Annotated in this window: 88 protein-coding genes, 1 tRNA gene and 1 pseudogene (2 of these 90 cut by a window edge); 37 read left to right on the forward strand and 53 right to left on the reverse strand. The window is 61.0% G+C overall.

From position 1 onward, the window contains the following. The 5 genes from gshA to tauD all read left to right on the forward strand — a co-directional run. Positions 1–1,330, forward strand: the 3' portion of a protein-coding gene (gene gshA / locus AB4N48_RS23200) for a glutamate--cysteine ligase (RefSeq protein ID WP_041477477.1). It extends 254 nt beyond the left edge of the window; only the last 1,330 of its 1,584 coding nucleotides appear in the window; its start codon lies off the left edge, out of view; its stop codon occupies positions 1,328–1,330. Positions 1,331–1,659: 329 nt separating this feature from the next. Further along, positions 1,660–2,637 (forward strand): taurine ABC transporter substrate-binding protein, encoded by a 978-nt coding sequence (gene tauA / locus AB4N48_RS23205; protein ID WP_024011179.1) that lies wholly within the window; start codon positions 1,660–1,662, stop codon positions 2,635–2,637. 15 nt (positions 2,638–2,652) lie between these two features. Continuing rightward, entirely contained in the window at positions 2,653–3,447 is a 795-nt protein-coding gene (tauB, locus tag AB4N48_RS23210) for a taurine ABC transporter ATP-binding subunit (RefSeq protein ID WP_041477476.1), read from the forward strand. Further along, a complete protein-coding gene (gene tauC / locus AB4N48_RS23215) occupies positions 3,444–4,277 on the forward strand; it encodes a taurine ABC transporter permease TauC (protein ID WP_252868608.1) in 834 nt (277 codons plus the stop codon). The genes tauB and tauC overlap by 4 nt, the downstream gene beginning before the upstream one ends. 138 nt (positions 4,278–4,415) lie before the next feature. Continuing rightward, entirely contained in the window at positions 4,416–5,258 is an 843-nt protein-coding gene (tauD, locus tag AB4N48_RS23220) for a taurine dioxygenase (RefSeq protein WP_252868607.1), read from the forward strand. A 199-nt stretch (positions 5,259–5,457) separates the two neighbouring features. Here the strand turns inward: tauD and mgrA are convergent, their stop codons facing one another. Continuing rightward, positions 5,458–6,495, reverse strand: coding sequence for an L-glyceraldehyde 3-phosphate reductase (mgrA, locus tag AB4N48_RS23225; RefSeq protein ID WP_460094380.1), 1,038 nt, complete (start codon positions 6,493–6,495; stop codon positions 5,458–5,460). Between the two features lie 537 nt (positions 6,496–7,032). On the opposite strand from mgrA, the pseudogene AB4N48_RS23230 reads away from it, so the two are divergent. After that, positions 7,033–7,292: pseudogene (locus AB4N48_RS23230) on the forward strand (hypothetical protein). Between the two features lie 24 nt (positions 7,293–7,316). Here the strand turns inward: AB4N48_RS23230 and betT are convergent. Both betT and epsC read right to left on the reverse strand, forming a co-directional pair. Then, positions 7,317–9,278 (reverse strand): choline transporter BetT, encoded by a 1,962-nt coding sequence (gene betT / locus AB4N48_RS23235; protein WP_256808615.1) that lies wholly within the window; start codon positions 9,276–9,278, stop codon positions 7,317–7,319. A gap of 473 nt (positions 9,279–9,751) precedes the next feature. Beyond that, a complete protein-coding gene (gene epsC, locus AB4N48_RS23240; protein WP_024011175.1) occupies positions 9,752–10,678 on the reverse strand; it encodes a serine O-acetyltransferase EpsC in 927 nt (308 codons plus the stop codon). A 190-nt stretch (positions 10,679–10,868) separates the two neighbouring features. Between epsC and AB4N48_RS23245 the strand changes: the two genes are divergently transcribed. The 11 genes from AB4N48_RS23245 (at position 10,869) to AB4N48_RS23295 (ending at position 22,329) form a co-directional block, all read left to right on the forward strand. Next, entirely contained in the window at positions 10,869–11,861 is a 993-nt protein-coding gene (locus tag AB4N48_RS23245; protein WP_256808594.1) for a D-cysteine desulfhydrase, read from the forward strand. Between the two features lie 243 nt (positions 11,862–12,104). Then, positions 12,105–12,905: a cystine ABC transporter substrate-binding protein gene (gene tcyJ, locus AB4N48_RS23250; RefSeq protein ID WP_016772199.1), complete on the forward strand. Its 801-nt coding sequence runs from the start codon at positions 12,105–12,107 to the stop codon at positions 12,903–12,905. Continuing rightward, positions 12,905–13,570 (forward strand): cystine ABC transporter permease, encoded by a 666-nt coding sequence (tcyL, locus tag AB4N48_RS23255; RefSeq protein ID WP_016772200.1) that lies wholly within the window; start codon positions 12,905–12,907, stop codon positions 13,568–13,570. The genes tcyJ and tcyL overlap by 1 nt, the downstream gene beginning before the upstream one ends. Before the next feature lie 4 nt (positions 13,571–13,574). Beyond that, positions 13,575–14,324, forward strand: coding sequence for an L-cystine ABC transporter ATP-binding protein TcyN (gene tcyN, locus AB4N48_RS23260; protein WP_076565047.1), 750 nt, complete (start codon positions 13,575–13,577; stop codon positions 14,322–14,324). Between the two features lie 462 nt (positions 14,325–14,786). Then, on the forward strand, positions 14,787–15,551 hold the full coding sequence (locus AB4N48_RS23265; RefSeq protein WP_095181108.1) for a hypothetical protein: 765 nt from the start codon (positions 14,787–14,789) through the stop codon (positions 15,549–15,551). 263 nt (positions 15,552–15,814) lie between these two features. After that, positions 15,815–17,056, forward strand: a complete 1,242-nt coding sequence (locus AB4N48_RS23270) for an SfnB family sulfur acquisition oxidoreductase (RefSeq protein ID WP_150637903.1) — start codon at positions 15,815–15,817, stop codon at positions 17,054–17,056. Between the two features lie 27 nt (positions 17,057–17,083). Next, positions 17,084–18,277, forward strand: a complete 1,194-nt coding sequence (locus AB4N48_RS23275) for an SfnB family sulfur acquisition oxidoreductase (protein ID WP_460094381.1) — start codon at positions 17,084–17,086, stop codon at positions 18,275–18,277. Next, entirely contained in the window at positions 18,277–19,635 is a 1,359-nt protein-coding gene (locus tag AB4N48_RS23280; protein ID WP_236168235.1) for an LLM class flavin-dependent oxidoreductase, read from the forward strand. The genes AB4N48_RS23275 and AB4N48_RS23280 overlap by 1 nt, the downstream gene beginning before the upstream one ends. Before the next feature lie 126 nt (positions 19,636–19,761). Further along, positions 19,762–20,571: a MetQ/NlpA family ABC transporter substrate-binding protein gene (locus AB4N48_RS23285; protein WP_460094382.1), complete on the forward strand. Its 810-nt coding sequence runs from the start codon at positions 19,762–19,764 to the stop codon at positions 20,569–20,571. A 2-nt stretch (positions 20,572–20,573) separates the two neighbouring features. Further along, entirely contained in the window at positions 20,574–21,695 is a 1,122-nt protein-coding gene (locus tag AB4N48_RS23290) for a methionine ABC transporter ATP-binding protein (protein WP_236168237.1), read from the forward strand. After that, positions 21,685–22,329, forward strand: a complete 645-nt coding sequence (locus AB4N48_RS23295; protein WP_039756400.1) for a methionine ABC transporter permease — start codon at positions 21,685–21,687, stop codon at positions 22,327–22,329. Before AB4N48_RS23290 ends, AB4N48_RS23295 begins: the two co-directional genes overlap by 11 nt. 77 nt (positions 22,330–22,406) lie before the next feature. Here AB4N48_RS23295 and AB4N48_RS23300 read toward each other — a convergent pair whose 3' ends face one another. Then, positions 22,407–25,214, reverse strand: coding sequence for an RHS repeat domain-containing protein (locus AB4N48_RS23300; protein ID WP_460094383.1), 2,808 nt, complete (start codon positions 25,212–25,214; stop codon positions 22,407–22,409). 457 nt (positions 25,215–25,671) lie between these two features. On the opposite strand from AB4N48_RS23300, the gene AB4N48_RS23305 reads away from it, so the two are divergent. Further along, a complete protein-coding gene (locus AB4N48_RS23305) occupies positions 25,672–26,028 on the forward strand; it encodes a DUF6124 family protein (RefSeq protein WP_041477463.1) in 357 nt (118 codons plus the stop codon). A gap of 105 nt (positions 26,029–26,133) precedes the next feature. Further along, positions 26,134–26,763 (forward strand): class I SAM-dependent methyltransferase, encoded by a 630-nt coding sequence (locus AB4N48_RS23310; protein WP_056787053.1) that lies wholly within the window; start codon positions 26,134–26,136, stop codon positions 26,761–26,763. A 90-nt stretch (positions 26,764–26,853) separates the two neighbouring features. Here AB4N48_RS23310 and AB4N48_RS23315 read toward each other — a convergent pair whose 3' ends face one another. Genes AB4N48_RS23315 through AB4N48_RS23325 form a run of 3 tightly spaced genes read right to left on the reverse strand, consistent with a single transcriptional unit; the run spans position 26,854 to position 32,068 of the window. Next, on the reverse strand, positions 26,854–29,907 hold the full coding sequence (locus AB4N48_RS23315; protein ID WP_056787048.1) for an efflux RND transporter permease subunit: 3,054 nt from the start codon (positions 29,905–29,907) through the stop codon (positions 26,854–26,856). After that, entirely contained in the window at positions 29,904–30,968 is a 1,065-nt protein-coding gene (locus AB4N48_RS23320; RefSeq protein ID WP_041477460.1) for an efflux RND transporter periplasmic adaptor subunit, read from the reverse strand. Before AB4N48_RS23320 ends, AB4N48_RS23315 begins: the two co-directional genes overlap by 4 nt. After that, positions 30,965–32,068 carry an efflux RND transporter periplasmic adaptor subunit gene (locus tag AB4N48_RS23325; RefSeq protein ID WP_460094384.1) on the reverse strand — a complete coding sequence of 368 codons (1,104 nt, stop codon included), beginning with the start codon at positions 32,066–32,068 and terminating at the stop codon, positions 30,965–30,967. Before AB4N48_RS23325 ends, AB4N48_RS23320 begins: the two co-directional genes overlap by 4 nt. A 146-nt stretch (positions 32,069–32,214) precedes the next feature. Here AB4N48_RS23325 and AB4N48_RS23330 point away from each other — a divergent pair, with 146 nt between their 5' ends. Then, entirely contained in the window at positions 32,215–33,375 is a 1,161-nt protein-coding gene (locus tag AB4N48_RS23330) for an AAA family ATPase (protein WP_460094385.1), read from the forward strand. 830 nt (positions 33,376–34,205) lie between these two features. Here the strand turns inward: AB4N48_RS23330 and AB4N48_RS23335 are convergent. The 7 genes from AB4N48_RS23335 to AB4N48_RS23365 form a co-directional block, all read right to left on the reverse strand. Continuing rightward, a complete protein-coding gene (locus AB4N48_RS23335) occupies positions 34,206–35,003 on the reverse strand; it encodes a MetQ/NlpA family ABC transporter substrate-binding protein (protein WP_041477458.1) in 798 nt (265 codons plus the stop codon). 167 nt (positions 35,004–35,170) lie between these two features. Then, on the reverse strand, positions 35,171–36,103 hold the full coding sequence (locus AB4N48_RS23340; protein WP_423521723.1) for a sigma 54-interacting transcriptional regulator: 933 nt from the start codon (positions 36,101–36,103) through the stop codon (positions 35,171–35,173). Positions 36,104–36,154: 51 nt separating this feature from the next. Continuing rightward, entirely contained in the window at positions 36,155–36,736 is a 582-nt protein-coding gene (locus AB4N48_RS23345) for an alpha/beta hydrolase (protein ID WP_041477456.1), read from the reverse strand. A 362-nt stretch (positions 36,737–37,098) separates the two neighbouring features. Next, positions 37,099–37,500 (reverse strand): ExbD/TolR family protein, encoded by a 402-nt coding sequence (locus AB4N48_RS23350; protein WP_056787038.1) that lies wholly within the window; start codon positions 37,498–37,500, stop codon positions 37,099–37,101. A 1-nt stretch (position 37,501) separates the two neighbouring features. Beyond that, complete coding sequence (locus AB4N48_RS23355) at positions 37,502–38,227, reverse strand: MotA/TolQ/ExbB proton channel family protein (RefSeq protein WP_041477454.1); 726 nt, start codon at positions 38,225–38,227, stop codon at positions 37,502–37,504. Between the two features lie 45 nt (positions 38,228–38,272). Next, on the reverse strand, positions 38,273–39,088 hold the full coding sequence (locus tag AB4N48_RS23360; RefSeq protein WP_460094386.1) for an energy transducer TonB: 816 nt from the start codon (positions 39,086–39,088) through the stop codon (positions 38,273–38,275). A gap of 410 nt (positions 39,089–39,498) precedes the next feature. Beyond that, the gene (locus AB4N48_RS23365; protein WP_460094387.1) at positions 39,499–41,859 is read right to left on the reverse strand and encodes a TonB-dependent receptor; all 2,361 of its coding nucleotides are present in this window, start codon (positions 41,857–41,859) and stop codon (positions 39,499–39,501) included. A gap of 165 nt (positions 41,860–42,024) precedes the next feature. Here AB4N48_RS23365 and AB4N48_RS23370 point away from each other — a divergent pair, with 165 nt between their 5' ends. Together AB4N48_RS23370 and AB4N48_RS23375 are read left to right on the forward strand one after the other, a co-directional pair. Continuing rightward, entirely contained in the window at positions 42,025–42,969 is a 945-nt protein-coding gene (locus AB4N48_RS23370) for a LysR family transcriptional regulator (RefSeq protein WP_460094388.1), read from the forward strand. Positions 42,970–43,147: 178 nt separating this feature from the next. Beyond that, positions 43,148–44,764 carry an alkaline phosphatase family protein gene (locus tag AB4N48_RS23375; RefSeq protein ID WP_150637876.1) on the forward strand — a complete coding sequence of 539 codons (1,617 nt, stop codon included), beginning with the start codon at positions 43,148–43,150 and terminating at the stop codon, positions 44,762–44,764. Positions 44,765–44,962: 198 nt separating this feature from the next. Here the strand turns inward: AB4N48_RS23375 and AB4N48_RS23380 are convergent, their stop codons facing one another. Further along, positions 44,963–45,871 carry a TauD/TfdA dioxygenase family protein gene (locus AB4N48_RS23380; RefSeq protein WP_056787022.1) on the reverse strand — a complete coding sequence of 303 codons (909 nt, stop codon included), beginning with the start codon at positions 45,869–45,871 and terminating at the stop codon, positions 44,963–44,965. Between the two features lie 182 nt (positions 45,872–46,053). Between AB4N48_RS23380 and AB4N48_RS23385 the strand changes: the two genes are divergently transcribed. Beyond that, a complete protein-coding gene (locus tag AB4N48_RS23385; protein ID WP_252879220.1) occupies positions 46,054–46,974 on the forward strand; it encodes a LysR family transcriptional regulator in 921 nt (306 codons plus the stop codon). A 100-nt stretch (positions 46,975–47,074) separates the two neighbouring features. On the opposite strand, the gene AB4N48_RS23390 is transcribed toward AB4N48_RS23385, so the two are convergent. Continuing rightward, positions 47,075–48,088: an ABC transporter substrate-binding protein gene (locus tag AB4N48_RS23390; RefSeq protein WP_056787018.1), complete on the reverse strand. Its 1,014-nt coding sequence runs from the start codon at positions 48,086–48,088 to the stop codon at positions 47,075–47,077. Positions 48,089–48,483: 395 nt separating this feature from the next. Here AB4N48_RS23390 and AB4N48_RS23395 point away from each other — a divergent pair, with 395 nt between their 5' ends. The 3 genes from AB4N48_RS23395 to AB4N48_RS23405 are packed head-to-tail and all read left to right on the forward strand — an operon-like array spanning position 48,484 to position 52,519. Beyond that, a complete protein-coding gene (locus AB4N48_RS23395) occupies positions 48,484–50,082 on the forward strand; it encodes an ABC transporter permease (RefSeq protein ID WP_323620188.1) in 1,599 nt (532 codons plus the stop codon). Further along, positions 50,079–50,894, forward strand: a complete 816-nt coding sequence (locus AB4N48_RS23400) for an ABC transporter ATP-binding protein (protein WP_076564976.1) — start codon at positions 50,079–50,081, stop codon at positions 50,892–50,894. The genes AB4N48_RS23395 and AB4N48_RS23400 overlap by 4 nt, the downstream gene beginning before the upstream one ends. Positions 50,895–50,908: 14 nt before the next feature. Next, positions 50,909–52,519, forward strand: coding sequence for an arylsulfatase (locus AB4N48_RS23405; protein WP_252879216.1), 1,611 nt, complete (start codon positions 50,909–50,911; stop codon positions 52,517–52,519). Positions 52,520–52,697: 178 nt separating this feature from the next. Here AB4N48_RS23405 and AB4N48_RS23410 read toward each other — a convergent pair whose 3' ends face one another. Continuing rightward, entirely contained in the window at positions 52,698–53,768 is a 1,071-nt protein-coding gene (locus tag AB4N48_RS23410; protein ID WP_460094390.1) for a fatty acid desaturase, read from the reverse strand. A 100-nt stretch (positions 53,769–53,868) separates the two neighbouring features. Between AB4N48_RS23410 and AB4N48_RS23415 the strand changes: the two genes are divergently transcribed. Next, the gene (locus AB4N48_RS23415) at positions 53,869–54,873 is read left to right on the forward strand and encodes an AraC family transcriptional regulator (protein WP_252868593.1); all 1,005 of its coding nucleotides are present in this window, start codon (positions 53,869–53,871) and stop codon (positions 54,871–54,873) included. 102 nt (positions 54,874–54,975) lie between these two features. On the opposite strand, the gene AB4N48_RS23420 is transcribed toward AB4N48_RS23415, so the two are convergent. Continuing rightward, a complete protein-coding gene (locus AB4N48_RS23420; RefSeq protein ID WP_460094391.1) occupies positions 54,976–56,361 on the reverse strand; it encodes a heavy metal sensor histidine kinase in 1,386 nt (461 codons plus the stop codon). After that, positions 56,351–57,031, reverse strand: a complete 681-nt coding sequence (locus tag AB4N48_RS23425) for a heavy metal response regulator transcription factor (RefSeq protein WP_041477440.1) — start codon at positions 57,029–57,031, stop codon at positions 56,351–56,353. The genes AB4N48_RS23420 and AB4N48_RS23425 overlap by 11 nt, the downstream gene beginning before the upstream one ends. Before the next feature lie 136 nt (positions 57,032–57,167). On the opposite strand from AB4N48_RS23425, the gene AB4N48_RS23430 reads away from it, so the two are divergent. Together AB4N48_RS23430 and uraH are read left to right on the forward strand one after the other, a co-directional pair. Continuing rightward, a complete protein-coding gene (locus AB4N48_RS23430) occupies positions 57,168–57,653 on the forward strand; it encodes a GlcG/HbpS family heme-binding protein (RefSeq protein WP_041477439.1) in 486 nt (161 codons plus the stop codon). An 11-nt stretch (positions 57,654–57,664) separates the two neighbouring features. Next, on the forward strand, positions 57,665–58,075 hold the full coding sequence (gene uraH, locus AB4N48_RS23435; protein WP_056786996.1) for a hydroxyisourate hydrolase: 411 nt from the start codon (positions 57,665–57,667) through the stop codon (positions 58,073–58,075). A gap of 160 nt (positions 58,076–58,235) precedes the next feature. On the opposite strand, the gene AB4N48_RS23440 is transcribed toward uraH, so the two are convergent. After that, a complete protein-coding gene (locus AB4N48_RS23440; RefSeq protein ID WP_095181131.1) occupies positions 58,236–58,913 on the reverse strand; it encodes a Crp/Fnr family transcriptional regulator in 678 nt (225 codons plus the stop codon). 84 nt (positions 58,914–58,997) lie between these two features. On the opposite strand from AB4N48_RS23440, the gene AB4N48_RS23445 reads away from it, so the two are divergent. Beyond that, positions 58,998–59,522, forward strand: coding sequence for an Mpo1 family 2-hydroxy fatty acid dioxygenase (locus AB4N48_RS23445; RefSeq protein ID WP_252879212.1), 525 nt, complete (start codon positions 58,998–59,000; stop codon positions 59,520–59,522). A gap of 82 nt (positions 59,523–59,604) precedes the next feature. Here AB4N48_RS23445 and AB4N48_RS23450 read toward each other — a convergent pair whose 3' ends face one another. The 6 genes from AB4N48_RS23450 to dibA form a co-directional block, all read right to left on the reverse strand. Further along, positions 59,605–60,594, reverse strand: coding sequence for a sulfate/molybdate ABC transporter ATP-binding protein (locus tag AB4N48_RS23450; protein WP_056786991.1), 990 nt, complete (start codon positions 60,592–60,594; stop codon positions 59,605–59,607). Positions 60,595–60,597: 3 nt separating this feature from the next. Next, positions 60,598–61,470, reverse strand: a complete 873-nt coding sequence (gene cysW / locus AB4N48_RS23455) for a sulfate ABC transporter permease subunit CysW (protein ID WP_041477435.1) — start codon at positions 61,468–61,470, stop codon at positions 60,598–60,600. Between the two features lie 12 nt (positions 61,471–61,482). Beyond that, the gene (gene cysT / locus AB4N48_RS23460) at positions 61,483–62,301 is read right to left on the reverse strand and encodes a sulfate ABC transporter permease subunit CysT (RefSeq protein ID WP_016772245.1); all 819 of its coding nucleotides are present in this window, start codon (positions 62,299–62,301) and stop codon (positions 61,483–61,485) included. 126 nt (positions 62,302–62,427) lie between these two features. Further along, complete coding sequence (locus AB4N48_RS23465) at positions 62,428–63,441, reverse strand: sulfate ABC transporter substrate-binding protein (protein ID WP_460094392.1); 1,014 nt, start codon at positions 63,439–63,441, stop codon at positions 62,428–62,430. A 138-nt stretch (positions 63,442–63,579) separates the two neighbouring features. Next, on the reverse strand, positions 63,580–63,762 hold the full coding sequence (gene oscA / locus AB4N48_RS23470) for a sulfur starvation response protein OscA (protein ID WP_007917682.1): 183 nt from the start codon (positions 63,760–63,762) through the stop codon (positions 63,580–63,582). A gap of 298 nt (positions 63,763–64,060) precedes the next feature. Beyond that, complete coding sequence (dibA, locus tag AB4N48_RS23475; RefSeq protein WP_256811091.1) at positions 64,061–65,980, reverse strand: phosphodiesterase DibA; 1,920 nt, start codon at positions 65,978–65,980, stop codon at positions 64,061–64,063. Positions 65,981–66,127: 147 nt separating this feature from the next. On the opposite strand from dibA, the gene desA reads away from it, so the two are divergent. Both desA and AB4N48_RS23485 read left to right on the forward strand, forming a co-directional pair. Continuing rightward, the gene (gene desA, locus AB4N48_RS23480) at positions 66,128–67,312 is read left to right on the forward strand and encodes a delta-9 fatty acid desaturase DesA (protein ID WP_041477431.1); all 1,185 of its coding nucleotides are present in this window, start codon (positions 66,128–66,130) and stop codon (positions 67,310–67,312) included. Positions 67,313–67,507: 195 nt separating this feature from the next. Next, positions 67,508–68,497 (forward strand): GGDEF domain-containing protein, encoded by a 990-nt coding sequence (locus AB4N48_RS23485; protein ID WP_460095577.1) that lies wholly within the window; start codon positions 67,508–67,510, stop codon positions 68,495–68,497. A gap of 135 nt (positions 68,498–68,632) precedes the next feature. On the opposite strand, the gene AB4N48_RS23490 is transcribed toward AB4N48_RS23485, so the two are convergent. The 3 genes from AB4N48_RS23490 to gabD all read right to left on the reverse strand — a co-directional run bounded on the left by AB4N48_RS23490 (position 68,633) and on the right by gabD (position 72,884). Continuing rightward, a complete protein-coding gene (locus AB4N48_RS23490; protein ID WP_460094393.1) occupies positions 68,633–69,844 on the reverse strand; it encodes an HDOD domain-containing protein in 1,212 nt (403 codons plus the stop codon). 134 nt (positions 69,845–69,978) lie between these two features. Then, positions 69,979–71,256: a 4-aminobutyrate--2-oxoglutarate transaminase gene (gene gabT, locus AB4N48_RS23495; protein WP_460094394.1), complete on the reverse strand. Its 1,278-nt coding sequence runs from the start codon at positions 71,254–71,256 to the stop codon at positions 69,979–69,981. A gap of 185 nt (positions 71,257–71,441) precedes the next feature. Next, positions 71,442–72,884, reverse strand: coding sequence for an NADP-dependent succinate-semialdehyde dehydrogenase (gabD, locus tag AB4N48_RS23500; RefSeq protein ID WP_024011131.1), 1,443 nt, complete (start codon positions 72,882–72,884; stop codon positions 71,442–71,444). 433 nt (positions 72,885–73,317) lie between these two features. Here gabD and AB4N48_RS23505 point away from each other — a divergent pair. After that, positions 73,318–73,394, forward strand: a tRNA-Arg gene (locus AB4N48_RS23505). Positions 73,395–73,471: 77 nt separating this feature from the next. Here AB4N48_RS23505 and AB4N48_RS23510 read toward each other — a convergent pair. Both AB4N48_RS23510 and AB4N48_RS23515 read right to left on the reverse strand, forming a co-directional pair. Continuing rightward, positions 73,472–73,741, reverse strand: a complete 270-nt coding sequence (locus AB4N48_RS23510) for a hypothetical protein (protein WP_071174021.1) — start codon at positions 73,739–73,741, stop codon at positions 73,472–73,474. Positions 73,742–73,787: 46 nt separating this feature from the next. Next, entirely contained in the window at positions 73,788–74,348 is a 561-nt protein-coding gene (locus AB4N48_RS23515; protein ID WP_016772253.1) for a YbhB/YbcL family Raf kinase inhibitor-like protein, read from the reverse strand. A gap of 139 nt (positions 74,349–74,487) precedes the next feature. Here AB4N48_RS23515 and AB4N48_RS23520 point away from each other — a divergent pair, with 139 nt between their 5' ends. Next, positions 74,488–76,011, forward strand: coding sequence for an FAD-dependent oxidoreductase (locus tag AB4N48_RS23520; protein ID WP_460094395.1), 1,524 nt, complete (start codon positions 74,488–74,490; stop codon positions 76,009–76,011). A gap of 110 nt (positions 76,012–76,121) precedes the next feature. On the opposite strand, the gene pgaD is transcribed toward AB4N48_RS23520, so the two are convergent. The 11 genes from pgaD to AB4N48_RS23575 all read right to left on the reverse strand — a co-directional run bounded on the left by pgaD (position 76,122) and on the right by AB4N48_RS23575 (position 90,224). Then, positions 76,122–76,643, reverse strand: coding sequence for a poly-beta-1,6-N-acetyl-D-glucosamine biosynthesis protein PgaD (pgaD, locus tag AB4N48_RS23525; protein ID WP_122611182.1), 522 nt, complete (start codon positions 76,641–76,643; stop codon positions 76,122–76,124). Continuing rightward, complete coding sequence (pgaC, locus tag AB4N48_RS23530; protein ID WP_460094396.1) at positions 76,640–77,995, reverse strand: poly-beta-1,6-N-acetyl-D-glucosamine synthase; 1,356 nt, start codon at positions 77,993–77,995, stop codon at positions 76,640–76,642. Before pgaC ends, pgaD begins: the two co-directional genes overlap by 4 nt. A 1-nt stretch (position 77,996) precedes the next feature. After that, positions 77,997–79,994 (reverse strand): poly-beta-1,6-N-acetyl-D-glucosamine N-deacetylase PgaB, encoded by a 1,998-nt coding sequence (gene pgaB, locus AB4N48_RS23535; RefSeq protein ID WP_460094397.1) that lies wholly within the window; start codon positions 79,992–79,994, stop codon positions 77,997–77,999. A 12-nt stretch (positions 79,995–80,006) separates the two neighbouring features. Then, on the reverse strand, positions 80,007–82,487 hold the full coding sequence (gene pgaA, locus AB4N48_RS23540; RefSeq protein ID WP_305381945.1) for a poly-beta-1,6 N-acetyl-D-glucosamine export porin PgaA: 2,481 nt from the start codon (positions 82,485–82,487) through the stop codon (positions 80,007–80,009). A gap of 235 nt (positions 82,488–82,722) precedes the next feature. After that, positions 82,723–84,228: a YdgA family protein gene (locus AB4N48_RS23545; RefSeq protein ID WP_315434858.1), complete on the reverse strand. Its 1,506-nt coding sequence runs from the start codon at positions 84,226–84,228 to the stop codon at positions 82,723–82,725. Positions 84,229–84,477: 249 nt separating this feature from the next. Continuing rightward, positions 84,478–85,113, reverse strand: coding sequence for an NADH:ubiquinone oxidoreductase subunit N (locus AB4N48_RS23550; RefSeq protein ID WP_150742987.1), 636 nt, complete (start codon positions 85,111–85,113; stop codon positions 84,478–84,480). A 93-nt stretch (positions 85,114–85,206) separates the two neighbouring features. Continuing rightward, a complete protein-coding gene (locus AB4N48_RS23555) occupies positions 85,207–86,649 on the reverse strand; it encodes an efflux transporter outer membrane subunit (RefSeq protein ID WP_305381943.1) in 1,443 nt (480 codons plus the stop codon). Continuing rightward, positions 86,646–87,533 carry an efflux RND transporter periplasmic adaptor subunit gene (locus AB4N48_RS23560; protein WP_056786955.1) on the reverse strand — a complete coding sequence of 296 codons (888 nt, stop codon included), beginning with the start codon at positions 87,531–87,533 and terminating at the stop codon, positions 86,646–86,648. The genes AB4N48_RS23555 and AB4N48_RS23560 overlap by 4 nt, the downstream gene beginning before the upstream one ends. Further along, positions 87,530–87,739 carry a DUF1656 domain-containing protein gene (locus AB4N48_RS23565; RefSeq protein WP_016772264.1) on the reverse strand — a complete coding sequence of 70 codons (210 nt, stop codon included), beginning with the start codon at positions 87,737–87,739 and terminating at the stop codon, positions 87,530–87,532. Before AB4N48_RS23565 ends, AB4N48_RS23560 begins: the two co-directional genes overlap by 4 nt. After that, entirely contained in the window at positions 87,736–89,799 is a 2,064-nt protein-coding gene (locus AB4N48_RS23570) for an FUSC family protein (protein ID WP_460094399.1), read from the reverse strand. Before AB4N48_RS23570 ends, AB4N48_RS23565 begins: the two co-directional genes overlap by 4 nt. After that, positions 89,796–90,224, reverse strand: coding sequence for a MarR family winged helix-turn-helix transcriptional regulator (locus AB4N48_RS23575; protein WP_016772266.1), 429 nt, complete (start codon positions 90,222–90,224; stop codon positions 89,796–89,798). Before AB4N48_RS23575 ends, AB4N48_RS23570 begins: the two co-directional genes overlap by 4 nt. 195 nt (positions 90,225–90,419) lie before the next feature. Between AB4N48_RS23575 and AB4N48_RS23580 the strand changes: the two genes are divergently transcribed. Together AB4N48_RS23580 and AB4N48_RS23585 are read left to right on the forward strand one after the other, a co-directional pair. Further along, positions 90,420–90,698 (forward strand): hypothetical protein, encoded by a 279-nt coding sequence (locus AB4N48_RS23580; protein ID WP_016772267.1) that lies wholly within the window; start codon positions 90,420–90,422, stop codon positions 90,696–90,698. Next, entirely contained in the window at positions 90,695–90,976 is a 282-nt protein-coding gene (locus AB4N48_RS23585) for a type II toxin-antitoxin system RelE/ParE family toxin (protein WP_016772268.1), read from the forward strand. The genes AB4N48_RS23580 and AB4N48_RS23585 overlap by 4 nt, the downstream gene beginning before the upstream one ends. Here the strand turns inward: AB4N48_RS23585 and AB4N48_RS23590 are convergent. From AB4N48_RS23590 to AB4N48_RS23640, 11 genes are all read right to left on the reverse strand, one after another. Next, entirely contained in the window at positions 90,964–91,218 is a 255-nt protein-coding gene (locus tag AB4N48_RS23590; protein WP_130887562.1) for a DUF2789 domain-containing protein, read from the reverse strand. The genes AB4N48_RS23585 and AB4N48_RS23590 overlap by 13 nt on opposite strands. A gap of 78 nt (positions 91,219–91,296) precedes the next feature. Continuing rightward, positions 91,297–92,892, reverse strand: a complete 1,596-nt coding sequence (locus AB4N48_RS23595; RefSeq protein WP_460094401.1) for an efflux transporter outer membrane subunit — start codon at positions 92,890–92,892, stop codon at positions 91,297–91,299. Continuing rightward, positions 92,889–93,956 carry an HlyD family secretion protein gene (locus tag AB4N48_RS23600; protein ID WP_315435990.1) on the reverse strand — a complete coding sequence of 356 codons (1,068 nt, stop codon included), beginning with the start codon at positions 93,954–93,956 and terminating at the stop codon, positions 92,889–92,891. Before AB4N48_RS23600 ends, AB4N48_RS23595 begins: the two co-directional genes overlap by 4 nt. Positions 93,957–93,983: 27 nt before the next feature. Continuing rightward, positions 93,984–95,522, reverse strand: a complete 1,539-nt coding sequence (locus AB4N48_RS23605) for an MFS transporter (protein WP_460094402.1) — start codon at positions 95,520–95,522, stop codon at positions 93,984–93,986. Between the two features lie 224 nt (positions 95,523–95,746). After that, a complete protein-coding gene (locus AB4N48_RS23610; RefSeq protein ID WP_016772273.1) occupies positions 95,747–96,664 on the reverse strand; it encodes a LysR family transcriptional regulator in 918 nt (305 codons plus the stop codon). 174 nt (positions 96,665–96,838) lie between these two features. Then, complete coding sequence (locus tag AB4N48_RS23615) at positions 96,839–97,705, reverse strand: ABC transporter permease (RefSeq protein ID WP_041477414.1); 867 nt, start codon at positions 97,703–97,705, stop codon at positions 96,839–96,841. A gap of 20 nt (positions 97,706–97,725) precedes the next feature. Then, positions 97,726–98,586: an ABC transporter ATP-binding protein gene (locus tag AB4N48_RS23620; RefSeq protein WP_460094403.1), complete on the reverse strand. Its 861-nt coding sequence runs from the start codon at positions 98,584–98,586 to the stop codon at positions 97,726–97,728. A 17-nt stretch (positions 98,587–98,603) separates the two neighbouring features. After that, positions 98,604–99,500: a TauD/TfdA dioxygenase family protein gene (locus AB4N48_RS23625; RefSeq protein WP_150637834.1), complete on the reverse strand. Its 897-nt coding sequence runs from the start codon at positions 99,498–99,500 to the stop codon at positions 98,604–98,606. A gap of 333 nt (positions 99,501–99,833) precedes the next feature. Next, complete coding sequence (locus AB4N48_RS23630) at positions 99,834–101,201, reverse strand: HlyD family type I secretion periplasmic adaptor subunit (protein ID WP_024011116.1); 1,368 nt, start codon at positions 101,199–101,201, stop codon at positions 99,834–99,836. Then, positions 101,191–103,347, reverse strand: coding sequence for a type I secretion system permease/ATPase (locus tag AB4N48_RS23635; RefSeq protein WP_460094404.1), 2,157 nt, complete (start codon positions 103,345–103,347; stop codon positions 101,191–101,193). Before AB4N48_RS23635 ends, AB4N48_RS23630 begins: the two co-directional genes overlap by 11 nt. A 33-nt stretch (positions 103,348–103,380) precedes the next feature. Further along, positions 103,381–104,733 (reverse strand): TolC family outer membrane protein, encoded by a 1,353-nt coding sequence (locus AB4N48_RS23640; protein WP_457264737.1) that lies wholly within the window; start codon positions 104,731–104,733, stop codon positions 103,381–103,383. Between the two features lie 361 nt (positions 104,734–105,094). Here AB4N48_RS23640 and AB4N48_RS23645 point away from each other — a divergent pair, with 361 nt between their 5' ends. After that, positions 105,095–115,343, forward strand: the 5' portion of a protein-coding gene (locus AB4N48_RS23645; RefSeq protein WP_460094405.1) for a LapA family giant adhesin. The gene runs 5,090 nt beyond the window's last position; 10,249 of the gene's 15,339 nt are visible here — the first part of the coding sequence; the start codon lies at positions 105,095–105,097; its stop codon lies off the right edge, out of view.

Below are 115,343 nucleotides of genomic sequence, written 5' to 3' on the forward strand. Positions count from 1 at the left end.
GGACAAGATTCATCGTTTTGCCTACAGCAAACTCGGCAACGAGTACCTGTGGAGTCCATCGATGCCGTGCCCGTTGCCGGCCGAGGAAGATATTCCGATCGCCTATTACGGCACCTCCAACATCGGTCAGCTCAAGTACGTTTATCGCAAGGGCCTGGCCCTGCGCTACGGCAAGACCATGCAATGCATTGCCGGGATTCACTACAACTTTTCCCTGCCGGAACAGCTCTGGCCATTGCTGCGCGAGGCCGAAGGTTTCGTCGGCACCGATCGCGATTTCCAATCGGTTTCCTACATCGCGTTGATTCGCAACTTCCGTCGCTACAGCTGGCTGCTGATGTACCTGTTCGGTGCCTCGCCGGCGCTGGACGCCGGCTTCCTGCGCGGGCGTTCGCATCAGCTCGAGCAGCTCGATCCGGACACGCTGTATCTGCCGTACGCCACCAGCCTGCGCATGAGCGATCTCGGTTATCAGAGCAATGCCCAGGCCGGCCTGACACCGTGCTACAACGACCTGGCGAGCTACACCGACAGCCTGCGCGAAGCCGTGGCCACGCCCTACGCGCCATACGTGGAAGTCGGCACGCACAAGGATGGCGAGTGGGTGCAGCTCAACACCAACATCCTGCAGATCGAAAACGAGTACTACTCCAACATCCGCCCGAAACGCGTGACCTACACCGGCGAGCGGCCGATCCAGGCGCTGATGGCGCGCGGCATCCAGTACGTCGAAGTGCGCTGCCTGGACATCAACCCGTTCCTGCCGATGGGCATCGACCTCACCGAATCGCGCTTCATCGACGCCTTCCTGCTGTACTGCGCGCTGAACGACAGCCCGCTGCTGACCAACACTTCGTGCGGCAACGCCACCTCGAACTTCCTCAGCGTGGTCAAGGAAGGTCGCCGTCCGGGCCTGCAATTGCAGCGTGACGGTCAACCGGTCGAGATGAAGCAATGGGCGGCCGAACTGCTGGAACAGATTGCTCCGCTGGCGGCGATGCTCGACCAGAGCGTCGGCGGCGATGCCCACAGCAAGGCCCTGGATGCGCAACTGGCCAAGGTCAACGACCCGTCCCTGACCCCATCGGCGCAGGTGCTGGCGGCCATGGCCGAGCACAAGGAAAGCTTTGCGCAGTTCTCCCTGCGCCAGAGCCAGACCCACGCCGAGTTCTTCCGCAGCGAGCCGTTGGCGGCTGACGAGCAAGCGAAGTTTGAAGAGCTGGCGCGCGCGTCGCTGGCACAGCAGACCGAGCTTGAGCAGAACGAGGTTGGCGATTTCGATGTGTTTGTCGGCGCGTATCAGGCGAGCATCCTCGCCATCAGCAATTAAAAGCCCCTCACCCTAACCCTCTCCCAAAGGGAGAGGGGACTGACCGCGTTGTTCTTGCGAGCTACACCGACCTGAAATACCGGGCCGAACTCAGGCCTTGAAAAGCATGAAGATCAGCTCCCTTTCCCCCTCGCCCCCTTGGGGGAGAGGGCTGGGGTGAGGGGGCAAAGTTCTGACGTCGAACGAATCATCCGAAATCCCCACACCCTCTCCTATCCTTAGATTTTTCCGCTCATATGCTCATTCGAAAAAGTTATTTATTTATCGATTCTTAGATCATTTAGTCTCCATTCACGCCGACATTCGGTCGCCTGATCTGGAGCTCTCAATTGAAACTGAATTTCCCGCTTCGCCTGCTCGCCGCCGCCTCGCTGGCCGCTGCAAGCTTCCTGGCCCAGGCGGCCGATCTCACCGTCGCCTACCAGACTACCGTCGACCCGGCCAAGGTCGCTCAGGCCGACGGCGCCTACGAGAAAGCCACCAAGGCCGATATCAGTTGGCGCAAATTCGATAACGGTGCCGACATCATTGCCGCCATCGCTTCCGGCGATGTGCAGATCGGCTATCTCGGTTCGAGCCCGTTGACCGCTGCGATCACGCGCAAAGTGCCGGTCGAAACCTTCCTGATTGCCACGCAGATCGGCGCCGCTGAAGCACTGGTCGCGCGCGACGGTTCCGGCATCAAGACTCCGCAGGATCTGATCGGCAAGAAAATCGCCGTGCCGTTTGTGTCCACCGGGCACTACAGCCTGCTCGCCGCGCTGAAGCATTGGAACATCGACCCGTCGAAAGTCACCGTGCTCAACCTCGCGCCGCCAGCCATCATCGCCGCATGGAAACGCGGCGACATCGACGCCACTTACGTGTGGGATCCGGCACTGGGCGTCGCCAAGGAGAACGGCAAAGTGCTGATCACTTCCGGCGAACTGGCCAAGTTCGGCGCGCCGACCTTCGACGCGTGGATCGTGCGCAAAGACTTCGCCGAAAAGCACCCGGAAATCGTCACCGCGTTCGCCAAGGTCACCCTCGACGCCTACGCCGCTTACCGCAAGGATCCGCAGGCCTGGCTGGCCAACCAGAGCAACGTCGACAAACTGGTCAAACTCTCCGGCGCCAAGGCCAGCGACATTCCATTGCTGTTGCAGGGCAACGTCTACCCGCTGGCGGCAGATCAGGTCAGTGACCTCGGCGCGCCGACCACCAAAGCCATCACCGACACCGCCGCGTTCCTCAAGGAGCAAGGCAAGGTCGAAGCCGTGCTGCCGGACTACGCGCCTTACGTCAGCGCCAAATACATCACCAACTGATCGGGAGATACAGCGATGGCCTTGCTACAGCTGGAGCGCATCAGCGCACAGTACCCGGGCAGCCCGGAGCCGGTGCTGGCGGATATTTCTCTGACCCTGGGGCCGCAGCAATTGCTGGTCGCCCTCGGCCCGTCCGGCAGTGGCAAGACTTCGCTGTTGAACCTGATTGCCGGCTTCGTCGAGCCGAGTGCCGGGCGCATCACCCTTGACGGCGTGCCGGTCAAAGGCCCGAGCGCCGAACGTGGCGTGGTGTTTCAGGACGACGCTTTATTGCCTTGGCAGGACGTACTGGCCAACGTCGCCTTCGGCCTCGAACTGGCCGGTGTCGGCAAGGACAAGCGGGAAAAAATCGCCCGTGAAATGCTCGCGCTGGTCGATCTTGCCGGCTTCGAAGACCGGCGCATCTGGCAATTGTCCGGTGGCCAGAAACAACGCGTCGGCCTCGCCCGCGCCCTCGCCGCCGATCCGCGCGTGCTGCTGATGGATGAGCCGTTCGGTGCGCTTGATGCGTTCACTCGCGAGCAGATGCAGGAGCTGTTGCTGCAAGTCTGGCAGCGCACTGCCAAACCGGTTTTCCTGATTACCCACGACATTGAAGAAGCGGTGTTCCTCGCCACGGACCTGATTCTGCTGGCACCGAATCCGGGGCAGATCGTCGAGCGCCTGCAATTGGATTTTGGTCAGCGTTATGCCGCTGGCGAGTCGGCCCGCGCGATCAAGTCCGATCCGCGTTTTATCGAAACCCGCGAGCACGTGCTGAGCAAAGTCTTCTCGCAACGCAGCGCCGTACCCCGGCAGGAGCGCGCATGAGCAGTTACGACGTTTCCGCTGCGGCGGTGAAAACACCTTCGGTGAGCATCCCGGTGCGCCGGTGCCTCAGCACTCGCTGGATCAGCCTGCTGACCCTGTTCGGCCTGCTGGCGATCTGGTGGGCGGTGACCGCGACCGGCCTGATCGAACCGCTGTTCCTGCCGCCACCCTCTGCCGTGCTGCAAAAGGGCTGGTTGCTGGCGACCTCGGGGTACATGGATTCGACGTTATGGCAGCACCTGGGCGCGAGCCTGAGCCGCATCGGCCTTGGTCTGGTTTTTGCCATTCTGACCGCCGTGCCGGTGGGCATTGCCATTGGCGCCAACCGCATCGCTCGCGGTGTGCTCGATCCACTGATCGAGTTCTACCGCCCGATCCCGCCGCTGGCGTATCTGCCGCTGATCGTGATCTGGTGCGGCATTGGCGAGTTGTCGAAAGTGCTGCTGATCTACTTGGCGATTTTTGCGCCGATTGCGATTGCCACCGCGACGGGTGTGCGCACGGTTGATCCAGCAAAACTGCGCGCGGCGCAGTCGTTGGGCGCAACGCGCGTGCAGTTGATTCGCCATGTGATTCTGCCCAGCGCTCTGCCGGACATTCTCACCGGCGTGCGCATTGGCCTGGGGGTTGGCTGGTCGACCCTGGTTGCGGCCGAACTGATTGCTGCCACCAGCGGCTTGGGTTTCATGGTGCAGTCGGCCGCGCAATTCCTGGTCACCGATGTCGTGGTGCTGGGAATTCTGGTCATCGCCCTGATCGCCTTCGCCATGGAAATGGGCCTGCGCGCATTGCAGCGCAGACTGGTGCCATGGCACGGCCAGGCGCACTGAAGCATTTTTGAATCACACCTGTAGGAGCTGCCGAAGGCTGCGATCTTTGACTTTGGTTTTGACCAAAACAAGATCAAAAGATCGCAGCCTTCGGCAGCTCCTACAAAGGGTGGTTTCACCGAATTGAAGAGAAAGACCATGAGCACCCTCAACATCACCCCGTTAAGCTCGGCCCTCGGCGCGCAGATCAGTGGCGTCGACATCAGCCAGCCGCTGAGCCTGGAACACCGCGACGCCATCGAACAGGCGTTGCTCAAATATCAGGTGTTGTTCTTCCGCAACCAGCCGATCGAGCCGGCACAGCAGGCACGCTTCGCGCATTATTTCGGCGACCTGCACATTCACCCGATCTACCCGAACGTGCCGGAACAACCGGAAGTGCTGATCCTCGACACCGCCGTCACCGACGTGCGCGATAACGCGATCTGGCACACCGACGTGACCTTCCTGCCAACGCCCGCGATGGGCGCAGTGCTCAGCGCCAAGTTGCTGCCGGAGTTCGGTGGCGACACGTTGTGGGCCAGCGGAATCGCGGCATATGAAGCGCTGTCGGTGCCGATGAAAACCCTGCTCGAAGGGCTGACAGCGACCCACGATTTCACCCGATCGTTTCCGCTCGAGCGCTACGGCAACACGCCTGAGGCGCTGGCGCAGTGGGAAGAAGCGCGGCGCAAGAATCCGCCGCTGTCGCACCCGGTGATTCGCACCCACCCAGTGAGCGGGCGGCGCTCGCTATTCGTCAATGAAGGATTTACCTCAAAGATCAACGAATTGTCGGAAACCGAGAGCGAGGCGATTCTGAAGTTTCTGTTCGCCCACGCGACACGGCCGGAATTCACCATTCGCTGGCGCTGGCAGAAGGACGACATCGCCTTCTGGGACAACCGCGTGACGCAGCATTACGCGGTGGATGATTACCGCCCGGCGCGGCGGGTGATGCAGCGGGCGACGGTGTTGGGGGATGTGCCGTTTTTTCGCTGAGCCCTTTTAAAGGCAAAAGCCCCTCACCCTAACCCCTCCCGGAGGGGAGAGGGGACTGATTGGGGATGCTGTAGAAGTACGCCGACCTGAACGTACTTTGCTGAATCCATAATCGACTCGGTATTTCAGGTCGATGTAAGACGCAAGACACCTCGGTCGGCTCCCTCTCCCTCTGGGAGAGGGCTGGGGTGAGGGTGGCTCACTCCGCCGTCGAAGGCTTCTCCCAAAGATTGATCCCGCCCTCCTGGGCAAACCGGTCAATCTCCGCCAGCTCTTCAGCACTGAAATGCAGATTCTTCAGCGCCCCGACGTTCTCGATGATCTGCTCCGGCCGGCTCGCGCCGATCAGTGCCGAGGTCACTCGTGGATCACGCAGGGTCCACGCCAGTGCCAGTTGCGCCAGGCTCTGGCCGCGACGCTGGGCGATCTCGTTCAACGCTCGCACGTGAGCGATGTTGGCCTCGGACAAGTGCGAAGCCTGCAGCGAGCCGCCGCCCGGGCGATTGACTCGCGCATCGGCCGGCACGCCGTTGAGGTATTTGTCGGTGAGCAAGCCCTGCGCCAGCGGCGTGAACGCGATGACGCCCGTGCCGAGTTCATCGGTGGTGTCGAGCAGATCCTTTTCCACCCAACGATTGAGCAGGTTGTACGCCGGCTGATGAATCAGCAGCGGCACTTTCCACTCTTTCAGCAGCCCGGCCATCTCGCGGGTTTTCACCCCGGAATAGGACGAGATACCGATGTACAGCGCCTTGCCCTGCTGCACAGCGGTGGCGAGGGCGCTGGCGGTTTCTTCCAGCGGGGTGTCCGGGTCGAAGCGGTGCGAATAGAAGATGTCCACATAGTCCAGACCGAGGCGTTGCAGGCTCTGGTCGAGGCTGGCCAGCACGTATTTGCGCGAACCGCCGCCCTGACCATACGGGCCGGGCCACATGTCCCAACCGGCCTTGCTGGAGATGATCAGCTCGTCGCGATACTGCTTGAAGTCTTCGCGCAGCAGGCGACCGAAATTGATCTCGGCGCTGCCGTATGGCGGGCCGTAGTTGTTGGCCAGATCGAAATGATTGATGCCCAGATCGAACGCGGTGCGCAGCAAGGCACGCTGGGTCTCGATCGGCGTGCTGTCGCCAAAGTTGTGCCACAGGCCCAACGACAAGGCCGGCAGCACCAGACCGCTGCGACCGACGCGGCGGTAAGGAATGGAGTCGTAGCGGTTTTCGGCAGCGGTGTAAGTCATCGAATCCTCTCTTGTCTGTCTTTTAGTCATCAGAAACCGGACACCTTTGTGGCGAGGGGATTTATCCCCGATGGGTGGCGAAGCCGCCCCAAAACCTGAAACCTCGGTGAATCTGGTGTACCGAATGCGCTGGTTTTACGACTGCTTCGCAGCCGAACGGGGATGAATCCCCTCGCCACAAAAGCCCCATCAATCATGCAAAGCGATTTGCAGGTCGAACCAGCCCCAAGTTCTGCCGCAACGTCCGGCCTTCATATCCAGTCCTGAACAACCCGTCCAGCATACGCCCAAGCGGCGCGACGCCGACCTCCGGTTCGACCAATTGCTGAAACGTTTCACATTTTTTCCTGCGCTTCAGCCTCGCTGGATTGGCCATGCTCAAAGTGACACCGAGTTGGCCCCTTCGCGAGCAGGCTCGCTCCCACAGACTTCTCCTGTGAACATGAAATTCATGTCCAGCCGAGATCCATTGTGGGAGCGAGCCTGCTCGCGAAGGCGGCCAATCAGGCAACACCCATTCACCAGGCGAAAACTGCCATGCACATCACCATCATCACTTTCTCCGGCCTGGTCCTGCTCGCACTGATGCTTTACATCGGCGACCCCATTGGCTTCAGCCGCCAGACCATGGCCTACCGCTTCGCAGCGCTATGGCTTGCGATGACCCTGATCAATGGCGCAGTCGGCGTAGTTCATGCGGGCGGCCGCTGGGTACGGAAATAGCGCTTGGCAGCGCGGTATTCGGCGTGCCGGCAGCAGCAATGGTGTTGTTCATGCTGCTGAGCGCCGAGTCCTGAGCAGACCCGGCGCGCAGCCGTCGGTCAACGCACCAGATGCAGGAACTGCATGTGCCGTTCGTACTGGTCGAGGATGTCGTTGATGATCTGCTCTTTGGTGTAGCCGACCAGATCGTAGTCCTGACTGCCCTCGCTCAAGTGCACTTCGGCGCGGTAGTAGCGGCGATTGTTGAGTTGCTTGGAACCCATGCCGCCACGCGCGAACGATGGCGTGAAGTAGCCGCGCATCTGCACCTGATAGATGAACGGATGCTGCTCGCCATGGCCGATTTCCAGGCTGACGTTGTCATGCGCCGGATCCGGCTGGGTAACCACGTGCAGGCCTTTTTCGACGAACACGGCGGTCACTTCTTCGATCGCCGGGCGGACGGTGCTTTCCATGAAGCGGTACACCTCGTCGCGGGACGGGAAGTGCACGGCCTGACTCAGGCGCTGACGCCAGCCACCGGTGCCACGCCGCGAACCGGAGACCGGCGCCAGCGAATGCAACTGCGCGATCTGCTTCTGCGACTCCAGATAGAACGCCTTGTGCAGGCCCCACATCATCAGCAGCAGAATCAACGAGAACGGCAATGAGGTCAGCACCACCGCCGACTTCAACGCGTCGATGCTGCCGGAAAACAGCAGTGCGCTGGTGATCAGCGCGGTCATCGCACCCCAGAAGACCCGCAGCCATTTCGGCCCGTCTTCATCCGGGTTGCCGCCTTTCGCCGACAGGGTGGAGAGCACCACGGTGCCGGAATCCGCAGACGTCACGAAGAACACGAAGCTGATGAACACCGTCACGGCGATGACAGTCTTGCTCCACGGATAGGTTTCCAGCAGCAGATAAATGCTCATCGACGGATTGTCGATGGCCGACATGCCCAGCGCACTCATGCCGTGATTGAGCACTTGATCCAGGGCGCTGTTGCCGAAGATCGACATCCACGCCAAGGTGAAACCGAGCGGAATCAACAGCACGCCGAAGACGAATTCACGGATGGTGCGGCCACGGGAAATCCGCGCGATGAACAGGCCCACGAACGGCGACCATGCGATCCACCAAGCCCAGTAGAACACGGTCCAGCCGCCCAGCCAGTCGCTCGGTTTGTCGTAGGCGTAGAGGTCGAAACTCTTCATCGGCAGCGCGCCGAGGTAATCGCCGACGTTCTGGATCAGGGTGTTGAGCAGGTGCTGAGTCGGCCCGGCAAACAATACGAACAGCAGCAGTCCGCAGGCCAGCAGCATGTTGATGTCCGACATCACCCGTACGCCTTTGTCGACGCCGGAGACGGCCACAATGATCGCCGCACCCATCATCAGTGTGATCAGGCCGACCTGAATCCACTGCGTGTGGGCGATGCCGAACAGGTAGTCCAGCCCGGAGTTCAGATGCAGCACGCCGAAGCCCATGTCGGCACCAAGACCGAACACCGTGGCGATGATGCCGAAGCCGTCCACCGCATAGCCGATCGGGCCGTTGATGCGTTTGCCGATCAGCGGATACAGCGCCGAACGCAGGGCCAGCGGCAGGTTGTGCCGATAGGCGAAATAGGCCAGTGCCATGCCGACGAAGGCAAACACGCCCCAGCCATGAAGGCCCCAATGCAGGAACAGGATCTGCATCGCCTGGCGTGCCGCATCCGCCGTGCCCGCGTCGCCTTGCGGTGGCTGGAGCATGTGGGTCAGCGGTTCGGAGACGCAGAAGAAAAACAGCGTGATGCTGATCCCGGCGGCGAACAGCATGCCGGCCCAGGACAGGTAACTGAATTCGGGTTCGTCGTGGTCGGCACCGAGTTTTATCTTGCCGTAGCCGGATAAGGCGGTGACCACCACGAAGATCAGATACAGGGTCATCGCGAGCATGTAGTACCAGCCGACCGTGTTGGCCGCCCAGTTTTGCGCTTCCAGCAACCAGGCGCCGGCCTGCTCGGGGATGGCGATGACGACAAGACCAAACAGCAGAATGACCGTCGCGGCGAAGTAGAACACCGGCGGATTCATGCGCACCAGACCGCTGGCGGGGGTAGACGATGCACTCATGAAAGGTGCACCTCGAAGGGTTGAAACGTGGCTGAAATGATCGGACTCAGCAAAGGCAAGCCTCCTGTTGTGAGCGGGCAGCGAACCACCGGTTTAACTTGAATGAACGTTCAAGTTAAACATGAATGGGGTGGTAAGGACTAATCGCAGGGCTGGGCGGTAGGTTTCCTACAGCGCCCGAGGAGGTTTATGACGCGGGTTTTGTGAGATTCGTTCACTGCGCCAAGCAAGAATCAAAAGCCCCTCACCCTAACCCTCTCCCAGAGGGAGAGGGGACTGATTGGGGGATGTTCAGAATGTGCGCCAACCTGAGGAAACCGTGCCGAATCCATAATCGACCCGGTATTTAAGGTCGATGTATGACGCAAAACACCTCGGTCGGCCCCCTCTCCCTCCGGGAGAGGGCTGGGGTGAGGGGAAAAGGATTCCACGGCCTACTTCTGCGTCCCGTCATCATGCTGCAGATTTGCCTGCGTCAGATTCGCCCCCGCCGGCACACTGCGCGTCAGCCAGACGTTGCCGCCAATGGTCGAGCCCTTGCCGATGGTGATCCGTCCGAGAATCGTCGCCCCGGCATAAATCACAACGTCATCCTCAACGATCGGGTGGCGCGGGTGGCCCTTCTGCAACTGGCCGTCCTCATCCGCCGGAAAGCGCTTGGCACCCAAAGTCACCGCCTGATAAATGCGCACCCGCTCGCCAATGATCGCGGTTTCGCCAATCACTACGCCTGTGCCGTGATCGATAAAGAAACTGCGGCCGATCTGCGCGCCCGGGTGGATATCGATGCCGGTCGCCGAGTGCGCGATCTCCGCGCTGATCCGCGCCAGCAACGGCAGCCCGGCGCGATACAGATGGTGCGCCAGTCGATGGTGAATCACCGCAAGAATGCCCGGATAGCACAGCAGCACTTCGTCAACGCTGCGTGCCGCCGGGTCGCCGTGATAAGCCGCAAGCACATCGGTGTCGAGCAGCGTGCGCAGGCCCGGCAAGGCCAAGGCGAAATCCTGCACAATCTGAATGGCGCGGGTCTCTACTTCACTGTCGTCCTGCGCACTGTGGCGGGCAACGTAACGCAGCTCCAGTCGTGTCTGCGCCAGCAAAGCATTCAGCGCTACATCAAGTGTGTGGCCGACGTAGAAGTCTTCACTTTCTTCACGCAGATCGACCGGCCCCAGACGCATCGGGAACAGCGCGCCACACAGCGCCTCGAGGATCTCCGCCATCGCCGCACGCGACGGCAACTCGCGCCCACCCTGCTCCCCTGAAGCGCGACCATTCTGTGCGCGCCACTGATCCCGCGCGCTGCGCAGCTGGCTGACGATGGTCTGCAATTGCCAATGGCTGGAACGCTCGCTCACGGTAAAGACTCCTCACGGGCGGCCGGACTGTCTGGCCGCGTCAACGGCGCCTACTTTACGGCATGCCTTTGCCGACGAATTAAGAACCGATAGTGCTGGCCCCAGTCCATTTGGCTATAAGCGATTGGCGGTTGCCCGGGCAAAAACGCGTGCCTATAGTCCTTTCATTCTTCTGCGCCAGTACGGACCCATGATCAAACAACAGCTGCAACGCTTCCCCCGTCTCGAACTGCTGAGCCACCCTACTCCGCTGGAAAAACTCGAACGCCTGTCCACCTGGCTTGGTCGCGAGGTGTACATCAAGCGCGATGACCTGACGCCGCTGGCGATGGGCGGCAACAAGCTGCGCAAACTCGAATACCTGGCCGCCGACGCGCTCGCGCAAGGTGCTGACACGCTGATCACGGCCGGTGCGTTGCAATCGAACCACGTGCGCCAGACCGCCGCGCTGGCCGCGAAACTCGGCCTCGGTTGTGTGGCGCTGCTGGAAAACCCGCTCGGCACTGATGATGGAAATTACACCGGCAACGGCAACCGCTTGCTGCTGGATCTGTTCGACACCAAAGTCGAGCTGGTCGACAACCTCGATAATGCCGACGAACAACTGGCCGCCCTGGCCGTGCGCCTGCGCAGCAACGGCAAGAAGCCGTATCTGGTGCCGATCGGCGGCTCCAACGCCCTTGGTGCTCTGGGTTATGTGCGCGCCGGGCTGGAACTGGCTGAGCAGATCAAGGACAGCGGCCTCGATTTCGCCGCTGTGGTGCTGGCTTCAGGCAGTGCCGGTACTCACAGTGGTCTCGGACTGGCGCTGAGTGAGGTGCTGCCGCAACTGCCGGTGATCGGCGTGACCGTTTCGCGCAGTGAAGAAGATCAGCGCCCGAAGGTTCAGGGTTTGGCCGAATGCACCGCTGAGCTGCTGGGCATCGAGTTGCCGGCCAGTTTCAAGGTCAAGCTGTGGGACGAATATTTCGGCCCGCGTTACGGCGAGCCGAATGCCGGTACTTTGGCGGCGGTGAAACTGTTGGCGGCTCAGGAAGGTCTGTTGCTTGACCCGGTGTACACCGGCAAGGCCATGGCCGGCCTGTTAGACGGGATTGGCCGGCAGCGATTCGATGACGGCCCGATCATCTTCCTGCACACCGGGGGCGCGCCGGCGTTGTTTGCCTACAAGGATTTTCTGTAAGAGCAGATCAAGAGATGGTGATTGTTCCCCACGCAGAGCGTGGGAATGATCTTATGCAGAAAGTGAATATCAAAATTGATATTAAGTATTTTCAAGTCTAACGATCACATCTTATAGTCTCGCCGCAGGCGAATTTCGGGCGAGACGCTTAAGCTGCTTTAAGGCAGGATAGCGCTGTCGTCCAGATCACCAATTTGCCTACATTCCTTAAGCGTCTTCCATAAGAAAACACAGGGGCTTGTCATGAATTTTTCCGCACTACGTCGCACTCTGCTGGTCGGTTCGCTGGGCCTTGCGCTCAGCGCCGGCCTGATCGGTCAGGCAGTGGCCGGTGAGCAGTTGCAACAGATCAAGGACAAGGGCGTTCTGAACGTCGGCCTGGAAGGCACTTACCCCCCGTTCAGCTATGTCGACGAGAACGGCAAGCTGTCGGGTTTTGAAGTGGAGCTGTCCGAAGCGCTGGCGCAAAAGCTCGGCGTCAAGGCCAAGATTCAGCCGACCAAATGGGACGGCATCCTCGCCGCACTGGAATCCAAGCGTCTGGATCTGGTGGTCAACCAAGTGACCATTTCCGACGAGCGCAAGAAGAAGTACGACTTCTCCGAACCGTATACCGTCTCTGGCATTCAGGCCCTCGTGCTGAAAAGCAAAGAGTCGGCGCTGAACATCAAGACTGCCGCTGACCTGTCCGGCAAGAAAGTCGGTGTCGGCCTGGGTACCAACTACGAGCAGTGGGTCCGCGCCAACGTGCCGGGTGCTGACGTGCGCACCTACGATGATGATCCGACCAAATTCGCCGACCTCAACAACGGTCGTACCGATGCCATCCTGATCGACCGTCTGGCTGCCCTCGAATACGCCAAGAAAGCCCCGAAAACCGTAGCTGCCGGTGAGGCCTTCTCGCGTCAGGAATCCGGTATCGCCCTGCGCAAAGGCGAGCCTGAACTGCTGGCTGCGGTGAACAAGGCGCTCGACGAACTGCGTGCTGACGGCACTCTTGAGAAACTGTCGAAGAAATACTTCAACGCAGACGTCACTAAATAATGGAAGAGGCTTTCCAACTCGCGCTGGATTCCGCGCCCTTTCTGTTGAAGGGCGCGTACTACACGGTAGTCCTCAGCCTCGGCGGGATGTTCTTCGGTCTGCTGCTGGGCTTCGGCCTCGCGCTGATGCGCCTGTCGCGCTTCAAATCGGTCAGCTGGCTGGCCCGCATCTACGTGTCGTTCTTTCGCGGCACGCCGTTGCTGGTGCAGCTGTTCGTGATCTATTACGGCTTGCCGCAACTGGGCATGGAGCTTGATCCGCTGCCAGCAGCGCTGATCGGTTTCTCGCTGAACATGGCCGCCTACGCCTGTGAAATCCTTCGTGCCGCGATCGGTTCGATCGAACGCGGTCAGTGGGAGGCTGCTGCGAGTATCGGCATGACCCGCGCGCAGACCCTGCGCCGGGCCATCCTGCCGCAAGCGATGCGCACGGCATTGCCGCCGCTGGGCAACAGCTTCATTTCGCTGGTCAAGGACACGGCGCTGGCCGCGACCATTCAGGTGCCGGAGCTGTTCCGTCAGGCGCAGCTGATTACCGCCCGGACTTTTGAAGTCTTCACCATGTATCTTGCCGCCGCGCTGATCTACTGGATTCTGGCCACGGTGCTTTCGCACTTGCAGAACAAGTTGGAAGAGCGGGTCAATCGGCACGACCAGGAGTCCTGACGCGATGATTGTCGTGGAAAAACTGACCAAGCAATTCAAGGGTCAGGTCGTGCTCAACGGCATCGACCTTGAGGTAAAGGAAGGCGAAGTCGTCGCGATCATCGGCCCCAGTGGTTCGGGGAAAACGACGTTCCTGCGCTGCCTGAATTTCCTCGAAGAGCCCACCAGCGGCCGGATCAAGGTCGGCGATATCGAAATCGATACCAGCCGCCCGCTGAACCAGCAGCAAAGTCTGGTGCGCAACCTGCGCCAGCACGTCGGCTTCGTGTTCCAGAACTTCAACCTGTTCCCCCATCGCACCGCTTTGGAAAACGTCATCGAAGGCCCGATCGTGGTCAAGAAGATGCCGCGCGACCAGGCAGTTGCTCTGGGTAAAAAGCTGCTGACCAAAGTGGGGCTTGCCGGCAAGGAGGACGCGTATCCGCGCCGGCTTTCCGGTGGCCAGCAACAGCGCGTGGCAATTGCCCGGGCGCTGGCGATGGAGCCGGAAGTCATTCTGTTCGACGAACCGACCTCCGCCCTCGACCCGGAACTGGTCGGCGAAGTGCTGGCGACCATTCGCGGTCTTGCCGAAGAAAATCGCACCATGGTGATTGTCACCCATGAAATGGGTTTTGCCCGTGACGTGGCCAATCGCGTGGTGTTTTTCGACAAGGGCGTAATTGTTGAACAAGGTGAAGCCAAGGCACTGTTTGCCAACCCGAAAGAAGAACGCACCAAACAGTTTCTCAGCAAGTTTCTGAATCACGCCTGAGAACTTTCTCTGCCACAGCCCTCAACTTCCACGGACGGAAGTTATCCCTCCCCCGGCATTTCATTCTTCTAAACATTTATTACTTGTGCGCGCAGATAAACATTGCGCAACGATGACGCACATCCTCGATTCGTCATATTTCCACACGTTTGCCGGTGAACGAACCCGCACAAAACGCCGCGAAACCGCTGTTTATCTGTAGCTGATTTCGCGCTTACGCCTAGGCTTATTGCCTCGATGACGTAGGAGCTTTCTGATTAACTTGTAATTTACGCATTAACTAATCCCCTCTATTGACACCCCTCTCCGCAGACTTTTATCTAGTCGGCAACCGGCGCCCCTTAGTTCAAACAACTCGCACTAATACCGAGCAAATACTTGTCGCTTTTATTGCCAGTTGATTCGCGCCTTTTTTGTTTTCCAGAAACGGATTTCGCTGCAAGACTTCAAGGAGAGAAACCGATGACCCGCACTTCGCACACACCCGAACTTGCAGCGCCAACGCTGGCATGCGCACAAAAAACCGGCATTAACCTGGCAACAGCAGCCCACCTGCTCATCGACGTGCCGCCCTACTGCGACATGGACGTTGGCGATCTGATCGAACTGTTCTGGGACAAATGCTATGTCGCGTCAAAAGTCCTCAGCGCGGCCGATGTGGGCGAGTCAGTGAGCCTGCGGGTGCCGGAGAGTTTCATTGCCAATGGCACCGCGCGCATTCACTACCGCGTGATGCAGGTCGGCCAGGGCCCCGCGCTTTCGGCAACGACGCGGATACAGGTCAAACTCGATTGCCCGGGTGGCCAGCCCGCTGCGCACTGCGAAGATGAAAACCAGCAACTGGCACCGGTGATCATCCCCGAAGCGATTCGCCGCCAGGGCGTCAACCCCAGCCAGATCAAACGCGGCGTGCCGCTGACTATCGAGCCTTATCTGAACATGGCCGAAGACGACGCCATCACATTGCGCTGGGGTGATGTGCGCATGGATCTGGCGGCGCTCACTGCGGCCGACGTCGGGCTGCCGATTCAGGTCTGGGTGCCACCGGCGGTCATTGTCGAAGCGGGCGAAGACCTGCGGCTGGACGTGACCTACTGCATCCTCGACCGGGTCGGTAACAACTCGCGCTGGGCACCGCCGCGCACACTGAAAATCGGTTGCGTGAATCCGTACGTGAAAGTCCCGTTGAAGCCCGAATTCAAGGCCGCTGAATCACGTACCAAGTGAGACCTGCTCAAGGTGGGAGGTCAGTTATCTCTCACCTGAACCTCGTTAACCAAGCCGAACATTCACCCTTCTATGCATATTCCTAAAAGTTAGTTCATTTAATTTTTATACACGCTTAGGGTATATGCACCGGACCACCGGACATTCTTTCAATCGTCGCACTCCGCGGCGTTTTTCATGAGATGTGAGGTAGGTATGGTCCGGAACACAATCACCCCAGTGCAGATCGCCAGGGCATTGCGTGCAGCCAGGGAGCGGCACTGATGTCCAGTCTGGCAGATGCGAATCTGCAGTCCGATCTGGACATCGCCCCACTGTTATTGCCCGCGCAAGTACTGCGCAACGACGCTCAAGCCATCAAGGCCGCCCACGAGCTGGCGCAGGCCGCCCGCGTGCAGGCGGCCAAACGCGACCGTCAGCGCAAGCTGCCATGGTCGGAAATTGAACAGTTCACCCGCAGCGGTCTGGGCAGCATTGCCATCCCGCGCGAATACGGTGGCCCGCAGGTTTCCTTCGTCACATTGGCTGAAGTATTCGCGATCATTTCTGCCGCCGACCCGGCGCTCGGACAGATTCCGCAAAACCAGTTCGGCATCATCCATCTGGTGCTCGGCACCGCTACCCAAGCGCAGAAAAAGCAGCTGTTCCAGAGTGTTCTGGAAGGTTGGCGCATCGGCAATGCCGGCCCGGAACGCGGCACGAAAAACACCTTGGAACTGAAGGCGCGAATCAGTGCAGATGGCGACGACTACGTGATCAACGGCCAGAAGTTCTACTCCACCGGCGCCCTGTTCGCCCACTGGGTCGCGGTGAAAGCGCTCAACGATGACGGCAAGCAAGTGCTGGCCTTCGTCCGTCGCGGCACGCCAGGTTTGCGCATCGTCGATGACTGGTCGGGTTTCGGCCAGCGCACCACCGCCAGCGGCACGATCCTGCTGAACAACGTGCGCGTCGAGTCGAGCCTGGTCATCGACAACTGGAAGATCAACGACAAGCCGAACACCCAAGGGGCAGTGTCGCAGCTGATTCAAGCGGCCATCGACGCCGGCATCGCACGCGGTGCTATCGACGACGCCATCGACTTCGTCAAAAGCCGCGCGCGGCCATGGATCGACGCCAAGGTCGAGCGCGCCAGCGATGACCTCTACGTGATCGCCGATATCGGCAAACTGAAAATCGAACTGCACGCCGCCGAAGCGTTGCTGCGCAAGGCCGGACAAGTGCTTGATCAGGTTCACGCGGCGCCACTCACTGCTGAGTCCGCTGCTCGCGCTTCGATCGCCGTGGCTGAAGCAAAAGTACTGACCACCGAGATCTCGCTGCTGGCCAGCGAAAAGCTCTTCGAACTGGCCGGCAGCCGCGCGACCCTCGCCGAATTCAACCTCGACCGCCACTGGCGCAACGCCCGCGTGCACACCCTGCACGACCCGGTGCGCTGGAAATATCACGCAGTCGGCGCCTATCGCCTGAACGGCACTTTGCCGGCTCGCCATTCCTGGATCTGAGACGACCAGTCATCTGGAGAACCACCTATGACGCTTTCCCATCACGTCGCGCTCATCACCAGCGATGAGCAAGCCCTGATCGTCGCCAGCGACCTGGCCGAAGATTTCAAACGCGACAGCGCGATCCGCGACCGCGAACGCCGCCTGCCATTGGCCGAGCTCGAAGTGTTTTCCCGCTCCGGCCTGTGGGGCATCAGCGTGCCAAAAGAATATGGCGGCGCGGGCGTATCCAACGTCACCCAGGCCAAAGTCATCGCCCTGATTGCGCAGGCCGACGGTTCACTCGGGCAAATTCCGCAGAACCATTTCTACGCACTGGAAGTGCTGCGCGTGAATGGCAGCGATGAACAGAAACAACGTCTGTACGCCGAGGTCCTCGCCGGTCAACGCTTCGGCAATGCGCTGGCGGAACTGGGCACCAAAACCGCTCACGACCGTGTCACCCGTCTCAAACGCGACGGCGCTGGTTATCGCATCAACGGTCGCAAGTTCTACTCGACCGGGGCGATTTACGCGCAGCGCATTCCGACGTCGGTGGTCGATGAAAACGGCGTACAGCAACTGGCCTTCGTCCCGCGCGAGAGCAAGGGCCTGACGGTGATCGACGACTGGAGCGGCTTCGGCCAGCGCACCACCGGCAGCGGATCGGTAGTGTTCGAAGATGTCTATATAGCGGCCGAAGACGTGCTGCCGTTTCAGAGCGCTTTCGAGCGCCCGACCACGGTCGGCCCGCTGGCGCAGATTCTCCACGCCGCCATCGACACCGGCATTGCCCGCGCCGCTTTCGAAGATGCCTTGCATTTTGTGCGCAGCAAGACCCGTCCGTGGATCGATTCCGGCAACGACAAGGCCACCGAAGATCCACTCACATTGAAGAGCTTCGGCCACTTGAGCATTCGGTTGCACGCCACCGAAGCCTTGCTCGAACGTGCCGGCGAAATCCTCGATGCCGCGCAAGCCGAAACCAACGCCGAAACCGTCGCCGCCGCATCGATCGCGGTTGCCGAAGCGCGGGCGATCAGCACGGAAATTTCCCTCGCCGCTGGCAGCACCCTGTTCGAACTGGCTGGCAGCCAGGCGACCCTCAGCGAACACGGCCTCGACCGCCACTGGCGCAACGCCCGAGTGCATACCCTGCATGACCCAGTGCGCTGGAAATATCACGCAGTTGGCAATTATTACCTCAACGACGAAAACCCTCCGCTGCGAGGGACGATCTGATGAGCGCTGCGAAAAAGAAAATTCTGCTCAACGCGTTCAACATGAACTGCATCGGCCATATCAATCACGGCCTGTGGACGCATCCGCGCGACACTTCGACCCGCTACAACACGATCGAATACTGGACCGAACTGGCGCAGTTGCTTGAGCGTGGATTGTTCGATGGTTTGTTCATCGCTGACATCGTCGGCGTCTACGACGTCTACCAGAACTCGGTGGACGTCACGCTGAAAGAGTCGATCCAGTTGCCGGTCAACGATCCGCTGCTACTGGTTTCAGCGATGGCAGCCGTCACCAGAAACCTCGGCTTCGGCCTGACCGCCAATCTCACTTACGAGCCGCCATATCTGTTCGCCCGACGCATGTCGACGCTCGATCATTTGAGTCGCGGCCGGGTCGGCTGGAACATCGTCACCGGTTATCTGGACAGCGCCGCCAAAGCCATGGGCCTGCGCGAACAGGTCGAACATGACCGCCGCTACGACCAGGCCGAAGAGTATCTGCAGGTGTTGTACAAGCTCTGGGAAGGCAGTTGGGAGAACGGCGCGGTGCTCAACGACCGCGAGGAGCGTATCTACGCCAATCCGGAAAAAGTGCACAAGGTCGAGCACAAGGGCGAGTTCTATCAGGTCGAGGGTTATCACCTCTGCGAGCCGTCACCGCAGCGCACGCCGGTATTGTTCCAAGCCGGCAGCTCCGATCGCGGCTTGCTCTTCGCCGGGCGTCATGCCGAGTGCGTATTCATCAGCGGCCAGAACAAACCATCGACCAAAGTGCAGGTCGACAAGGTCCGTGCCAGCGCGGTCGAAGCCGGGCGCAATCCTCAAGACATCAAGGTGTTCATGGGCCTCAATGTGATCGTCGGCGCCACCGAAGAAGCGGCGTGGGCCAAGCATGCCGAGTACCTGAGTTACGCCAGTGCCGAGGCCGGCGTGGCGCATTTTTCCGCCTCCACCGGCATCGACTTTGCCCAGTACGAAATCGACGAACCGATCCAGTACGTGAAGAGCAACGCGATTCAGTCGGCGACGAAAAACCTGCAAAACAACGACTGGACCCGGCGCAAATTGCTCGACCAGCACGCCCTCGGTGGTCGTTACATCACCGTGGTCGGCTCGCCCGAGCAAGTGGCGGATGAACTGGAATCGTGGATCGCCGAAACCGGTCTGGACGGCTTCAACCTGACCCGCATCGTCACCCCGGAAAGCTATGTCGATTTCATCGAACTGGTGATTCCCGAGCTGCAGCGGCGCGGCTCGTACAAGACTGCGTATGAGGGCGGGACCTTACGCGAGAAGTTGTTTCACGGTGAGGCGCAGTTGCCTGAGCAACATGCCGGCTCTTCGTACCGACGCTAAAAGCATCGCTGGCAAGCCAGCTCCCACAAGGGTCTGCGGCGCACACAAAACCTGTGGGAGCTGGCTTGCCAGCGATGAGGCCACAACAGGCACCACAAATCTTATGCACTGACTGGAAAACTCATCATGACCAAAAAAACCCTGTCCCACCCAGTCAAAGCACTGGCCCTGGCCTTCGGCCTGTTCAGCTCGGCGGTGTTTGCTGCGGATGCGCCGCTGAAAATCGGCACCACCGCCGCGTTTGCGATTCCGCTGGAAGCCGCCGTCGAGGAAGCCTCCAAACAAGGCCTGAAAGTCGAACTGGTGGAATTCACCGACTGGATCGCGCCCAACGTCAGCCTCGCCGCTGGCGACATCGATGTGAATTACTTCCAGCACATTCCGTTCCTGGAAAACGCCAAAGCCGCGTCCGGTTTCGATCTGGTGCCATTCGCTCCTGGGATCATTAACAACGTCGGTCTGTATTCGAAGCGATACAAAAGCTTCGATGAGCTGCCCGAAGGCGCCAGCGTCGCCATCGCCAACGACCCGATCAACAGCGGACGCGGTTTGCAATTGCTCGCCAAGGCCGGGTTGATCAGCCTGAAACCGGGCGTCGGCTACAAAGCCACCGAAGACGACATCGTCGCCAATCCGAAGAAGATCAGGATTCTTCAGGTCGAAGCCGTGCAACTGGTGCGCGCGTACGACGACGCCGACCTGGTCCAGGGTTATCCAGCCTATATCCGCTTGGCGAAGACCTTCGATGCCGGCTCGGCGCTGCTGTTCGACGGTCTCGATCACAAGGAATACGTGATCCAGTTCGTCATCCAGCCGGAGAGCAAAACCGACCCGCGCCTGATCAAGTTCGTCGACATCTATCAGCATTCGCCGGCCGTTCGCGCGGCACTGGACAAGGCCCACGGCAAGCTCTATCAGGCCGGCTGGGAAAGCTGAACATGACCGCAGCGATCCAACGGCGACTGGAGCTTCCAGAGCCACACAATGCTGAAAAAACCGAGCTGCACCCCGAGTTGAATCGCGCCCACGTACGCTTTATTGGCGTGGGCAAAACCTACGACGGCCGGCAAGGTCCGGTCGCGGCCTTGCAGGGCATCGACCTGGCGATTCAGCGTGGTGAAGTGTTCGGCATCATCGGCCGCAGCGGCGCCGGCAAGTCGTCGCTGATCCGCACGATCAATCGCCTGGAACAGCCAACGTCGGGGCGGGTGCTGATCGATCAGGTCGATATCGGCGAGTTCGATGAAGACCGCCTCGTCGCTCTGCGCCGGCGTATCGGCATGATCTTCCAGCACTTCAATCTGATGTCGGCCAAGACCGTCTGGCAGAACGTCGAGTTGCCACTGAAAGTCGCCGGCGTGCCGAAGGAACAGCGCGACAACAAGGTGCGCGAACTGCTCGAACTGGTCGGCCTGCAAAGCAAGCACAAGGCCTACCCGGCACAACTCTCCGGCGGGCAGAAGCAGCGTGTCGGCATCGCCCGCGCGCTGGTGCATGACCCGGACATTCTGCTCTGCGATGAAGCGACATCGGCACTCGATCCGGAGACCACGCAGTCGATCCTCGGCCTGTTGCGCGAGATCAACAAACGCCTCGGCCTGACCATTGTGCTGATCACTCACGAAATGGCAGTGATCCGCGACATCTGCGATCGCGTCGTCGTGCTTGAGCATGGCCATGCGGTCGAGCAAGGGCCGGTGTGGCAAGTGTTTGGCAATCCGCAACACGAGGTCAGCCAGACCTTGCTCGCGCCGCTGCAACACGCCTTGCCGGAAGAACTGCAAAGCCGATTGCAGGCGCAATCCACGGCTTCTGATGCAGCGGTGGTGTTGCGTTTGCAGTTCACCGGCAGTGCCGCTGATGAGCCGGATCTGGCCGCGTTGTTTGCGGCGTTGGGTGGCCAAGTGAAGCTGCTTCAGGGCGGCGTGGAAAGGATTCAGGGTCATGCGCTGGGGCAGCTTTTACTGGCCGTCAGCGGCTCGGCGTTCAGCGCCGGGCAATTGCGCGAACGCGCCGGGCAATGGGCGCAACGAGTGGAGGTATTGGGCTATGTGGTTTGATCGCTTGCTGCAGGGTTTTATCGACACTTTCCTGATGGTCGGCGTGTCGTCGCTGATCGCGCTGCTGGTGGGGATTCCCATGGCGGTGATTCTGGTCACCAGTGACAAGGGCGGGATCTATGAGGCGCCGCTGTTGAACCGTGCGCTGGGCGCCTTCGTCAATCTGTTCCGCTCGATCCCGTTCCTGATTCTGATGGTTGCGCTGATTCCGTTCACCCGCCTGATCGTCGGCACCACCTATGGCGTGTGGGCCGCTGTGGTACCGCTGACAATCGCCGCAACGCCCTTCTTCGCGCGGATCGCCGAAGTGAGTCTGCGCGAGGTCGATCATGGCCTGATCGAAGCCGCGCAGGCCATGGGTTGCCGGCGCTGGCATATCGTCTGGCATGTGCTGCTGCCCGAGGCGCTGCCGGGGATTGTCGGCGGTTTCACCATCACCCTGGTGACGATGATCAATTCGTCGGCCATGGCTGGGGCAATTGGTGCTGGTGGGCTGGGGGATATAGCTTACCGCTACGGCTATCAGCGCTTCGACAGCCAGATCATGTTGACGGTGATTGTCTTGCTGGTGGCGTTGGTGGCGGTGATTCAGTTGGGTGGGGATCGGTTGGCGCGGGGGTTGAACAAGCGGTGAAGCAGACTCTTTGCTTCCGATGGCTGGGACGCCAGCGCCCACCATCGGATGCGAACTGGTGGCGCTACTGTGAGTGTTCACCCGACATAACCTGGAGTAATCGAATTTTTTTTCAGAAAAGCCCGGGTATTTCCCTGATCAAGCGTGTTTTCCATGTTTTCTCTTGTCTGAAAAATCAGACTCGTCATGTCTTTCCACTTCACGCTGTTATGAGATTGCCACTCCACATACTCATCAGGCGAAGCCAGACCCGTTTCGACACCCGACATAATCCTTGTCAATACTTGCCACGTTTTGGATTGCATTTGGTGAAACACTGGATACAGATTTCCAAATGAAGCCAGATTATTGATTGAAGGCTTCAGATCAAAGCTGTCGACTCCGGTCAACGTCATATATTTACGTGACTCATCCTTCAGATGGAAGGCAGCAGCCCCATAGGCTGAAGCGCCACCCGCGCTGGCCAGACCGGAAGAGAGTTTCAAAGCCCCATAAAAAGGCCTGAAATCCCCATTGAATTTCGGATGATCTAGCGAGCCATACTCTTTTATTATTCTGGAAGGGGAATGAGCATAGTCAAACATGCCCATTTCGAAACCATCCCGGATCTCCGTTGCAAAACCTGGTTTAACCCCTTGATGCCACATATTCATGAGGCCATCACCTTCTAGATCAGGGATGCTTTCCGGATTGATATTGAAAGTCAGTTTCGCCCTGGATATGACATCAACAGCGGCTTCCAGCAATTCATCCGCAGCCACATCGCTCTGGATGCGCGCCAGCTTTTTAATTTTGCCAATGGCAGAACTCTTATCCGTGTCCTTTCTAGCCATGATGCTGGGGAGCAAATGCAATTTGAAATGGGCCCTGCGCGCATGCTCCGCGTCACTTTCGCCGCTCAAAACGCTACTCAAACCTCTGACCGTCCCCTGTTCATCAACGAAAATCAGCGGACTATTTCCTAGCATTGCGTAAAGATTGATTCCATCGATATCTCGGCCAGGATCGGGACTTGTCCAGCGTTGTAACCACGGCGCGTAATAACGATATCCATAATAGTAAAGACCGGTCGCATCCCGCTCTTTGCCTGAGTAGCGAATCGTTTTGTTTTTCACCGCCAATGCATTTTTACCCGCCCAGCACGCCGTGCCACCAAACGGGTAATAGTGCTCCTGAGTCAAAATCCCCGCACCATCATCCAATTCCAGCGCGCTGGAACCAAGATGATCATTGAGGCTGTAACGCAGTTGGTCGCTTTCCACCCCGCTTGGCCAGTGCAGCAGTCGTACCTGATTGCGCCCGGTGTCGACACTGAAGACATGTCGCTCGACACCATCGACTTCGCGATGAATCTCAAGCCCCGGCAGATAACGAACTTCTACCGTCAGCGTCTGACCGGACGCTTGGCTGACAGTCGTTTTACGCAACCGATGCCCCGGCTCGTCGTAGCCATAACATTCGTAGTCATCGCTTTCATTCGGACGTTTCAGCAACACAACCCGGCTCAACTCATTGCGCACGTTCCACGTCATGGCCTGTCCGCGCTGCAGCTCAAGCTGATTACCCGCCGCATCAAATCCCAGCGCTATCTCCGCTTCCCCGGGCAAGGAACCATCGTCGCGCTGCATCAGGCTTCGGTTGTTGCGATGGGAGGTGTACATCGAAAAACCCGGCGCACCGCTGTGGTGGCGAGTGATCAGGTTGCCCGCTGCGTCGTAGTCGAATTTCTGCGTGTAGTTGCGCCGTTGATTGGGATCGAGCGGCGTTGGCAGCAGCTCCGGCAAGGCCGGGCCATGACTGGGCTGGCTGACTTCCCAGCCGCTGGCCTCGACCAGTTGATAAAGGCTGTCGTAGCGATACCGACTGACCGGATCGATGCGCTGATTGTTGAGCCAGGACACGGCTTGGGTTTTATCTTCCAGGCTGATGATGTTGCCCACCGGATCGTAGACGTAATTCAGATCCTGCAATGGAGGGTGCGTGCCGACACTGGCGAGCAGTCTCAGCAACCGACCGTCATCGCGACTGTATTCGGCGCGGGCGATGACGCCATTGCCGGCCGTTTCGCTTTCGATCTGACCCTGCGCGTTGTAGCGAATCGCGCTGACCAGGCACTTCGGCTGCCTGCCCTCGCCGGCCTGCAACAGCCAGGTCGCGCAAGCTTGCCCGGCGATGTTGTAATGCTGGGTCCGAAGGTTGCCTACCGCGTCGGTGTGATGCTGCAACTCGCCGGTTGGAGTGAAAGTCTGCCGGGTGACGTAGGTTGTTTCCTCGAGATAGTCATCCCGCCGGTCGGGTTCGAGCGGCCAGTCAGGCGTCTCGAGCTCGATCAAAAAGCGTCGCGACTCCACCACCACTGCACCGCCGAGGCCGTAGTGATCGAAGTGCCGATTGCCGGCCGGGTCGTCGTGGCGGATCGGTCGACCGCACTGGTTGTGCTGTGCGTGATCATCGGTGGCTTTTGCATAGGTCCAGCGCTCGACCACGCGAGGCTGCCCGTCGTGCGCCTGCTCGGTGAGGGCTAGCGGTCGCTGCAGATCATCGTATTGGCGGTGACTCTTACTGCCCCGCGCATCCCAGCCAGAACACATCGAGCCCGCTTCATTCAACAGCCGCACCTGCCAACCGGCGTCGACGCTGTCTGCGAGTAAGTCTTGACCGCTCAATGCGTAGAGTGTGGCCAGATTCGGCTTGGGCGCAACGCCGTACAAACGCGGATCCCACGACGCTACCTGACGCCCCGCCTCATCAAAGATCTGCCGGGTGATGCGCGATTCGATGTCGGCTTTATCCGGGTGTCGGCAATAGGCAACGCTGCGAACCACCAGTGCGCGCGGGTCAATGACCGACAAGGTCGGAGTGGCGGTGTCATGGCGGGTATTCACGGCTACGCGAGTCCCTGATGTCTATACGCCGAGACTGAACCAGTTTTCTCCATCCCGATACTGTAAGAACTACCAGTAGCATTCAGGTTTGCGCACCCATGCGGTCATTCAGACAGGCTGGCGCGAGGACTGAATAAGCGCTAAGGTCGATGGCGGCAGGTGGCCATCAATCAGGCCCTTGTGATCGCGATATCTTAGGCAACGCCCTTCGCAAAAATCAGATGCTTCCTACACCACTTTTGTCGTTTCGCCAGCCCGAACGACGGGGGTTTGCAGGACGATTCCTAGAATAATTTGCCCGCTTGTACCCGAAATATCCTGTAGCTAATCTCCGGTCGTCACTGTTTTGCGGTGACTGGATTCAGTTGTCCGGCCGGCGACTGATCCGCGTGCAGCCGCCGTCCTGCTCGTTTAGTCGCGAAATGGTTGGCTCCCACTTGAAGTCAGGAGTTTACCCATGGAAAAAAATCTTGCCGATCCGCCACTCAGCCTTACCTCAAGCAAGCGGTTCACCGAGGATTTGCTCAAGGATCGCTCTGCACTGTGCCGCGCCGTCGACTCACATCTGGCCGGCAATCAGGTCACGTTGGCGGGACAGAAACGCGTCTACAGCATCAGCGAAGATGTGACGCTGGAGGACGCCCAACTGTATGTTGCCGATCTACTGCGCTGCGCCTCGGTGACCGTCCATCAATGCGGTGACCAGCTCGGGGGCGCGGATCGGGCCATGGTGTTTTCGGTCTGGCATCTGCTGGAAATGGCCAAGGCGATGATGGACCGCTCGATCGATTGTCTGGGAGCGAAGCAGCACTGAAGCCTGGCACCCATTGCCGCCTGCACTGGCCCCAGCGCAGGCGGCGTTTTTTTGCCGGTGAAAAGGCTTATAGTCCGCCCTCACGCCGCCAATACAGCATCGATCATGAAGCAAACGCCCAGCGACCTCGAACAGATCACCGCCACCACCCTTGGTCACTACAACTCGGTGGCCGAGGATTTCCGTGAAGGCACTCGCGACCACGATGTCAGCCAGAATATCGAGGCCTTGCTGCGCCACATTCACGGTGAAGCACCCTTCACGATTCTCGATTTCGGCTGCGGGCCGGGGCGGGATTTGCAAACCTTCACGCGCATGGGCCACGTCGCGATCGGCCTTGATGGCTCACAGGAATTCGCGCGCATGGCCCGCGAGGACAGCGGTTGCGAAGTCTGGCAGCAGGACTTTCTCAAGCTTGATCTGCCGGCCGAGCGCTTCGACGGCATTTTCGCCAACGCGGTGCTGTTTCATGTGCCGCTGCAGGTGTTGCCGCAAGTGCTACGGCAACTGCACGGCACCTTGAAACCGGGTGGAGTGCTGTTCAGTTCCAATCCGCGTGGCGACAACCAAGAGGGCTGGAACGGGCCGCGCTACGGCTCGTATCACGATCTCGAGGCCTGGCGCGGGTTGCTGACGGCGGCGGGGTTTGTCGAGCTGGAGCATTATTACCGGCCTGCGGGCTTGCCGCGCGAACAGCAGCCGTGGCTGGCGAGCGTGTGGCGTCGAGTTGATTGAAGATCAAAAGATCGCAGCCTTCGGCAGCTCCTACGTTGGAATGCGTTTCCCTGTAGGCGCTGCCGAAGGCTGCGATCTTTTGCTTTTGCTTCAGGAAGATTCTTTTTCAGGTTCGCGAATCTTGTACCAGGCCACATACAGCGCCGGCAGGAACAGCAGCGTCAGCAGCGTCGCCACGACGATGCCGCCAATCATCGCGTAGGCCATCGGCCCCCAGAACACTTCGCGGGCGATCGGGATCATGCCCATGCTCGCTGCCGCTGCGGTGAGCAGGATCGGTCGGCGCCGGTGTTCGGTGGCTTCGACCACCGCGTCCCACGGCGCATAGCCTTTCTGCTCGAACTCATCGATCTGCGTCACCAGAATCACCGAGTTGCGGATGATGATGCCGATCAGCGCGAGAATCCCCAGGATCGCCACGAAGCCCATCGGCGTGCCGGTCGGCACCAGCGCCAGGACCACGCCGATCAACCCCAGCGGCGCCACACTGGCGACCAGGAACATCTTCTGCACGCTGTGCAACTGGATCATCAGGAACGTTGCCATGAGGAACAGCATCAGCGGCAGCACCTTGGCAATCGGCCCCTGGGCCTTGCCGCTTTCCTCGACCGTGCCGCCGGTGGCGACCTTGTAGCCGACCGGCAGTTTCGAGGCAAAAGCATCGATCGACGGCTTGAGCAGTTTCACCAGATCGGTCGGCTGAATCTCGTCGCGCACCGAGGCCTTGATGGTAATGGTCGGCAAGCGGTCGCGACGCCAGACCAGCGGTTGTTCCAGTTCATAGCGCACGGTGGCGAACGCCAGCAGCGGAATCGAGGTGCCGCTCGGCGTGACGATCTGCAGGTTCTGCAGGGTTTCCGGGGTACCGCGCTCGGAATCCACCGCGCGACCGACCACGTTGATCAGGTAGATATCGTCATCGACCTGGGTCAACGGTGAGCCGCTGACAATGCTGTTCATCAGGTTGGCGACGTCTTCGGACGACAGCCCGAGTTGCCGCGCCTTGTCCTGGGCAATATCGATGCGCAGGACTTTGCCGGGCTCGTTCCAGTCGTAAATGATCTCGCCGATGTGCGGGTTCTTGTCCAGTTCGGTGGCCAGATCGATGGCGTGTTTGCGCACCTGATCGACGTCTTTGCCGCTGACTCGATACTGAATCGGACGCCCCACCGGCGGGCCCATTTCCAGAGCCTGCACGTAGCTGCCGATGCCGACGAAGTCTTTGTGCAGGCGCTCACGCAAGCGCTGGCTGAGTGCCTCGCGGGCTTCGAAATCCTTGCTGACGATCACCAGTTGCGCGTAGTACGGGTTCTGCAACTGTTGGTCCAGCGGCAGGTAGAAACGGATCGCCCCCTGACCGATGTAAGTGCTCCAGCGCACGATGTCCGGGTCGCCCTTGAGCGTTGCTTCGAGCTTGTCCACCGCCTTGCGGGTTTCGTCGATCGAGGCGTTTTGCGGCAGGTTCAGGTCGACCAGAATTTCCGGGCGGTCGGAAGCGGGGAAGAACTGGTTCTGCACGAAACGCATGCAGAACACCGCCAGCACGAACAACAGCACGGTGACGCCGATCGCCCACCAGCGATTGCGCATGGCCCACAACAGACCACCGTTGAACGCCCGGCCGACGCGACCCGGCTCGGCATCGTGGGCCTTCACCTTGTCGCTGAGGATGTGCACGCCGATCACTGGTGCGAAGAACACCGCGACCACCCACGAGACGATCATCGCCACGGCAATCACCGCGAACAGCGTGAACGTATATTCACCCGCCGAACTGGCGTTGAGGCCGATGGGCACAAAACCGGCGACGGTCACCAGCGTACCGGTGAGCATCGGGAATGCCGTCGAGGTGTAGGCGAACGTCGCCGCCTGCTCCTTGCTCTCGCCCATTTCCAGGCGCGTAACCATCATTTCCACGGTGATCATCGCGTCGTCCACCAGCAGACCGAGGGCGATGATCAGCGCGCCGAGGGAAATCCGCTGCATGGTGATGCCGCTGTATTCCATGAACACAAACACCATCGCCAGCACCAGCGGAATCGAGCAGGCCACCACCAGACCGGCGCGCACGCCGAGGCTGATGAAGCTCACCACCAGCACGATGATGACCGCTTCGAACAGCGCGCTGGTGAAACCGCCGACGGCCTCTTCCACCACCACCGCCTGATCGGAAACGGTGTGCACGCCGACGCCGACCGGCAAATCTGCGGTGAGCTGGTCGATGCGCTCGTGCAGCGCTTTACCGAACTCCTGAACGTTGCCACCCTTCTGCATGGCAATCGCCAGGCCGATCGCCGGTTTGCCGTCGAAGCGGAATTCCGGTGTCGCCGGGTCGACGTAGCCACGGCTGATCTCGGCGATGTCGGCCAGACGATAGAAGCGATCGTTGAGCTTGAGATTGACCTCGGCCAGATCTTTCTCCGACTCGAACTGGCCCGAGGTGCGCACGGAAATCCGCTCAGGCCCCGCCTCGATCACCCCGGCCGGAGTCACTGCGTTCTGCGATTGCAGGCTCTGCACCACCTGGCGCTGGTCGATACCTAACGCGGCAAGTTTGCGCGTGGAGAAGTTCAGGTAAATCGTTTCGTCCTGCTGGCCGACCATTTCGATCTTGCCCAGCCCCGGCACGTTGCGGATCTCGGCCCGCGCCTGTTCCACGTAATCGCGCAACTGGCGCATGGTCAGGCCGTCGGCGGTGAAGGCGTAGACCGAGCCGTACACGTCACCGAACTCATCGTTGAACCCCGGCCCCTGAATGCCCTGGGGAAACTGGCCGCGAATGTCGTCGATCTTCTTGCGCACCTGGTACCAGATTTGCGGAATGTCCTCAGCGCTGGTGGTGTCGCGCAGGTACACGTACACCGTCGACTCGCCGGGGCGGGTGTAGCTTTTCACGTAATCGAGGGAATCGAGCTCTTCGAGTTTTTTCTCGATGCGGTCGGTGACCTGCTTGAGGGTTTCTTCCTGGGTCGCGCCCGGCCATTTGGTCTGGATCACCATGGTCTTGATGGTGAATGACGGGTCTTCTTCGCGGCCGAGATTGAAGTAGGAGAACACCCCCATCAGCAGCCCGACGAACATCAGGTACCAGACGAATGACTGGTGCTTCAAGGCCCATTCGGAGAGGTTGAAAGAGCCTTTCATTGACTGTCCTCGTCAAGTTTTACCGATTGTCCGGGTTTGAGACTGTTGACGCCGGCGCTGACCACGCGCTCGCCGTTTTGCACGCCACCGGCCAGCACCACGCTGTTGTCGCCACGGCTGACCACGCTGACGTCGCGCGGGTTGACGGTTTTATTCTGCGTGTCGATGACCCAGATCCGGGTTTTACCGTCGGCTTCCTGCAACGCCGTCACCGGCAGTTCGATGCGCGGCTTGATCGCCGAGCTGAGGGTCACGCTGATCGCGGTGCCGAGGCGGAAACCGTCCGGTGTATCCGACAGGGTCAGGCGCGCGCGGCGGGTGCGCGTGGCGCTTTGCGCCTGGGGTTCGATCTCGCGGATGATCGCCGTGGTATTGATGCTCGGGTCGAGCTGCGCGGCCACCGAGAACACCACGTCGCTGGGCAACTGATCGACCAGCGTATCAGGCAGGTCGATCACCGCTTCCTTGATGTCCGGTTGTGCCAGCGTCACCACTTGTTGCCCAGCGGTCACCACTTGCCCGGCTTCGGCGTTCCACGCGGTGACCACGGCTTTGTGATCGGAGCGCAGCTCGGTGTAGCTCAGTTGATCCTTGCTCTGGCTGACCGCCGCGCGGGCCTGATCGAGCGAGGCCTGAGTGGTTTTCAGATCGGTGTTGGCGACGTCCAGTTGCGCCTGCGCACCGACGCCGCGATCGAACAGCGCTTGCTGACGACGTGCATTGGCCTGGGCGTTGATCAGTTGCGCCTGGATTCTCGCCAGATCGCCCTGGGCCGAGCGCAACTGGTTCTGCTGATCGGACGGATCGAGGGTGGCGAGCAAGGTGCCCTTCTGCACCTCGGCGCCGACATCGACGTTGCGACTGGCGATGCGTCCACCGACGCGGAAACCGGTGTTGCTCTCGTAACGCGCCTGAATGCTGCCGGCAAAGCGTCCGAGGCTTTCTTCGTTGAGCGCTTTGACCGTGACCGACAGCACCGGACGTACCGGTTCCGGCGGGGTTTCCTTTTCCGAGCAGGCGCCCAGCAGCAGCGCCATGCACAACAGGCCGAGGCGCTTCATGGCTGCGCTCCCGGTTGCAGATCCTTGTAGGTGTTTTCGGCAATCTCGACTTTCATGCCGGGGTGCAGCAACTGACCGCCGGCGACAATGACTTTCTCGCCGCCCTTGAGACCTTCGCTGATGATCACTTTGCCGGTCAGGTAGCGACCGACCGTGACCGTGTGCAACTGCGCTTCACCCTTGTCATCGACCAGCCATACCGCCGGGTCGCTGACGTTTTTTGTCAGCGCCGACCAGGGCAGTTCCACCGCCGATTTGCCGGTGCCTTTTGCGGTGGCGCTGACCACAGAACCGAGTTGCATGCCCGGCGGCAGCTTGTCGAGGCTGACCTTGACCTGCACGGTGCCCGATTGCGCCGACACCGACGGCGTGATTTCACGCACGGTGCCGGTGGTCTTGATCTCGGGATTGTCGAGCAGGCTGACCACGATCGAGCGATCGGACGGACGCTCGGCCAGCAGCGATTCGTAGACATTGAACACCGCGTCGCGGTCGCCATCGCGGGCGAGGCTGAAAATCGGCGCGGTGGCCTGCACCACCTGGCCGACTTCGGCCTGGCGCTCGGTGATCACCCCGGGTGCATCGGCGATCAGCGCGGTGTAGCCGAGCTGGTCCTTGGCGTTGGCCAGCTGCGCCTGCGCCGCGCTCAATGCGCTCTGGCTGCTGCGCAGCGCGGCTTGTGCCGAATCGTATTCGCTCTGGCTGGTGTAGCCCTTGGGCAGGAGTTTTTGCTGACGCACGAAAGCGGCCGCCGTTTGCTTAACGCGGGCCTGTTCGGCGACGACTTGGGCCTGAGCGGAATCGACGTTGGTCTGCAGATCCTTCGGATCGAGTTTGGCCAGCACCTGTTTGGCCGTGACGCGGTCGCCGACATCGACCATGCGCTGGATGATCTTGCCGCCGACGCGAAATGACAGCTGGGTCTGCACCCGCGCCTGCACATCACCGGTGAGGGTCACCGCTGCGGCGTAGTTGGCCGGTTCGACCTCTTGCACAAAGACCCGTGGCAAGTATTCCTCAGCAGGCTTCTTGTCGCCGCAAGCGGTGAGCAACGCCATGGCGCTCACGGCCATCAGCACTTTCAATCCGGGACCCGCCATGCACACTCCTTGGCCTTAAATGCTGCTGTCGAGACGATACGACTTCAGAGCTTAGAACAGGGTTCCACGGTTGCGGACGCCAACACCAGATTTATCTCATTAAAGGTATGCTCCCCGCGTATCGCAGTGACCCGGAGAAGGATTTCATGCTCAACACCCTGGCCGTGGCCAATTACCGCTCGATCAACAAACTGGTGATTCCGCTCGGGCGCCTGAACCTGATTACCGGGCCAAACGGCAGCGGCAAGTCCAACCTCTACCGCGCCTTGCGCCTGCTGGCGGAAACCGCCCAGGGCGGTGTGATCAATGCACTGGCGCGTGAGGGCGGGCTGGAATCGACGTTCTGGGCCGGGCCGGAAACCATTAGCCGACGCATGCGCAACGGTGAAGTGGCGATCGAGCCGACGGTGCGCCAAGGCGTGAAAAGGTTGCGCTTGGGATTCGCCGGCGAGGACTTCAGTTACGCCATCGGCCTGGGCCTGCCGGAGCCGAGCACTTCATGCTTTTCCCTCGACCCGGAAATCAAGCGTGAGTGCATCTGGGCCGGCCCGGTGTTTCGCCCGGCGAGCCTGCTGGTCGACCGCAACGGCCCGATGATCCGCGCCCGCGAAGGTCGCGCCTGGGATGTGCTGGCGCAACACACACCGAACTTCGATAGCTTGTTCGATCAGGTCGGCAATCTGCGCAGCTCGCCGGAAGTGTTTCAGATGCGCGAATTCATCCGGCGCTGGCGCTTTTATGATCACTTTCGCAGCGATGCCGACGCGCCGGTGCGTCAGCCGCAACTGGGCACGCGCACGCCCGTCCTGCACCACGATGGCCGTGATCTGGCGGCGGCCTTGCAGACAATTATCGAGATTGGCGATCCGCAAGCACTGAGCGCGGCGATCAGCGATGCGTTTCCCGGCGCGCGGCTGAATATCGCACTGTTGGCCGGTGGCCGTTTCGCTATCGAGTTTTATCAGGAAGGCTTGTTGCGACCGCTGTCAGCGGCAGAACTGTCGGACGGCACTTTGCGTTATCTGCTGCTGATCGCCGCCCTGCTGACCCCACGACCGCCATCGCTGATGGTGCTCAACGAACCGGAAACCAGCCTGCACCCGGACCTGCTGCCGGCGCTGGCGCGGCTGATCATTCGCGCTTCGGAGCAGTGTCAGGTGTGGGTGGTGTCACATGCGCGACGATTGATCTCGGCGTTGCAGGAAGACCCGGAATGCAATTGCATCGTGCTGGAGAAGACGCTGGGCCAGACCGGGATTGTCGGGCAGCGGGTGCTGGATGAGCCGGCGTGGCAGTGGCCGGATTGAGGGTGCCAGCGAAAAGCCCCTCACCCTAACCCTCTCCCAGAGGGAGAGGGGACTTCACCGAGTTGTTTGCGAGAGTTACGCCGACCTGAAAGCCTGAAGTCGAACCTGATTTTGAAAAGCCCAGACATCGGCTCCCTCTCCCTTGGGAGAGGGCTGGGGTGAGGGGCGAGCCTCACCGCTGATCCAACGGGCAATCACCCCAACCACTTGCCCCCTTCACCAATCACACTCTCAGGCCGGGTGTCATCACTCAGCTCTTTGCGCACATATTGGGTGACCGAATTTTGCTTAGCCCATCTGGGCTGCCCACATTCATCTCGCTTAAACATTATTCTGCGGGTTTGCCGGGAAGGAATAAGACGGCTATTTTTCCTTGCGCTGTAGGACGGATCTTTTTTTCAGGAAAGACCTCCAAGGACCCACAGCTTTTGGCCAGACTCTCCGGCCCATCCACCACAAGGAAGAACAACATGGACGTAAAAGTGCCGCAGCGGCTGGATCCGCAGGACATTGTGAAATTGCTCAGGGCGTTGCGCCGGGCGTTGAAGACTACAGCGTAAGTCGAAAGCCCCTCACCCCAACCCTCTCCCGAAGGGAGAGGGGGCCGACCGTGGTGTCTTTCGTCGTACATCGACCTGACGAACCGAGTCGATTATGGATTCAGCGACGCACGAACAGGTCGGCGGGCCTCTACAGCATCCCCCAATCGGTCCCCTCTCCCTCTGGGAGAGGGCTAGGGTGAGGGGCTTTTCAAGACACACAAAAACGCCGATGACCATCACTGGCCATCGGCGTTTTCACGTCTGAAGCGGATTCACTCAAGCGTCAGATCAGAACGCCGGCAATACCGCGCCGCTGTACTTCTTCTCGATGAAGGCTTTGACTTCCGGGCTGGTCAGGGCCTTGGCCAGTTTCTGGATCGCGTCACTGTTCTTGTTGTCCTCACGGGCCACCAGGAAGTTCACGTATGGCGAGTCAGCGCCTTCAATCACCAGCGCATCTTTCTGCGGGTTGAGCTTGGCTTCCAGCGCGTAGTTGGTATTGATCATGTCCAGATCAACTTCTTTCAGCACGCGCGGCAGCAGCGCCGATTCCAGTTCCTTGAACTTGAAGTTGTGCGGGTTCTTGGCGATGTCTTTCGGCGTTGCCAGAGCGTTTTTCGGATCTTTCAGTTCGATCAGACCGGCCTTCTGCAGCAGGATCAGCGCACGGCCGCTGTTGCTGCCTTCGTTCGGGATGGCGATGGTCGCGCCATCCGGCAGTTCAGCCAAGGTTTTGTACTTGCTCGAGTAGCCACCGAACGGTTCAACGTGTACGCCCTGCACGGTCACCAGGTACTTGGATTTGTCATCCTTGTATTTGCCCTGGTTGAAGCTGTCCAGATACGGCTTGGTCTGGAAGTAGTTGGCGTCCAGACGCTTCTCGCCAACCTGTACGTTCGGCTGCACGTAGTCGGTGAAGACCTTGATTTCCAGATCGACGCCTTCTTTGGCCAGGGTCGGTTTGATCAGCTCAAGGATTTCAGCGTGGGGCACCGGCGTTGCGGCAACCACCAGTTTCTCGCCGGCGTTGGCGAAAGAAGCCGTCAGCGCAGCCGCCAATGCGGTAAACAACAGAACCTTTTTCATGCAGTGTCCTTATCGAAAATCACGGTCGTCATCGACGACGGCATTTAATACGTGTGCCAGTGAAGTGATATCGCTGGCGTGAGGCGGACAATACCCGGATTTTTTATTCCCGGACAATAACGTTTATTCAGCTTCATATTCCATTTTGTTCATGCTGAAGAAAATGCTTATACCGCCTCGCTCAAGCGAATCAGCCAATCTTTCAAGGCCTTACGCTCTGCACTGCTACCGCCGATGTGGGTCTGCCTCACCAGACGTTCGATCTGAACCTGCGGCGCAGACGCGTCAGGCAGGTTCAGATGTTCCGGCAGGATCTCGTCGCCGGTGCTGACCAGCAGAGCGAAATGAATGACGTTTTCCAGTTCGCGAGTGTTGCCCGGCCAACTGTGTTGTTCGAGCACATGTTGCGCCGCTTCGCTGATCAGCGGTACGGGCAGGTCAAGACGCTGGCTGTAGATGCCAAGGAAATACTCGGCGAGCGAGAGAATGTCGCCAGTCCGCGCGCGCAACGCCGGCAGCTCCAGATGACCCTCGCTGAGATAGTGATAGAGACGCTCGTGGAATTTCCCGGCGTCCACGGCCTGGGCCAGATCGATGCTGGTCGCCGCCACCAGACGCACATCCACGGGGCTCGGCTGATGCGCACCGACGCGGGTGACTTCGTGATTTTCCAGCGCCGCGAGCAGCTTGACCTGAATCGGCAGCGGCAAATCGCCGATCTCATCCAGGTACAAGGTGCCGCCGTTGGCCGAACCGAACCAGCCGGCGCGGCTGCTGGCCGAACCGCTGTAACTGCCGGCGGCGTAGCCGAACAGCTCGGCGTCGGCGTAGGTCGGGCTGATCGCGCCGCAGTTCACCGAAACGAACAGACCGCTGCGGTCACTGGCGCGATGGATATGCCGGGCGAGCAGCTCTTTACCGGTGCCAGTCTCACCGCGAATCAACACTGAAATCGAACGGGGAGCCAACTGCTCCAACTCCTCGCGCAATTGCCGCGAGCGTGGGTCGACGAACACCAGCGCCTTGGCGCGAATGCTCAGGGGGCTCTTTTCCGCATCGGGAAAGGTCAGCAAGGGCTGACCGAAGGTTTCAAAACTCATGGCAGGCTCCCGCCCAAAACCGCCAGCCGACGGGGGCGTTGAAAAATTAGATCAGGCGCGACGGCGGGCGTGGTCTTCCAGGCGGTTTTGCAGGCGATAGAGATAGGCGAAACCCTGCTCCCAACGCTGATGCCCGGACTTGACGTTGATGTGCCCGGCACCGGCAAGAATCCCCGCCTCCGCCCCCCAGTTGCGTGCCAGTTCGAGCGCGCGCGGGGCACTGACGGCGGCGTCGTTGTCGGAGCTGACGACCTGACTGGGAAACGGCAAAAGATCCGTCGGGATCGGCGCGAAATTGCGCAGTGCCGGCGCACAGGCAGGACGCTCGACATCGGCCGGCGCAACCAGCAACGCCCCGCGCACCTGACGCAGGTATTGCAACGGCGCTGTCGCCGCCCAGTGGGCAACGGTGATGCAACCGAGGCTGTGAGCGATGAGAATGACCGGCGTGCTGTCGGCGGCAATCGCTTCGGCCAGCGCGGCGACCCAGTCCTCACGACGCGGCGTCAGCCAATCGGCCTGTTCCACCCGTGCGCTGTTCGGCAGGCTGTTCTGCCAATGGCTTTGCCAATGATCTTCTGGCGATCCTTGCCAGCCCGGCACAATCAGGTAGCGGATTGATTCGTTGCGCATGGGGAAGCTCTCCTGCGTCGTGTCTGTTCCGGGTCGAGTATAGGGAGAGGAGTTATATTCGTTAAGGAATAAGAAGCTATTTATTAATACCTGTATCGAATATGTGATCTGTGTAGGGCATAAGCTTCTTCCCCCTCACCCCAGCCCTCTCCCCCAAGGAGCGAGGGGGAAAGGGAGCTGATCTTCAGGCTCTTCAAATCTTGAGTTCGACTGGATTTCTCATATCGGTGTATAGCCGCCAGACAACCCGGTCAGTCCCCTCTCCCTCCGGGAGAGGGCTAGGGTGAGGGGCTTTTCAAAAACTGAACGCAAAAAAAGGGCCGCACCCTGCCAAGGAGACGGCCCCGGAAAAACGAAATCTGTCACCGCGCAGTAATCACCGACAACTTGGTAATCCCCGCCCGTTCGATCGAAGCCATGGCTCGCGCCACTTCGCCGTAATTCACCCCGTCATCGGCCTGCAATTGCACGCGCACCTCCGGGTCCTTGGCTTTGGCCGACTTGAGGTTGAATTCGAGCAAGTCGGGCTGAATCTCGTCCTTGTTGATAAACAGTTTGCCGACGCCGTCGATGCTCACCACCAGCGGATCCTTCTGCTCGACCGGCGCCACCGCTTCGGTCTTCGGCAGGTTGATCGGGATCGCGTTGGTCAGCAGCGGCGCGGTGACGATAAACACCACCAGCAGCACCAGCATCACGTCTACCAGCGGCGTCACGTTGATTTCACTGAGCACCTCATCCGTGTCTTGCGTGGAGAAGGCCATATCAGGAGGCCTCCTTCACTTTTGCCGCGTTGCCCGACGTTGCCACCTTGTGTGCGGTCGGGTGGATCAGCACGCGGAACGCGCTCTTCTGCGCCAGGCTGTAGAAGTCGTGGGCGAAGTCATCGAGATCCGCGGCGGTCAGTTTCAGCCTTCGCAAAAAATAGTTGTAAACCAGCACCGCCGGCACCGCGACGGCGATGCCCACGCCGGTCGCGACGAGTGCCGCACCGATCGGGCCGGCCACCGTTTCCAGGCTCGCCGAACCGGCGGCGCTGATGCCTTTCAAGGCCTCCATGATTCCCCACACCGTGCCAAACAGACCAATGAACGGCGAGGTGCTGCCGATACTCGCGACAACCGCCAGACCGGTTTCCAGCGAACGCCGTTCGCGGACGATCTGCTGGCGCAAGGCACGCTCGAGGCGATCCTGATGGTTGATCGCCTGGCTCAGATCATTCGCCTGCGGCGCCTCGCCCACCTGGATCGCTGCATAGCCAGCCTGCGCCACTCGCGCTGCGGCGCCGGGCTGGGTTTCGCTCAACTCTGCCGCGGCATCCAGACTCGACGCCGCCCAGAAACGTTTGTGAAAGCGCCGATCCTGCGCTTTCAGACGACCGAACTGCACAGCCTTGAGCAACGCCAGGCCCCAAGTGGCAACGGAAAAAACCACCAGCAGCCAGATCACCGCGCTTTCGATGGATTCCAGTGGAGATGCCAGTAACGTCATGATGTGTTCCCTCGTGTAAACATTTCGCGCGAATTTGGTTTCGGTTTAATGAATCTTGAAATCGATGGGCACGCTGACCCAGCCGTCCTGGGCGACATCACCCTGCTTGGCCGGAACGAAACTCCAGCGCTTTACAGCGTTGAGCGCTGCGTCGTCGAGCTGCTGCCGGCCACTGCTTTTGGCAATCTGGATCTCGCCCGGTTTACCGCTGGCCGACACATGCACCCGTAACAACACCGTGCCTTCCCAACCGCGCCGCTGGGCCAGCGACGGGTATTCCGGCGCCGGATTTTTCAGATACGCAGCGTTGGCTGAAGCCGGGGTAACGGGCGCCGGTGCCGGTGGCGCAGCCGGCGCTGGTGCGGCGACGGGCGCTATCGGTTTCGCTGGCGCTGGCGCTGGCGGCTGCTCTACTGCCTTTGGCGCCGGTTTGGGCGGCGGTTTCACCACCGGTTTGGGTTTGGCGATCGGCTTGGGCGGCGGCGGTTTCACCGCCAACTCGTCCTCCACTGGCGGTGGCGGCTCGACCACGGGCGCCGGTGGTGGCGGCGCAACAACCGGCGGCGCGGGCGGAGCCGGGCGAGAAAACTCGATAGTCATCGGCGGAATTTCCGGCGGTACCACCGGCAGCACCGGCGTCGGTTTCTGGCTGACCCAATAAATCACCGCACCGTGCACAATCAACGCGAGCACACCGAGCAGAAGGGTTTCGCGCCGACTCAAAATGCCCTTGGGCGCACGTTGCAAACGCAACTGTCCCAACGGCATCCGGTGCGGCCGGCCAAGATCGACCAGTTCGCCACCCGGCGTGTGCCGCCACAGCAATTCCCCTGCGCTGGCGGCGGTCTGGACATTGCCCATTGTTCAACTCCCTGCGGTCTCTTTCCGTTCTACGAGCCAAAGCGATCGACCCGCCATTCTTGAAGCCCCCACGGCGTAGTCGATGGGGCAATCATTGGCTGTGGACGCTTATCACCGAAAGCAATCTTTAACGTTATGCATAGGCCTTCAAGGAATATGCAGATCGTCCGTTTTTACCGAAGCCGCGCACTACAAGGGCTGCAGCGATCTGCCATAAACGCCATGCTTTTACCGCATGAAAAGTATTCGGCTACGGCATCCGTTAACGCCTTAAAAGGCTGGTTTTGGTTCGCTGAATGCCGATGTTAGGCGCGATTGCCGCCGTCGCTGTCGATCAGCTGCGTCTGCTTGCCGGCGCCGCTGAGGATTGGTTGAACGGCCATGTCCAGGTCAGCGCCTTGAAAGCTCAATTAAAAGTCGTAGCGACCGGTAACGCCGAGGGTTCGCGGGGTGCCGAGCAGGCCTTCATAGCCGCCGTTGCCGCCGGTCCACAGAGTCGTGTAGTAGGTTTTGTCGAAGGCGTTTTTCAGCCACAGCGAGACATCCCACTGGCCCTGATTGAAATCGCCGCGCAGGCCGGTGGAAAGGTTGACCACCGCGTAACTGGGTATCTGCCCGTAATCGGAATCCTCGACCGTGCCCACCGCTTTGGAGCGAAACGCATAGCTGCCGGTGACGTAGGGTTCGAAGCCGTTATCCAGATTCCATTTGTATTCGCCGTTGGCGTTGCCGATCCATTTCGACGCACCGACCACTTGATGGCCGCTGAGATCGCAGGAGGCCGGCGCACCCGGGGCCTGGCTGACTTCCGGCGGGCATGGCGCATCCTTGTACGAGAGGTAGCTGACGTCGTTATAGGAGCCGTTGAAATTCAGGGTCAGGCCACGCAGCGGCACCAAGGTGCTTTCGAACTCGATGCCGCGCGAGCGCACCGAGCCTGCGTTGGTCAGGTATTGCACGCGGTTGGCGGCGTCGTAGGCGTTGGTCTGGTAAGCGTTGACCTGGGTCCAGAACACGTTGGCGTTGAGTTGCAGGCGGCGATCCCACAGGGTGCTTTTGAAGCCGAGTTCGGCGTTGTTGGCGCGCTCGGTGCCGATCAATAACGAGTCGGCGCCAGCGGTAGGTGCGGAGCCGACCGCAAGGTTGACCCCGCCGGATTTCTCGCCGTGGGACAGCGTGGCGTAACCGAGTATGTCGTCGGTGATGCGATAGCTCAGGTTGAGCAGTCCCGAGGGGCTGGAGCTGTACTGATTCAAGTCTCCGGAATCGTAGACGCCGGCACGGCCGCGACGCGCATTGGCTGCCGCACCCGCCACCGCCACGCCACCGAGCGGCGCGTTGCGGCTGACCGAGGCGTTTTTCTCCTCATAGGTGCCACGCACCCCGGCGGTGAAATCCAGCCGCTCGCTCAGGTGCCAGGTGCCTTGGGCAAACAGGGCGAAACTGTCGGTCTTGATATGGCCGTTGCCGACGCTGCTGACGTTGGCCAGGGCGCCTGCCGGCGTGCCGTTCCAGATATCCGCTTGCGGGCCGTAATAGGCGAAGGATTTGTTGTCCAGGTCCGAGCCGAAATAGTAGGCGCCGACCACATAATCGAAGAACTCGCCCTTGGGCGAGGCCAGGCGAAATTCCTGCGAATACTGTTTGTCTTCCACCGACACGCCGGCGTTGTAACTGGCCGGCACGTTGAGGCCATCGTCGTTGCGCGGGGTGAAATTCCAGAAGCGATACGAACTGACCGAGGTCAGGGTGAAGTCGCTCGGCAACGTCCAATTGGCTTCCACCGACGTGCCGCCCTGATGCACGGTGACGTGCTGGTCATTGTCGAGATTGACCTTGCGGTGCCGGCCGTTGACCAGCGTCGCCCCGGCCGCGCTGGCCCGCGATTCATACAGATTGACGCCGTTGATGGTCCGCCCGGTGTTGTACAACACGCGGGTGCCAGCGCTGGAATCTTCTTCGTTGTAATCGCCGATCCAGCGCAGATTGAAATCTTCATTGGGCTTGAACAACAGCTGCGCGCGGAAGCCCTCGCGGGAGCCACCGTTGAGGTCGTGGCCGTCGTATTCGTTCTTGATATCGCCATCACTGCGCGTGCGATAGGCGGAAAAGCGTCCGGCCAACTGATCGTTGAGCGGCCCGGAAATCGTGCCCTTGGTCTGAAAATAACCATCCTCGCCGACCGAGGTTTCGATGCTGCGTTCAGGCGTGAAGGTTGGCGCGCGGGTGCTGATGTTGATCACTCCGGCGGTGGTGTTCTTGCCAAACAGCGTGCCCTGCGGCCCACGCAGAACTTCGAGCTGCTCGATGTCCATCAGATCGAACACCGCCATCCCCGGACGGCCCAGATAGACGTTGTCGATGTACAGGCCAACGCTGCCTTCCAGGCCATCACTGGCCGGGTTGTTACCGAGGCCACGGATCGACACGCTGGACTGCCGCGCATGCATGTAAGCGACGTTGACGCTGGGCACCAGTTGCTGCAAATCCTGAATCCGGTAAACCCGTTGCGTCTCCAGATTCTGCCCACTGACCACGCTCATTGGCGTCGGCACGTCTTGCGAGCTTTCTTCGCGGCGGCGGGTGGTGACGGTCACCGTTTCCAGCTGTGAACCATTGGCCGCCGCTGTGCCTGCCGGAACCGGCGCCGGTGTTTCGGTTTCTGCGGCATAAGCGTGAGTCCAGCTGGCGCTGCCTGCCAGCAACAGCGCCAAAGGCAGGCGTTTGAGCCGTCGGGGAGATGGGGGTAACGCGAGATTCAACGGACTCATGGCGCGGCTCCTGGTCAAAAAACACACAGACATCTTCAGTGCTGCATATTCTTTTCAGTTATTTATTTATGGATTTACAAATATTTACTGCATAAGAGATTGCCTTTATAAGGAGTCGACCTAATGCATATCCAATGCATTTCCCGGATATTTTTTATGTGAAAAATGCATATCGACTTGCGCCAACTTCGTCACTTCATCGCGCTCGCTGAACAACGCAGCTTCGTCGCTGGCGCGCAGGCGGTGAACCTGTCGCAGTCGGCGTTCAGTCGCAGCATTCAGGCGCTGGAACACAGCGTCGGCTGCCAGTTGGTCGACCGTGGACGCAAGGAATTGCCGCCGACCAAACAGGGCCAGGTCCTGCTCGAACACGCACGGCGACTGGTCAGTGGTGCGCAGCAGATGGCCAACGAGATCAGCCAGTTCAACGGCCTCGAAGCCGGGGAGTTGCGCTTCGGTTGCGGGCCGGCGCCGGCGGCCGGATTGATCCCGCGCGCGATCGGCGCGTTCATCGGTCGCTACCCGAAAGCACGGGTGCAGTTTCAGGTCGATGACTGGCAAAGTCTGAGCAAACGCCTGCTCAGCGAAGAGTTCGAATTCTTCGTCGCCGACACCCGGCAATTCGAGGCGGATCCGGACTACCAGACCCATCGCTTGCGGGCGCGCAAATGGCATTTCTGCTGCCGCGCCGGGCATCCATTGACGGCGTTTGAACGAATCACCGCCGAACAGTTGCTGAGTTATCCACTGGCCGTAAGCATTCGCCCGCCGAACCTGCGCAAGGTCATCGTCGACCTCAGCGGCCGCCCTGATTTCACCCCGAATGTGGAATGCGAAAACGGTTCGACGCTGTTGAGCGTGGTGCTGCGTTCGGAGGCGATCGGAATTGTCGGCGCGTATTCCGATGCGCTGCATCTGGCCAAGGGTGAGCTGGTCTGTTTGAAGATCGAAGGCCTGGCGGATGATCTGGAGGAGCTGTACACCCGCTATGGGATTGTCAGCCGCGCGGGGTATCGGTTGTCGCCACTGGCCGAGGCGATGATCGAACAGATCAAGGCGATTGATGCGGAGGATGAGGAGGTGTGTTCGCTGGAGAATTTCGCGGTCTGAGCTGGCCCCTTCGCGAGCAGGCTCGCTCCCACAGGAATACGCATTTCAAATGTGGGAGCGAGCCTGCTCGCGAAGAGGCTGATGCAATCGCTGCATAAAAACCATTCCCCAAATGCACTTGCCGAACACCCTCACCGACAGCGAAAACCCTCACCTGTCCCACTGACCGGTGAACTCCATGCCCACCCCATCCAACCCCGTGCGCAACGTGCTGTACATCATGTGCGATCAACTGCGCCGCGATTACCTGTCCTGCTACGGACACCCGTATCTGCACACACCGAACATCGATCGCCTCGCTGCCGAAGGCGTTCGTTTCAGCCGTGCCTACACCCAAGGTACGATCTGCGGCCCGTCGCGGATGTCGGCCTACACCGGGCGCTATGTCAGCAGTCATCAAGTGGCCTGGAACTCGGTGCCGTTGCCGCTGGATGAATTGACGATCGGCGATTACCTGCGACCTCACGGCATCCGCACCGCGCTGGTCGGCAAGACCCATGCGACGGCCAATGTCGACGCCTTGCAGCGGCTGGCGATCAACCCGCAAAGCGCGCAAGCCGAGTTGCTCAATGAGGTCGGCTTCGAACCGTACCTGCGCCACGACGGCATCTACCCCGACGATCCGTCATTCGACGACAAGCGCGAATCCGCGCCCTATACCCAATACCTGCGCGCGCAGGGCTTCGATGGCAAGAATCCCTGGCACGACTGGGCGAATGCCGCCGAAGGCGAGAACGGTGAAATCCTCAGCGGCTGGAAAATGCGTCATGCGAATTTGCCAGCACGAATTCCCGAGCAACACTCAGAGACTGTCTACACTACAACTCGGGCCATCGACTTCATCGCTGAGCAAGGCGAGAAATCCTGGTGTTTACACCTCTCGTACATCAAACCACATTGGCCATATATCGTACCGTCGCCATACCACGCCTTGTACAGTACGAAATCGATTCTGCAACCGATCCGCGCGACGCTCTCCGAAGCCAGCAAACACCCCGTATACACTGCCTTTCGCCAACATGAGGAAAGCCGCAACTTCTCCCGCGATTCAGTACGATTGAATGTAATCCCCACCTACATGGGCCTGATCAAGCAAGTGGATGATCAGTTGGGGAGACTGTTCGATTTTCTACAGAGCAACGGGCGCTGGGATGACACGTTGATCGTGTTCACCAGCGATCACGGCGATTTCCTCGGCGATCATTGGCTCGGCGAGAAGGAGTTTTTGCTGGAGCAGGCGGTGGGTGTGCCGTTGATCGTGCGCGATCCTCGGGGGGCGGCGGATGTCACTCGCGGCACTGTCGATGAGCGCTTGGCAGAAACCATCGATGCGCTGCCGACATTTCTTCAAGCACTGGGATTGCCGGCAGCAGAGCATCGGCTTGAAGGGCGTTCATTGATCCCGTTGCTGCACGGGGAAAATCCCGATTGGCGCCGCTATGCAATCAGCGAATACGACTACGCCTTCCAGGCCCCGGCGCGGGAACGTCTCGGCCAGCCGATCGACCGTTGCCGCATGACCATGGTGCGCAGCGAGCGCTGGAAATACCTGGCGTACGACGGGTTTAGACCGCAGCTGTTTGATCTGTTGAATGATCCGCAGGAGCTGAATGATCTGGGTGAGGACCCGGCATACGCGGCGGTGCGCGAGGAGCATGCCGGATATCTGTTTGAGTGGATGAGGGGGTTGAAGCGGCGGACGACGATCAGCCATCCGGAGATCGATTTGCGCGGGCAGCGGTTTCGTTATGGCGAACCGGAAACCGAGAAGGTTGTTCAGATTGGTGTTTGGTAGCGGGAAGAGCCCCTCACCCTAACCCTCTCCCGGAGGGGAGAGGGGACTGAATGGGGGATATTTCAGAGGTGCACCGACCTGATCCAGCTTCACCGAATCCATAATCGATAAGGTCTTTCAGGTCGATGCATAACGCGAGATAACTCGGTCGGCTCCCTCTCCCTCTGGGAGAGGGCTGGGGTGAAGGGCTCTTGATCTTCAATCACGACCTTTGATGGTCTGGCTGCGCTGCCCATTCACCCCCACCGGCACCTCGCCCTTGAGCGTCACCCGGCGCACCACGCGATCCTGGGTGCCGTAATCATCAATCGCGTAATGCTGCGTCGAGCGGTTGTCCCAGATCGCCACATCTCCAGCCTGCCAGCGCCAGCGCACGGTGTTTTCCTGGCGGATCACATGGCTCTGCAGCAAGCCGAACAGGTGCGCCGAATCGGCCTGTGAATAACCTTTGATGCGTTTGACGAAATGCCCCAGCAGCAAGCTCTTCTCGCCGCTGATCGGGTGCACGCGCACCACCGGGTGCTCGGTTTCGTAGACGGTCGAGGTGAAGACTTTGCGATAGCGCTCCAGCTTCTCTGCCGAGACGTCCGGCTTCGCCCCGGCGTAGTCGTACTCGTTGCTGTGCACAGCGGTCAGTTTGTCGGCCAGCTCACGCAGCTCGCTCGGCAAACCGCTGTAAGCGGTCGCGGTGTTGGCCCACAGCGTATCGCCGCCGAATGCCGGCGCAACCACCGAGCGCAGGATCGATGCTTTCGGATAGGCATCAACGAAGGTCACGTCGGTGTGCCAGGAATTGGCGCGCTGGCCCTCGGCGCCGTCCAGCTCCAGAAGGTAGCGAGTGCCTTCACGCACCGGCACGGTCGGGTGCGCCACCGGTTCGCCAAGCAGATGGGCAAAGGCTTCCTGACGCTGATCGTCGAGTTGCGTCTGCTCGCGGAAGAACAGCACTTTGTATTCGACCAAGGCTTGCTGGATGGCTTCGACAGTGGCGGCGTCCAGCTCACCGGACAGGTGAACGCCGCGGATTTCGGCACCGATACGACCGGCCACCGGGTGAATTTCCAGCGCGTGAGAAACGGGTTTTACAGCGAGTGCGGCATTGCTCATGGGAAGACCCTCATCGACGGCTTGCGGTTTTGACGGCAGCGAAACAACGCTCTATCTATATTCCATTTACATCTAATAGATAATCACATGCTTCGTTGACGGAATAAGAGCTTGCATTTAAAACCTCAAGCAACCCTCGTCGCAAATGCCTTCGAGCTATTTTTAGGATGCCGGAAAAGCATATGGATCTTCGCCAGTTGCGCTACTTCATCGCCCTTAACGAACACCGCAGTTTTGTCCGTGCGGCAGACGCCATGGGCATCACTCAACCGGCGTTCAGCCGCAGCATTCAGGGGCTGGAGCAGGAATTCGGTTGCGTGCTGGTCGATCGCGGCAACAAGGATCTGCGCCCTACGCCCGAAGGCCAGGTGGTGCTGCAACACGCCCTGAGCCTGGTGCAGGGCGCAGCTTTGCTCAGCGCCGAAGTGACGCAGATGACCAAGCTCGACGCTGGCGAAGTGCACTTCGGCTGCGGCCCGGCGCCGGCAGTGAAACTGGTGCCGGATGCGGTGGCGCAGTTCATCAATGCGCACCCGAAAGTGCGCACCTGTTTTCAAGTGGATAACTGGGAAAAACTCAGCCGTGCGCTGAGCCGCGAAGAGATCGAATTCTTCATCGCCGACATCCGCCATTTCGAGTCCGACCCGAATTTCCAGACGCAACCGCTGACGCCCAAGCGCGGCGTGTTTTTCTGCCGACCGGGGCATCCGTTGCTGGCCAAGGAAAGCCTGTCGACCAACGACATGTTCGACTACCCGCTGGCCGCCACACTGATCCCGCCGGGCATTCGCAAGCTGCTGGCGAACCTGAGCGGGCGCATCGATTTCTCGCCGACCATCGAGACCGAGCACTTTCCGGCACTGGTCAAAGTGGTGCTGCAATCCAATGCGATAGGTGTCGGTACCGAGGAGGCGTTTGCCGAGGATGTCGCCAAGGGCTCGCTGGTGCTGCTGCACTGGCGCAACCTGCCGCAGAACCTCGAAACGATGAACGCGCGCTGCGGCATCGTCAGCCGCACCGGGTTTCGACTATCACCAGCAGCGAGGGCAATGATCGAGACGTTGATTGCGGTGGATCGGCAGGACGTCAGCGTCGCCGTCTGAAACCCTTTCGCGAGCAGGCTCGCTCCCACACAGGACCTGTGTACACATCCAATGTGGGAGCGAGCCTGCTCGCGAAGAGGGCAGCGAAGACGCTGGAGATCTAAAGCTTGGCGGCTGAGAGTTCAGGCGCCACCCAATCACTGACCTTGAACGGCTTGCGGATCAGCTTCTGCTGCGCCGCCAGGTCGACCTTGTCCTGCAGGCCGCTCAAGAACACCGGATCCAGTGTCGACGGGAAAATCTCACTGAGATTCTGGTCCTTCAGATCCTGAGCCAGAATCACCGGCGGATAACTGGCCAGCCCTGATACCAGCTGCACATAGGCGTCCTTGTTGCTGTCCTGCGTCAGCCACTCGACCGCTTGCTGCTGCGCCTTGAGCAGTTTCGCAATGACCTCAGGATGGGCGTCGACAAACTTGCCATTACCCAGCAGCACCGCCTGCACGCTGCCAGCGCCGCCAAGGTCCTTGGTGTTGAGCGGCAATTCCGCCAGGCCTTTGGCTTGCAAGGCACTCAGCGCGGAGCTGCCCCACGAGGCATCGATCTGCTTGGCCGCGAGTGCCGAAACCGCCGCGTTGAAATCCAGATTGATCACCTTCAGATCCTTCTCGCTCAGGCCCTGACTGGCCAGCGCCGCATCGAACGACAGCTGCGTCGCCGTCCCGCGAAAGATCGCCACGCGTTTGCCCTTGAGATCCTGCAAGGTCTTGATCCCCGAGCCGGGCACCACGCCGAGGTATTGCTTGACCCCACGCGCCGTCGCGCTGAGCAGGCGCGTGTCCAGACCGTTGGACTTGCCGATGATGGCGGCCAGATCACCGAGATAGGCCAGATCGACCTGCCCATTGGCAAACGCCTCATTGATCACCGGCCCGGCGCCCTTGAAGAAACTCCACTGGATCTTGATGCCCTGCTCGGCGAAGGCCTTTTCGAAGATCTGCTGATCGCGCAGCACATCGACGATGCCGCCGCCGCTGTGCTGCGTACCGGCGCTGAGGTCGGGCACGGCGATGCGGATTTCCTTGAGCTCCTCGGCTTGGGCGCCAAGCGCGAGAAAGCCTGCAAGCGCGGGGACGGCAAACAGGCTGAGGATTCGTTTGAAGGGAAGGTTCATGGGTGCGGCTCCTTGATCGCTGAGGAGCCGAAAGTAGGCTGACTGGCTACATTCGCTTAAATACTAAAAATTCACATTTTTATATCTTTATGAGCTAAGCAAGTGGTTGTGCGGCGTGCAGCGCGATATGCATTAACAGCATCGAAAATATTCTTCGAATGCATTGGATGCGCGTAAGCAGGCAAGCCTTAAATGGATTCGCTTATCTCCCGATAGCATCGAACGCAACTTTGTTAGATCAGTTTCATATATGACGAAACCCAGTGTGGGAGCGAGCCTGCTCGCGAATAGGCCATACCAGCCGACATCAGTGCTGCCTGAAACAGCCATTCGCGAGCAGGCTCGCTCCCACATGAAAAGCGGTTCGCCATGCAACCCGACAACGGAGGTCACCCATGGCCCGTCAATCTCTGCTCAGCCTGCCGCTGGCCGCGCCGCCGCTGAAAAGCCGTCGCACCTGGCCGAGCCTGAATCAACGCCTGTTGCCCTGGCTGTTGCCCGTCAGCCTGTTCGTCCTGTGGTGGCTGGCCGCGCGCAATCAGTGGATGAGCGAGCAGATCCTGCCGGCGCCATCGCTGGTGTGGAGCAGCGCTGTGGAACTGGCCCAAGGCGAGTTGTGGAGTCATTTGTGGATCAGCCTGCAACGGTTGTTCTGGGGCTTGTTGGCAGGCGTTTCGACCGGCGCGGTGCTTGGCGCCGCACTGGGCTTCAGTCGACGTCTGGAGCGCCTGGTTTTTCCGACATTCGCTGGATTGGCGCAGGTGCCGACGCTGGCGTGGATTCCGCTGTTCATGGTGTTCTTCGGCATCGGCGAAGTGCTGAAACTGGTGGTGCTGATCAAGGCCATTGTGGTGCCGGTGACCTTGCACACACTGGTTGGCGTGCGCGATGCGCAACCGAAACTGCGCGAAGCCGCCGCCGTGTTGCGCCTGCCGCCGCGTCTGCTGATTCGTCGTCTGGTGCTTCCCGCTGCGCTGCCGGCGTTCATGGCTGGCGTGCGCCTGGCACTCGCCGCCGGCTGGACCTCGTTGCTGGCGGTCGAGCTGCTGGCCTCCAGTGAAGGCATCGGCTATCTGATGGTCTGGGCGCGGCAGCTGTTCATGCTCGACATCGTGTTCGTGTGCATCGTGGTCATCGGTCTGATCGGTGTGGCCATGGATCGCGGCATCGGCCTGCTCGACCGCAGACTGGTGCACTGGCCGCACCCGGCCACCGCGCAAATCACTCGCGGCCCGCGCTATCAGGGCTGGCAACGCCTGCAACCGTGGCTGTTGCCGCTGGGCTTGTTGGCGCTTTGGCAAACGGCCAATGATCAGCAGTGGGTCGACGCGAATATTCTGATCAGCCCTGCGGCTGTGCTGAGCACGACATGGGACGGACTGCTCGACGGCACGCTGGTCAACGGCATGGCGCTGAGCCTGAGCCGCACCCTGGGCGGCTTGCTGATCGGTGGCGGCCTCGGCTTCGCCCTGGGCTTGCTCCTCGGCCTGTCGCGTTTCAGCGAACGCCTGCTCGGCCCGACACTCGCCGCACTGCGGCAGATTGCGATTTTCGCCTGGGTGCCACTGCTCACCGCGTGGTTCGGTCTCGGCGAACTGGCCAAGTGGGTCTTTGTCGCCCTCGCTGCTTTCTTTCCGCTGTTCGTCGCCACCCAGCGCAGCGTCGCCAACCTCTCGCCGCAACTCAACGAAGCCGCGCAAGTGCTGCGCCTGAGCCTCGGCCAGCGCCTGCGTCGACTGGTCCTTCCCGGTGCTGCGCCGGGGATTTTCGCAGGGCTCAGATTGAGCCTGATCTACGCCTGGCTCGGCACCATCGGCGCTGAATATTTCATGCCGTCCAATGGCGGCATCGGCAGCCAGATGATCGGCGCGCAGCAGCTGTTGCGCATGGATCTGATCATGGCCGGCATGCTGCTGGTCGGCCTCACCGGCGCCCTGCTCAACCTGATCGGCCAACGCCTGGAAATTCGCGCGACCCGCTGGAGACACGCATGAACGCACCGATTGTCAGCTTCAACCACGTAGGCAAATCCTTCGCCGTCAACGGTTTCGAACTGGAGGCGATTCGCGAATTCAACCTGGACATTGCCGAGGGCGAATTCGTCGCCATCGTCGGCTCCAGCGGCTGCGGCAAATCCACTTTGCTGCGTTTGCTGGTCGGCCTCGACACCGAGTTTCGCGGGCACATCAGTGTCGATGGCAAGGCCGTCAGCGGCATCGGCGGCGAGCGCGGTATCGTCTTTCAGGAACATCGTCTGTTTCCGTGGCTGACAGTCGCCGACAACATCGGCCTGGGCCTGGTCAATGAACCGCTGAGCGGGGCGCAGAAACAACAACGCATCAAGGATTTCATCGAACTGGTCGGCCTCAGTGATTTCACCCAAGCCTATCCGCATCAACTCTCCGGCGGCATGGCGCAACGCGTGGCGATCGCGCGCGGCCTCGTCGCCAGCCCGCGAATCCTGTTGCTCGACGAACCCTTCGGCGCCCTCGACGCACTGACCCGCCAGCAAATGCAGGACGAACTGCTGGCAATCCGCGAACGAGCAAAGATCACCACGATTCTGGTGACCCACGATGTCGAGGAAGCGATTTTTCTGGCCGATCGCGTGGTGGTGATGGAGCCGCGTCCGGGGCGGATCAAGCAAGTGGTCGACATCGCCCTGCCGCACCCGCGCCAGCGCAGCAGTTACGACTTTCATCAGCTGCGCGAAGAACTGCTGCACGAGCTGACCAGTGATGACCATTACCAACCGAGCGCACCGGTGCAGATCCGCGATCTGCCGCTGACGTTCATTGCCTGCTGAACAGGAGTTTCGCGATGCCGCAACGTCCCAACTTTCTAGTGATTCTGGCCGACGACCTAGGCTTTTCCGACATCGGTGCGTTCGGCGGCGAAATCGCTACGCCGAACCTCGATGCGCTGGCCGAGAACGGCCTGCGCCTGACCGATTTCCACACCGCACCGACCTGCTCGCCGACGCGCTCGATGCTGCTGACCGGCACCGATCACCACATCGCCGGCATCGGCACCATGGCCGAAGCGTTGACCCCGGAACTGATCGGCAAACCTGGCTACGAAGGCTACCTGAATGACCGCGTCGTCGCCCTGCCCGAGCTGCTGCGCGAGGCCGGCTATCAAACCTTGATGAGCGGCAAATGGCACTTGGGTCTGAAGGCTGAACTGGCGCCCCATGCGCGCGGTTTCGAGCGCTCGTTTTCACTGTTGCCGGGCGCTGCCAACCACTATGGTTTCGAGCCGACCTACGATGAGCAAACGCCGGGCCTGCTGAAATCCACCCCGGCGCTGTACATCGAGGACGATCAGTTTGTTGACGAGTTGCCGAAGGATTTCTATTCCTCCGATGCCTTCGGCGACAAGCTGCTGCAGTACCTCAAGGAACGCGATCAGACCCGGCCGTTCTTCGCTTACCTGCCCTTCTCCGCGCCGCACTGGCCGCTGCAGGCACCGGCCGAGATCGTCGAGAAATACCGTGGCCGCTATGACGCCGGCCCACAAGTGCTGCGCCTCGAACGCCTGGAAAAACTCAAGGCACTGGGTCTGATCGAGGCAGACGTCGAACCGCACCCGCTGATTCAGCTCAGCGCGCAGTGGGACGCGATGAGCGATGAGCAAAAGCAGATTTCCGCACGAGCCATGGAGGTCTACGCGGCGATGGTCGAGCGCATGGACTGGAACATCGGCCGGGTCGTCGATTACCTGCGCCAGCAAGGCCAGCTCGACAACACCTTCATCCTGTTCATGTCCGACAACGGTGCCGAAGGCGCGCTGCTGGAAGCGTTCCCCAAATTCGGCCCGGAGCTGATGACCTACCTCAACCAGCATTACGACAACAGCCTCGACAACATCGGCCGGGCCAATTCCTACGTCTGGTACGGGCCGAACTGGGCGCAAGTGGCAACCGCGCCGTCACGCTTGTTCAAGGCTTTCACCACCGAGGGCGGGATCCGCGTGCCGGCGCTGCTGCACTATCCGCAACTGCCGCTCAAAGGGCAGATCAGCCATGGTTTCGGCACGGTGATGGATATCACCCCGACCATTCTCGATCTGGCTGGCGTGCGGCATCCGGGTAAACAGTGGAAAGGCAAAGCGGTGGCGCCACTGCGCGGCAAGTCGTGGCTGGGCTTCCTGTCCGGCGAGACCGCGCAGGTGCATGACGAGCACACCGTGACAGGGTGGGAATTGTTCGGACGCCGGGCGATTCGCCAGGGCTCGTGGAAAGCGGTATGGATCCCCGGGCCGGTCGGGCCAGCGACCTGGCAACTTTATGATCTGGCGAATGATCCAGGGGAGATTCATGATCTGGCGTTGAGTCAGCCGCAGAAACTCACTGACCTGATCGGGCATTGGCAGCGGTATGTAGAAGAGACCGGGGTGATCCTCAGTGCTTCGCCGTTTCAGCCGGATTGAACCAAGATCAAAAGCCCCCCTCACCCCAGCCCTCTCCCTGAGGGAGAGGGGGAAAGGGAGCAGATCTTCATGCTTTTCCAACCTGAGGTCGGCTCGAAATTTCAGGTCGATGTATCCAGCATAAACAGCTGGATCAGTCCCCTCTCCCCTGGGAGAGGGTTAGGGTGAGGGGCATCTGTCAGGCCTCCACCGCCTCCCCGGACACCACTTCCTCATCTCCGCGCACAAACCGGTTCGCCCGGCCAAACGTGCCGAAATCATTGAAGCGCACGCCCATTTCGCGCATCACCTTGTGCGCCACCGGCACGGTCATCTGACGAATGTAAAACGGCTCCTTGACCACGAAATGATGAATCCCGTGACTGCTGCCGAAGTTGAAGCAGAACGCTTGCAACGGCCACAGCCACCACGGGTTCAGCACCTGGCATTGCTGCAGCACGTTGCCCGGTTCGACGTCGCCGTAGTAATGCATGTTCGAGCTGATGAAGTGCAGGCAAAAAGTGCGCAGCACGTTGGGGCCGATGATCACCACGGCGGCGATATCGATCACCTGCATCACCGACAGCGTGGTGGCCGACCATTCGATGGGCGAGCCGAGCAAATGCGCGATGCCATTGGCCGCGTGAAAGCCGAGAAACACGTACCACGCTCCCCAATGCAGCAGCGCCAGCGGTGCGTAGACCTTGAGCACGCGTTTGCCGATGCTCCACTTGTGTGCCCAGGTCTTGGCGCGCAGCAGACGGATGAACGCCGACATGACGTTATCGCCAACCATCAGCAGACGGGCAAAACCCCACGGCTCGCCGTTGGTGATTGCGCGCTCTTCCATGTCGGCTTCAGTGCCGGAAACCTTGTGATGATTGAGGTGCAGATGGCGACGGATCCAGGGATTGATCGTGCTCGGCCGCGCCAGCCAGACCAGGCCCATCATCAGGTTGTGCGGCACGCGCTGCTTGCGAAAGTACATGCTGTGGATCAGGTCGTGTTCCAGTTCATGGGTCAGCGAGGCGAAAAAGGCGTTGAGCAGCAGGCACACCCACCAGGCCATATGGCCAGTGATGTACAGCGCCGCCGAGCCGATCATCCCGGCCAGCGCCAACGCCAGAATCCCCGCACCGAGGGCGTCCTGATGCTGAAGAATCGGGTAGCGCTCACGCAATTGCGCACCCTTGGCCAACACCACTTGGCGAATATGTGCCGAGCGCTGCGCCGCATTCAGTCGTTCAGGGCTTGCAGAAGTACCGTCCATGCTTCCATCCTCGGGTCTAAGATGAATGCATCGTGCCTTGCCGGGGTTCGATCCGCGCTAGCCAAGAACGCCAACCTGTTGACCGGACGCGCCAATCAGCATGAAGGAACCGACCTCCCTCGCCAGCTGGACCCGCGCCTTGCGCAAACAACTCGACGCGCTCGGGCTGGACAGCCTTGCCTTGTGCCAACAGGCCGGGCTCGACCCAACGCTGATGGACGACCCCAATGCGCGCTATCCGCTATCCGGTACCACGCGCCTGTGGGCGCTCGCCGTTGAAGCCAGCGGCGACCCGGCGCTGGGCTTGCGCGTGTCGCGTTTCGTCAGCCCGACCACGTTCCACGCGCTTGGTTATGCACTGGTGGCGAGCGGCAGCTTGCGCGAAGTGTTCGAACGCATCGTGCGTTATCATCCGGTGGTCAGCGATGCGCTGGAGCTGGAGCTGAGCCGTAGCAATGACCGTTATCAATTTCGCCTGAAAATTCCGCCCGGCAACCCGGCGCCGGCCTTCGAAGCCATCGACGCATTTACGGCGATCTACGTGCGCACCTGCCGCAATCGCCTCGGCCGTGACTACGCACCGCTGGCGGTGTACTTGCGCCGCCCCGAACCGAGCGATGCCCAGCAATGGCACAAAGTCTTCCGCGCGCCGGTGTATTTTTCCGCCGCCGAGGACCGCCTGGAATTCGCCCTCAGCGACTTCGACAGCCACCTCGACGACGCCAACCCGGAACTGGCCGAGCACAACGAAGCCGTACTCAAACGCACCCTCGCCCAGCTCAAACCGCTGACCTGGGAGCGCAAGGTGCGCGATGCCATTGAAGAACAACTGCCCGAAGGCGAACCGAGCGCCGAGCGCATCGCCCAGGCCTTGCACCTGAGCCTGCGCAGCCTGCAGCGGCATCTGGCGGATGAGGGCTGTCGCTTCGACACCCTGCTCAACGAAAGCCGCGAAAATCTCGCGCTGCTGCACCTGCGTGACCCGCAGTGTTCCTTGAGTGAAGTCAGCTATCTGCTGGGATTCGCTGACACCAGCAGCTTCAGCCGCGCGTTCAAGCGCTGGACCGGGATGACGCCGGGGCAGTTTCGGGATCAGTTGCGCTGATCCGAAATCACCATTGTGTGATCCAGCGCCTTCGCGAGCAGGCTCGCTCTCACAGTTGGAATGCGTTTCCTTGTGGGAGCGAGCCTGCTCGCGAAGAGGCCGTCAGACCACCACAAACCCCAGCTCAAAAACAGTGCCGTCGGCGTCACTCCTCACCCGCACCTGCCCGCCATGCAACTGCATGATCGACTGCACGATCGCCAAACCCAGACCACCCGAATCTCCCGGTTCCGCACGTGAAGGATCGACGCGGTAGAAACGGTCGAACAGTTTGCCCAGATGCTCAGGCGCGATGACCGGGCCGTGGTTGTGCACTTGCAGCCAGCACATACCCGGTTCATCGCGGCGTTGCAGACTGATCAGGCTGTCGGGGTCGGCGTGGCGTACGGCGTTGGCCAGCAGGTTGCCGAGGGCGCGTTGCAGCAGTTGCTGGTCGGCGAGCAATTCGCCGTGCATGCGGTTTTGCAGTTGGAGGTCGCGGTCATCGGCGAGGGCTTCGAAGTAATCGCAGAGCTCGTCGCCGACGTCGTGCAAGTCCAGTGTGTGCAGATTTAGCGCACGTTCGGCCTGTTCGGCGCGGGCGAGGAACATCAGGTTCTCGGCCATGCGCTTGAGCCGTTCGAACTCTTCCATGTTCGAGGCCAGCACTTCCTGATATTCGGCCGTGCTGCGCGGATGGTTCAGGGCCTGGCCGTTGCTGGCGAGCAAGGTGTGCAGAGGGGTGCGGATTTCGTGCGCGAGGTCGGCGGAGAATTGCGACAGGCGCTGCACGCTGTCGTCCAGCCGCGCCAGCATGGTGTTGAGCGCGTGCACCGGCTCGCGCAGTTCGCTCGGCGTGCCCTCGGTAGGCAGGCGTCGATCGAGGCTGCGCAGATCGATGCTGCGCACCGCTTCACTCAACTGATGCAAGGGCTGCAAGCCACGCCGCAGCAATAACAGGCCCAGAGCAAACGCGAGCACCGCGCCGAGGCCGACGGACAGGTACAGACGCAGGCGATAACTGCCGAGCATCTGCTCACGCTCGCTGAGCACTTTGCCGGCGATCACCGTGAGGGTTTCACCGTTGGGGCCTTGGGCCTGGCCGGACAGCAAGGCCAATTCGGCGCCGTCGCTGGCCTGCCAGGTGAGCACGTCACAGCGCTGCGGCATTTGCTCTCGCGGTAATGCATTGAGCGCGGGCAGTTCACGCTGACGCGGGTTGATCGCGATCACGCTGGAGCCGTCGGCCCGGCGCACCAGCAGCAGACTGTCGAGCTTACCGAGCATGTTCTGATACAACCGTGGCCGCGCCTGCAAGGCGTCGAGGCTGTCGCTGTCGGCGAGCAAGGCACGTACTTGCTCGAGGCGACCGAGCAAGGCCATGTCGTCACGAAAGGCCAATTCCGAGGCCAGCGAGCGGTAGAGGAACACGCCGATTGCGCTCAGCGCCAGCGCGCAGACCATGGCGAAGGCCAGCGCCAATCGCCAGGCAATCGACTTACTCCACATCGTCCGGCGCTTCCAGTTGATAACCGACGCCGCGCACGGTGTGGATAAGTTTCGGCATGTACGGGTCGTCAACCTTGGCGCGCAAACGACGCACGGCGACTTCGACCATGTTGGTGTCGCTGTCGAAATTCAGGTTCCACACCTGCGATGCGATCAGCGTGCGCGAAAGCACTTCGCCCTGGCGGCTGGCGAGCAGCTGCAAGAGGGCGAATTCCTTGTTGGTCAGGGCAATGCGCTGGCCGCCGCGACTGACCCGGCGGCGCAGCACGTCGATTTCCAGGTCGGCGATGCTGTACGACTCGGCTTCCCGCATCGGCCCGCGTCGCAGTAGCGTGCGCACGCGCGCGAGCAACTCGGCGAAGGCGAAGGGTTTGAGCAGGTAATCGTCGGCGCCGAGCTCAAGACCACGCACGCGGTCTTCGATAGCGTCCTTGGCGGTGAGAAACAGCACCGGTGTGGCGCCGCGCTGGCGGATCAGCTGGAGCAATTGCCAGCCGTTGAGGCCAGGCAGCATCACGTCGAGGATGATCAGGTCGTATTCCTGTTGCTCGATAAAATAGCGGCCGTCGAGGCCATTGAGCGCAACATCCACGGCGAAACCCGACTCGCCCAGACCCTTGGCGAGGAAGTTGGCGGTTTTGGCTTCATCTTCTACGACCAGCAAACGCATGGCACACCTCGATTGATCAGGCACACAGGCTAGGCGTGTTCGGCGCCGTTGCCCATTACAAACTTGTAATCCGCCTGACGGGGTTCTGACGAAGTGCGCCGGTTAAGGTGCAGACCTTCCCATTCGGAGCCTGCACATGACCGTCAAATACCTTGTCGCCAGCCTGATCCTCGGCCTCAGCGGCGCTGCAAGTGCCACGCCAGAACTGCCGCGCCACGCCGATCTCGACCTGAAAACCGCACGCTGGCTGGCGGACAAGGCGATGAGCAGTTGCACCGGCACGGTGTCGGTGCTCGACCGTGGCGGTAACTTGCTGGTGACGTTGCGTGGTGACGGCGTCGGGCCGCACAACACCGCCGCCAGCCAACGCAAGGCCTACACCGCGCTGTCGACCAAGACGCCGACGCGGCTGTTCGCCGAGCGCGCCCGCAGCAACCCGGAAACCGCCAACCTCAACACCCTCGATGAATTGCTTTTGCTCGGCGGCGGCATTCCGTTGTTCGCCGGCAGCGAACTGGTCGGCGCCATGGGCGTGGCCGGTTCCGGCGGCGGTGAGCAAGACGAAAACTGCGCCCGCGCCGCCGCCGACAAAGCCGGCCTGACCATCACCCGTTCCCACTAAGGAGATCCACCATGACCACCCTGCGCATGACTCTCGCCGCCCTCGGCCTGAGTGCTGTTTCCAGCCTGACGATGGCCGCCGGCAATCCGCTGAGCGTGCACGTGCTCAACCTGGAAAACGGCCTGCCGTCACCGGGCATCAACGTCACCCTGGAAAAACACGTCGGCGAAAACTGGCAACCACTGGCCCAAGGCACCACCAACGAGCAAGGGCGGATCGCCGAGCTGTTCCCGGCCAAACAGCCATTCGAAGCCGGTGAATACCGCGTGGTGTTCAAGACCGGCGAGTATTACCAGAAGATCAAGCATGAGACGTTCTTCCCGGAAATTCCGGTGATCTTTCAGGTCAAGCAGACCGATCAGCACTACCACATCCCGCTGCTGCTGAGCCCGTACGGTTTCTCGACCTATCGCGGTTCGTAAAATAAACACAGATCCTTTGTTGGAACTGGTTTCTGTGGCGAGGGGATTTATCCCCGTTGGACTGCGCAGCGGTCCCATTTTTCAGGGCCGCTTCGCGCCCCAGCGGGGATAAATCCCCTCGCCACAGGTGCCAGTTCCGACATTGGATCGGTTTCAGTTTTCAGATCGTCGCCAAGGCACGCAATCTCGCCGCATCGAGAATTTCGATTTCGCCGTATGCGAGCCCGATAATCCCCTGCCCCTGCAGATCCTTGAGGATCTGATTGGTGGTCTGCCTCGACAGCGACAGCATCGCCGCCAGCTGCTCCTGCGGCAGTTGCAGCGTCCGGCGTGGTGCGTCGAGTTCGCCGTAGCCTTCGGCAATCATCAGCAGCCGATGGGCGAGACGCGCCGGGGCTGGCAGCAGGCTCAGCTGTTCGAGATTGATGAAGGCCAGGCGCAATTTGTGGCTCATCAGCAGCGCCAGATGCCGCCAATGCTGCGGCCGTTCGTCGAGCAATTTGAGCAACGCCGCTTGCGGAACATTCAGCAAGGTGCACGACCCGACTGCATAGGCATCGTGAGTGCGAGGCTGGCCATCGAACAGGCAGATTTCGCCGAACCAGTGCGGCGCCTCAACCAGACTCAACAACGCCTCCTTGCCTTGCTCGCTCACCGCGCCGATACGCACTGCGCCATCGAGCACCGCGTACAGACCGCACGGCGCATCGCCACGCTGGAACAGCCGTTGCCCCGCCGTCAGCCGCCGCTCCCGAGCCAGCGCCAGCAGGCTATCCTGAAAAGATGCAGGCAAATGACTGAACCACTGGCCGCTGAGCAACCGTGCACGAATTTGCATAACCACTCCTGGAGTGTCGCCTGCCCGACAGAGCGAACGCGGATACCGAGGGATGATGCATTCAACCCCACTGGAGGAACAACAATGAAAAGCCTCGTCGACCACCTCAGTCAATACGCCGCCTACCACCGCGACCCGCGCAACATTGCCAGCCACTTTATCGGCATTCCGCTGATCGTGGTGGCGGTGGCTGTCCTGCTGTCTCGGCCGCAGTGGGAGCTGGGCGAGCTGTGGATATCTCCAGCCGTTGTGGTGGCGCTGGCCTCGGCGTGGTTTTACCTGCGTCTGGAGTTGAAGCTTGGCGTGTTGATGACAGTACTGATGGGGCTGTCGGTGTGGGCCGGGCATGCACTGGCGCAGCAGAGCACCATGGTCTGGCTGAGCAGCGGCCTGGCGATGTTCGTGATCGGCTGGGTGATCCAGTTTGTCGGGCATCACTATGAGGGGCGCAAACCGGCGTTTGTCGATGACATCAGCGGGCTGATTGTCGGGCCGTTGTTCGTTGTGGCTGAGTTGGCGTTTCTGCTGGGGATACGGCAGGAATTGAAACAAGAGATCGAGTTGCGGGCGGGGATGGTGCGGGTCAATCCGAATCGCGCTGCTGTCTAGATCGTATTCGCGAGCAGGCTCGCTCCCACATTTGGAATGAGTTTTCCCTGTGGGAGCGAGCCTGCTCGCGAAGCTTTTGCCTTTAAATATTGGCGACTTTCTGCCAGACCTTCGGCTTGAAGAACAGGGTTTCACCCTTGGCCAACCCGATCAGGCTGTCGTGGTCTTTCACCACTTCCGCTTCGATCAGATCCGTCTGCCCTTCCACCTTCAGCGTCACCCGCGTCGTCGCACCCAATGGGCGGATATCGCGCACTTCAGCGGCATGGTGATCTTCCAGCTCATGCTTGGACAACGACACTTCATGCGGGCGGAACAGCACGTGGTTGTCGTCGCTCAACAGCAAGCGGTTCGAATCGCCGAGGAAGTGATAGACGAAATCGCTGGCCGGGTTTTCGTAGACGTCGCCCGGTGAGCCGATCTGCTCGATCACACCCTTGTTCATCACCACGATGCGGTCGGCGACTTCCATCGCTTCTTCCTGGTCGTGGGTCACGAACACCGAAGTCAGGTTGATGTCTTCGTGCAACCGCGCCAGCCAGCGCCGCAGTTCCTTGCGCACCTTGGCGTCGAGGGCGCCGAACGGTTCGTCGAGCAGCAGCACTTTAGGTTCCACCGCCAGGGCACGGGCCAACGCGATGCGCTGACGCTGGCCACCGGACAACTGCTCCGGGTAGCGATCCGACAACCAGTCCAGTTGCACCATGTTCAGCAGTTCGTGAACCTTGGTGGCGATCTGGCTTTCGCTCGGGCGCTGGTTTTTCGGTTTCATCCGCAGGCCGAACGCGACGTTGTCGAACACTGTCATGTGGCGGAACAAGGCGTAATGCTGGAACACGAAACCGACGTTGCGATCACGCACGTCGTGGCCGGAAACGTCCTCGCCGTGAAAAACGATGTTGCCCTGATCCGGGGTTTCCAGACCGGCAATAATGCGCAGCAAGGTGGTTTTGCCGCAGCCCGACGGACCAAGCAGCGCGACCAGCTCACCGCTGTGGATATCCAGGCTGATGTTGTCCAGCGCCTTGAACGCGTTGAAATTCTTGCTGACGTTACGCACTTCGATCGACATGAGTTATTCCTCCGCGGCGCTGGCGCGCAGGCGGTTGATACGGTTTTCGCTCCACTGCTTGAGCAGCAGGATGAAGAGCGCCAGGATCAGCAACAGGCTCGCCACGGCGAATGCGGCCACGTGGTTGTATTCGTTGTAGAGGATCTCGACGTGCAGCGGCAAGGTGTTGGTCACCCCGCGAATGTGCCCGGAAACCACCGACACCGCACCGAACTCGCCCATGGCCCGCGCGGTACACAGCACCACGCCATAAATCAGGCCCCACTTGATGTTCGGCACGGTGACGTGCCAGAACATCTGCCAGCCATTGGCACCGAGCAGGCGCGCGGCTTCCTCCTCTTGGGTGCCTTGTTCCTGCATCAGCGGAATCAGTTCACGGGCCACGAACGGCACGGTGACGAAAATCGTCGCCAGCACAATGCCCGGCAGGGCGAAGACGATCTGGATGTCGTGATCCTGCAGCCACGGCCCGAACAGGCCCTGCGCACCGAACATCAGCACGTAGACCAGACCGGCGATCACCGGCGACACCGAGAACGGCAGGTCGATCAGCGTCACCAGCATGCTCTTGCCACGAAACGAGTATTTGCTCACGCACCACGCCGCACTGACACCGAACACCAGGTTCAGCGGCACCGAAATCAGCACCGCGAACACGGTGAGTTTCAATGCCGAAAGCGCGTCCGGTTCAAAAATCGCGGTGAAGAACGCGCCGAGACCGTTTTTCAGACCTTGCGATACGACGATGAACAACGGCAGCAGCAGAAACAGGAAAAAGATCAGCCAGCCAAGACCGATCAGGACTCTGCGCGAAGTGGCGCTGCCACGCCGCGCTGCGTTGGCCGAAGAGGCGGCCGCAATGGATGATTGGGACATGTTCGCGCCTCCTTATGGGGTTTCGATGCGTCGCTGCAGCAAGTTGATCAGCAGCAACAGGATGAAGGAAACCACCAGCATCAATACGCCGATGGCGGTAGCGCCGGTGTAATCGTATTGGTCGAGTTTGACCATGATCAGCAGCGGCAGGATCTCGGTTTTCATCGGCATGTTGCCGGCAATGAAAATCACCGAACCGTACTCGCCGACGCCACGCGCGAACGCCAGCGCAAAACCGGTCAGCCAGGCGGGCAGCAGTGCCGGAACCAGAATGTGGCGAAATACCTGCCATGGCTTCGCACCCAGGCACGCCGCCGCTTCTTCGACTTCACGGGGAATATCGGCCAGCACCGGTTGCACCGTGCGCACCACGAACGGCAGCGTGACGAAGGTCAGTGCGAGGGTGATGCCCAGTGGGGTGTAGGCGATTTTGAAACCGAGATCGGCAGCGAACTGCCCGACCAGCCCGGCCGGCGCGTACAGCGCGGTCAGCGCGATACCGGCCACAGCGGTCGGCAGGGCGAACGGCAGATCGATCATCGCATCGATCACCTTGCGCCCGGGGAAGGTGTAGCGCACCAGCACCCAGGCCAGCAACGTGCCGATGATGCCGTTGATGATCGCCGCACACAGCGCGGTACCGAAGCTCAGCTTCAACGCCGCCAGCACCCGCGGTGCGGAGATGATCGTCCAGAACTGATCCCAGGTCAGCTGGGCGGCGTGGACGAACATCGCCGCCAGCGGGATAAGCACAATCAGGCTGAGGTACACCAAGGTGTAACCCAGCGTCAGCCCGAAGCCGGGTATGACGGGGGAGATACGACGCGACATAAAAGTCCCTGGTTGAAAACGCATCAATGTGGGAGTGAGCCCTGTGGTGAGGGGACTTATCCCCTCACCACAAAAGCTCAGTCCCACATGTCATGTGCCCAGACATCAGGCCGGTTGAAGGCGAGATTACTGCGCCTGATAAATCTGGTCGAACACGCCGCCGTCGTTGAAGAATTTCGGCTGCGCGGATTTCCAGCCGCCGAAGTCCTTGTCGATGGTCACCAGTTCCAGGTTCGGGAACTGCTGGGCGTACTTGGCCGCTACGTCCTTGTCACGTGGACGATAGAAGTTTTTCGCGGCGATTTCCTGACCGGCCGGGCTGTACAGATGCTTGAGGTAGGCCTCGGCGATCTGCGCGTTGCCCTTCTTCTCGGCATTCTTGTCGACCACCGCCACGGGCGGTTCGGCGAGGATCGACAGCGACGGCACGACGATGTCGAACTTGTCTGCGCCGCCATCTTCTTTCAGCGCCAGGAACGCTTCGTTTTCCCAGGCCAGCAACACGTCGCCCTGACCGTTATTGACGAAGGTGATGGTCGAACCGCGGGCGCCGGTGTCGAGGATCGGCACGTGCTTGAACAGGGTCTGCACGTATTCCTTGGCCTTGGCTTCGTCACCGCCGTTGGCTTTCAGGCCATAGGCCCACGCGGCGAGGAAGTTCCAGCGCGCACCGCCCGAGGTTTTCGGGTTTGGTGTGATCACCGAGACATCGTTCTTGACCAGATCGCCCCAGTCCTTGATGCCTTTCGGGTTGCCCTTGCGCACCAGGAACACGATGGTCGAGGTGTACGGCGTGCTCGCTTCCGGCAGACGCTTCTGCCAGTCGACGGGCAGGCTCTTGCCGAGCTTGGCGATTTCATCGATGTCACCGGCCAGGGCCAGGGTCACCACGTCAGCACGCAGGCCATCGATCACCGCACGGCCCTGCTTGCCCGAGCCGCCATGAGACTGCTGGATTTTTACAGTGTCGCCGGCATGGTCCTGCTGCCAGAACTTGATGAATTCGGCGTTGTATTCCTGATACAGCTCTCTCGTCGGGTCATACGACACGTTGAGCAGCTCGTAATCCTTGGCAACGGCGGAACCGGCAAACACGGCACTGACCAGCGCGGCCAGAGCGTAACGGCGAATCGACGACATGGTGAAAGCTCCTGGAATTCTTGGTGGTGGCTTTTTCTTATGTATTGCTGGAATCGGATCGCGTTGAAAGATCGCCGCCTTCGCCAGCTCCTGCACGCAGCCCCTGTACGAACTGCCGAAGGCTGCGATCTTTTGATCTCACCCCGGTTGTTTACCGGGTTGCTGCAAACGAAATTTCTCTTTGCGTTCGATCTGTACGACTTGCGCGTTGTGCACAGTGATCTCCACCGCGCCGAACCGCAGATCGCGCAGGGCGCTCTGGATTTCACGCAAGATGGTGCTTTCGTCCTGACCGTCAACGCTGCGAAGGGATGCGCTCATGGTGCTGCTCCTTTGAAGGGGATTTGCCTGGCAGTGGGCGGCACTGCGTTCGGCGTGGGAGCAATATAAGAGAGGCATGGATATTCTTAAAAAGACTATTTAAGAATGTTTATATAACCAGAAATCAATATGAGAGAGGGCAAGGGGTTTGCGCTGATTTGAAATCGTCAAGAGAACTTGTGGCGAGGGGATTTATCCCCGTTGGACTGCGTAGCAGTCCCATTTCTTGGGGCCGCTACGCGACCCATCGGGGATAAATCCCCTCACCACAAGGTCGGTGATAGCCTGATAGGCCTTTTCAGCCAATCAATGGCGTTTTCGCCCAATCAAGCCTATCCGCAGACACCGGCCGCCCAAACCAATACCCCTGCCCCAGATCGCATTCCTGCGCCAACAGAAATGCCGCCTGCTCAACCTGTTCGATCCCTTCGGCATGCACCTGCATGCCCATGCTGCGGGCCAGCGCGATGATCACCCGGACAATCGCCACGTCATCTTCATCCCACGGCAACCCGGCGACGAAGCCCTGATCGATCTTGAGTTTCTGCACCGGCAGGCGCTTGAGCCGCAACAGCGAGGAATAACCCGTGCCGAAATCATCGATGGCCAGACGCACACCCAGCTCGCGCAAGCGATGCATCTGTTCCAGCGCCACTTCAGGGTCATCCATCACCGCGCTTTCGGTAACTTCCAGTTCCAGATACGCCGGATCCAGCCCCGTGTCGTGCAGCACCTGCGCTACCTGCTGGTAAAGCTCACGTCGGGCAAACAGCCGCGAGGAGACATTCACCGCGACGAACGCCAGCACCACACCGCTCTGCTGCCACTGACACATCTGTCGGCAAGCCTGCTGCATCACCCAGGCATCGATCTCGGCGATCAGCCCGGTGCGCTCGGCAATCGGAATGAATTCTGCCGGCGACACCAGACCGCGCTGCGGATGCTGCCAGCGCACCAGTGCTTCGACGCCGACCAGACGGCCGCTTTGCAGGTCATGCACCGGTTGGTAGTAGACACGCAGTTCCTCCTGCTCCAGTGCGCGGCGCAGCTCGAAGGCGATTTCGACCCGTTGCTGGGCATGGGCGGTCAGCTCTTCGGTATACAGCGCGTAGCCATTGCGCCCGCTGCTTTTGGCCTTGAACAGCGCACTGTCGGCGTTGCGTAACAACTGCTCGGCGCTGAGGGCATCGCTGGGAAACAGGCTGATGCCGATGCTCGCGTTGATGAACAATTGATTGCCATCTACCAGCACCGGCTCCTTCAAGGCGTCCAGAGTCCGTTGCGCCAGCGCGGCGGCCTGGGCCGGCTGTGGACAACTTTCCGCGAGCACCGCGAACTCGTCACCGCCGAGCCGCGCCAAGGTAATGCCGTGGCCGAACAGTTCCTGCAAACGCGTCGCCACCGCTTTTAGCAACCGATCGCCGACGTTATGCCCGAGGCTGTCGTTGATCATCTTGAAATGATCCAGATCGAGCATCAGCAGCGCGCAGCCACGCTTGTGCGTCTGCGCGGAAGCCAACGCCTGTTCGGCGCGGTCGCTGAACAGCAGGCGATTGGGCAGATCGGTCAACGGATCGTGATGCGCCAGGTGTTTGAGCTCGGACTCGGAATCCTTGATCGCACTGATGTCGGAGAACACCGCCACGTAATGGCTGAGCCGGCCGGAATCATCGTGAATCACCCGGATGGTTTGCCACTGTGGATAAATCTCGCCAGTCTTGCGCCGGTTCCAGATCTCGCCGCTCCACTCACCTTCAGCCTCGAGGGTAGCGAACATCGCCTGATAGAAGCCCGGCGGATGATGGCCGGACTTGAACAGACTGGGCTGCTGGCCGATGACCTCGTCGCGCCGATAACCGGTGATCTCGATAAAGGCGCGATTGACGTGGACGATCAGGCCCCGGTGGTCGGTAACCAGCACCCCTTCGCGAGTGCAGTCGAACACGGCGGCCGCCTGACGCAGACGCTCACGGTCGGTGTGGCGCTCGCGCAAATGCGCGCCGATGCCGAGAAACCCGCACAGCCGCGCCCGTGCGAGGAAAATCAGCGCGGCGCTGATCGTCGCCAGCAGATAACCGTTGATCAGTTGCCAATGGGTCAGCTCACGGGAGTCATCGAAGAATCTGCTTAATAAATGATCAGAAACTTGCAGCCACAGGGCGGCCAGTACGAGGTAGAGCAGCGCTGCACGCAAGGCATCGCGGTAAGTCGCAGACATTCGGTCGTCCATGTCCCTACAAAAAGGTTGGAATTATAGGTCAAGAAACATTCAGCGACTTCTTATCTGAAAGGGCGACTGGTTTTATCTGTGTGCTTAGTGATAATGCAACGGCTGTTTTTATCTTTATCGAGGGCCCTATAGCCTATGTGGTACGAAGGTTTTCTTGGCTTGTCGGCCTGGTCACTGGTCGCGGTCACCCTGCTGATGACCCATGTGACGATTGTTGCCGTCACGGTCTATCTGCACCGTTACTCGGCCCACCGCTCGCTCGAGCTGAATGCGGGTCTGAAGCACTTTTTCCGTTTCTGGCTGTGGCTGACCACGGCGCAGAACACCCGCGAGTGGACTGCCATCCACCGCAAACACCACGCCAAATGCGAGACCGAGGATGACCCGCACAGCCCGGTCATCAAGGGTCTGTCCACCGTACTGCGCACCGGCGCCGAGCTGTACCGCAGCGAAGCGCAGAACCCGGAAACCCTGCGCATCTACGGCAAGAACTGCCCGGAAGACTGGGTCGAACGCAACGTCTACAGTCGCTATCCGCTGCTTGGCGTGGCGATCATGGGCGTGATCGACCTGCTGCTGTTCGGCACCATCGGTATCACCATCTGGGCCATCCAGATGATGTGGATTCCGGTGTGGGCCGCTGGGGTGATCAACGGTCTGGGCCATGCCGTCGGCTATCGCAATTTCGAATGCCGTGACGCAGCGACCAATCTGGTGCCGTGGGGCATCCTGATCGGCGGCGAAGAGCTGCACAACAACCATCACACCTACCCCAACTCGGCCAAGCTGTCGGTGAAGAAGTGGGAATTCGACCTCGGCTGGGCGTGGATCAAGGTCTTCTGCTTCCTGCGTCTGGCCAAAGTGCAGCGGGTCGCACCGATTGCCCACCGCGTCGAAGGCAAAGGCAGCCTGGACATGGACACCGCCATGGCGATCCTCAACAACCGCTTCCAGATCATGGCCCAGTACCGCAAATTGGTGATCGGCCCGCTGGTCAAGCAAGAGCTGGCCAAGGTCGATCATTCGGTGCGTCACCAGTTCCACCGGGCCAAACGCCTGCTGTCGCGGGAAACCAGCCTGCTGGAAGACCGTCATCACCTGCGCATCCAGACCATGCTCGAACACAGCCATGCGTTGAAAGTGATCTACGAGAAGCGCCTGGCTTTGCAGCAGATCTGGGTCAAGACCAGTTCCAATGGCCACGACATGCTGGCCGCCATCAAGGAATGGATTCACGAGGCCGAGGCCAGTGGCATCCAGTCGTTGCGCGATTTTGCTGATCAGCTGAAAACCTACTCGCTGCGTCCTGCGACTGCCTGACCGGCAACGAGGCTGCGATCTCAAAGATCGCAGCCTCGTTGCGCTCTTCGGTTCCTGCACCTCGCCGCCCGGCGGGACTCGGTAATGGCCGGGAACTTCGCCGAAAATCACCTATCTCAATGACACTTCGCCATCCCGGCGGGCTGTCCTGTGGCCGTTGTCGACATTGCGGCGCGCCCTTTGAGATTTGTGCCGATGGTCAACAACAACCAGAAAGACACAACCTACACCCAATGGCCTGAGGCCGCGCAAACGCTGATGGCGCTGATGCATGCGCAGGGCGAAGTCGCGCGCCTGAGCGAGCGCGAACAATTGATCAGTTCGCTGCTGGTCAGCGTCAACGCCGTGCTCTGGGCTTTCAACTGGGAAACCCGCCAGGTGTTGTACGTCAGTCCGGCCTATGAACGGATCTTCGGCCGTTCCGCCGCGCTTGTGCTGGCTGACTACAACCAGTGGCGTGACAGCATTTACCCCGATGATCTGGAGTACGCCGAACAAAGCCTTGCCGAAGTCCTGCACCGAGGTGCGGTGGAAGATCGCGAGTACCGCATCATTGCCGCCGATGGCCAGGTGCGCTGGCTCAGCGACAAATGTTTTATCAATCGCCAGGACGAGCCTGGACAGCCGGTAATCATCGTCGGCATCGCCGAAGACATCACTGACAAGAAAAACATGGAAACCGAGCTGCAGCGCTTGGCCACCACCGATGTGCTGACGCAAAGCAGCAACCGCCGCCACTTCTTCGAATGTGCCCACCGCGAGTTCGCTGAGGCCCGCCGCCAAGGCACACCGCTGGCCTTCCTGCTGCTGGACATCGACGATTTCAAAGTGATCAACGACAGCTACGGCCACCCCGAGGGCGACAACGTGCTGCAACGGATCGCCGAATGCGGGCGCGGCTCATTGCGCCGTGGCGATCTGTTCGGGCGGATTGGTGGTGAGGAGTTCGCTGCGGTGTTTCCCGGCTGTGCGCCGGAGATGGCGGTGCAAGTGGCGGAGCGCCTGCAGCAGGAGATCCAGCGACTGCGCTTCAACCACGACGGCCAAGCATTCAGCATCACCGTGAGCCAGGGGCTGACCAACCTCACCGACGAAGACAAGAGCCTAGACAGCCTGTTCGCCCGCGCGGATGCCGCGATGTACGAAGCGAAACGGCAGGGCAAGAACCGGATCATTGCGGCCTGACCCGTATTTTGTGGCTGCCGCAATTCCTGTGGGAGCGGGCTTGCCCGCGATGAGGCCTGCACCTTCAACAAAAATGTTGCTTGCGCTGGCGCCTTCGCGAGCAGGCTCGCTCCCACATTGGAATGTAGTGATCTGTCATTTGCGCATCCGCGTCAACTCCGGCAGCCCGATCTTGAGCAACCGCGCCGTCCGGCTCTTCGCCAGTTCCTCAACGCCTTCATGCTCGGTCAGCCGCGCCATTTGCGCTGCCATATGCATCACCAGCGCCTCGCGACTGTAAACGCCACCACCGAGCTGGTAGGCCGAAGCAATCAACTCGCGCAACTCCAGCGGCAGACGCCAGCGGGTGCGCAATGCCGAGCCATAAGAAGCGCCAAACTTCGCCAACGCTTCACCGACCTCCTGCAACTCGTCCAGCTCGCCGCCGGCTTGTTGCCACTCCTGCAAGCAGCGCAGCAGCGCCAGATCGCCGAGCCGATGCAGCATGCCCGCGCAATAGCAGCGCTCCTGATCCAGATCGAGCAGGCGCGCCAGCGTACGGGCGTATTCCGCCGTGTGCAGGGACAGTCCCCAATAGCGCTCGGCGTAATCCGCCAGGCATGGATCGCTGAGCCGCGCGCTGCGTTTGAGCGCCAGCCCGAGAATCAGGTTCATGCTCTGCCCGGTGCCGAGTCGGTGCAGCGCCTGGGCCAGGGTTTGCACCGGCGCGCCGTAGTGTTGCGCGGCACTGTTGGCGGCTGCGATCAGCACGGCGGTAATCTGCGGATCGGTGCGGACCTCTTCCTCCAGCAACTTGAGGTCCAGCCCTTCGGGATTGAGGCTACGCTTGACCGCCACTTGCACGTCGGTCATCAACGGCGCGCCATCGGCCTGCTCGCGACGCCGCTCAAGGAACACCGAGAGCGTCATGCCCGGCGCCAGTGCCGGCACTTCGCAAACCACCGCTTCGCCAGCGTTGAGCAGCAACCCCTGCAAGCGCTCGGTCAGGTCTTCCATATTCAACGGCTTGGTCAGGTACGCCGTCGGCGCCAGCGGAATCGCTTCGCGCACACTGGCGCTGTCGTTGCGGCTGCTCGTCAGAATGAACGGCAGCGGCGGATTGCGTTTGCGCTGCCGGACGCTGCGCAGCACTTGTAATCCATCGATGCCGGGCAGCTCCCAATCGACGATGGCCAAGTCATAGGGCACCTCGCTGAGCAACGACATTGCCTGCTGGCCATCGGCACACAAATCCAGACGCGCATCGCAGCGCACATTGAGTAGCACTTGTTTGAGCAGGTCACGGGACCAGGGATCGGCCTCGGCAATCAACACCCGAGGTACGGCGGGTAAATCAACGGCAGTCATGCGCGCTCTCCTTGCAATGTCTGAACCTTAGCCAATGCTGGCGATTCGATACAGCGCAAACAGGTCCGATGTGTTTCAAGGGACGAAAAAAACCCGCCGAAGCGGGTTTTTGTCGAGCTAGTCACACCAACGGATCAGAGCTCAGAGAAGCACTCTTCGATGATCGCCAGACCTTTGTCCAGTTGCTCGTCTGGCGAAGTCAGCGGAACCAGCACGCGCAGCACGTTACCGTAAGTGCCGCAGGACAGCAGGATCAGGCCCTTGTCACGCGCCTTGGCCACCACAGCGGCCACGGCAGTCGGGTTCGGCTTGTGGCTGTCGCCGTTTTCGAACAGCTCGACCGCGATCATTGCGCCCAGCGCACGCACTTCACCGATCACCGGGTACTTGGCCTGAATCGCCTTCAGGCCAGTGACCAGACGCTCACCGACAGCCTTGCAACGGTCCAGCAGTTGCTCTTCTTCAAACACTTCCATGACGGCCAGTGCAGCGGCGCAAGCGATCGGGCTACCGGCATAGGTGCCGCCCAGGCCGCCCGGCGCAATGGCGTCCATGTACTCGGCCTTGCCGCACACGCCGGCCAGCGGGAAGCCGCCAGCGATGGACTTGGCGAATGTGGTCAGATCGGCGGCAACGCCCATCTGTTCCATAGCGAAGAAGGTGCCGGTACGGCCAGCGCCGGTCTGCACTTCGTCAGCGATCAGCAGGATGCCGTGCTGGTCGCACAAAGCGCGCAGACGCTTCATGAATTCCTTCGGCGCGACGTAGAAACCACCTTCGCCCTGCACTGGCTCGATGATGATTGCAGCGATGTCTTTCGGCTCGGCGTCGTTCTTGAAGATGCGTTCGATCGAAGCGATCGAATCGTCGATGCTCACGCCGTGCAGTTCGTTCGGGTACAGCGCGCGGAAGATGCCGCCTGGCATCAGGCCCATGCCTGCCGAGTACGGCACGACTTTACCGGTCAGGCCCAGGGTCATCATGGTGCGACCGTGGTAAGCGCCGGTGAAAGCGATCACGCCAGCGCGGCCAGTGGCGGCACGGGCGATCTTCACGGCGTTTTCCACCGCTTCGGAACCGGTGGTGACCAGCAGGGTTTTCTTGGCGAAATCACCCGGCACCTTGGCGTTGATTTTTTCGCACAGCTCAACGTACGGCTCGTAGGCCAGTACCTGGAAGCAGGTGTGGGTCAGCTTGTTCATCTGTTCGGTCACGGCGGCGATGATTTTCGGGTGCACGTGGCCGGTGTTCAGTACGGCGATGCCGCCGGCGAAGTCGATGAACTCGCGACCTTCAACGTCGGTCACGGTGGCGTTCTTTGCCGACTCGGCGAAGATCGGGTGAATCTGGCCAACACCACGTGGAACAGCTGCGGTACGACGGGCCATCAGTTCAGCGTTAGTCTTGCTCATTACAGTCCTCATTCGCCGCTCATCGGGCGGCGTGGTTCAAGGATGAAGCGGGAGGAATCGGCGGTGGCAGCATGCGATGATCGACTGCCACGGCGTTCCTGGCCGCAGAGAAATTTCCTGTTTGAAACCACGCAAAGGGACAGCGCTCTCGTGCCCTTTGCGTTTGCAGCGATCTCTTTCCCGGCTTAGATGCCCAGGCAGAGGTATTTGATTTCCAGGTAATCTTCGATGCCGTACTTGGAGCCTTCACGGCCCAGGCCCGAAGCCTTGATGCCGCCAAACGGCGCGACCTCGTTGGAGATCAGCCCGGTGTTGACGCCGACCATGCCGTATTCCAGCGCTTCGGCGACACGGAACACACGGCCCAGGTCACGTGCGTAGAAGTACGAGGCCAGACCGAATTCGGTGTCGTTGGACATGGCGATCACTTCGGCTTCGTCTTTGAAGCGGAACAGCGGCGCCAGCGGACCGAAGGTTTCTTCCTTGGCCACGGCCGCGTTTTTCGGCACGTTGGTGAGGATGGTCGGCTCGAAGAAGTTGCCTTCCATCGCCTTGCCGCCCGCCAATACGGTGGCACCTTTGCTCACGGCGTCAGCGATGTGTTCCTGAACCTTGGCCACGGCTTTTTCGTCGATCAGCGGGCCGGTGGTGGTGCCGTCTTCCAGACCGTTGCCGATCTTCAGTTTGGCCACAGCTACTTTCAGCTTCTCGGCGAACGCATCGTAGACCGCGTCCTGAATGTACAGACGGTTGGCGCAGACGCAGGTCTGGCCATTGTTGCGGTACTTGGAAATGATCGCGCCTTCGACGGCCTTATCCAGATCGGCATCGTCGAACACGATGAACGGCGCGTTGCCGCCCAGTTCCAGCGAGACTTTCTTGATGTCCTTGGCGCATTCGGCCATCAACTGGCGACCGATTTCGGTCGAGCCGGTGAAGGACAGTTTGCGCACGATCGGGTTGCTGGTCAGCTCGCTGCCGATGTCGCCAGCGCTGCCGGAGACCACGCTGAACACGCCCGCAGGAATGCCCGCGCGCTGAGCCAGTTCGGCCAGGGCGAAAGCGGAAAACGGAGTTTGCGAAGCCGGCTTGAGCACCATGGTGCAACCGGCGGCCAGCGCCGGGCCGGCCTTGCGAGTGATCATTGCCGCCGGGAAGTTCCACGGAGTGATCGCAGCGGTAACGCCGATCGGTTGTTTGATCACGATCAGGCGCTTGTCCGGCTGGTGGCCTGGAATCACATCACCGTAGATGCGCTTGGCTTCTTCGGCGAACCACTCGATGAACGATGCGGCGTAAACGATTTCGCCCTTGGCTTCGGCCAGCGGCTTGCCCTGCTCGAGGGTCATCAGGCGCGCGAGGTCGTCCTGGTTCTCGATCATCAGTTCGAACCAGCGACGCAGCTTGCCGGCCCGCTCCTTGGCGGTCAGCGCACGCCATGCCGGCAGCGCTTTGTCAGCAGCTTCAATGGCACGGCGGGTTTCAGCCGCGCCCATCTTCGGCACGGTGCCGAGGATTTCGCCGGTGGCCGGGTTGTTGACCTTGATCGTCTGACCGTTGTCGGCATCGACCCAAGCGCCATCGATGAAGGCTTGCTGGCGGAACAACTGGGTGTCTTTAAGCTGCATGTCGGCTTTCCTTAACAGCACCGCGGCCTGCGCGGAGCAAATTATGATTGTAGAAAGGCGCCTCGCAAGGCTGCCGTCAGGGAAATCAGTGAGCGGATTGTGGCGCATCTGCAGTGCACGACCAAGCGCACCTGCGCTGCAACATCCCGTCAACGAGCGTTTGAAATCTCAAACGGATCGTAGGTTCAAAGGGGGTAAAGGACAATAGGTCGTTCGAAAAAAAGAACAAAAATGCCGCTTTTCAGATCAACGCAACCAAAACCCTTGCCGCAGGAAAAACCTTAGATCAACCCCCGCAAAGCGCCAAGCGAGGGTTTTGCAGGACGTTACCGCTTTAAGGAATGCAGCGATTTCGCGCCGACACGCACACTGACAAAACCCGCCAAACCCGGCATGGACGCCCCGAGCCGACCTAGGTATGATGTCGCCCGCTGCACCAGTAGCTCAGCTGGATAGAGTACTGCCCTCCGAAGGCAGGGGTCGTGGGTTCGAATCCCGCCTGGTGCACCATGAATCAAACGAGAAAGCCCCGGACTGTGATGGTCCGGGGCTTTTTTGTGGGCGATGACAGGATCGCTGGAACGCGGTCACTCCGTCGTCCAGTCAAACTCGTCATATTCATCGTCGTCATCCCCCTCCTCCTCAGCCTCGTCAAATACCTCGTCTTCTTCAACGAGGTCTTCTTCCGGCTGATTCAGCAGAAACTCCTTACGTGTCTCGGTTACTGCACGCCGCATTTGTTCGCCCTTTTCCGGGCAGTTGAGTAGCTGGGCGATGCGGTCGATTTTTGCTGCCACGGTGTCCTCCAGCGCATTGGCAATGGCTTGATAGTGCGCGTTTTCGCGGGGCAATGCCAAATGGCTGGGGAATCAGGGCAGTCAGCCGCCCGTGAGCGGCCGAACCTCAGCGGTGATAACGCCGCACCGCGCTGCTGTTGCGCAGCACATGGCCTTTGATTTTTTCCATCAGCTCGGCGCGGGTCAGGCCGGCAGGCAGGGCGTCCGGGGCGAGGTCGAGGGCGTAGATCTGGATGATGTAGTGGTGCGCGCTGTCGCCCACTGGCGGGCACGGACCCATGTAGTGGGTGTTGCCTTTGCTGTTGGTGCCGCCGACGCCTTCGAGGGCGGATTTGGCACCGACGCCGGCCGCGATCTGGTGGGTGGTGGGTTTGATGCCGTAGTGAATCCAGTGATCGACGCCCAAGCCTTTCTGGCCATCCGGGTCGTGCATGACGATGGCGTAGCTCTGGGTACCGGCCGGGCCGGCGTTCCAGCTCAACGCCGGCGACTGGTTCTTGCCGCCGCAGCCGGGTGCGTCACTTGCCGCTGCCGAGGTGAACAGACGGTTATCCGACACGCCGGGGATGCTCAGGGTGAAGCGCTCCTGGGCCTGTGCCGGGAACTGCACGCAAAGGGTCACGGCGATGGCCGCCAGCCATGGGTTGAGAGAGGTCAATCGGGTCATTCCGGGAGCACCTTGTGCAGTGAGGCCGTCGTCGGCCCGCAAACTATAGCTGTACCGTTCGTGCCTTGGCAGTAGCAAATGGCTGAACCTCGCGCGGCGCCGCCAACTCACAAGAGAAATGCCTGCGAGGAAGCCGAACATGTCCCTGCACCGTGTCGCCCGTTTCGCCGATGTCCCGCAAGACCGTGGCCTGCAAGTCGAAATCGGCGACTGCAAGATCGTCCTGCTGCGTGCCAACGGCGAGTTGCGAGCGTTTCAGGGCCTGTGTCCACATGCCGGCGCACCGTTGGCCGAGGGGGCGTTGTGTCACGGCAGGTTGATCTGCCCTTGGCACAAAGCCGCGTACCGCGCCGAGGACGGTGGCCTGTGCGAGCCGCCATCGCTGGACAGTCTCAAGCGCTATCCGCTGGAGTTGCGCGGCGATGAAGTGTGGGTCGATGACCAGCCGTTGCCCGATCCGCACACCCCGCCCGCTGACGACCCAAGAACGTTCGTGGTGGTCGGCGCCGGGGCGGCGGGTACGGCTTGCGCGGCGGCCCTGCGGGAGAAAGGTTTTGGCGGGCGCATCGTGCTGGTCGATGGCGAACCGGGTGCCGGATACGACCGCACGGTGTTGAGCAAATTTGTCCTCGCCGGAGAAATGTCGCCCAAAGATGTCCCGCCGCTGCGCGATGAGGCGTTCTATCAAGCGCAACGGATTGAACGTGTGCAAGGCGAAGTGACTTCACTCGACGCCCCAGGCAAAACGCTGCATCTGAACAACGGCGGCATCCTGCGCTACGACGCCGCTGTACTCGCCACCGGTGGCGCGCCCAATCCATTGCAGTTGCCTGGTGCCGAGTTGACCAACGTCTTCGTCCTGCGTTCGAAAACTCAGGCTGAACAGATCATCAACGCCGCTCAACCGGGCCAGCGCGCGGTGATCATCGGCGACAGTTTCATTGCCCTCGAATGCGCGTCGGCCCTGCGCGAGTTCGGCCTCGACGTCACCGTGCTGGCACGCCACTCAGTCCCGTTTGCCAAGCAATTCGGCGAGGCCGTGGGCAAGGCGATTCGCGCCCTGCACGAAGAGCACGGGGTGAAGTTCATCAGCGAACACGAGGCCACGCAGATCCTTGGCGAGGACATGGTCGAGGGCGTGCTGCTCGACAACGGTCTGCGCCTGGCGGCGGATCTGGTTCTCGCCGGCGTCGGCGTTCACCCGGCCACTGAGCCTTTCGACTCATTGCCCAGGGAAGAAGACCAATCATTGCGTGTCGACGGCGGCATGCGCGTGAGCGATGGTTTATGGGCGATCGGCGATATCGCCACGTTTCCGCTGAGCGGCCAGCCAACTCGCATCGAGCATTGGCGCCTGGCCCAGCAACACGCGCGCATCGCTGCGGCCAACATGCTGGGTGGCGAGGAGCATTATCTGGATGTGCCGTTTTTCTGGACGTACCACTTCGGCAAGAACTACGACTATCTCGGTCACGCGCAGGAATGGGACGAGGTCGAGTTCAGCGGTGAGCCGGAACAGCCGCCATTCATTGGCCTGTTTGCAAAAGACGGTATCGTCTTTGCGGCGGTGGCCTGCGACAAGCAACGCGCAATGGCGCTGCTGGCCGAGCGAATGAAGCAACCTCTGCGGATCAAAGAGGCCTGGACGCTGATTCAGGCCTGACACCGGTCCTGTAGGAGCTGACGAGTGCAACGAGGCTGCGATCTCTTGATCTTGTTTTTACATAAGCAAAATCAATAGATCGCAGCCTTCGGCAGCTCCTACAGTGGAGGTCACGTCAGGCGGTTTACCGGCTCGCGTTGATCATCGCCATCGGCATGCAGAAAGATCACCCGCTGTTGCCCCAGCGGCGCGGGCAAGGCCTGCTGCTGTAACGGCCAGAAATGCGTTTCCACATGGCTGATGTCGCCGTCCTGATCGTTATGAATGGTCATCACCCCCGGCGTGCGCAGTTTCTGGAAACGCTCATCGCACAGCTTGAAACTCTTGCTCAGACCTTCATCGCCAATCACCGGTGACGGCAAACGGCGCTGGGCGAAGCTGCGGCTTTTGCGTTGCTGGTAACGCGCCCAACCGATCAGGATCACCGCGTTGACCAGCGCCACCCACATGTAAACCTGCAAAGTGCCCAAGGCGTCGAATGCCGAATGATCGATGCGCGGGCCGCCGGTGGTTTCGATCAATGGCCATAACCCGCGTACCAGCAGGAACAGCAGGCCAACCCAGGCGAGGACAGTGAGGATCACGTCGATCACCACCAGAAAGGGCCGTTGGCGAGTGCGGATAATTTTCATTTGATGACTTCCTCCTGGTCGTCGCCCAGCGGTTTGATACCCCGATCAGGACTGACCCAGCGCGCGCGTTTTTTGTGTTGGCTGAACAACACCTTGGGGAAACTGACCAGGGTGGTCAGCAGACTGACGAGCCAGAACACCAACGGATACCAGACCACCCAGAACATGGTCTTGCCCAGACCCGGTTCATAGCGCCGATCGATGATGATGCTGACAGCGAACTGCACCAGGCAGACGAACGCCAGCAACAGACCGGTGAAGGCCGGCGGCATCAGGTGATCGACGGCGATCGCGTCGGGCATGACCATGAACTTGCCCATGCCCCAGAAAATCACCGACAGCAGGAAAGTGAACGCCCAACCGGTGGACAGGCAGTACTCGAACAGCAGCGGCCACAGGTAGCGATGGCGGTACTGCCAGATGCCCCGAATGTTCTTGAACAGCACTTCGGCGCCACCCTGAGCCCAGCGCAGACGCTGCTTCCACAGGCCACCGAGGGTTTCCGGCATGAGGATCCAGCACAGGGCGCGCGGTTCGTAGAAGATGCTCCAGTGATCGAGTTGCAGCTTCCAGCTGATGTCGATGTCTTCGGTGATCATGTCCGGGCTCCAGTAGCCGACCCGGTTCAGCGCAGTACGGCGGAACGCGACGATCACGCCGGAGACGGTAAAGATGCGCCCGAACACCCGTTGCGTGCGTTTGATCAGACCGATGATCGAAGAGAACTCGCCGACCTGCACCCGCCCGATCAAGGTCGAACGCGTGCGGATGCGCGGGTTGCCGGTCACTGCGCCAAGACGTGCGTTATCCAGCATCGGCGCGACCAGGTAAGCCGCAGTGTTTGGGGCCAGCAAGGCGTCGCCGTCGATGCACACCAGATACTCGCTGCGCGCAGCGATCGCGCCCATGCGCAGGGCTACAGCCTTGCCCTGGTTTTCCGCCAGATGCAGAACCCGCAGTCGCGGATCTTCCTTGGCCAGCGCATCAAGCACAGCAGCAGTGTTGTCCTTGGAGCCGTCGTTGATCGCGATGACTTCGATGTTCGGGTAGTGCTGGGCCAGCGCCGCGTGGATGGTATCGGCAGCGTTATCACCTTCGTTGTAGCAAGGAATCAGGATCGAAATCAGCGGTTCGCCTTCCAGCGGCGGCGGCAGCGTGTCGTCCTGCCATGGCCAGTGGCGCTCCCAGTGCAGCCAGAAATACAGGCCGCCGGCGATCCACAACCCGGACATGAACAGTGGGTAGAAGAACACGAACGACATCAGGAACTGGCCGGTCACGAGGAAGATCAGCCCCAGCGGAACGCCAAGGACAATCGCCAGAACAAGCAGGGCTAACAGTCTATCCAGCATGTTATGGATTCCATTTGTTGGAGAGTGCAGGCCTTACGGTTTTCAGGTCTGGCAGGTTGTCGAGGAAGTTGTCCGGGTAGTAACCGAAGCTGGTTGCGCCTTGACGCTTGAGCCGGCCCATCCAGTCCGCCAGATGCACGGCGTCGATATCGGCCTGATCCTTCTGGTTCCAGTCACGCGCCTGCAATTCGAACACGGTGCGGTTGAGCGCGCCGGGACGTTTCTTCACTGTGGCGACCAGTTCTTCCAGCCACGGGCCGGACTCGGCCAGCGTCTGTTTTTCCATCAACGGCATGGCCATTGGCGCCGTCCAGTCGTAGGTGGCGAGGAAGTCATCGAGGTTCTGGGCGAACCACGCTTCGCTCTCTGGATTGAGCATCGGTTCGGCGAAGATGTTGCGTGCCGTCAGCACTTGCGGGCCGCGAATCGCACGGACTTTCGCGGTCAGTTCGTTGGTGAAGTCGATCAGGTAGCGGCTCTTGAAACGCGTCCAGCGTTGCATCGCCGCCGGATCGTCGCGCAGCGCGGCAATCGAACCTGGCAGACCTTGAGCGGCGTAGGCCTTCAGGGCATCCGGGCTGGCGTCCTCGAAATCCGAGAGCACCGCATCGTCGTGGTAGAGAATGCCGTCGACCGAGGTCAGCCGCGCCACGTCTTCATAGATTTCACCGATGATCTTGCGCACTTCCGGATTGAACGGTGACAGGCGTTTGTACTGCTTCGGGTCGACCGAGGTGATGGCGGTTTTCGGGTCCCAGCGGGTTACACGCGGCAGCTTCGAATCCAGTTCGAAACTCAGCACCGGCATCCACGCAAAGACCTTCACGTGGGCACGGGTGCGCAGTTGCCAGGCGACGCGATCGAACAGGTCGGCGCGCATCGGCAAGTGACGGTTGGGGAAGTACAGCGAATGCACCAGACCATCTCCCTTGGGATCGGCGAAGGCTTGCAGAAACACCGTGCTGGCGCCCAGGTCAGCCATGCGCTGCACCAGTTTGCCAAGGTTGATGTCCTGCTGGGCCGGGTCCGGGTCGTAGACGTTGTCGAGGTCGACATGCACCACGCGCATCGGCGCTTCGGCCTGCACCGAGACGATGCTGTTGGCGAAATGCTCGCCATCAGGATCGGAGGCGACCAGAAAGCGCGGCCCGCTCATCAGGTTGTCGAGGGTGTCGAGGCCGTCGTCCAGGGTCAGGGCCATTTCGTAGCCCTCCTCGCCAACCACGGTCAGCGACGTACCGTCGGCGGTGCCGTACGGCCAGACCCAGACGCGTGGTTTGTAACCGGTGGCCTTGCGGATCTTCTCGGAAATGTTTTTCACGTCGGTGCGAATGCGCGCCTGGAAATCGGCTTCGGATTCGTAGCGTTTGGTCACCGGGTCATAACGCCGGGTCGCGGCGGCCGGCTGCAGGTTGCCCTGCGGGTTGCCAAGGATGCCTTTGTGGTTGGCATCGGTGTGAGCGGCGATCTCTACCAACCCGGACCTGGAAATTTCGCGGATCTGCTGCCAGGTCAGGAAGTTCTCACGGTTACGCGGCGTGCCGGCGAAATCCACCGGTTGATTGAGCGGCGTGTCGATCCAGGTGCCGACCGGCGCCAGCAAGGCGTGCCAGTTGTAGGCGCGCAACACTGGCAACACGCGGGTATAGAAGCTGGCGTAACCGTCGTCGAAACTGAGCAACACCGCTCTCGCCGGCAGCTCCGGGCCGCCATTGCGTGCGGCCATGATCTGGTCGACGGTCACTGGTTTGTAGCCGTTCTCGCGCAGCCAGGCGAGCTGCTCGATCATGCGCTCGGTGCGCACCGCCACCACGGCCTGATCAGGATCACGGTCTTCGACATCGTGATAGGCGATGCCAAGCACATGGTTTTTTGGCCACGGTTGTTCACTGGCCGCGACCGGGCGCTCGGAGGGCGGCGCGAAGGCGGGGGCTTGCTGGGCGCAGGCGCTGACCAGCAGCGCTCCCAGCAGAAGGATGAAACGCGAGATAAAAGGCATCTTCAAACTCTTCTAGAAGCGGAAAGTGAGGTCGACAAGCAGACGCAGATCAGTTTCCCGATCACCGTCATAAGGCCGGTTGATCACACTGAACATGCCGCCCACATCGAACACGTCGTTCCAGGCGTACCGTTGGCCGTAACCGAGCAACGCCATGCCGCCGGTGCCGTGGTCGCGCTGACTGTAAGTGCCCGCGCCGGCCTGGAATTGCTGGCTCCAGGAAGTCTCGTAGCGGTGGTAGAGCACGTGGTTGACGTTGACCAGCGGCATCACGCTGAAGTCCGACTTCGGGTTGAAGTAGGGCACGTCGTCGGATTTCGAGTTGTGGCTGGTGCCGACTTCCAGACCAGCGTCGACCTGGATGTTCGGCGCGGTGTAGATACCCTCGCGCCCGGTCACCAAGGCTTCGACGCGGTTGTTGCCATCGCTGAAGTGCGACGGGCTGACCGACACGCGCCACTCGCGACTTTCGTTGGCGCGCCAGCGCAGGAACGCACTGCCGCCATTGGCCTTGATGTCGCTGTTGAGCGCGCGCAGCGGCGTTTCCGCCGAGAGGTATTCGAGGCTGCCGCCGTACTGCCAGTGATCGTTGATGTCGCGGGCTATCGCCAGGCGTGCGCCTTGTTTGTCACCGAAGCCGTAATCGTGATTCGACACCTCGGCTTCGAGGGTCATGTCACGGGTGCGCCGTTCCAGGCCGACACGCTGGAAGCGATGGTGGCCGGTGCCTTCGGCGAAATCACCGGTGGCATAACCGGCCCCGGCGAAGACACGCCAGTCTTCGTTGATCGGCGGACTGTACAGCGTGCTCTGGATACCGAAATCACGGCTGCCGCTGACCGCACCGGCATCGCCGCTGCCGCCACCGTTGGCCTTGCCGCCGTAGGCTTCGACGCGCAGTTCGGCCATGTCATGGACTTCCCGTTCGCGAGCCAGACGCTGCACCTGGCGGTTGTCCGGATAGCGCGCGACCACGTCGTCGACCAGCGCATCGTTCTGCCGCCACTCCTGCAACTCCATCGCGGTGCGCGCCTGAGCGACTTCCAGGCCGGCATCGCGGGGCGCCATGCTCTCGGTTTCCTTGAGCTGGCTTTCCGCGCGGCGCGGCCACTGGCGGGCGAGGTAGAGATCGGCCTGGGCCAGACGCAAGCCAAGGTTGCCCGGCGCCTGATCGACCAGCGTCTGCAAACGCTCTTCGCCGTGCGGAAGATCGGAACCGTAGGTGCCGGCCTGGGCGGCGAGTTGCTGGGCGTCCATCCATTCGTCGTTGGGATTGCCGATGGGCAGACCTTTGAGCTCGACGCGCGGACGCTGGGCTTTCGCTGCGTCTTCGGCGACCTTGCGTGCTTCGTCGGCGCGGTCGCTTTCCAGCAGCGAGTAGTACAGCGCAGTGCTGTCCTCAAGACGATCACCGACATCGGCGTCCGGCGCCGAAAGCACCTGGCGATACAGATCGGTGGCAGTCTCGGGCTCACGCTGATCCAGATAAGACGCTGCCACCCAGCGCAAAGCATAGGTCGGAATCTCCACGCCCTCGGCTTGCAGCTTTTGATATTCGCTGATGACGTCGGCGGTGCGCGCCCGCGCCTTGAGCGCGCCCATGCGGTCGATGCGCCAGCGCGTCACGTCGTCGTGAGCAGTGGCGTCAGGGGTCCAGGTCGCGAGCAATTTGTCGTAATCGGCCAGCGCGCGGTCGGCGATGACGTAGCGTTCCTTTTCGCTGCGGGTGGCCAGTTCGGCGAGGCGCACGCGTTCGGCGGCGAGATCGCCTTCCAGGCGGCGCAAGGTCACCGGATCAATCAGGCCGGGACGTTGACTGGCCAGCCGCAGCGCCGGTTCTGGCAGGCGGGCCTTTTGCAGGGCGACCACGTACTCGCGGGCAACTTCCGGCTTGTTGCCGGCGCGGATGAAGGCCTGATCGTATTCGAAGAGTGCGTCGTACTGTTTGCCGGCGCGACCGAGTGCGTAGCCCAAGGCGAGACGGCGTGACGGATCGTCGGGTTTGGCGGCGACCAGCGCCTGGGCGCGGGTGACGGCCTGATCGGGTTTGCCGGAATCGGCCTGGGTCAGCGCGAGACCCAGTTGCAGGTCGGCGTTGTCCGGCTCCAGCGCCAGCGCCTTGTTGTACACCTGGATGGCCTGATCCCAGCGCTTGAGGTTGCGATAGGCACGCGCAACGGCAGTCAGCGCCTGCACCGGCAGAACGCGGTCACGGCCTTGGGTTTCATAGACCTTGACCACTTCGGCATCGAGCCCGGCCCAACTGGCGATTTGCAGATGATCGCTGACCTGGCCTTCGCTGGCCTGGCCAGGCGGCACCTGACGCAGCACGGTCAACGCAGGCGTGTAATGCCCGGCCCGGGCATCGCGCACCATCTCGTCGTAGGGTGTGTCGGCCAACGCCAGCAGCGGCCAGAGCAACTGGCTGCACAGGGCGAATCGGAACAAAGGGCGTAAACCACGATGTAATACAGGGCCATCAATACGCGGCATTTGTCAGCATCCTTACATGGCCAGCCGGGTCGCAATGCCCTCCTTGCCCATTCGTAACGGTGGCCGACAAAAACAGCCTTCGGCCAAGCTTGGTGAGGCAGTCTGCACGCAAGCGAGAGCGAATTTTCACAACGCAATATTTGTTCAGAATCGGTCCATCTGTACAAAATCCGTACAGCAAAACGCCCGGCGCCTGTTCACACAGGGGCCGGGCGTCTGGGGGGCGCGGTTGGGTTTATTGCTCTTGGGTGACGCCGGCAAACTTGCTCATGAGGAAACCGATGAACTGCTCGACGGTCATCTTCTGGCCGTTGAATTCGACCTGATTGGCCGCGTAATGCAGTTTGGTCACCACGTTGGTGCCGTCGGCGACAGCCAGTTGCGAGCCGACCGCCATGCCGGCGAACATGTCCGCCGCTTCCTTGGACTGATCGACGATGGCTTTGGCGTCAGTCTGGCCATCGAGTTGCGCCTGAACGCTGAGCAGATCGACCAGCATCGGCTTGGATACCTGAATGTTCAGGTCGAGCAGCGCGATCAGTTGCTTGCCGAGTTGATCCGGCGGCAGATCCATCGATTGCGGCTTGGTCAGGTCGATCACCAGATTGGCGCGGCTTTCACCGTTGGCGGTGTTGAACGACAGGTTCTCCAGCGCCAGTTGCGGGCCGGCCGCCAGCAACTTCTGCAGATCGGCTTTGACCTGGGCGTTTTCCGCTTCGGTCAGATTCAGCTCCGGTGCCGGCAAACCCTGCGCGGCGGCCTCGGCGGCAGCTTTTTCGTATGGCTGCAATTTGGTCTGGTAGATCTGCATCAGCGACATGGTCGACGGAATGTCGAGGTTCTTCAGGCTCATGGCCATGGCCGCCGAACCGACTTTCTTGTCGTTGAGCGTCACTTCGCCGATTTTGTAGTCGGCACGCCCCGAGGCGTTGCTGCCGCTTTCTTCGGTGCGGTTCTTCATTTCGAAGTTCTTCACGCCCAGCACCATCGGCTTGGCACCGAAGGTGGTTTTGCTGCCGGTCACTTCCAGGGTGTTTTCCCCGGTGTAGTAGCCGTAGCTGCTCTTGGCGAGGTTGCTGGCCAGGGTCAGACCGTTGAGCTCGACCTGCACCGGCGCCTGGTCTTGCGACACGGTGACCAGTTTCAGGTTGTCCATGTAGCCGTCGGCCTTGACCTTCTGCGCCTGGGCGCTGGCGGCGATGTCCATGCTCAGACCGGAAAACTTCAGGCTCGACTGCTCATCCAGCGCGGTTTCGAACGGCACCAGGTTGAGGGTGCTGGTGGTCGATTCGTCGTAGCCGATGTTGGTCACGCCCTTGAGCGGCGCGGCGCCGTTGGTTGCGGCGAACCATTTTTCCGTGGACGGGCTCTTTTCCAGCTCGTAGTTGCTGGTGGCCATGACCGGCAGCCACTTCAGCGAAACCAGGCGCGAGAACGGCAGCGGGCCGTGTTCGATGTGGTCGACGAACAGCAGCTCGACCGGCGCATCGCCGAACATCTCGCCCTCGCCCTTGAGACGATAGTGCGCGGTGCTGGTGAAGGTGTGGCGCTCCAGCGACACCAGTTCCAGCGACGCAGTGCCGTTGGAGCCGGCCATGGCGGTCTGCAACTCTTTGTTGGCGTTGGTCACGGCGTTGTTCAGTACGCCTTCGATCTTGGTCCCGGTGTACCAGGCCCCGCCTGCGCTGATCGCGCCGATGGCAACAACAATTCCGAGAAGCACGCCTGCTGATTTATTCATGAATGACCTGATCGGTTTCCGTGGCTGTGGATGAAGTCGTCTTCCTTGAACCCGGGATCGGGTCGCGGCTCGACTGTGCGCAATTAAGCGATGGAGATTAGCACCGGGCGCGGGCGACGGCCCAATGTTTAAAGGTTAAAGAGTGTCTATGGACACTTGGGAGAGCAAAAAGATCGCAGCCTTCGGCAGCTCCTACATTTGCAATCCGATTGTCCTGTAGGAGCTGCCGAAGGCTGCGATCTTTTGATTTCAGGAATACTGAACCTCGATTTCATCCAGCTGATGATCAAAGCTCTTCAGCCGCGCGGTCCAGGTATACACCAGCACTTCGAAGTCACGATCGATCACCGCTCCGCCGGTGGTATCCGCCCGCACATCGCAGAAATCCAGCTGATAGCGTTCACGAGCCATGGCCGTGGCGACGTCGGACAGCTCGCGGGCGTTGCTCAGCCAGTGCCAGCCGTCATCGGCGATCTGCTTGTCGAGTTCCAGGCATTGCTTCTTCAGCCCTTCGAGGCTTTTTTCCAGCGGCGTGCCGGTGAGCTCGCCCATGACTTCGGCGAAGGTTCGCCCGGGCTGCCAGTAACTGCCCCAGAAGTAGCGATCAAACACGGTTTCAACCCGGCGCAGGGCGACTTTGGTGTCCCAGATCAGCACCAGCATCTTGCCGCGCTCGAGCTGGCGCTTCTTGACCCGTTGCAGCTGAATCGAGGTCCACGCGACGACGACGATCGCCATCACCGCGATCAACGCAACGGCGCTGTCGAGGAAAACCATTGCCGTGTCGATCTGGTGGGCCAGCATGATCCCGTAGAAATACGTGGCCGAGAGCAGCACCAGTGCGACCAGAGCGCACCAGAAGCCGAGAGCGTAAGGGTTTTTCATTATTGGTTTCCCCTGGGCCAGCACGAGCAATGTGCATTGCAGGAGCGCTTGGCATGGGGCGCCCCTCCAACACTTCAAAGCATAGCAACGGCCTCAGGGTTTGCTGGCGCTCGAGGTGTTCGTTCGTCCGCTTTCCCAGCCACCGCCCAGGGCGAGGAACAAATCGATCTGGCTCATTGCGACCTGGGTGTTGGCGGCGGCCAGTTGCGCGGTGACATCGGTGTAGGTGCGGGTTGCTTGCAGGTCGGCGAGGAACGACTCGCGGCCGGCCTGGAAGAAGCGGTGCGTCTGCTCGGCGGCGAGCTTGGCCGACTGTTCGGCTTCGGCCAGCGCATCGCGGCGTTGCAGCAGCGCGCTGTACTGGGCCAGACCGGTCTGGGTCTCGCGGATGGCGTTGAGCACCACGCCGTCGAAATGCGCTAGCGCGCCTTGAGTGTTGGCCTCGGCTTCACGGATGCGCGCGCGGGCGCCGTTGGTCGGTACTTTCCAGCTCAACGACGGGCCGAAGCCCCAGCGGTTGGTCGACGGGTCGCCGAGGTCATCAATAATGCCGACGGTGCCGATGGTCGCGCCGATGCTGATGTCCGGGTACAGCTCGCCGGTGGCAATGCCGATGCCGGCGGTTGCCGCCGCGAGGCGCCGCTCGGCCTGACGAATATCCGGGCGGCGCTTGAGCAGCGCAGCGCCGTCACCGACCGGCACCAGTTGCGCGATCTTCGGCAACTCGGCGCAACTGGCTGTACCTGCCGGCAACTGCTCGACCGGTTTGGCCAGCAGCATCGACAGACGGAACAGCCCGGCCTGACGCGCCGCTTCATAACGCGGCAAGTCGGCGCGCAAGGATTTGAATTGGGTCTGCGAACGGGTGACCTGGGTCTCGTCACCACGCCCGGCGTCACGCAGACGCTGGATCAGCGTGGTGCTCTGCGATTGCAGATCGAGAGAGTGCTCGGCGATTTCCCGCTCTTCGTTGGCTGCGCAGACCTGGGTGTAAGCACGAACCACGTCCGCCACCAAGGTAATACGCGCAGTGTCGGCTGCGGCCTGAGTAGCATCGGCATTGGCTTTGGCCGCTTCGATACCGCGCTGCAAGGTGCCCCACAGGTCGAACTGATACGAAGCGCTGATGCCGATATCGGCGATGTTGGCCACCGGGACTTTTTCCGGCAGCAGGAACGCCTGACCGGATTCCTGCAGACGTTGGGCACCCATTTTCACCCCGCCGCTCCAGCCGCCAGCGGCCTCGGCTTCATCCACCTGAGCGCGCGCCCGCGACAGGTTCGCCGCCGCTACACGCAAATCGGTGTTGGAAGCCATGGCCTGCTGTACCAGTTGATCGAGGCGCGGGTCTTTATACAGCCGCCACCAGTCCGCCGGCACCGGCGCCGAGACCACCGGTTTGCCGGCGACTGCCAGCTCACCCTGAATATCCTTGCGCTGCACCGCCGCGTCGGCGGGCACCTGATAATCCGGGCCGACCATCTGACAGGCCGAGAGCATCACGCCCATCCCGGCGATCAACCAGGCCCTGCTCATGGCTGCGGCTCCTCATGCTGGTCGTCGATGATCGACACGGTGGCGGTACGCCCGGCAATCATGCGGAAGTCGGCCGGTACATCATCGAATGCGATGCGCACCGGAATCCGCTGCGCCAGGCGCACCCAACTGAACGCCGGGTTGACGTTGGGCAGCAGGTTGCTGCCGCTGGTGCGGTCGCGGTCTTCGATGCCGGCGACGATGCTTTCGACATGCCCGCGCAACCGCGCGCGGTCGCCGATCACGCGAATATCCACCGATTGCCCGACGTGAATGCCGTCGAGTTTGGTTTCTTCAAAATAGCCGTCGATGTGGAATGAATTGCTGTCGACCACCGATAACACCGGGCGCCCGGCGGTGACGAACTCCTGCGGACGCGGCGCGCGGTCGTTGACGTAACCGTCGACCGGGCTGCGGATCACCGAGCGATCGAGGTTGAGCTGTGCACTGTCGACCGCCACCAAGGCTTCGGCCAATGCCGACTGCGCACGGGCGACGCGCGACTGGCTTTCTTCCAGTTGTTCGGCCGGCACCAGGTTACCGAGGCCACGGTTACGCTTGGCTTCACGCTGCGCCTGGGCGAGGGTTTCTTCGCGATCGGCAACGGCGGCCTTGGCCTGGCGCAGAGCCAGTTTGAAGCGATCCTGGTCGATGCTGAACAGCACCTGACCGCGCTTGATCAACTGGTTGTCCTTTACCTCGACCTGCTGGATCAGCCCGGACACGTCCGGAGCGATCTGGATGATGTCGGCACGAATGTGGCCGTCGCGGGTCCACGGCGCGAACATGTAATACATCACCATGCGCCAGACGAGGACAACGGCAAAAGTCACGATCAGCAGGGTCAGAACCACGCGACCGATGGTCAGAAACGGTTTTTTCATGTCATCAGGTATCGACTGAGTGAGTCCACGCCGTACAGCAGCACGGCATAGAGCGCCACGTTGAACAATGCCCGGTGCCAGACCAGACGGTAAAAGTGCAGGCGTTGCAGCACGCCATGCACCAACAAAAACAGCACGTAAGTGATGCCCATCAGCACCAGCAGGGTCGGCAGGAAGATGCCGCTGATATCCAGATCACCGATCATAGGGGCGCTCCATCGGGCAGCGGTTCTTCGGGCTCGGCGCTGGAGACGAACTCGACGCCGGGCAGCAAGGCCAGACGCAGACCGCTCAAGGCGTGCAACAGGTGCAGACGGGTTTCATCGTCACCCTGGCCGTTGAGCGCACGGCGCGTGCGATCGAGGGTCATCAGCAGACCGCTCGGTGCCGGCAGGCGTTCGTCGGCTTTGAGGCAGGCGCGAAAATACTCGCCGACCTCGCCCACCACTTGTCGCAGCAGGGCGTTTGGCGCGCCGGTGACGCGCGGGGTGTAGGCAAGCAGATCGAGCATGTTCAGACCGACACGCACTTCACGCATGGCGATGCCGGTGTCCTGACCGGTCAGGGCCAGACGCGGCAGGTGCTGCATCAGCCGATCGAGCAACTGCACGCCCAACTGCCGATGCTCGGCGAGGCTGGCCGGTTCGGTCATGCTGACGATGTCTTTCCAGCTGAATCGGGTCAGACGCTTGGCCGCCAGTTCGGCACCGAATGGCCGCGCTACCAGCGTCCAGATGAAGGCGAACAACAGCCCCAGCGGTCCAGCCAGATTGGAGTTGGCGAAGGCGAAAAAGTCCGCGTCGTAGGCACCCTGAATACTGATGAACGACGAGGTATTGACCAGCGTCAGCAGCATGCCGAGGTAGAAACGCGGCTGCACGGTCAGCGTACCGATGCAAATGAACGGCACGGCAAACGCCAGCACCAGCATCGGGAAATCGTGCAGGTTGGGTAGAATCAGAAACAGGTAAAGACTGGCGAACAGCACCGACATCCCGGTCCAGAAAAAGAACCGGTAAATCTGCGGCGCCGGGTCGTCCATCGAGGCAAAGAAGCTGCACGCCACCGCCGCCAGAATCACCGCGCTGCCACCGTCCGGCCAGCCGAGCAGGATCCACAGCACCGAAGCAACGATGATCGCCAGAATGGTCGAGGTCACCGAGTAGAGCATCAGCCCGCGATCGATGAACGGCGTCAACCGGCCCAGGCGCCAGTGCCGGTACACCGCGCGCCAGCTGTCCTGGCGCTCGCAAAGAATCGCATCCTGCAGGCTGCGGCAGTCCTGCCACAGATCGATGAATTCACCGAGGCGGTAAATCGCATTGGAGAACAGCAACTGTTTGCGCTCCTCCAGCGCTTCGGCGCTCGGTTGCAACGCGTCGAGTTGATCTCTCAGTGCTTGCCAGCGCTCGAGATTGGCGTCCGCGTGGTCCAGCCATTCCCGGGTCGCGGTCAGCAATGGCTGGAATTTTTCCACCAGTTCCGGGGTGCGGCGTTCGAGGGCGTACAGCGAATCCTCAAGGGCATCGATCACCGGCAACAGATGGATCATGCGCCCGCGCAATTCCTTGGTGTTGCGCACGGTTTGTGGCCGCGCGCCTTCGTGGGGCAACTGGCCGATCATCAACTCGAGGCTGTTGAAATTGGCGACCATGGCCATGCGCAGCGCGGTGACTTCTTCCGGCTGCACATCGCGGCTGAGAAACTTCAGGCTGTAGCTCGTCGCATCGGCGAACCACTTGCTCACGGCATCATTGAACACCGGCGCCAGCCGTCGCGGCCAGAACATCGCACCGACCACCGCAGCGACGGCGATGCCAAGGAAAATCTCTTCGGTACGCGCCTCGGCCACGTCCCACACCGCCAGCGGATTATCCACCACCGGCAGGGCAATCAGCGGCAAGGTGTAACCGGCCAGCATCAGCGCATAACTGTTGGCGGTGCGCAGATGCAGGGACATGAACAGCAGAATGCCGGTCCACAAGGCAATCACCACCACCAGCACGTACGGGCTCTGCACGAACATCGGCACGAACAGCACCGCCGCCGCTGCGCCGAGAAATGTACCGGCCGCGCGGTACAGCGCTTTGGAGCTGGTCGGGCCGAGAAACGGGCTGGAGACGATGTACACCGTGGCCATCGCCCAATACGGACGCGGCATTTGCATGAGCAACGCGATGTACAGCGCAATCATCGACGCTGCAAAGGTACGGACCCCGTAAAACCAGTCACGGGCCGGCGGCATGCCAGTGAAAAAACCGTTCAAGAATTGACCACCACAGGCGAACTCGCCGCCTCAAAAGCCCTGAGTACCCGAAGCGTAGCTTCCAGATCACTGCGCTCGATGCCTTCCAGCACCTCATGACGCAAGCGCACCAGCTCAGCCTCCACCGCCTGCACCAGCTCGCGACCGGTATCGGTCAGGCTCAGGCACTTGGCCCGGCGATCCTGGGCATCTTCGGTGCGACAGACGTAACCGGCGTGGCACAGCTGATCGAGCAAACGCACCAGCGAAGGACTCTCCATCCCCGCAGCCTGGGCGACTTGCACCTGACGCACGCCCTCGCCCAAACGCCCGATCATCAACAAGGGCACGGCGCAGGCTTCGGAAATTCCGTAATTGACCAGCGTGGTCTGGCAGATCTTCCGCCAATGCCGGGCGGCCACCACCATGGCGCTGCTGATGTTCATCTGGAGACTGTCGAGGGAATCGGACACGGGATAATGGACACTGTTAGTTTGCTAACTATCAATATCGCACTGGAGGGGAATTTCAGTCAAGTTTTGAAACAAATCTCTCCGTTAGTCGCCCTATCTGACTCAAAGCTACCTCCTTCGATACTGACAAGGTATATATGTTGTCATCACCAAATTCAGGAGCCCAACATGTCAAAACAAGCCGTTTTCACAATGAAACTGGAGCCGGAACTGCGGGAGGAGTTCATGGCGGAAGCCGAAGCGGCACACCGGCCGGCGTCGCAAATCATGCGAGACATGATGCGTCAGTATGTTCAAACCCAGCGAGAGGCCCGCGAATATGAAGCGTTCCTGCAACGCAAGGTTGAAATCGCTCGGGAATCCGTACGTGCCGGAGACGGATTGAACAACGAAGACGTAGAAGCAGCGTTCGCGGCAAAGCGCAGGCAGGCAGAAGATCACCTATGAAAATCATATGGACGCCAGCCGCCGCACAGGATCGTGCAGACATTTGGGACTACTTGCAGGCCGCCAACCCAAGAGCGGCCATCGAAATGGATCTGCGCTTCAGCGAAGCGGTTCATCGCCTTTCCGACAATCCGTTGATTGGCCGTGCCGGCATCATTGCCGGTACGCGTGAGCTGATTCCGCATCCCAGTTACCGTCTTGTCTATCAAACGGAGAGAGATGCCGTCTGGATCATGGCGCTGGTGCATACGGCACGGACTTGGCCTCAGCCGAAGTAATCAGCCCGCCCCTTGCGCAACATCACATTCAACTGATCCACCACCTCCGCCCAATCCGCATCATCCAGAATCTCCTCGCGCAGAAACTGCGCCTGACTTTCCGTCCAGAAAAACGCGTCAGCCAGATGCAATTCCGGTTTGAGCGGCGAATGGCTGGCGATGAATTTGTCGATGCCGGTCGGATCGTCATCGAGGCCGAGTTGTTTGAACAGGGCCGGTAGGCTGTGCTGCGGATTTTCCATGATGCAACTCCTCTGCAATTCAGGTCCGGCGTTGCGCCGTTTGCTGCAATGGAGTTGATCATAGCTGGCGCTGCGGGTTCAGGGTCTGGCGACGTCAGGTGAGCCTGCGGCCAGTTGCGCTGCCGGATAGACCGACTGCCATCCACCGCCAAGCGCCTTGTACAAACCGACCATCGCCAGTGACACGCCGGTCGAGCTTTCTACCCATTGCTCCTGCGTGGCGAGCAAGGCGCTCTGCACGGTGAGGACGTTGACGAAATCGACCACGCCTTCGACGTATTGCTGTTGCGCGGTGCGCAGGGCGATCTGGTTCTGGCGCACGGCTTCGGCGAGGCTGTCGCGACGGCGCTGGCTGGCGTTGTAGGCGGTCAGTTGATCATCGATTTCATGCCAGGCGCGCAGCACGGTTTGCTGGTAGGCGATGGCCGCTTCCCGCTGTTGGGCTTCACGCAGTTGCAACATACCGCGCAGGCGTCCGCCGTCGAACAACGGCAAGCTGAATTGCGGGCCGATGGCAAAGGCACGCGAGCCCCATGAACCGAAATCGCTCAGCTGCATGGCCTGTGAACCGAGGTTGCCGGACAGGGTGATGCGCGGATAGAAATCGCCCTTGGCCACGCCGATGTTGGCGGTGGCGGCGTGCAGACGCGCTTCGGCCTGGCGGATATCGGGGCGGCGTTCGGCCAATTGCGACGGCAGGCCGATGGCGACCTGCAGTGGTGACTGCGGTACTGCCGCGTCTGTGGATAACGTTTCAGCGAGAGCTTGCGGTGGCTCGCCCATCAAGAGACTGATCGCGTTGATCAGTTGCGCCTGACGCTGCTCGAGCGCCGGCAGCCGTGCCTCGATGGCGGCGACTTGCGCGGCGGCTTCGGCGACGTCCAGGTCGGTCGCCACGCCATCGGCCAGCCGCAGCTGCGAGAGTTTCAGGCTGTGGCGAGCGACGTCGAGGTTCTGCTCGGTGACGGCGCGTGTGTTTTGCACGCCGCGCAGCTGAATGTAGTTTTGCGCAGTGTTGGCGAGCACGGTCAGCAGCACACCGCGACGGTTGTTTTCCGCCACTTCGAGGTTGGCATCTGCGGCTTCGGTTTCACGGCGCACGCGGCCCCAGAAGTCCAGCTCCCATGAGGCCGAGAAACCGGCATCCCACAGGTTGAAAGCCTCGTCGCCGTTATTTCCCGATGGATCGTTCAAGCCTTTGCCACTGTTGCGTTTACGTGCGTAGCTGCCGCTGGCGGTGCTGTTCGGATAACGCTCGGCGGTGATCACCTGGCGCGCGGCGCGGCTTTGTTGCAGGCGGCTGCTGGCCAGTTGCAGGTCGAGGTTGTTGTTCAGCGCGCGCTGGGTGAGTGCGGAAAGTTGCGGGTCGTGGAAGGTTTCCCACCAGCGTTCGTTCAGGGGCTCGCTGACGGCCTGGCTCGGGGCGGACTGCGCTGGTGTGGCCCAGTCGGCAGGTTGGGTGGCTTCGGGTTTCTGGAAGTCCGGGCCGACGGTACAAGCGCTGAGGCTGACTGCAAGCAAGGCACTCAGGGTGAGCTGCTGCCTATGCCCCCATCGCTGGCAAGCCAGCTCCCACAAGGATTGTGCAGGTTGTGCAAAATGGTTCAGCCTGCCAATGACCCCTGTGGGAGCTGGCTTGCCAGCGATGAGGCCAACCGATTCAACACCGATCATCGCTGCGTCACCTCGCGCCCGGACGCCTTCGAGCTGGCGGTATCAATACTCGCCTCGACCGACATCCCCACCCGCAAGCGCTCGGCCAGTGGCTGGCCCGGTTCCAGCATGATCTTCACCGGAATCCGCTGCACCACTTTGGTGAAGTTACCGGTGGCGTTATCCGGTTTCACCGCAGCGAAGGTCACGCCCGTTGCCGGCGCAATGCTCTCGACGCGGCCGGTCAGGGCTTCGCCACCGAGGCTGTCGACCCGCACTTGCACATCCTGACCCGGCTGCACATCGGTCAACTGGGTTTCCTGAAAGTTGGCCACCACATAGGCCTGCTGCAACGGCACCACCGCCAACAGCTTGCTGCCCGGCGTGACGTAGGCGCCCACACGCACCGCACGCTCGCCGATCATGCCGTCCTGCGGCGCAGTAATACGCGTGTAAGAGAGGTTGAAACTGGCAATCTCCAGCGCCGCCTGCGCGTGTTTGAGATTGCCTTCGGCGGCGTTGCGCTCGGCGGTGAGAATCTCGACCTGCTTGCGTTCGGCCGCCAGCTTCGCGGTCGCGGTGTCGAGGCGCGCCGAGGCCTGATCAATGCGCGTGCGCGCCTGCTGCGCGTTCTGCACGGTGCCAGCGCCGACACCGGCGAGATGGTTGTAGCGGTTCAGTTCCTGCTGCGCAAAGGCCATTTGCGCTTTGGCCGAGACCACGGTGGCCTGTGCCTGAGCAATCAGCGAAGCCTGCCGCTCGAGAGTCGCGTTGGCGTTCTGCAACTGCGCTCGCGCGACCAGGGTTTGCGCGTCAGCCGCTTCCGCCGCTGCGCGCAAATCACGGTCATCGATCAGCGCCAACAATTGCCCGGCCTTGACCTGCTGGTTGTCTTCGACCAGCACCTGCTTGATGAACCCGGCCACGCGCGGCACCACCAGCGTGTAGTCGGCGGAGACGAAGGCGTCATTGGTGGTTTGCTCGGTGCGTTGGCCGAACAGCCCGGGCATCGCCAGGTACACCAGCACGCCCACCGCCAGCGCGGCAGCCACGGCCACCGCGAGTTTTTGCTTGGATTGAGTCATAAAAAACCTTCAGTTTCAGTACAGCGATCAGGTCGGCGCGCGCGGCGGATAAATCCGCGTCGGCAGCCAGAAAATCAGCAGGATCAACGCCACGGCGACGCCGGCCATGCACACGTAGAGATCGGCCGAAGTCAGCACCACCGCCTGCTCGTGCACGCGGTGAGCGAGGCCCGAATCGCTGTGATCGGCCAGCGGCGAATTGCCCAGGCTGTCGACCAACATGGTCGAATGGAAATGCAGGCGCGCGGTGGTCAGCGCTTCGATCACGCCGGTGGCGACCACGGCGGCAAGGCCCTTGACGGTGTTGAACCACGCCGACGCGAACGGGCCTTCCATCGGCGTGATACTGCCGGTCGACAACATCAGCAGCGGCAACACCGCCATCGGCTGGCCGAAAATCTGCAGCCATTGCAGGACGTAGAAGTCATCGCGAATCCACGCCGAAGTCAGGTGTGAACCGCCGAGGCAGGACAGCGCGAGCATGCTCAGACCCATGCCGAGCACCCAGCGACAATCGACCCAGCGCAAGTTGCATAGCGCCGCCACCAATGGCAGCGCAATCAGCTGCGGCAGCGCGGCAATGAGCATGATCGGCGCGGTTTGCGCCGGACGATAACCCTGCACCTGGGCCAGATAACTCGACGGAATCAGCACCACCGCCAACAGCACGATCAACACCCCGGCGAGGGTGATCAGGGCGAACAGCAGGTTGCGGATGCCGAGCATCTGCAGCTTGAAAAACGGAATCGGCTGCGACCATTCATTGATCATAAAAGCCACCAGCAGCAGCGAACCGGCACCGAGTAATCCACAGATCAGATTCGACTCGAACCAGTCCAGTCGATTGCCCTGCAACAGACCGATCACCAGCATGCAGATCGCTGGAAAGCCCAGCAGCAGGCCTTTCCAGTTGAACGACTTGAGACGCTCCAAGCGCAGCGGATCCTGGGGCAATCCGTAAGCCACTGCGGCCATGGCGATCAGGCACGGCACGATGATCTGCCAGAAGGTCCATTGCCAGCCGACGTATTCAGTCCACAGACCGGCCAGCGGCGTGCCGAGTCCCGGGCCGAAAGTCGCGGTCAGTGCGTAGCCGGCCAGTCCGTACAGTTTGATGTTCGCCGGGAGAAAGCGCAGCGCGACGGTCATCAGCATCGGCGGCAATGCACCGCCGGCGAGACCTTGGAGGATGCGCATCAGCAGCAGACTTTCGTAGTTCGGGGCGAACGGGCACAGCACGCCGAGCAAGGTAAACAGGCCGATGGCGCAGAGGGTGAAGCGACGCAGCGAGAAAGTCACCGAGCACCAAGGCGCGAAGGCCATGGCCGCGACCGACGTGGCCGTGTAGCTGGCGACCAGCCAGGTGCCTTCGTCGTAGCCAATGTGCAGCGCGCCGCGAATGTCGGCGAGTGCGACTTTGGTGACCATCTCGTTGAGGCCCGAGACCAGCACGGCCAACAGCACGCCGACCAGACCAATGATGATCCGCGCCCCGAACACCGGTGGCGCAGCCGCCGTCGCCGGGCTGGTCGCGGCGAGGGGCGCCGTGACCGTCAGGGATGTCATGAATGAAAAGCTCCGGGGGTGAAATACCGGAGCATTTTAGTGGGGCTTGATGCTGACGAAAATTGACTTATTGGCAGGTTATAAGTGCATCAGACACAACGGTGAATGCCTATGTGGGAGCGAGCCTGCTCGCGAAAGCGGTGGACCAGCCGCCATTGAGGTGACTGACTCGACGCCTTCGCGAGCAGGCTCGCTCCCACAGGGATTCGATGGTGTCTGATGATTTACGGCTGTGCCGCCAGCCACGTTTCATCGCAGCAGGTCTTGAGGGTTTCGCGCAGCCAGCGGTGGGCCGGGTCCTTGTCGAAGCGCGGGTGCCAGGCTTGGGTCAGCATCAGCATTGGCAGCGGAATCGGCAGGTCGAATGAACGCAGTTTCAGGCCCAGCCGCCGCACGCTGAGCAGGGCTTCTTTAGGCACCGGCAGGATCAGGTCGGAGTCCGGCAGGGCAAACATCGCCGCATGGAAACTCGGCGCGATCACCGCCACTCGACGCTCCAGCCCCAACGCATTCAACGCCGTGTCGATCGGGCCGCGAGCGATGCCACGGCGCGACATGCTGATATGGGAAAAACCGGCGTAGCGCTCGGCAGTGATTTCGCCGTCGAGCAAAGGATGGTTCTCCCGCACCAAGCCGACGAAATGCGTGGAGAACAGGTTCTGTACCTTAACCTCCGGCGTGAGCGGTCGGGTGTTGCTGACGCTCAGATCGATGCGCCCTTCGCGCAGCGCTTCATCGTCGCCATCGCCTTCCGGGACGAAGCGCAATTCGCAATGCGGGGCGAGTTGGTCGAGGGTGTCGAACAGCTTGCCGCCGTAAACGCCGACGAAGAAATCATTGGCGCGAATGCTGAAGCGCCGGCGCAAGGTGCCCAGCTCGACGCTGTCGGCGGAGCGGAACAGCAGCGCCGCCTGCTCGACCACGTCGCGCACCTGTTCGCGCAGTTCGAGGGCTTTGGGGGTCGGCACCAGGCCACGCCCGGCGCGCACCAGAATCGGATCGCCGATGGCTTCGCGAATCCGCGTCAGCGTGCGGCTCATGGCCGCCGGGCTGAGGTTCATCCGCCGCGCCGCGCCGACCACACTGCCCTCGTCGAGCAAGGCATCGAGGGCGACCAGAAGGTTCATGTCCGGGAGTTGCATGCTGAGCACTCTTGGCTGATCTGGATTGATCCGGGCGCAATGCTAGCAAACATCCCTAAAGAGTGACGATGCCAGCGCTGGCCTCTTCGCGAGCAGGCTCGCTCCCACCTTGGAATGCGTTCTCATGTGGGAGCGAGCCTGCTCGCGAAGAGGCCGGCCCAGCCAACGAAGATCTCAGCGCTGCATACCCCAGCGCTTGACGGTCACCCGCTCAAGGGTGGCAAACACCAGATTCTCCACCAACAGGCCAATCAGGATCACCACCGCCAACCCGGCAAACACCTTGTCGGTGTACAGCTCATTGCGATTCTGGAAGATGTACCAGCCCAGCCCGCCCTTGCCGCTGGTCGCGCCAAACACCAATTCGGCCGCGATCAACGTACGCCAGGCAAACGCCCAGCCAATCTTCAAACCGGCGAGAATCGACGGCAGTGCCGCCGGGATCAGGATGAACAACACAAGGCGCAAACCCTTGAGGCCATAGTTGCGCCCGGCCATGCGCAGCGTCTCGGACACACCGAGAAATCCGGCATAGGTGTTCAGCGCCAGCGCCCACAACACTGAATGCACCAGCACGAAAATCAGACTGTTCTGCCCCAATCCGAACCAGAGCAGCGCCAGCGGCAGCAGGGCAATCGCCGGCAACGGGTTGAACATCGAAGTCATGGTGCTGAGCAGATCACGTCCCAACTGGGTCGAGACCGCCAATGTCGTCAGGGCGAACGCGAGGACGATGCCGATCAGGTAGCCCTTGATCAGCACCACCAGGGAGATCCACACCTTGGCCAGCAACTCGCCACTGAGCAGCCCGTCGAACAGGGCCTGCGCTGTTTGCAGAAAACTCGGCAGCATCAGGTCATTGTTCTGAATCCGCGCGACCACCTCCCAGATGATCGCCAGCACGATCAGGATCAGGCTTTTGCGCAGCCAGCCCTGTTGCCACAGGCGTGTGCCGAGCGGCAATTCGCGCTCGACCGGCACTGCGGTCAGCGGCTCGAGCACGGTTTCGAATTCTTCACGCACGGATGATGAATGGCTCATCGGGTAGTCCTCCTGGCCGCTCAATAGGCGATGCGAACATCGTTGAAGTCGTGATCACATTCGGTCTCCGGCGCCTGGCCCTCATCGAACAGCAGACGATGAATGCGCCGCGCCGACGCCTGAAACGCCACGCCGCCGAGGCTGTGCAGATCGTATTGATGGCTGTGCACTTCGGCGCGCACCCGGCCCGGATGTGGCGACAACAAGAGGATGCGATTGCCCACCACCAGGGCTTCTTCAATCGAATGGGTGACGAACAACAAGGTGAAGCGCACCTCTTCCCAGAGGAGCAGCAACTCCTCCTGCATCTTGCGGCGGGTCAACGCATCGAGTGCAGCGAAGGGTTCGTCCATCAAAAGAATTTTTGGTTGCATGGCCAACGCCCGGGCGATCGCCACCCGCGCTTTCATGCCGCCGGACAAGGTGTGTGGATAGGCGTCGGCAAACGCCGCCAGGCCGACCTTTTCCAGATAATGCAACGCACGCTCTTCGGCTTCTTTCTTGTTCAAGGTGCGCGAGGCCAGCAGCGGGAACATCACGTTCTGCTTCACGGTTTTCCAAGGCGGCAACTGGTCGAATTCCTGAAACACCACAATGCGGTCCGGCCCCGGCGCATCGACGCGCTGGCCTTGCAGGCGGATCTCGCCTTCGCAGGGCTGGATGAATCCGGCGACCGCTTTGAGCAAGGTCGATTTCCCGCACCCGGACGGGCCGAGCAGGACGAAACGATCAGCCGGGTCGACGGCGAAACTGACTTGATGGGTAGCGCGCACCACGCGCTGCGGCGTGCGGTATTCGAGGCTGACGTGATCGACGGCCAGCAACGCTTCGCTGTGGGCGATCGGGTTGCTGACCGCGCGGCCTGGCAAAGGGGCGTTCATGATCGATCTCCGGCAAATCAGAAAGGCGCATCGCCCTGGATGGTCGTGCGATACAACTTGCGGCGCAGATGCGCAGGGCAGCCGGCGGCGAGGTGGATCAGCGAGCGGTTGTCCCAGAACACCAGATCATGCGGCTCCCATTGATGGCGGTAGATATTTTGCGGCAGCACGCTGTGAGCGAAGAGTTCGCCGAGCAGCTGACGACTTTCGTCTTCCGGCAGACCGACGATGCGCGTGGTGAAGCCTTCGCTGACGAACAAGGCTTTGCGGCCGTTTTCCGGATGGGTGCGCACCACTGGGTGCACCACTTCGGCGACTTGGGCCAGTTGCTCTGGGGTCAGGGTCGGGCGCCAGTTGCCCTCGAATTTTGTCTCGCTGTAGCGCGCCGTGTAGGAATGCGCGGCAAAGCGCCCTTCAACCGCATTGCGCAACGCAGCCGGCAGGTTGTCCCAGGCTTTGTGCATGTCGGCAAACAGCGTGTCGCCGCCCTCGGCGGGCAGCTCTTGGGCGTGCAGCATCGAGCCGAGACTTGGCAGCTCTTTATAGGAGAGATCGGAATGCCAGAACTTGCCGGCGTCACCGAGACCGATGTTCTGGCCGTTCTCGATAATGTTGGAAACGATGAGGATTTCCGGGTGATTGGCCAGCAGGAACTGCTTGAGCACATGGATCTGCAACACGCCGAAGCGACGGCTGAAATCGATTTGCTGTTGCGGGGTGATCTGCTGATCGCGAAAGACCACGACGTGGTGATCCAGGTGCGCGCGGTGAATGCGCGCGAAGTCCTGATCATTGACCGGCCGGCGCAGGTCGAGGCCAACGATCTCGGCGCCGACGGCACCGCTGAAGGGGCGAATTTCGAAGATTTGCGGCGCGGCAGTTGCGGCGCTTTCGGTGGCAGTAGCGGCGGACATCAATCATCTCCCACGCACGGCGCGCTCACGGACGCGCTCGTCGATCAGACACTCACGCTGGATTGCGTGTCGGTTCAGGTCGTGCGGCGCGCCGATTGGTCGGCAGGTACGCAGGTGGGTGACTTTATAGCTATAAGAACTGGAGATTAAATACCGTTATTGAATAACGATATGGCGATTGATGAGGGGGCGGGTGACCATTTGTGTCACTTACCGACGGATATGTAGCGCTTCGGAGGACGCCTTCGCGAGCAGGCTCGCTCCCACAGTTGGAATGCAATCTCCTGTGGGAGCGAGCCTGCTCGCGAATAGGCCGTCACCAGCGCCGAAGATCTAGCGCTCGTGCAACGCCTCAGCCCGCGCCCGAATGATCGGCTTGAGCAAATAGCTCAACACCGACTTCTTGCCAGTGATGATATCCACCGAAGCGACCATCCCGGGAATGATCAGCAAAGGCTTTTCATCCGTGCCCAAGTGGCTGCGCTCGGTACGCACCTTGATCACGTAATAAGTGGTTTTCTTGTCTTCGTCGGTGATGGTATCCGCACCGATCTGCTCCAGCTGTGCCTTCAGGCCGCCGTAAATCGTGTAGTCATAGGCGGTGAATTTGACGATCGCTTCCTGACCCGGATGCAGGAACGCGATGTCCTGCGGGCGGATCTTGGCTTCGACCAGCAGGGTGTCGTCCAGCGGCACGATTTCGACCATGTCGCTGCCCGGCTGGATCACACCGCCGATAGTGTTGACCAGCAACTTGTTGACGATGCCCCGCACGGGTGAGGTAACCAGCGTACGGCTGACGCGGTCTTCCAGCGCCTTGCCGGTGGCCTGGGCCTTGTTCAGATCGGTGCGCGCTTCGTTGAGTTGGGTCAGCGCTTCGCTGCGGAATTTGCCGCGGGTTTCGTCGATCTTGCGCTGCACTTCCTTGATCGCCGATTCGGCGCGCGGAATGGCCAGCGTGGTCGCGTCGAGCTGGCCACGGGTTTCCACTTCGGCACGCTTGAGGCGCAACACTTCCACCGGCGAGACCGCGCCCTGCGCCACCAGCGGCTCGGACATGTTGATTTCCTGACGCTGCAAACCGAGTTGCTGACGGTACTGCGCCTGCTTGGAGCTGAACTCACGCAGCTCTTGCTGACGCTGGATCAACTGCTCCTGCAAGCCGCCGATTTCATCGTGCAACTGCTGACGGCGGCTGATGTACAGCGACTCTTCGCTTTTCGCCTGGCCCGGCACGGCTTTGAGCACGTCCTCGGGGAAATTCAGCGGACGATCATCGACTTCCGCGCTCAGACGCTCGACCCGCAGCAGCATCGACAGGCGATCGGCCTCGGTTTCGCCGACGTTCGAGGCAAAACGTGTGTCGTCGAGACGAATCAGCGGCGCGCCGGCCTCGACGATCTGGCCTTCCTTGACGAACAGCTCGGAGACGATACCGCCCTCCAGGTTCTGGATTTTCTGAATCTTCGACGACGGAATCGCCTTGCCGTCGCCCTTGGTCACCTCGTCGATCACGGCGAAGTTGGCCCAGAGCATGAGGAACACGAAAAAGCCGATGATCGCCCAGATGGTCAGGCGCACGACGCGCGGGGCGTCTTCGATCAGCGCCTTGTTGACCTCCGGCAGCGGCTGACCCTGCAGCGAGGCAGAGCCCTTGAAGTAGCGACGGATCGACTCCTTGACACCGGACTTAAGCAACACTGATCTGCCCCTTCTTCAACGCTTCCATCACGGCGGCTTTCGGGCCGTCGGCGAGAATCTGCCCGCGATCGATCACCAGCAGGCGATCGACCAGCGACAACAGCGATGCCCGGTGCGTGACCAGCACCACGGTCTTGTTTTCAATCACTGCTGCGAGGCGTTGCTTGAGGCGTTCTTCGCCGGTGTTGTCCATCGCACTGGTTGGCTCGTCCATCAGCAAGATCGGTGGATTGAGCAACAGCGCCCGGGCCAGGGCGACGTTCTGCCGTTGGCCGCCGGAGAGGTTCTGCCCGCGCTCGCCGACTTGCAGCTCGTAGCCTTGCGGGTGCAGACGGGCGAATTCGTGGACGCCGGCCAGTTCGGCGGCTTGCAGCACCAGCTCGTCTTCGACGTAACGCGCGCCGGACACCAGGTTGTCACGCAGGGTGCCGGACAGCAGTTGAATGTCCTGCGGTACGTAGCCGATGTTGTAGCGCAGTTCGCTGACGTCGATCTGGCGGATGTCCACGCCATCGACCAGCAAGGCACCGTCGTCCGGTTGGTACAGGCCCACAAGCAGTTTCGCCAGCGAACTCTTGCCCGAACCGCTGCGGCCGATGATGCCGATCTTCTCGCCGGGACGGATGACCAGGTTGATTTTCTTCAGCGCCGGGTTCTGCTGGTCCGGGTAGGTGAAGCTGAGCTGACGGCATTCGATCGCACCCTGCAAAACCTTGCGGCTTAGCGGACGCTCTTCGAAATTGCGCTCCTGCGGCAGCTCCATCATCTGGTCGACCGAAGTCATGGTCACCCGCGCCTGCTGATAGCGCGTGAGCAGACCGGACAGCGACGCCAGCGGGCTCAGCGCACGACCACTGAGCATGTAGCAGGCAATCAGCCCGCCCATGCTCAGGTTGCCGGCGATGATCTGGTAAACGCCGAAGACGATCATGATCACCCCGGCCAGTTGCTGGATCAGCAAGGTGATGTTCATCGCCAGACCGGAGAGCATTTTCACTCGCAGCTCGAGGCGGCTGAGGGTGCCGATGGTCTGCTCCCACTGATACTGGCGCTCGCTTTCGGCGTTGTTGACCTTGACCGCGTCCAGACCGGCGAGGGTTTCGATCAGGCTCGACTGGCGCTCGGCGCCCAGCGCCATGGTCCGTTCCATGGTCGCGATCAACGGCTTCTGCAAGGCGTAGCCGATCAGCAGGGCAATCGGGAAAGCCAGCACCGGAATCCACACCAGATGCCCGCCGAGAATGGCGATGACGATGAAAATCAGGATGGTGAACGGCAGGTCGATCAGGCTGGTCAGGGTCAGCGACGCGAGAAAGTCGCGCAGGCTCTGAAACTCATGGATGTTCTGGGCAAAGCTGCCGACCCGCGCCGGGCGGTATTTCATCGCCATGCCGACAATGCGCTCGAACAGCGTGGCGGAGATGATCAGGTCGGTTTTCTTCCCGGCCAGATCCAGGCACAGGCTGCGCAGGCTCTTGAGGATCAAGTCGAAGATGTAAGCGCCGGTGATGCCCAGCGCCAGCACCCACAGGGTTGCTTCGGCCTGGTTCGGCACTACGCGGTCGTAGACGTTCATCACGAACAGCGGCGCGGCCATGGCGATGATGTTGATCAGAAAACTGGCGGCGATCGCATCGGCGTACAGCCAGCGCGAACGCTTGAGGGTGTCGCGAAACCAGGAGCGTGCACGCGGGATCAGCGTGCCGTGGTTGACGTCGAATTTGTGCTGCGGCTGGGCGAAGAACACTTTGCCGGTGTAATCGTCGCTCAGCAGTTCGCGGCTGACCACAGACTCGCCGCCATCGCTTTCGCTAAGCAGCACTCGTGCTTCATTGTCGCCCTGCCAGCCGAGCAGAACGGCGCTGCGGCCATCCTTGAGCAGCAACAGCGCGGGCATGGCGATCGCCGGAATTTCTTCGAGTTTGCGCTGCAACACCCGCCCCTGCAGCCCGGCGCGAGCCGCTGCGCGCGGCAGCAACTCGACACTCAAACGTTGTTTGGGCAGCGGCAGGCCGGTGGTCAGCATCGCCGCGCTGGCAGGCTTCTGGTGCAGCATGCACAGGGCGAGCAGACCATCCAGCAACGGATCGTCATGCAACGCGCGTGGATCATGGCTGAGTTGAACTCGACTGACTTCTGATTCCACGCTCGACACTCTTTAACAGTTGGAAGGGATAACTCAGTTCATCCCAGGCAGCTGGACCTTGGGCTTCACGTCGTTCTGCACAACGGATGCCAACGGCGCGACCACTCCCTGGCTTTTGAGCAATTGGCCCATGGTCGCCTTGATTCGGTACTGAGTAAATAACTGAATGTTCTTGATTTCCGCCAGACGCCGCGAGGCGGTAAACAGTTCGTTTTCGCTGTCGAGCAAATCCAGCAGGGTGCGTTCGCCGAGGCTGAATTGACGCTGGTAGGCAGTACGCACCGAGGTGCTGCGATCGACGTACTGCTGAGCGATCGGCACTTGGGCGTTGGCATTGTTCAGCGCGTTCCAGGCGAGGCCGAGCTCTTCATTCAACTGACGCAGGGCGTTGTTGCGGATGTCCAGCGCCTGGTTGGCCAGGTACGACTTGGATTCCAGATCGGCCTTGTTGCTGCCGCCGGAATACAGGTTAAAACGCATGCGCAGCATGGCCTGCCATTCGTTGTTGTGGCCGTTCTGACCATCGAGATCGTTGTCGGCGGAGCGGCCCAGTTCGGCGTCGAAACGCGGGTAGAAGGTCGATTTGGCGGTGGCGAACTGCTTCTCGGCAGCGGCGATGTCCGACTCGGCGGAACGCAGGACCGGGCTGTTTTCCAGCATTTGCGCGCGGGCTTCATTGAGGTTGGCCGGCATCATCGCCATGAACGGCGCCGGGCGCTCGAGCTGGTCGGGCATCTGGCCGACGGCGCTGAGGAAGTTGGTTTCCGCGTCGGCGAGGTTGGTCTGTTCGGTGATCAGGTTGTTGCGGGCCTGGGCCATACGCGCTTCGGCCTGATCGAGGTCGGCACCGCTGCCGACGCCGCGCTGGGTGCGCAACTGGATCTGGTCGTAGATGCGCTGGTGGCTCTTGAGGTTCTCCTCGGCCAGACGCACGAATTCGCGACGGGTCAGCACGTCCAGATACACCTGGGCGACGGTCAGTGCAGTACGCTCGGAAGTGCCCAGCAGCGAGTAAGCACGGGAGCTGACGTTGGCTTGTTGACGCGCAACTTCGTTGGACGTCGCGAAACCGTCAAAAACCATTTGCGAGAGACGTAAACTTGACTCGCTGCGGTTCAACGTCTCCCAGTGATTGCTTCCACCGTTCGCTCGCGTGGTCACACTGTCAGTGCCTTCACGGCCATAACCGCCCAGCAGATCGACCTTGGGCAGGTATCCCCCTTTCGCAGCCTTTAACTGATAATCCGCCGCCAATCGACTGTTGACCCCCGCCTGAATCTCCGGATGGACATCCAGCGCCTGTTGCATGGCTTCTGGTAAGGATTGTGCTTGTACAAAAGAGGCGGCGAGAGCGAAGGGAGCGGCAAGGAGCAAAAGCGAACGCATGGTTGGAATTTTCCCGGAACTTCTTGTCTTGAATCACAGCAGAAACGTGGTGCTGCGTCGGATGATGGCAACCCGAAAGACCGTATGTCGGAAAGTTCAAAACAGGAACTGGATGACAGGCTGAAGGACAGGTCGCCGCGGAAATATCAATGTGACATTAGTGGGGCGATTGTTTAGGATGGCTCCCAGAAGGTCAATAGTTTGGCATAAAGTTAATCGCGATAATTTATAGCCAGATTATTGACGGAAATACAGCGTCAATAAGTTATCCATTTATAGAAAGTACGTCCAGACTGAAGTGGCGCCGACGCCCGTCAGGTCCATGGAAGTCAACTGAATGTGACACCCCGGAGAGTCTTCAATGAGCAGTGTTGTTGCCGTCGTCAAAAGCATTGTCGGTCAGGTTTTCGTGGTGTCCCCAGAGGGCGTGCGTCGCGTACTCGTTGAAGGCGATCGCCTGTATGTCGGCGACCAGATCGATACCGGTCTGTCCGGCGCGGTGTCGCTGGAACTGGCCGATGGCCGCATGCTCGATCTGGGCCGTGACACCCAGTGGAGCGCCAGCTCGCCTGACTCCAGCACTGACCTGGCCGAAGCCACGGCGCAGGCTGCGCCTTCTGTAGAAGAACTGCAGCAAGCCATCGCCGCCGGTGTCGACCCGACCACCGCACTCGAGTCCACCGCGGCCGGCCCGACCGCCGCAGGTACCGGTGGTGCTGCCGGCGGCGGTCACAGCTTCGTCATGCTCGACGCCACCGCTGGCCGCGTCGATCCGACCATTGGCTTCCCCACGGCGGGCATCAATTCTGCCGGGCAAGTCGCGCAGGACACCACGGGCGGCCTGACCACCGACACCACCACCAACGCACTGCGTGACTCGACCCTGAGCCTCAGCGCCACGCCGACCATCACCGAAGCCGGCGGCGTGCTGGTGTACACCGCGACCCTGACCCAGGCGCCGCTGACCGACCTGACTATCACCCTGTCCAACGGCGCAGTCATCGTCATTCCCGCCGGTGCCACCACCGGCACCGTCAACGTGCCGCTGGCGCCGAACGACACTGTCTATAACGACCCGACCCAGATCGACGTGACCGTCACTGGCACCAGCGGCGGCAACGGCATCACCGTGACCCCGCCGACTATCCCGGCGACCACGCAAGTCACCGACACCGTCGACACCACTACCGTCACGTTGACGGCTGGTTCGAGCGTGACCGAAGGCGGCCAGATTACCTACACCGCGACGCTGACTAACCCGGCGCAAACTCCGGTCACCGTCACGCTGTCGAATGGCTCGACCATTACCATTGGCGCTGGCCAGACTACGGGCACCGTCAACGTGCCGACCCCAGCCAATGACGTTTACAACAATGGCAGCACCGTTACGACCACGATCACCGGGGCTACCGGCGGCAACTTTGAAAACCTGGTGCCGAACCCGACACCAGCCGTTACCACCATCACAGACTCGGTTGATAACACCGGCCTCACGCTGACCGCGACCAACAACATCGTCGAAGGCGGCCAGATCACCTACACAGCGACACTGACTAATCCAGCGCAAACGCCGGTAACCGTCACCCTGTCCAACGGTTCGACCATCACCATTGCTGCTGGCGAAACCGTGGGCACCGTCAACGTGCCGACTGCGGCCAACGACGTCTACAACAATGGCGGCACCGTCAGCACCACGATCACTGGCGCTACCGGTGGCAACTTCGAAAACCTGGTGCCGAACACCACACCAGCCGTTACCACCATCACAGATTCGGTCGACAACACCGGCCTGACCCTGACTGCGACCAACAATATCGTTGAAGGCGGTCAAATCACTTACACCGCGACACTGACCAACCCGGCGCAGACGCCGGTGACCGTCACCCTGTCGAACGGTTCGACCATCACCATTGCAGCCGGCGAAACCGTCGGCACCGTCAACGTGCCGACTGCGGCCAACGACGTCTACAACAATGGCAGCACCGTCAGCACCACGATCACTGGCGCTACCGGTGGCAATTTCGAAAACCTGGTGCCAAGCAACACGCCTGCGGTCACCACCATCACCGATTCGGTGGATGACACTGGCCTGACCCTGACAGCGACCAACAATATCGTTGAAGGCGGTCAGATCACTTACACCGCGACATTGACCAACCCGGCGCAGACGCCGGTTACCGTCACCCTGTCCAACGGTTCGACCATCACCATTGCTGCTGGCGAAACCGTTGGCACCGTGAACGTGCCGACTGCGGCCAATGACGTTTACAACAATGGCAGCACCGTTACGACCACGATCACCGGGGCTACCGGCGGCAACTTCGAAAATCTGGTGCCGAACCCGACACCAGCCGTTACCACCATCACAGACTCGGTTGATAACACCGGCCTCACGCTGACCGCGACCAACAACATCGTCGAAGGCGGCCAGATCACCTACACCGCGACGCTGACTAATCCAGCGCAGACGCCGGTAACCGTCACTCTGTCCAACGGTTCGACCATCACCATCGCGGCTGGCGAGACCGTCGGCACCGTCAACGTGCCCACAGCGGCCAACGACGTCTACAACAATGGCAGCACCGTCAGCACCACGATCACTGGCGCTACCGGTGGCAATTTCGAAAACCTGGTGCCAAGCAACACGCCTGCCGTTACCACGATCACCGATTCGGTCGACAACACCGGTCTGACCCTGACTGCGACCAACAACATTGTTGAAGGCGGTCAAATCACTTACACCGCGACACTGACCAACCCGGCGCAGACGCCGGTGACCGTCACCCTGTCGAACGGTTCGACCATCACCATCGCGGCTGGCGAAACCGTGGGCACCGTCAACGTGCCGACTGCGGCCAACGACGTCTACAACAATGGCAGCACCGTCAGCACCACGATCACTGGCGCTACCGGTGGCAATTTCGAAAACCTGGTGCCAAGCAACACGCCTGCGGTCACCACCATCACCGATTCGGTGGATGACACTGGCCTGAGCCTCAGCGCCACCGACTCTGTGGCCGAGGGTGGCCAGATCACCTACACCGCCACGCTGACGAATCCGGCCGGCACCCCGGTAACCGTGACCCTGAGCAACGGCTCGGTGATCACCATTGATGCCGGCAAAACCACCGGCACCGTTAGCGTTCCAGCGCCGGCCGATGACGTCTACAAAGACGCCGGCCAGGTCGAAGTCAGCATCAAGGACGCCACCGGCGGCAACTTCGAAAATCTGGTGCCGAACACTACGCCGGCTGTGACCGAAATCACTGACACCGTCGATACCTCGACGGTGAAGCTGAGCGCAGACACCTCGGTTGCCGAAGGCGGCACCGTGACTTACACCGCCACCGTCGGCGCGCCAGTCACCGGTTCGCCTGTGGTCGTGACGTTGGCCAACGGTCAGAACATCACCATCGCCGTCGGCCAGACCACTGGCTCCATCACCTACACTGCACCGAACGATGCCTTGACCAGCAACGCTCCGCTGACCAATTCGATCACTGGCGTAACCGGTGGCAACTACGAAAATCTGGTGGCGGACAAAACTCCAGTTTCGACCACCGTCACCGACGTGGCCGACACCACCAATCTGTCGCTGAGCGCGACCGCTTCCGTGGCTGAAGGCGGCCAGATCACTTACACCGCAACCTTGACCAATGCTGCTGGCTCGCCAGTGACCGTGACCTTGTCGAACGGCGCCGTCATCACCATCAAGGCAGGCGAAACCAGCGGTAATGTGAGCTTCCCGGCTCCGTCCGACGACGTCTACAAAGACGCCGGCTCCGTGCAGGCCACCATCACCAGCGCCACCGGCGGCGACTTCGAGAACCTCGTTCCGAGTACCACGCCAGCGGTCACTCAAGTCACCGACACCATCGATACCTCGACGGTCAAATTGACCGCCGACACTTCGGTCGCTGAAGGCGGCACCGTCACCTACACCGCCACTGTCGGCGCGCCCGTCACCGGCTCGCCAGTTGTCGTGACCCTGGCCAACGGCCAGAACATCACCATCGCCGTCGGCCAGACCACCGGCAGCGTTACCGCCCCGGTATCGAATGACGTGCAGATCGGTCACGCACCACTGACCAACTCGATCACCAACGTCAGCGGTGGCAACTACGAGAATCTGGTCGCCGACAAGACCCCGGTCAGCACCACTGTGACCGACACCGTCGACACCACCAGCGTCGCGCTGACTGCCACCGGCAACGTCAACGAAGGCGGGCAGATCACCTACACCGCGACGCTGAGCAACCCGGCCGGCGCGCCTGTGACCGTGAATCTGAGCAACGGCTCGGTCATCACCATTGAAGCCGGCAAGACCACCGGCACCGTGACCGTTCCGGCACCTGCCGATGACGTCTACAAAGACGCCGGCAAAGTCGAAGTGACCATCAAGGACGCCACCGGTGGCAACTTCGAAAATCTGGTGCCGGATACTACGCCTGCGGTGACCAATGTTGCCGACACGGTCAACACCACGCACCTGACCCTCAGCGCAGAAAGCTATGTGCTCGAAGGCTCTTCGATCACTTACACCGCAACGCTGACCAACGCCGCGCAGACGCCGGTGACCGTCAACCTGAGCAATGGCCAGACCATCACCATCGAAGCCGGCAAGACCAGCGGTTCGGTGACGATTGCCGCACCGAGCGATGACGTCTACAAGGACGTCAGCAAGCTCACCGTAACCATGACCGATGCCAGCGGCGGCAACTTCGAGAAACTCGACGTCAGCAAGACCCCGGTCAGCACCACGGTCAACGACACCGTCGACACAACCGCACTGACCCTGACTGCCAGCGATACCGTCAGCGAAGGTGGCCAGATCACCTACACCGCGACCCTGAGCAATCCGGCCGGCACTGCGATGACCGTGACCCTGGCCAACGGCGCGGTGATCAACATTGCCGCTGGCGCGACCAGCGGCTCGGTGAATTTCCCGGCGCCCGCCAACACCCCGTACATCGATGGCAGCAACGTGCGGACGGCGATCGCCAGCCACAGCGGTGGCAATTTCGAGCGAGTCGAGGCCGATCGTTCGGCTGTGGTGACCAAAGTCACCGACGCCGTCGACACCACCAACATCAGCCTGAGCGCCACCGGCAGCGTTGCCGAGGGCGGCTCGATCGTCTACACCGCCACCCTGAGCAATCCGGCCGGCACCACCATGAGCGTGACCCTGAGCAACGGCGCGGTGATCAACATTGCCAAGGGTGCGAGCACTGGCACTGCGACCGTCGCCGCGCCTGGCGATGATGTGTACAAGGACGCCGGCAAGGTCGATGCGAGCATCACCAAGACCAGCGGCGGCAACTTTGAAAATCTGGTGATCGACAAGACGCCTGCGGTAACTGATGTCACCGACACCATCGACAACAGCACCGTTGCGCTGACCGCCAGCGCCAGCGCGGTAGAAGGCGGCGTGGTTGTATACACCGCGTCCGTGACCGCCCCGGTCGCCGGTTCGCCAGTGCTGGTGACCCTGTCCAACGGCCAGACCATCACCATTCCGGTCGGCGCCAGCAGCGCCAGCGTCAACTTCACCGCGCCGAACGATGCACAGGCCGGCGGCAACACCCTGAGTGTGAAAATCGACGGCGCCAGCGGTGGCAATTACGAAAATCTCGTCGCCGACCAAACCCCGGCGGTGACCTCGGTAACCGACGTCGCCGACACCACCAACCTGTCGCTGTCCGCGACCGGCTCCGTGGCCGAGGGCGGTTCGATTGTCTACACCGCGACCCTGAGCAACCCGGCCGGTACCCCGGTGACCGTGAATCTGAGCAACGGCGCGGTGATCACCATCGAGGCCGGCAAATCCACCGGCACCGTCACCGTTCCGGCACCTGCCGACGACGTCTATAAAGACGCTGGCAAAGTTGAAGTCACGATCAAGGACGCCACCGGCGGCAACTTCGAAAACCTGGTGCCAAGCACCACGCCAGCGGTCACTGATGTCACCGACACCGTCGACACCTCGACGGTCAAGCTGACCGCCACCGAAACCGCGGCCGAAGGTGGCACCGTCACCTACACCGCCACCGTCGGCGCGCCGGTCACCGGTTCGCCTGTGGTCGTGACCCTGGCCAATGGTCAGAACATCACTATCGAAGTCGGCAAGACCAGCGGCAGCGTGAGCACCACCGCGCCGAACGACGTCCTCGCCGGCCACGCGCCGCTGACCAACTCGATCACCAACGTCAGCGGCGGTAATTTCGAAAATCTTGTCGCCGACCAGACCCCGGTCAGCACCACCGTGACCGACACCGTCGACACCACCAACCTGTCGCTCAGCGCGACCGGCGCGGTGAACGAAGGCGGCCAGATTACCTACACCGCAACCCTGAGCAACGCCGCCGGCACACCGGTCACCGTGACCCTGTCGAACGGTGCGACAATCCTCATCGAGGCCGGCAAATCCACCGGCACCGTGACCGTCGATGCACCGAAAGATGACGTCTACAAAGACGCCGGCAGCGTTGAAGCGACCATCCAGAGCGCAACCGGCGGCAACTTCGAAAACCTCGTCACCAGCACAGCGCCGGCGGTGACCACGGTCAACGACACCATCGACACCACCACCGTGTCGCTGAGCGCCACTGCGAACGTCGCTGAAGGCGAAACCGTGGTCTACACCGCGACCGTGGGCGCGCCAGTGACCGGTTCGCCGGTCACCGTCAGCCTGTCCAACGGCCAGACCATCACCATCGCGGTTGGCGAAACCACCGGCAGCGTCAACTACGTCGCGCCGAACAGCCCATTGGCGGGCGGCAGCTCGCTGAGCGTGACCATTGATGGCGCCACGGGTGGCAATTACGAAAAACTGGTGGTCGACGGCAAGTCCGCAGACACCGTGGTTTCCGACACCACCGACACCACCAACCTGAACCTGACCGCCAGCGATTCGGTCGCCGAAGGCGGCCAGATCACCTACACCGCAACCCTGACCAACCCGGCCGGCACACCGGTGACCGTGACCCTGTCGAACGGCGCCGTGATCACCATCAAGGCTGGCGAAACCACCGGCACCGCAACTGTTCCTGCACCGTCCGACGACGTCTACAAAGACGCCGGCAAAGTCGAAGTGACCATCGAGGGTGCGACCGGCGGCAACTTCGAGAACCTGGTGCCAAGCGCGGTTCCAGCGGTGACCAATGTCACCGATACCATCGACACTTCGACCGTCAAACTGACCGCCGATACTTCGGTAGCCGAAGGCGGCACCGTGACTTACACCGCCACCGTTGGTGCGCCAGTTACTGGCTCACCAGTTGTGGTAACTCTGGCCAACGGTCAGACCATCACCATCGGCGTCGGCCAGACCACTGGCACTGCAACTGCTGTTGCTGCGAACGATGCGTTGGCCGGTAATGCTCCGATCACCAACTCGATCACTGGCGTGAGCGGCGGCAATTTCGAAGATCTGGTGGCGGATAAAACACCGGTTTCGACCACTGTCACCGACGTTTCCGACACTACCAATCTGTCGCTGAGTGCGACCGGTTCGGTAGCCGAAGGTGGCCAGATCACTTACACCGCGACATTGACCAACGCCGCTGGCTCGCCAGTGACCGTGACCTTGTCGAACGGCGCTGTGATCACCATCAAGGCTGGTGAAACCAGCGGCACCGCAACAGTTCCTGCACCGTCTGATGACGTCTACAAAGATGCCGGCTCTGTGCAGGCGACGATCACCAGTGCTACCGGAGGCAACTTCGAGAACCTGGTACCGAGCACTGCTCCAGCCGTGACGACTGTCACCGACACCATCGATACGTCGACCGTCAAATTGACCGCCGATACATCGGTGGCTGAAGGCGGCACCGTGACTTACACCGCCACCGTCGGCGCGCCAGTCACCGGCTCGCCTGTGGTCGTGACTCTGGCCAACGGTCAGACCATCACCATCGGCGTCGGCCAGACTACTGGCACTGCAACTGCTGTTGCTGCGAACGATGCGTTGGCCGGTAATGCTCCGATCACCAACTCGATCACTGGCGTGAGCGGCGGCAATTTCGAAGATCTGGTGGCGGATAAAACACCGGTTTCGACCACTGTCACCGACGTTTCCGACACTACCAATCTGTCGCTGAGTGCGACCGGTTCGGTAGCCGAAGGTGGCCAGATCACTTACACCGCGACCTTGACCAACGCCGCTGGTTCGCCAGTGACCGTGACCTTGTCGAACGGCGCTGTGATCACCATCAAGGCTGGTGAAACCAGCGGCACCGCAACAGTTCCTGCACCGTCCGACGACGTCTACAAAGATGCCGGTTCGGTGCAGGCGACGATCACAAGCGCTACCGGCGGTAACTTCGAGAACCTGGTACCGAGCACTGCTCCGGCCGTGACGACAGTCACCGACACCATCGATACGTCGACCGTCAAATTGACCGCCGATACATCGGTGGCTGAAGGCGGCACCGTGACTTACACCGCCACCGTTGGTGCGCCAGTTACTGGCTCACCAGTTGTGGTAACTCTGGCCAACGGTCAGACCATCACCATCGGCGTCGGCCAGACCACTGGCACTGCAACTGCTGTTGCTGCGAACGATGCGTTGGCCGGTAATGCTCCGATCACCAACTCGATCACTGGCGTGAGCGGCGGCAATTTCGAAGATCTGGTGGCGGATAAAACACCGGTTTCGACCACTGTCACCGACGTTTCCGACACTACCAATCTGTCGCTGAGTGCGACCGGTTCGGTAGCCGAAGGTGGCCAGATCACTTACACCGCGACATTGACCAACGCCGCTGGCTCGCCAGTGACCGTGACCTTGTCGAACGGCGCTGTGATCACCATCAAGGCTGGTGAAACCAGCGGCACCGCAACAGTTCCTGCACCGTCTGATGACGTCTACAAAGATGCCGGCTCTGTGCAGGCGACGATCACCAGTGCTACCGGAGGCAACTTCGAGAACCTGGTACCGAGCACTGCTCCAGCCGTGACGACTGTCACCGACACCATCGATACGTCGACCGTCAAATTGACCGCCGATACATCGGTGGCTGAAGGCGGCACCGTGACTTACACCGCCACCGTCGGCGCGCCAGTCACCGGCTCGCCTGTGGTCGTGACTCTGGCCAACGGTCAGACCATCACCATCGGCGTCGGCCAGACTACTGGCACTGCAACTGCTGTTGCTGCGAACGATGCGCTGACCGGCAACGCCCCGATCACCAACTCGATCACAGGCGTAACTGGCGGCAATTTCGAAGATCTGGTTGCAGACAAAACTCCAGTTTCGACTTCTGTCACCGACGTTGCCGACACGACAAATCTGTCCTTGAGCGCCAGCAATTCGGTGGCGGAAGGTGGCCAGATCACCTACACCGCGACCTTGACCAACGCCGCAGGCTCGCCTGTAACCGTGACGCTGTCGAATGGCGCCGTGATCACCATCAAGGCTGGCGAAACCACCGGCACCGCAACCGTTCCTGCACCGTCCGATGACGTCTACAAAGACGCCGGTTCCGTCCAGGCGACGATCACCAGTGCCACCGGTGGTAACTTCGAAAATCTCGTGCCGAGCACCACTCCAGCGATCACTCAGGTCACTGACACCATCGATACTTCGACCGTCAAACTGACGGCTGATACTTCGGTGGCTGAAGGCGGCACCGTGACTTACACCGCAACCGTCGGTGCGCCAGTTACCGGTTCTCCTGTCGTCGTGACATTGGCCAACGGCCAGACCATCACCATTGGCGTCGGTCAGACTACTGGCACTGCAACCGCTGTTGCTGCGAACGATGCGCTGACCGGCAACGCGCCGATCACCAACTCCATCACTGGCGTAACCGGCGGCAACTTCGAAGATCTGGTGGCGGATAAAACACCGGTTTCGACCACTGTTACGGATGTCAACGACACCACCAATCTGTCGCTCAGCGCCAGCAACTCGGTGGCTGAAGGTGGCCAGATCACCTACACCGCGACCTTGACCAACGCCGCTGGCTCGCCAGTGACCGTGACCTTGTCGAACGGCGCCGTGATCACCATCAAGGCTGGTGAAACCACCGGCACCGCAACCGTTCCTGCACCGTCCGATGACGTCTACAAAGACGCCGGTTCCGTCCAGGCGACGATCACCAGTGCCACCGGTGGTAACTTCGAAAATCTCGTGCCGAGCACCACTCCAGCGATCACTCAGGTCACTGACACCATCGATACTTCGACCGTCAAACTGACGGCTGATACTTCGGTGGCTGAAGGCGGCACCGTGACTTACACCGCAACCGTCGGTGCGCCAGTTACCGGTTCTCCTGTCGTCGTGACATTGGCCAACGGCCAGACCATCACCATTGGCGTCGGCCAGACTACTGGCACTGCAACCGCTGTTGCTGCGAACGATGCGCTGACCGGCAACGCCCCGATCACCAACTCGATCACAGGCGTAACCGGTGGCAACTTCGAAGATCTGGTGGCGGACAAAACTCCAGTTTCGACTTCTGTCACGGACGTTACCGACACCACCAACCTGTCGCTGAGTGCGACCGGCTCCGTGGCTGAAGGTGGTTCGATTGTTTACACGGCTACGCTGACCAACGCCGCTGGCTCACCTGTGACAGTCACGTTGTCGAACGGCGCCGTGATCACTA

The organism is Pseudomonas sp. S2_C11 (assembly GCF_054668395.1).

Excerpts from the sequence above, each read along its gene's own strand:
- tauB (WP_041477476.1), top strand. The coding sequence starts at position 2,653 with ATGGCCTTGCTACAGCTGGAGCGCATCAGCGCACAGTACCCGGGCAGC.
- tauC (WP_252868608.1), top strand. The coding sequence starts at position 3,444 with ATGAGCAGTTACGACGTTTCCGCTGCGGCGGTGAAAACACCTTCGGTG.
- tauD (WP_252868607.1), top strand. The coding sequence starts at position 4,416 with ATGAGCACCCTCAACATCACCCCGTTAAGCTCGGCCCTCGGCGCGCAG.
- mgrA (WP_460094380.1), bottom strand. The coding sequence starts at position 6,495 with ATGACTTACACCGCTGCCGAAAACCGCTACGACTCCATTCCTTACCGC.
- betT (WP_256808615.1), bottom strand. The coding sequence starts at position 9,278 with ATGAATCCGCCGGTGTTCTACTTCGCCGCGACGGTCATTCTGCTGTTT.
- AB4N48_RS23245 (WP_256808594.1), top strand. The coding sequence starts at position 10,869 with ATGATCAAACAACAGCTGCAACGCTTCCCCCGTCTCGAACTGCTGAGC.
- tcyJ (WP_016772199.1), top strand. The coding sequence starts at position 12,105 with ATGAATTTTTCCGCACTACGTCGCACTCTGCTGGTCGGTTCGCTGGGC.
- tcyL (WP_016772200.1), top strand. The coding sequence starts at position 12,905 with ATGGAAGAGGCTTTCCAACTCGCGCTGGATTCCGCGCCCTTTCTGTTG.
- tcyN (WP_076565047.1), top strand. The coding sequence starts at position 13,575 with ATGATTGTCGTGGAAAAACTGACCAAGCAATTCAAGGGTCAGGTCGTG.
- AB4N48_RS23265 (WP_095181108.1), top strand. The coding sequence starts at position 14,787 with ATGACCCGCACTTCGCACACACCCGAACTTGCAGCGCCAACGCTGGCA.
- AB4N48_RS23270 (WP_150637903.1), top strand. The coding sequence starts at position 15,815 with ATGTCCAGTCTGGCAGATGCGAATCTGCAGTCCGATCTGGACATCGCC.
- AB4N48_RS23275 (WP_460094381.1), top strand. The coding sequence starts at position 17,084 with ATGACGCTTTCCCATCACGTCGCGCTCATCACCAGCGATGAGCAAGCC.
- AB4N48_RS23280 (WP_236168235.1), top strand. The coding sequence starts at position 18,277 with ATGAGCGCTGCGAAAAAGAAAATTCTGCTCAACGCGTTCAACATGAAC.
- AB4N48_RS23285 (WP_460094382.1), top strand. The coding sequence starts at position 19,762 with ATGACCAAAAAAACCCTGTCCCACCCAGTCAAAGCACTGGCCCTGGCC.
- AB4N48_RS23290 (WP_236168237.1), top strand. The coding sequence starts at position 20,574 with ATGACCGCAGCGATCCAACGGCGACTGGAGCTTCCAGAGCCACACAAT.
- AB4N48_RS23295 (WP_039756400.1), top strand. The coding sequence starts at position 21,685 with ATGTGGTTTGATCGCTTGCTGCAGGGTTTTATCGACACTTTCCTGATG.
- AB4N48_RS23305 (WP_041477463.1), top strand. The coding sequence starts at position 25,672 with ATGGAAAAAAATCTTGCCGATCCGCCACTCAGCCTTACCTCAAGCAAG.
- AB4N48_RS23310 (WP_056787053.1), top strand. The coding sequence starts at position 26,134 with ATGAAGCAAACGCCCAGCGACCTCGAACAGATCACCGCCACCACCCTT.
- AB4N48_RS23315 (WP_056787048.1), bottom strand. The coding sequence starts at position 29,907 with ATGAAAGGCTCTTTCAACCTCTCCGAATGGGCCTTGAAGCACCAGTCA.
- AB4N48_RS23320 (WP_041477460.1), bottom strand. The coding sequence starts at position 30,968 with ATGAAGCGCCTCGGCCTGTTGTGCATGGCGCTGCTGCTGGGCGCCTGC.
- AB4N48_RS23325 (WP_460094384.1), bottom strand. The coding sequence starts at position 32,068 with ATGGCGGGTCCCGGATTGAAAGTGCTGATGGCCGTGAGCGCCATGGCG.
- AB4N48_RS23330 (WP_460094385.1), top strand. The coding sequence starts at position 32,215 with ATGCTCAACACCCTGGCCGTGGCCAATTACCGCTCGATCAACAAACTG.
- AB4N48_RS23335 (WP_041477458.1), bottom strand. The coding sequence starts at position 35,003 with ATGAAAAAGGTTCTGTTGTTTACCGCATTGGCGGCTGCGCTGACGGCT.
- AB4N48_RS23340 (WP_423521723.1), bottom strand. The coding sequence starts at position 36,103 with ATGAGTTTTGAAACCTTCGGTCAGCCCTTGCTGACCTTTCCCGATGCG.
- AB4N48_RS23345 (WP_041477456.1), bottom strand. The coding sequence starts at position 36,736 with ATGCGCAACGAATCAATCCGCTACCTGATTGTGCCGGGCTGGCAAGGA.
- AB4N48_RS23350 (WP_056787038.1), bottom strand. The coding sequence starts at position 37,500 with ATGGCCTTCTCCACGCAAGACACGGATGAGGTGCTCAGTGAAATCAAC.
- AB4N48_RS23355 (WP_041477454.1), bottom strand. The coding sequence starts at position 38,227 with ATGACGTTACTGGCATCTCCACTGGAATCCATCGAAAGCGCGGTGATC.
- AB4N48_RS23360 (WP_460094386.1), bottom strand. The coding sequence starts at position 39,088 with ATGGGCAATGTCCAGACCGCCGCCAGCGCAGGGGAATTGCTGTGGCGG.
- AB4N48_RS23365 (WP_460094387.1), bottom strand. The coding sequence starts at position 41,859 with ATGAGTCCGTTGAATCTCGCGTTACCCCCATCTCCCCGACGGCTCAAA.
- AB4N48_RS23370 (WP_460094388.1), top strand. The coding sequence starts at position 42,025 with ATGCATATCGACTTGCGCCAACTTCGTCACTTCATCGCGCTCGCTGAA.
- AB4N48_RS23375 (WP_150637876.1), top strand. The coding sequence starts at position 43,148 with ATGCCCACCCCATCCAACCCCGTGCGCAACGTGCTGTACATCATGTGC.
- AB4N48_RS23380 (WP_056787022.1), bottom strand. The coding sequence starts at position 45,871 with ATGAGCAATGCCGCACTCGCTGTAAAACCCGTTTCTCACGCGCTGGAA.
- AB4N48_RS23385 (WP_252879220.1), top strand. The coding sequence starts at position 46,054 with ATGGATCTTCGCCAGTTGCGCTACTTCATCGCCCTTAACGAACACCGC.
- AB4N48_RS23390 (WP_056787018.1), bottom strand. The coding sequence starts at position 48,088 with ATGAACCTTCCCTTCAAACGAATCCTCAGCCTGTTTGCCGTCCCCGCG.
- AB4N48_RS23395 (WP_323620188.1), top strand. The coding sequence starts at position 48,484 with ATGGCCCGTCAATCTCTGCTCAGCCTGCCGCTGGCCGCGCCGCCGCTG.
- AB4N48_RS23400 (WP_076564976.1), top strand. The coding sequence starts at position 50,079 with ATGAACGCACCGATTGTCAGCTTCAACCACGTAGGCAAATCCTTCGCC.
- AB4N48_RS23405 (WP_252879216.1), top strand. The coding sequence starts at position 50,909 with ATGCCGCAACGTCCCAACTTTCTAGTGATTCTGGCCGACGACCTAGGC.
- AB4N48_RS23410 (WP_460094390.1), bottom strand. The coding sequence starts at position 53,768 with ATGGACGGTACTTCTGCAAGCCCTGAACGACTGAATGCGGCGCAGCGC.
- AB4N48_RS23415 (WP_252868593.1), top strand. The coding sequence starts at position 53,869 with ATGAAGGAACCGACCTCCCTCGCCAGCTGGACCCGCGCCTTGCGCAAA.
- AB4N48_RS23420 (WP_460094391.1), bottom strand. The coding sequence starts at position 56,361 with ATGTGGAGTAAGTCGATTGCCTGGCGATTGGCGCTGGCCTTCGCCATG.
- AB4N48_RS23425 (WP_041477440.1), bottom strand. The coding sequence starts at position 57,031 with ATGCGTTTGCTGGTCGTAGAAGATGAAGCCAAAACCGCCAACTTCCTC.
- AB4N48_RS23430 (WP_041477439.1), top strand. The coding sequence starts at position 57,168 with ATGACCGTCAAATACCTTGTCGCCAGCCTGATCCTCGGCCTCAGCGGC.
- uraH (WP_056786996.1), top strand. The coding sequence starts at position 57,665 with ATGACCACCCTGCGCATGACTCTCGCCGCCCTCGGCCTGAGTGCTGTT.
- AB4N48_RS23440 (WP_095181131.1), bottom strand. The coding sequence starts at position 58,913 with ATGCAAATTCGTGCACGGTTGCTCAGCGGCCAGTGGTTCAGTCATTTG.
- AB4N48_RS23445 (WP_252879212.1), top strand. The coding sequence starts at position 58,998 with ATGAAAAGCCTCGTCGACCACCTCAGTCAATACGCCGCCTACCACCGC.
- AB4N48_RS23450 (WP_056786991.1), bottom strand. The coding sequence starts at position 60,594 with ATGTCGATCGAAGTGCGTAACGTCAGCAAGAATTTCAACGCGTTCAAG.
- cysW (WP_041477435.1), bottom strand. The coding sequence starts at position 61,470 with ATGTCCCAATCATCCATTGCGGCCGCCTCTTCGGCCAACGCAGCGCGG.
- cysT (WP_016772245.1), bottom strand. The coding sequence starts at position 62,301 with ATGTCGCGTCGTATCTCCCCCGTCATACCCGGCTTCGGGCTGACGCTG.
- AB4N48_RS23465 (WP_460094392.1), bottom strand. The coding sequence starts at position 63,441 with ATGTCGTCGATTCGCCGTTACGCTCTGGCCGCGCTGGTCAGTGCCGTG.
- oscA (WP_007917682.1), bottom strand. The coding sequence starts at position 63,762 with ATGAGCGCATCCCTTCGCAGCGTTGACGGTCAGGACGAAAGCACCATC.
- dibA (WP_256811091.1), bottom strand. The coding sequence starts at position 65,980 with ATGTCTGCGACTTACCGCGATGCCTTGCGTGCAGCGCTGCTCTACCTC.
- desA (WP_041477431.1), top strand. The coding sequence starts at position 66,128 with ATGTGGTACGAAGGTTTTCTTGGCTTGTCGGCCTGGTCACTGGTCGCG.
- AB4N48_RS23485 (WP_460095577.1), top strand. The coding sequence starts at position 67,508 with ATGGTCAACAACAACCAGAAAGACACAACCTACACCCAATGGCCTGAG.
- AB4N48_RS23490 (WP_460094393.1), bottom strand. The coding sequence starts at position 69,844 with ATGACTGCCGTTGATTTACCCGCCGTACCTCGGGTGTTGATTGCCGAG.
- gabT (WP_460094394.1), bottom strand. The coding sequence starts at position 71,256 with ATGAGCAAGACTAACGCTGAACTGATGGCCCGTCGTACCGCAGCTGTT.
- gabD (WP_024011131.1), bottom strand. The coding sequence starts at position 72,884 with ATGCAGCTTAAAGACACCCAGTTGTTCCGCCAGCAAGCCTTCATCGAT.
- AB4N48_RS23515 (WP_016772253.1), bottom strand. The coding sequence starts at position 74,348 with ATGACCCGATTGACCTCTCTCAACCCATGGCTGGCGGCCATCGCCGTG.
- AB4N48_RS23520 (WP_460094395.1), top strand. The coding sequence starts at position 74,488 with ATGTCCCTGCACCGTGTCGCCCGTTTCGCCGATGTCCCGCAAGACCGT.
- pgaD (WP_122611182.1), bottom strand. The coding sequence starts at position 76,643 with ATGAAAATTATCCGCACTCGCCAACGGCCCTTTCTGGTGGTGATCGAC.
- pgaC (WP_460094396.1), bottom strand. The coding sequence starts at position 77,995 with ATGCTGGATAGACTGTTAGCCCTGCTTGTTCTGGCGATTGTCCTTGGC.
- pgaB (WP_460094397.1), bottom strand. The coding sequence starts at position 79,994 with ATGCCTTTTATCTCGCGTTTCATCCTTCTGCTGGGAGCGCTGCTGGTC.
- pgaA (WP_305381945.1), bottom strand. The coding sequence starts at position 82,487 with ATGCCGCGTATTGATGGCCCTGTATTACATCGTGGTTTACGCCCTTTG.
- AB4N48_RS23545 (WP_315434858.1), bottom strand. The coding sequence starts at position 84,228 with ATGAATAAATCAGCAGGCGTGCTTCTCGGAATTGTTGTTGCCATCGGC.
- AB4N48_RS23550 (WP_150742987.1), bottom strand. The coding sequence starts at position 85,113 with ATGAAAAACCCTTACGCTCTCGGCTTCTGGTGCGCTCTGGTCGCACTG.
- AB4N48_RS23555 (WP_305381943.1), bottom strand. The coding sequence starts at position 86,649 with ATGAGCAGGGCCTGGTTGATCGCCGGGATGGGCGTGATGCTCTCGGCC.
- AB4N48_RS23560 (WP_056786955.1), bottom strand. The coding sequence starts at position 87,533 with ATGAAAAAACCGTTTCTGACCATCGGTCGCGTGGTTCTGACCCTGCTG.
- AB4N48_RS23565 (WP_016772264.1), bottom strand. The coding sequence starts at position 87,739 with ATGATCGGTGATCTGGATATCAGCGGCATCTTCCTGCCGACCCTGCTG.
- AB4N48_RS23575 (WP_016772266.1), bottom strand. The coding sequence starts at position 90,224 with ATGAACATCAGCAGCGCCATGGTGGTGGCCGCCCGGCATTGGCGGAAG.
- AB4N48_RS23580 (WP_016772267.1), top strand. The coding sequence starts at position 90,420 with ATGTCAAAACAAGCCGTTTTCACAATGAAACTGGAGCCGGAACTGCGG.
- AB4N48_RS23585 (WP_016772268.1), top strand. The coding sequence starts at position 90,695 with ATGAAAATCATATGGACGCCAGCCGCCGCACAGGATCGTGCAGACATT.
- AB4N48_RS23590 (WP_130887562.1), bottom strand. The coding sequence starts at position 91,218 with ATGGAAAATCCGCAGCACAGCCTACCGGCCCTGTTCAAACAACTCGGC.
- AB4N48_RS23595 (WP_460094401.1), bottom strand. The coding sequence starts at position 92,892 with ATGATCGGTGTTGAATCGGTTGGCCTCATCGCTGGCAAGCCAGCTCCC.
- AB4N48_RS23600 (WP_315435990.1), bottom strand. The coding sequence starts at position 93,956 with ATGACTCAATCCAAGCAAAAACTCGCGGTGGCCGTGGCTGCCGCGCTG.
- AB4N48_RS23605 (WP_460094402.1), bottom strand. The coding sequence starts at position 95,522 with ATGACATCCCTGACGGTCACGGCGCCCCTCGCCGCGACCAGCCCGGCG.
- AB4N48_RS23610 (WP_016772273.1), bottom strand. The coding sequence starts at position 96,664 with ATGCAACTCCCGGACATGAACCTTCTGGTCGCCCTCGATGCCTTGCTC.
- AB4N48_RS23615 (WP_041477414.1), bottom strand. The coding sequence starts at position 97,705 with ATGAGCCATTCATCATCCGTGCGTGAAGAATTCGAAACCGTGCTCGAG.
- AB4N48_RS23620 (WP_460094403.1), bottom strand. The coding sequence starts at position 98,586 with ATGAACGCCCCTTTGCCAGGCCGCGCGGTCAGCAACCCGATCGCCCAC.
- AB4N48_RS23625 (WP_150637834.1), bottom strand. The coding sequence starts at position 99,500 with ATGTCCGCCGCTACTGCCACCGAAAGCGCCGCAACTGCCGCGCCGCAA.
- AB4N48_RS23640 (WP_457264737.1), bottom strand. The coding sequence starts at position 104,733 with ATGCGTTCGCTTTTGCTCCTTGCCGCTCCCTTCGCTCTCGCCGCCTCT.